The organism is Pseudomonas sp. KB_15, from assembly GCF_052114525.1.
GTDB lineage: Bacteria > Pseudomonadota > Gammaproteobacteria > Pseudomonadales > Pseudomonadaceae > Aquipseudomonas.
Genome location: NZ_JBFREX010000003.1, coordinates 252,961 through 365,990, shown reverse-complemented (window position 1 = coordinate 365,990; position 113,030 = coordinate 252,961). Strand labels below are relative to the sequence as shown.

At 60.7% G+C, this 113,030-nt stretch carries 104 protein-coding genes and 1 pseudogene (2 of these 105 only partly in view); 55 read left to right on the top strand and 50 right to left on the bottom strand.

Annotated elements, in window-relative coordinates:
- Together ssuB and AB4Z35_RS05855 are read left to right on the top strand one after the other, a co-directional pair.
- Nucleotides 1-794, top strand: partial view of an aliphatic sulfonates ABC transporter ATP-binding protein gene (ssuB, locus tag AB4Z35_RS05860; RefSeq protein WP_442096321.1) — the 3' portion only. It extends 13 nt beyond the left edge of the window; the window shows 794 of its 807 coding nt (coding positions 14-807); its start codon lies beyond the left edge, outside the window; its stop codon occupies nt 792-794.
- Between the two features lie 33 nt (nt 795-827).
- Nucleotides 828-1,043 carry a TOBE domain-containing protein gene (locus AB4Z35_RS05855; RefSeq protein WP_007967989.1) on the top strand — a complete coding sequence of 72 codons (216 nt, stop codon included), beginning with the start codon at nt 828-830 and terminating at the stop codon, nt 1,041-1,043.
- Nucleotides 1,044-1,244: 201 nt separating this feature from the next.
- On the opposite strand, the gene AB4Z35_RS05850 is transcribed toward AB4Z35_RS05855, so the two are convergent.
- Entirely contained in the window at nt 1,245-1,883 is a 639-nt protein-coding gene (locus AB4Z35_RS05850; protein WP_442096320.1) for a TetR/AcrR family transcriptional regulator, read from the bottom strand.
- A gap of 241 nt (nt 1,884-2,124) precedes the next feature.
- A complete protein-coding gene (locus AB4Z35_RS05845; RefSeq protein WP_442096319.1) occupies nt 2,125-3,501 on the bottom strand; it encodes a glutamine synthetase family protein in 1,377 nt (458 codons plus the stop codon).
- A 667-nt stretch (nt 3,502-4,168) separates the two neighbouring features.
- Here AB4Z35_RS05845 and AB4Z35_RS05840 point away from each other — a divergent pair.
- From AB4Z35_RS05840 to AB4Z35_RS05810, 7 genes are all read left to right on the top strand, one after another.
- Nucleotides 4,169-5,527, top strand: coding sequence for a glutamine synthetase family protein (locus AB4Z35_RS05840; RefSeq protein WP_442096318.1), 1,359 nt, complete (start codon nt 4,169-4,171; stop codon nt 5,525-5,527).
- Between the two features lie 58 nt (nt 5,528-5,585).
- A complete protein-coding gene (locus AB4Z35_RS05835) occupies nt 5,586-6,950 on the top strand; it encodes an aspartate aminotransferase family protein (protein WP_116261572.1) in 1,365 nt (454 codons plus the stop codon).
- A gap of 189 nt (nt 6,951-7,139) precedes the next feature.
- Nucleotides 7,140-8,249 carry a polyamine ABC transporter substrate-binding protein gene (locus tag AB4Z35_RS05830; RefSeq protein ID WP_442096317.1) on the top strand — a complete coding sequence of 370 codons (1,110 nt, stop codon included), beginning with the start codon at nt 7,140-7,142 and terminating at the stop codon, nt 8,247-8,249.
- A 243-nt stretch (nt 8,250-8,492) separates the two neighbouring features.
- Nucleotides 8,493-9,590, top strand: coding sequence for a polyamine ABC transporter substrate-binding protein (locus AB4Z35_RS05825; RefSeq protein WP_442096316.1), 1,098 nt, complete (start codon nt 8,493-8,495; stop codon nt 9,588-9,590).
- Between the two features lie 73 nt (nt 9,591-9,663).
- Nucleotides 9,664-10,806 carry an ABC transporter ATP-binding protein gene (locus tag AB4Z35_RS05820; protein WP_007993125.1) on the top strand — a complete coding sequence of 381 codons (1,143 nt, stop codon included), beginning with the start codon at nt 9,664-9,666 and terminating at the stop codon, nt 10,804-10,806.
- 35 nt (nt 10,807-10,841) lie between these two features.
- Nucleotides 10,842-11,723: an ABC transporter permease subunit gene (locus AB4Z35_RS05815; protein WP_442096466.1), complete on the top strand. Its 882-nt coding sequence runs from the start codon at nt 10,842-10,844 to the stop codon at nt 11,721-11,723.
- The gene (locus AB4Z35_RS05810; protein ID WP_442096315.1) at nt 11,720-12,610 is read left to right on the top strand and encodes an ABC transporter permease subunit; all 891 of its coding nucleotides are present in this window, start codon (nt 11,720-11,722) and stop codon (nt 12,608-12,610) included. The genes AB4Z35_RS05815 and AB4Z35_RS05810 overlap by 4 nt, the downstream gene beginning before the upstream one ends.
- A gap of 142 nt (nt 12,611-12,752) precedes the next feature.
- On the opposite strand, the gene AB4Z35_RS05805 is transcribed toward AB4Z35_RS05810, so the two are convergent.
- Nucleotides 12,753-13,394: an HD domain-containing protein gene (locus AB4Z35_RS05805; RefSeq protein ID WP_442096314.1), complete on the bottom strand. Its 642-nt coding sequence runs from the start codon at nt 13,392-13,394 to the stop codon at nt 12,753-12,755.
- A gap of 358 nt (nt 13,395-13,752) precedes the next feature.
- Between AB4Z35_RS05805 and AB4Z35_RS05800 the strand changes: the two genes are divergently transcribed.
- Complete coding sequence (locus tag AB4Z35_RS05800) at nt 13,753-14,718, top strand: GlxA family transcriptional regulator (protein ID WP_442096313.1); 966 nt, start codon at nt 13,753-13,755, stop codon at nt 14,716-14,718.
- Between the two features lie 146 nt (nt 14,719-14,864).
- On the opposite strand, the gene AB4Z35_RS05795 is transcribed toward AB4Z35_RS05800, so the two are convergent.
- Nucleotides 14,865-17,264, bottom strand: a complete 2,400-nt coding sequence (locus AB4Z35_RS05795; protein WP_442096312.1) for a penicillin acylase family protein — start codon at nt 17,262-17,264, stop codon at nt 14,865-14,867.
- An 88-nt stretch (nt 17,265-17,352) separates the two neighbouring features.
- Nucleotides 17,353-17,949 carry a DUF6436 domain-containing protein gene (locus AB4Z35_RS05790; RefSeq protein ID WP_442096311.1) on the bottom strand — a complete coding sequence of 199 codons (597 nt, stop codon included), beginning with the start codon at nt 17,947-17,949 and terminating at the stop codon, nt 17,353-17,355.
- A gap of 96 nt (nt 17,950-18,045) precedes the next feature.
- Here AB4Z35_RS05790 and AB4Z35_RS05785 point away from each other — a divergent pair, with 96 nt between their 5' ends.
- Nucleotides 18,046-18,993, top strand: a complete 948-nt coding sequence (locus tag AB4Z35_RS05785; RefSeq protein WP_442096310.1) for an alpha/beta hydrolase — start codon at nt 18,046-18,048, stop codon at nt 18,991-18,993.
- A 129-nt stretch (nt 18,994-19,122) separates the two neighbouring features.
- Here the strand turns inward: AB4Z35_RS05785 and AB4Z35_RS05780 are convergent, their stop codons facing one another.
- Nucleotides 19,123-19,875: a DUF2059 domain-containing protein gene (locus AB4Z35_RS05780; protein ID WP_008003922.1), complete on the bottom strand. Its 753-nt coding sequence runs from the start codon at nt 19,873-19,875 to the stop codon at nt 19,123-19,125.
- Nucleotides 19,876-19,983: 108 nt separating this feature from the next.
- Between AB4Z35_RS05780 and AB4Z35_RS05775 the strand changes: the two genes are divergently transcribed.
- The gene (locus AB4Z35_RS05775) at nt 19,984-20,616 is read left to right on the top strand and encodes a 2OG-Fe(II) oxygenase (RefSeq protein ID WP_223455883.1); all 633 of its coding nucleotides are present in this window, start codon (nt 19,984-19,986) and stop codon (nt 20,614-20,616) included.
- Between the two features lie 2 nt (nt 20,617-20,618).
- Nucleotides 20,619-20,948: pseudogene (locus tag AB4Z35_RS05770) on the top strand (DUF523 domain-containing protein); the annotation flags it as partial.
- A 60-nt stretch (nt 20,949-21,008) separates the two neighbouring features.
- On the opposite strand, the gene AB4Z35_RS05765 reads toward AB4Z35_RS05770, so the two are convergent.
- Complete coding sequence (locus tag AB4Z35_RS05765; RefSeq protein ID WP_442096309.1) at nt 21,009-21,593, bottom strand: transporter substrate-binding domain-containing protein; 585 nt, start codon at nt 21,591-21,593, stop codon at nt 21,009-21,011.
- Nucleotides 21,594-21,729: 136 nt separating this feature from the next.
- Here AB4Z35_RS05765 and AB4Z35_RS05760 point away from each other — a divergent pair, with 136 nt between their 5' ends.
- A complete protein-coding gene (locus AB4Z35_RS05760; RefSeq protein WP_442096308.1) occupies nt 21,730-22,155 on the top strand; it encodes a DUF4399 domain-containing protein in 426 nt (141 codons plus the stop codon).
- A 61-nt stretch (nt 22,156-22,216) separates the two neighbouring features.
- Here AB4Z35_RS05760 and serA read toward each other — a convergent pair whose 3' ends face one another.
- Nucleotides 22,217-23,446 carry a phosphoglycerate dehydrogenase gene (gene serA, locus AB4Z35_RS05755; protein WP_442096307.1) on the bottom strand — a complete coding sequence of 410 codons (1,230 nt, stop codon included), beginning with the start codon at nt 23,444-23,446 and terminating at the stop codon, nt 22,217-22,219.
- A 204-nt stretch (nt 23,447-23,650) separates the two neighbouring features.
- Here serA and AB4Z35_RS05750 point away from each other — a divergent pair, with 204 nt between their 5' ends.
- From AB4Z35_RS05750 to AB4Z35_RS05735, 4 genes are all read left to right on the top strand, one after another.
- Entirely contained in the window at nt 23,651-25,045 is a 1,395-nt protein-coding gene (locus AB4Z35_RS05750; RefSeq protein WP_033052123.1) for an FAD-binding oxidoreductase, read from the top strand.
- Between the two features lie 37 nt (nt 25,046-25,082).
- Entirely contained in the window at nt 25,083-25,748 is a 666-nt protein-coding gene (locus AB4Z35_RS05745) for a fumarylacetoacetate hydrolase family protein (protein WP_015097256.1), read from the top strand.
- A gap of 270 nt (nt 25,749-26,018) precedes the next feature.
- On the top strand, nt 26,019-26,945 hold the full coding sequence (locus tag AB4Z35_RS05740; RefSeq protein WP_442096306.1) for an SdiA-regulated domain-containing protein: 927 nt from the start codon (nt 26,019-26,021) through the stop codon (nt 26,943-26,945).
- Between the two features lie 117 nt (nt 26,946-27,062).
- Nucleotides 27,063-27,980, top strand: coding sequence for an SdiA-regulated domain-containing protein (locus AB4Z35_RS05735; RefSeq protein WP_442096305.1), 918 nt, complete (start codon nt 27,063-27,065; stop codon nt 27,978-27,980).
- Between the two features lie 145 nt (nt 27,981-28,125).
- Here AB4Z35_RS05735 and rpiA read toward each other — a convergent pair whose 3' ends face one another.
- A complete protein-coding gene (gene rpiA / locus AB4Z35_RS05730; protein ID WP_007982953.1) occupies nt 28,126-28,800 on the bottom strand; it encodes a ribose-5-phosphate isomerase RpiA in 675 nt (224 codons plus the stop codon).
- Nucleotides 28,801-29,155: 355 nt separating this feature from the next.
- Between rpiA and ilvA the strand changes: the two genes are divergently transcribed.
- Both ilvA and AB4Z35_RS05720 read left to right on the top strand, forming a co-directional pair.
- Complete coding sequence (gene ilvA / locus AB4Z35_RS05725; RefSeq protein ID WP_008015353.1) at nt 29,156-30,670, top strand: threonine ammonia-lyase, biosynthetic; 1,515 nt, start codon at nt 29,156-29,158, stop codon at nt 30,668-30,670.
- A gap of 39 nt (nt 30,671-30,709) precedes the next feature.
- Nucleotides 30,710-31,135, top strand: coding sequence for a DUF2269 domain-containing protein (locus AB4Z35_RS05720; RefSeq protein ID WP_442096304.1), 426 nt, complete (start codon nt 30,710-30,712; stop codon nt 31,133-31,135).
- A 122-nt stretch (nt 31,136-31,257) separates the two neighbouring features.
- Here the strand turns inward: AB4Z35_RS05720 and AB4Z35_RS05715 are convergent, their stop codons facing one another.
- The gene (locus AB4Z35_RS05715) at nt 31,258-31,914 is read right to left on the bottom strand and encodes an HAD family hydrolase (protein ID WP_442096303.1); all 657 of its coding nucleotides are present in this window, start codon (nt 31,912-31,914) and stop codon (nt 31,258-31,260) included.
- A 143-nt stretch (nt 31,915-32,057) separates the two neighbouring features.
- On the opposite strand from AB4Z35_RS05715, the gene AB4Z35_RS05710 reads away from it, so the two are divergent.
- Nucleotides 32,058-32,537, top strand: coding sequence for an RNA pyrophosphohydrolase (locus AB4Z35_RS05710; protein WP_053163553.1), 480 nt, complete (start codon nt 32,058-32,060; stop codon nt 32,535-32,537).
- A 22-nt stretch (nt 32,538-32,559) separates the two neighbouring features.
- The gene (gene ptsP / locus AB4Z35_RS05705; RefSeq protein ID WP_007995519.1) at nt 32,560-34,839 is read left to right on the top strand and encodes a phosphoenolpyruvate--protein phosphotransferase; all 2,280 of its coding nucleotides are present in this window, start codon (nt 32,560-32,562) and stop codon (nt 34,837-34,839) included.
- 131 nt (nt 34,840-34,970) lie between these two features.
- Here ptsP and AB4Z35_RS05700 read toward each other — a convergent pair whose 3' ends face one another.
- Nucleotides 34,971-35,717 (bottom strand): NRDE family protein, encoded by a 747-nt coding sequence (locus tag AB4Z35_RS05700; protein WP_442096302.1) that lies wholly within the window; start codon nt 35,715-35,717, stop codon nt 34,971-34,973.
- A 135-nt stretch (nt 35,718-35,852) separates the two neighbouring features.
- On the opposite strand from AB4Z35_RS05700, the gene AB4Z35_RS05695 reads away from it, so the two are divergent.
- The 3 genes from AB4Z35_RS05695 (at nt 35,853) to AB4Z35_RS05685 (ending at nt 38,566) form a co-directional block, all read left to right on the top strand.
- Nucleotides 35,853-36,635, top strand: a complete 783-nt coding sequence (locus AB4Z35_RS05695) for a sulfite exporter TauE/SafE family protein (protein ID WP_007995515.1) — start codon at nt 35,853-35,855, stop codon at nt 36,633-36,635.
- Nucleotides 36,636-36,732: 97 nt separating this feature from the next.
- Entirely contained in the window at nt 36,733-37,545 is an 813-nt protein-coding gene (lgt, locus tag AB4Z35_RS05690) for a prolipoprotein diacylglyceryl transferase (RefSeq protein ID WP_007976415.1), read from the top strand.
- Between the two features lie 49 nt (nt 37,546-37,594).
- Complete coding sequence (locus AB4Z35_RS05685) at nt 37,595-38,566, top strand: thymidylate synthase (RefSeq protein ID WP_442096301.1); 972 nt, start codon at nt 37,595-37,597, stop codon at nt 38,564-38,566.
- Between the two features lie 124 nt (nt 38,567-38,690).
- On the opposite strand, the gene cadR is transcribed toward AB4Z35_RS05685, so the two are convergent.
- On the bottom strand, nt 38,691-39,140 hold the full coding sequence (cadR, locus tag AB4Z35_RS05680) for a Cd(II)/Pb(II)-responsive transcriptional regulator (protein ID WP_007995512.1): 450 nt from the start codon (nt 39,138-39,140) through the stop codon (nt 38,691-38,693).
- Nucleotides 39,141-39,233: 93 nt separating this feature from the next.
- Between cadR and AB4Z35_RS05675 the strand changes: the two genes are divergently transcribed.
- From AB4Z35_RS05675 to AB4Z35_RS05645, 7 genes are all read left to right on the top strand, one after another.
- Entirely contained in the window at nt 39,234-41,495 is a 2,262-nt protein-coding gene (locus tag AB4Z35_RS05675) for a heavy metal translocating P-type ATPase (protein ID WP_442096300.1), read from the top strand.
- Between the two features lie 16 nt (nt 41,496-41,511).
- Nucleotides 41,512-42,375, top strand: a complete 864-nt coding sequence (locus AB4Z35_RS05670; protein ID WP_442096299.1) for a LysR family transcriptional regulator — start codon at nt 41,512-41,514, stop codon at nt 42,373-42,375.
- Nucleotides 42,376-42,624: 249 nt separating this feature from the next.
- A complete protein-coding gene (locus AB4Z35_RS05665; protein WP_442096298.1) occupies nt 42,625-43,701 on the top strand; it encodes a putative 2-aminoethylphosphonate ABC transporter ATP-binding protein in 1,077 nt (358 codons plus the stop codon).
- On the top strand, nt 43,701-45,425 hold the full coding sequence (locus AB4Z35_RS05660; protein ID WP_442096297.1) for a putative 2-aminoethylphosphonate ABC transporter permease subunit: 1,725 nt from the start codon (nt 43,701-43,703) through the stop codon (nt 45,423-45,425). The genes AB4Z35_RS05665 and AB4Z35_RS05660 overlap by 1 nt, the downstream gene beginning before the upstream one ends.
- A gap of 54 nt (nt 45,426-45,479) precedes the next feature.
- On the top strand, nt 45,480-46,505 hold the full coding sequence (locus AB4Z35_RS05655) for a putative 2-aminoethylphosphonate ABC transporter substrate-binding protein (RefSeq protein WP_007987641.1): 1,026 nt from the start codon (nt 45,480-45,482) through the stop codon (nt 46,503-46,505).
- 117 nt (nt 46,506-46,622) lie between these two features.
- A complete protein-coding gene (locus tag AB4Z35_RS05650) occupies nt 46,623-47,756 on the top strand; it encodes a TIGR03364 family FAD-dependent oxidoreductase (RefSeq protein WP_442096296.1) in 1,134 nt (377 codons plus the stop codon).
- The gene (locus AB4Z35_RS05645) at nt 47,756-48,313 is read left to right on the top strand and encodes a phosphonate degradation HD-domain oxygenase (protein ID WP_442096295.1); all 558 of its coding nucleotides are present in this window, start codon (nt 47,756-47,758) and stop codon (nt 48,311-48,313) included. The genes AB4Z35_RS05650 and AB4Z35_RS05645 overlap by 1 nt, the downstream gene beginning before the upstream one ends.
- Nucleotides 48,314-48,463: 150 nt before the next feature.
- Here the strand turns inward: AB4Z35_RS05645 and AB4Z35_RS05640 are convergent, their stop codons facing one another.
- Nucleotides 48,464-49,840 carry a GTPase/DUF3482 domain-containing protein gene (locus AB4Z35_RS05640; RefSeq protein ID WP_442096294.1) on the bottom strand — a complete coding sequence of 459 codons (1,377 nt, stop codon included), beginning with the start codon at nt 49,838-49,840 and terminating at the stop codon, nt 48,464-48,466.
- Nucleotides 49,833-51,203: a DUF2868 domain-containing protein gene (locus AB4Z35_RS05635; RefSeq protein WP_442096293.1), complete on the bottom strand. Its 1,371-nt coding sequence runs from the start codon at nt 51,201-51,203 to the stop codon at nt 49,833-49,835. Before AB4Z35_RS05635 ends, AB4Z35_RS05640 begins: the two co-directional genes overlap by 8 nt.
- Nucleotides 51,204-51,288: 85 nt before the next feature.
- Here AB4Z35_RS05635 and AB4Z35_RS05630 point away from each other — a divergent pair, with 85 nt between their 5' ends.
- The gene (locus AB4Z35_RS05630) at nt 51,289-51,801 is read left to right on the top strand and encodes a dihydrofolate reductase (RefSeq protein WP_442096292.1); all 513 of its coding nucleotides are present in this window, start codon (nt 51,289-51,291) and stop codon (nt 51,799-51,801) included.
- 122 nt (nt 51,802-51,923) lie between these two features.
- On the opposite strand, the gene AB4Z35_RS05625 is transcribed toward AB4Z35_RS05630, so the two are convergent.
- On the bottom strand, nt 51,924-53,315 hold the full coding sequence (locus AB4Z35_RS05625) for an L-cystine transporter (protein ID WP_442096291.1): 1,392 nt from the start codon (nt 53,313-53,315) through the stop codon (nt 51,924-51,926).
- Between the two features lie 240 nt (nt 53,316-53,555).
- Here AB4Z35_RS05625 and AB4Z35_RS05620 point away from each other — a divergent pair, with 240 nt between their 5' ends.
- Nucleotides 53,556-54,611, top strand: coding sequence for a haloacid dehalogenase-like hydrolase (locus AB4Z35_RS05620; protein WP_442096290.1), 1,056 nt, complete (start codon nt 53,556-53,558; stop codon nt 54,609-54,611).
- 387 nt (nt 54,612-54,998) lie between these two features.
- On the opposite strand, the gene ilvD is transcribed toward AB4Z35_RS05620, so the two are convergent.
- The 3 genes from ilvD to AB4Z35_RS05605 all read right to left on the bottom strand — a co-directional run bounded on the left by ilvD (nt 54,999) and on the right by AB4Z35_RS05605 (nt 59,627).
- Complete coding sequence (ilvD, locus tag AB4Z35_RS05615; RefSeq protein ID WP_442096289.1) at nt 54,999-56,840, bottom strand: dihydroxy-acid dehydratase; 1,842 nt, start codon at nt 56,838-56,840, stop codon at nt 54,999-55,001.
- Between the two features lie 258 nt (nt 56,841-57,098).
- Nucleotides 57,099-58,298 (bottom strand): MFS transporter, encoded by a 1,200-nt coding sequence (locus AB4Z35_RS05610; protein ID WP_442096288.1) that lies wholly within the window; start codon nt 58,296-58,298, stop codon nt 57,099-57,101.
- Nucleotides 58,299-58,430: 132 nt separating this feature from the next.
- Nucleotides 58,431-59,627, bottom strand: a complete 1,197-nt coding sequence (locus AB4Z35_RS05605; RefSeq protein WP_007995488.1) for a class I SAM-dependent rRNA methyltransferase — start codon at nt 59,625-59,627, stop codon at nt 58,431-58,433.
- 153 nt (nt 59,628-59,780) lie between these two features.
- On the opposite strand from AB4Z35_RS05605, the gene AB4Z35_RS05600 reads away from it, so the two are divergent.
- Nucleotides 59,781-60,650, top strand: a complete 870-nt coding sequence (locus tag AB4Z35_RS05600) for an HDOD domain-containing protein (protein WP_442096287.1) — start codon at nt 59,781-59,783, stop codon at nt 60,648-60,650.
- A gap of 42 nt (nt 60,651-60,692) precedes the next feature.
- Nucleotides 60,693-61,505, top strand: a complete 813-nt coding sequence (gene mutM, locus AB4Z35_RS05595; protein ID WP_007995486.1) for a bifunctional DNA-formamidopyrimidine glycosylase/DNA-(apurinic or apyrimidinic site) lyase — start codon at nt 60,693-60,695, stop codon at nt 61,503-61,505.
- A 144-nt stretch (nt 61,506-61,649) separates the two neighbouring features.
- Here the strand turns inward: mutM and AB4Z35_RS05590 are convergent, their stop codons facing one another.
- The 5 genes from AB4Z35_RS05590 to AB4Z35_RS05570 all read right to left on the bottom strand — a co-directional run bounded on the left by AB4Z35_RS05590 (nt 61,650) and on the right by AB4Z35_RS05570 (nt 66,388).
- Nucleotides 61,650-61,901 carry a YfhL family 4Fe-4S dicluster ferredoxin gene (locus AB4Z35_RS05590; RefSeq protein WP_003195146.1) on the bottom strand — a complete coding sequence of 84 codons (252 nt, stop codon included), beginning with the start codon at nt 61,899-61,901 and terminating at the stop codon, nt 61,650-61,652.
- 164 nt (nt 61,902-62,065) lie between these two features.
- On the bottom strand, nt 62,066-62,545 hold the full coding sequence (coaD, locus tag AB4Z35_RS05585) for a pantetheine-phosphate adenylyltransferase (RefSeq protein ID WP_045059801.1): 480 nt from the start codon (nt 62,543-62,545) through the stop codon (nt 62,066-62,068).
- A 115-nt stretch (nt 62,546-62,660) separates the two neighbouring features.
- Entirely contained in the window at nt 62,661-64,256 is a 1,596-nt protein-coding gene (locus tag AB4Z35_RS05580; RefSeq protein ID WP_442096286.1) for a GMC family oxidoreductase N-terminal domain-containing protein, read from the bottom strand.
- A gap of 127 nt (nt 64,257-64,383) precedes the next feature.
- Nucleotides 64,384-64,929: a twin-arginine translocation pathway signal protein gene (locus tag AB4Z35_RS05575; protein WP_442096285.1), complete on the bottom strand. Its 546-nt coding sequence runs from the start codon at nt 64,927-64,929 to the stop codon at nt 64,384-64,386.
- A gap of 28 nt (nt 64,930-64,957) precedes the next feature.
- Nucleotides 64,958-66,388 (bottom strand): coniferyl aldehyde dehydrogenase, encoded by a 1,431-nt coding sequence (locus AB4Z35_RS05570; RefSeq protein ID WP_442096284.1) that lies wholly within the window; start codon nt 66,386-66,388, stop codon nt 64,958-64,960.
- 146 nt (nt 66,389-66,534) lie between these two features.
- Between AB4Z35_RS05570 and AB4Z35_RS05565 the strand changes: the two genes are divergently transcribed.
- Nucleotides 66,535-67,206 (top strand): TetR/AcrR family transcriptional regulator, encoded by a 672-nt coding sequence (locus tag AB4Z35_RS05565; RefSeq protein ID WP_442096283.1) that lies wholly within the window; start codon nt 66,535-66,537, stop codon nt 67,204-67,206.
- A 32-nt stretch (nt 67,207-67,238) separates the two neighbouring features.
- On the top strand, nt 67,239-68,093 hold the full coding sequence (locus AB4Z35_RS05560; protein WP_007995479.1) for a sulfurtransferase: 855 nt from the start codon (nt 67,239-67,241) through the stop codon (nt 68,091-68,093).
- Between the two features lie 121 nt (nt 68,094-68,214).
- Here the strand turns inward: AB4Z35_RS05560 and AB4Z35_RS05555 are convergent, their stop codons facing one another.
- From AB4Z35_RS05555 to AB4Z35_RS05525, 7 genes are all read right to left on the bottom strand, one after another.
- Nucleotides 68,215-69,054, bottom strand: coding sequence for an AraC family transcriptional regulator (locus tag AB4Z35_RS05555; protein WP_116261520.1), 840 nt, complete (start codon nt 69,052-69,054; stop codon nt 68,215-68,217).
- A 3-nt stretch (nt 69,055-69,057) separates the two neighbouring features.
- Nucleotides 69,058-70,053, bottom strand: coding sequence for a hydrolase (locus tag AB4Z35_RS05550; protein ID WP_442096282.1), 996 nt, complete (start codon nt 70,051-70,053; stop codon nt 69,058-69,060).
- Between the two features lie 97 nt (nt 70,054-70,150).
- Nucleotides 70,151-71,560 (bottom strand): M16 family metallopeptidase, encoded by a 1,410-nt coding sequence (locus tag AB4Z35_RS05545; protein WP_442096281.1) that lies wholly within the window; start codon nt 71,558-71,560, stop codon nt 70,151-70,153.
- A 28-nt stretch (nt 71,561-71,588) separates the two neighbouring features.
- On the bottom strand, nt 71,589-72,935 hold the full coding sequence (locus AB4Z35_RS05540; RefSeq protein WP_442096280.1) for a M16 family metallopeptidase: 1,347 nt from the start codon (nt 72,933-72,935) through the stop codon (nt 71,589-71,591).
- A 126-nt stretch (nt 72,936-73,061) separates the two neighbouring features.
- Nucleotides 73,062-73,658: a 16S rRNA (guanine(966)-N(2))-methyltransferase RsmD gene (gene rsmD / locus AB4Z35_RS05535; RefSeq protein ID WP_442096279.1), complete on the bottom strand. Its 597-nt coding sequence runs from the start codon at nt 73,656-73,658 to the stop codon at nt 73,062-73,064.
- Nucleotides 73,658-75,148: a M16 family metallopeptidase gene (locus tag AB4Z35_RS05530; RefSeq protein ID WP_442096278.1), complete on the bottom strand. Its 1,491-nt coding sequence runs from the start codon at nt 75,146-75,148 to the stop codon at nt 73,658-73,660. Before AB4Z35_RS05530 ends, rsmD begins: the two co-directional genes overlap by 1 nt.
- Nucleotides 75,141-76,496 (bottom strand): M16 family metallopeptidase, encoded by a 1,356-nt coding sequence (locus tag AB4Z35_RS05525; protein ID WP_442096277.1) that lies wholly within the window; start codon nt 76,494-76,496, stop codon nt 75,141-75,143. The genes AB4Z35_RS05530 and AB4Z35_RS05525 overlap by 8 nt, the downstream gene beginning before the upstream one ends.
- Before the next feature lie 343 nt (nt 76,497-76,839).
- Between AB4Z35_RS05525 and ftsY the strand changes: the two genes are divergently transcribed.
- The 4 genes from ftsY to rpoH all read left to right on the top strand — a co-directional run bounded on the left by ftsY (nt 76,840) and on the right by rpoH (nt 80,980).
- Nucleotides 76,840-78,318: a signal recognition particle-docking protein FtsY gene (gene ftsY, locus AB4Z35_RS05520; RefSeq protein ID WP_442096276.1), complete on the top strand. Its 1,479-nt coding sequence runs from the start codon at nt 76,840-76,842 to the stop codon at nt 78,316-78,318.
- Entirely contained in the window at nt 78,315-78,986 is a 672-nt protein-coding gene (gene ftsE, locus AB4Z35_RS05515) for a cell division ATP-binding protein FtsE (protein WP_007975383.1), read from the top strand. The genes ftsY and ftsE overlap by 4 nt, the downstream gene beginning before the upstream one ends.
- Nucleotides 78,983-80,005 (top strand): permease-like cell division protein FtsX, encoded by a 1,023-nt coding sequence (ftsX, locus tag AB4Z35_RS05510; RefSeq protein WP_442096275.1) that lies wholly within the window; start codon nt 78,983-78,985, stop codon nt 80,003-80,005. The genes ftsE and ftsX overlap by 4 nt, the downstream gene beginning before the upstream one ends.
- A 120-nt stretch (nt 80,006-80,125) precedes the next feature.
- Nucleotides 80,126-80,980: an RNA polymerase sigma factor RpoH gene (gene rpoH / locus AB4Z35_RS05505; RefSeq protein ID WP_007975386.1), complete on the top strand. Its 855-nt coding sequence runs from the start codon at nt 80,126-80,128 to the stop codon at nt 80,978-80,980.
- Nucleotides 80,981-81,142: 162 nt separating this feature from the next.
- On the opposite strand, the gene mtgA is transcribed toward rpoH, so the two are convergent.
- Nucleotides 81,143-81,865 carry a monofunctional biosynthetic peptidoglycan transglycosylase gene (gene mtgA / locus AB4Z35_RS05500; protein ID WP_442096274.1) on the bottom strand — a complete coding sequence of 241 codons (723 nt, stop codon included), beginning with the start codon at nt 81,863-81,865 and terminating at the stop codon, nt 81,143-81,145.
- Nucleotides 81,866-81,939: 74 nt separating this feature from the next.
- On the opposite strand from mtgA, the gene AB4Z35_RS05495 reads away from it, so the two are divergent.
- The 4 genes from AB4Z35_RS05495 to trmB all read left to right on the top strand — a co-directional run bounded on the left by AB4Z35_RS05495 (nt 81,940) and on the right by trmB (nt 84,333).
- Entirely contained in the window at nt 81,940-82,308 is a 369-nt protein-coding gene (locus AB4Z35_RS05495; protein ID WP_007995465.1) for a DUF423 domain-containing protein, read from the top strand.
- A gap of 83 nt (nt 82,309-82,391) precedes the next feature.
- Nucleotides 82,392-82,592, top strand: coding sequence for a sulfur carrier protein ThiS (thiS, locus tag AB4Z35_RS05490; RefSeq protein WP_442096465.1), 201 nt, complete (start codon nt 82,392-82,394; stop codon nt 82,590-82,592).
- Nucleotides 82,593-82,803: 211 nt separating this feature from the next.
- Complete coding sequence (locus AB4Z35_RS05485; protein ID WP_007975390.1) at nt 82,804-83,598, top strand: thiazole synthase; 795 nt, start codon at nt 82,804-82,806, stop codon at nt 83,596-83,598.
- A 9-nt stretch (nt 83,599-83,607) separates the two neighbouring features.
- Nucleotides 83,608-84,333, top strand: a complete 726-nt coding sequence (gene trmB, locus AB4Z35_RS05480; protein ID WP_007995461.1) for a tRNA (guanosine(46)-N7)-methyltransferase TrmB — start codon at nt 83,608-83,610, stop codon at nt 84,331-84,333.
- Nucleotides 84,334-84,450: 117 nt separating this feature from the next.
- Here the strand turns inward: trmB and AB4Z35_RS05475 are convergent, their stop codons facing one another.
- From AB4Z35_RS05475 to AB4Z35_RS05430, 10 genes are all read right to left on the bottom strand, one after another.
- On the bottom strand, nt 84,451-84,774 hold the full coding sequence (locus AB4Z35_RS05475; RefSeq protein WP_007995458.1) for a DUF3392 domain-containing protein: 324 nt from the start codon (nt 84,772-84,774) through the stop codon (nt 84,451-84,453).
- A 9-nt stretch (nt 84,775-84,783) separates the two neighbouring features.
- Nucleotides 84,784-85,989 carry a radical SAM family heme chaperone HemW gene (gene hemW / locus AB4Z35_RS05470; protein ID WP_442096273.1) on the bottom strand — a complete coding sequence of 402 codons (1,206 nt, stop codon included), beginning with the start codon at nt 85,987-85,989 and terminating at the stop codon, nt 84,784-84,786.
- The gene (rdgB, locus tag AB4Z35_RS05465) at nt 85,986-86,582 is read right to left on the bottom strand and encodes an RdgB/HAM1 family non-canonical purine NTP pyrophosphatase (RefSeq protein WP_007987823.1); all 597 of its coding nucleotides are present in this window, start codon (nt 86,580-86,582) and stop codon (nt 85,986-85,988) included. Before rdgB ends, hemW begins: the two co-directional genes overlap by 4 nt.
- Nucleotides 86,579-87,013, bottom strand: coding sequence for a DUF4426 domain-containing protein (locus tag AB4Z35_RS05460; RefSeq protein WP_007995454.1), 435 nt, complete (start codon nt 87,011-87,013; stop codon nt 86,579-86,581). Before AB4Z35_RS05460 ends, rdgB begins: the two co-directional genes overlap by 4 nt.
- A 26-nt stretch (nt 87,014-87,039) precedes the next feature.
- Nucleotides 87,040-87,660, bottom strand: coding sequence for a methionine biosynthesis protein MetW (gene metW, locus AB4Z35_RS05455; RefSeq protein WP_007975398.1), 621 nt, complete (start codon nt 87,658-87,660; stop codon nt 87,040-87,042).
- A gap of 7 nt (nt 87,661-87,667) precedes the next feature.
- Entirely contained in the window at nt 87,668-88,807 is a 1,140-nt protein-coding gene (gene metX, locus AB4Z35_RS05450) for a homoserine O-succinyltransferase MetX (RefSeq protein ID WP_442096272.1), read from the bottom strand.
- Between the two features lie 141 nt (nt 88,808-88,948).
- A complete protein-coding gene (locus tag AB4Z35_RS05445; RefSeq protein WP_442096271.1) occupies nt 88,949-89,245 on the bottom strand; it encodes a DUF167 domain-containing protein in 297 nt (98 codons plus the stop codon).
- Nucleotides 89,246-89,249: 4 nt separating this feature from the next.
- Nucleotides 89,250-89,840, bottom strand: a complete 591-nt coding sequence (locus AB4Z35_RS05440; RefSeq protein WP_442096270.1) for a YggT family protein — start codon at nt 89,838-89,840, stop codon at nt 89,250-89,252.
- A gap of 10 nt (nt 89,841-89,850) precedes the next feature.
- On the bottom strand, nt 89,851-90,669 hold the full coding sequence (gene proC / locus AB4Z35_RS05435; RefSeq protein WP_442096269.1) for a pyrroline-5-carboxylate reductase: 819 nt from the start codon (nt 90,667-90,669) through the stop codon (nt 89,851-89,853).
- Between the two features lie 35 nt (nt 90,670-90,704).
- A complete protein-coding gene (locus tag AB4Z35_RS05430; protein ID WP_442096268.1) occupies nt 90,705-91,391 on the bottom strand; it encodes a YggS family pyridoxal phosphate-dependent enzyme in 687 nt (228 codons plus the stop codon).
- 56 nt (nt 91,392-91,447) lie between these two features.
- On the opposite strand from AB4Z35_RS05430, the gene AB4Z35_RS05425 reads away from it, so the two are divergent.
- Nucleotides 91,448-92,482 carry a type IV pilus twitching motility protein PilT gene (locus AB4Z35_RS05425; RefSeq protein ID WP_007995442.1) on the top strand — a complete coding sequence of 345 codons (1,035 nt, stop codon included), beginning with the start codon at nt 91,448-91,450 and terminating at the stop codon, nt 92,480-92,482.
- Nucleotides 92,483-92,613: 131 nt separating this feature from the next.
- Here AB4Z35_RS05425 and AB4Z35_RS05420 read toward each other — a convergent pair whose 3' ends face one another.
- A complete protein-coding gene (locus AB4Z35_RS05420; RefSeq protein ID WP_007995441.1) occupies nt 92,614-93,234 on the bottom strand; it encodes a C40 family peptidase in 621 nt (206 codons plus the stop codon).
- 251 nt (nt 93,235-93,485) lie between these two features.
- On the opposite strand from AB4Z35_RS05420, the gene AB4Z35_RS05415 reads away from it, so the two are divergent.
- Nucleotides 93,486-93,905, top strand: coding sequence for an NINE protein (locus AB4Z35_RS05415; RefSeq protein ID WP_007995439.1), 420 nt, complete (start codon nt 93,486-93,488; stop codon nt 93,903-93,905).
- Nucleotides 93,906-94,000: 95 nt separating this feature from the next.
- Here the strand turns inward: AB4Z35_RS05415 and AB4Z35_RS05410 are convergent, their stop codons facing one another.
- The 8 genes from AB4Z35_RS05410 to gshB all read right to left on the bottom strand — a co-directional run bounded on the left by AB4Z35_RS05410 (nt 94,001) and on the right by gshB (nt 100,965).
- Entirely contained in the window at nt 94,001-94,399 is a 399-nt protein-coding gene (locus AB4Z35_RS05410) for a hypothetical protein (RefSeq protein WP_310056096.1), read from the bottom strand.
- Between the two features lie 559 nt (nt 94,400-94,958).
- A complete protein-coding gene (locus tag AB4Z35_RS05405; protein ID WP_442096267.1) occupies nt 94,959-96,230 on the bottom strand; it encodes a dihydroorotase in 1,272 nt (423 codons plus the stop codon).
- Nucleotides 96,227-97,231, bottom strand: coding sequence for an aspartate carbamoyltransferase catalytic subunit (locus AB4Z35_RS05400; RefSeq protein WP_007939362.1), 1,005 nt, complete (start codon nt 97,229-97,231; stop codon nt 96,227-96,229). Before AB4Z35_RS05400 ends, AB4Z35_RS05405 begins: the two co-directional genes overlap by 4 nt.
- A 27-nt stretch (nt 97,232-97,258) precedes the next feature.
- Nucleotides 97,259-97,762 carry a bifunctional pyr operon transcriptional regulator/uracil phosphoribosyltransferase PyrR gene (gene pyrR, locus AB4Z35_RS05395; RefSeq protein WP_008019953.1) on the bottom strand — a complete coding sequence of 168 codons (504 nt, stop codon included), beginning with the start codon at nt 97,760-97,762 and terminating at the stop codon, nt 97,259-97,261.
- 82 nt (nt 97,763-97,844) lie between these two features.
- A complete protein-coding gene (ruvX, locus tag AB4Z35_RS05390) occupies nt 97,845-98,282 on the bottom strand; it encodes a Holliday junction resolvase RuvX (RefSeq protein ID WP_108229625.1) in 438 nt (145 codons plus the stop codon).
- Nucleotides 98,282-98,854, bottom strand: a complete 573-nt coding sequence (locus tag AB4Z35_RS05385; RefSeq protein ID WP_442096266.1) for a YqgE/AlgH family protein — start codon at nt 98,852-98,854, stop codon at nt 98,282-98,284. Before AB4Z35_RS05385 ends, ruvX begins: the two co-directional genes overlap by 1 nt.
- A gap of 192 nt (nt 98,855-99,046) precedes the next feature.
- Nucleotides 99,047-99,946: an energy transducer TonB gene (locus AB4Z35_RS05380; protein ID WP_007995430.1), complete on the bottom strand. Its 900-nt coding sequence runs from the start codon at nt 99,944-99,946 to the stop codon at nt 99,047-99,049.
- Nucleotides 99,947-100,011: 65 nt separating this feature from the next.
- On the bottom strand, nt 100,012-100,965 hold the full coding sequence (gene gshB / locus AB4Z35_RS05375; RefSeq protein WP_007995429.1) for a glutathione synthase: 954 nt from the start codon (nt 100,963-100,965) through the stop codon (nt 100,012-100,014).
- A 346-nt stretch (nt 100,966-101,311) separates the two neighbouring features.
- On the opposite strand from gshB, the gene pilG reads away from it, so the two are divergent.
- The 7 genes from pilG to mdcA all read left to right on the top strand — a co-directional run.
- Nucleotides 101,312-101,716 carry a twitching motility response regulator PilG gene (gene pilG / locus AB4Z35_RS05370; protein WP_007987791.1) on the top strand — a complete coding sequence of 135 codons (405 nt, stop codon included), beginning with the start codon at nt 101,312-101,314 and terminating at the stop codon, nt 101,714-101,716.
- A gap of 57 nt (nt 101,717-101,773) precedes the next feature.
- Nucleotides 101,774-102,139 (top strand): twitching motility response regulator PilH, encoded by a 366-nt coding sequence (pilH, locus tag AB4Z35_RS05365; RefSeq protein WP_007995426.1) that lies wholly within the window; start codon nt 101,774-101,776, stop codon nt 102,137-102,139.
- Nucleotides 102,140-102,149: 10 nt separating this feature from the next.
- Nucleotides 102,150-102,689 (top strand): chemotaxis protein CheW, encoded by a 540-nt coding sequence (locus AB4Z35_RS05360; protein ID WP_442096265.1) that lies wholly within the window; start codon nt 102,150-102,152, stop codon nt 102,687-102,689.
- Between the two features lie 152 nt (nt 102,690-102,841).
- Nucleotides 102,842-104,902 (top strand): methyl-accepting chemotaxis protein, encoded by a 2,061-nt coding sequence (locus AB4Z35_RS05355; RefSeq protein ID WP_442096264.1) that lies wholly within the window; start codon nt 102,842-102,844, stop codon nt 104,900-104,902.
- Nucleotides 104,903-104,939: 37 nt separating this feature from the next.
- The gene (locus tag AB4Z35_RS05350) at nt 104,940-110,975 is read left to right on the top strand and encodes an Hpt domain-containing protein (RefSeq protein ID WP_442096263.1); all 6,036 of its coding nucleotides are present in this window, start codon (nt 104,940-104,942) and stop codon (nt 110,973-110,975) included.
- The gene (locus tag AB4Z35_RS05345) at nt 110,968-111,429 is read left to right on the top strand and encodes a chemotaxis protein CheW (RefSeq protein WP_442096262.1); all 462 of its coding nucleotides are present in this window, start codon (nt 110,968-110,970) and stop codon (nt 111,427-111,429) included. Before AB4Z35_RS05350 ends, AB4Z35_RS05345 begins: the two co-directional genes overlap by 8 nt.
- A gap of 247 nt (nt 111,430-111,676) precedes the next feature.
- Nucleotides 111,677-113,030, top strand: the 5' portion of a protein-coding gene (gene mdcA / locus AB4Z35_RS05340; protein ID WP_057712930.1) for a malonate decarboxylase subunit alpha. The gene runs 317 nt beyond the window's last position; only the first 1,354 of its 1,671 coding nucleotides appear in the window; its start codon is at nt 111,677-111,679; the stop codon falls past the right edge of the window.

Here is a 113,030-nt window from a genome sequence, read left to right as displayed (position 1 = left end):
AACCTCCACGCCTGCTGCGCGGGATTCCGCTGGCGGTGCGCAAGCTGCAAAAAACCTTTGGCTCGCGACAAGTCTTGCGTGAGATCGATCTGCACATTCCGGCGGGCCAGTTTGTCGCCGTGGTGGGTCGAAGCGGTTGCGGCAAAAGTACCTTGCTGCGATTGCTCGCCGGCCTCGATCGACCCACGGGCGGTGAGTTGCTCGCCGGTGCCGCGCCATTGAGTGACGCGCGGGAAGACACGCGGCTGATGTTCCAGGAAGCGCGTTTGCTGCCTTGGAAAAAGATCATCGACAACGTCGGTCTGGGCCTCAAGGGCAACTGGCGGCCGCAAGCACTTGAAGCTTTGGAAGCGGTGGGCCTGGCCGACCGCGCCAACGAGTGGCCGGCCGCGCTGTCCGGTGGACAGAAGCAACGCGTGGCTTTGGCTCGTGCGTTGATTCATCAGCCGCGCCTGCTGTTGCTCGACGAACCCTTGGGTGCGCTGGATGCCCTGACCCGAATTGAAATGCAGCAGTTGATCGAACGGCTCTGGCAGCAGCACGGCTTCACCGTGTTGCTGGTGACCCACGACGTCAGCGAAGCGGTGGCGATTGCCGATCGGGTGATCCTGATCGAAGAGGGTGAAGTCGGCCTCGACCTGCACGTGGAACTGCCGCGCCCTCGGGTGCGCGGTTCCCATCGGCTGGCGGCGCTGGAAACCGAAGTGCTCAATCGCGTGCTGGCGCTGCCCGGCCAGCCGCCGGAACCGGAACCTGTTTCACCCTTGCCTACGCAATTGCGCTGGGCTCAATAACTCAAGTCTTACCCAACGACAGGAATCAACACCATGACTATCAAGGCCATCAACGTTCGCAACCAGTTCAAAGGCTCCATCAAGGAAATCGTCCTCGGCGACGTGCTGTCGGAAATCGACGTGCAGACCGCTTCCGGCATCGTTACTTCTGTGATCACCACGCGCTCGGTGAAAGAACTGGAACTGGCCGTCGGCAGTGAAGTGATCGCGTTTGTGAAATCCACGGAGGTGTCGATCGCCAAATTGTAATCGTGCGCGTAAACGACAACCCCGAAGGGTTTGAGCCCTTCGGGGTTTTTTGTGCGGGTGATTCAGTGACAGCCGAGGTGTTGCCATCGCGAGCAGGCTCGCTCCCACAGGGTTACTTGTCGTTCACAGAATCTGTATTCACTGAAGATCCTTGTGGGAGCGAGCTTGCTCGCGATGAGGCCAGAGGGACCAGCACAAGAGTCAGGCCGGAATGCTGCGCTTGGGCAGATAGGGCGGCAAATACAATCCAACGTAGGCATCAAACACCCGCATCCCTTCCTCAGCCATGCGCGGCGTAATCTGCCCATGCTGCTGCACCGAGCGCGCATACACCCGGTCGCCCAGCTCCATGGCCAAAGCAAACACATCGACGTCCCCCGGCAGCTTCGGCAGCTCGAAGTGGTGGTCGAAGAGTTTGTGCATCAGGTCGCCCAGTTCGATGTCGTGCTGACGGTCGGCCTGGGTGACTTCGGTCAGGCCGTGCTGGGCCAGTATGAGTTGGCGGGCGGCGGCGTCTTCACCGTAGATGTCGAGCATGCGTTGCTCCACCAGTCGCGACAAATCGCGCCAGCCGCTCAGGGCGTCATGCTCGATCGGCGCTTGCAGACAGGCGCGGAACGCGGCGTGGACGTCGGCGGTCAGGGCTTCGAGCAACGCTGGCACGCTGGCGAAGAAATGGTAGACCGAGGAGGGCGGAATTTCCGCGCGCTCAGCGACGCTGTAGATCGACAGGCTGGCCACACCCTCGGCGGCCAACAACGTGCGGGCCGCATCGAGTATCGAATCGATCCGGGCCTGGCTGCGTGCGCGGGGTTTGCGGGGGGTGGCTACGCGTGTCATTGGAGTCTCCTGCGGGGCAGCGGGCATTGTACGAGTCGGGTTGTGTGTTGTCTGCCCGAACGCCTTCGTCGGAACGCCGCCCGGAGCAAGCCCGCTCCCACACTGGATTTGTGTTCAACGCAGATGTTGTGTTCGCAGAAGATCCCTGTGGGAGCGAGCTTGCTCGCGATCCGCCGAAGGCGGCCATAAAAAAACGCCGCAGGCTGTGAGGCCGGCGGCGTTTCTTCACTACTGCAACCGCTTACACGGTATGCAGGTACCAGTTGTACTCGAGGTCGGAGATGGAGTGTTCGAACTCCTCCAGCTCGCTCTCTTTACAGGCCACGAAGATATCGATGTATTTCGGATCGATGTACTTGGCCATGACTTCGCTGTCGTCCAGCTCGCGCAGGGCATCGCGCAAGTTGTTCGGCAGGCTCTGCTCGTTTTGCTCGTAGCTGTTGCCTTCGACCGGAGCACCCGGCTCGATCCTGGTGGTCAGGCCGTGGTGAATACCGGCCAGCACCGATGCCATCAGCAGGTACGGGTTGGCATCGGCACCGGCCACGCGGTGTTCGATACGTACGGAGTCTGGAGCACCGGTCGGTACGCGAACGGCCACGGTACGGTTGTCCAGGCCCCAGCTCGGCGAGTTCGGCACGTAGAACTGTGCGCCGAAACGGCGGTACGAGTTGACGTTCGGGCAGAGGAACGCCATCTGCGCCGGCAGGGTCTCGAGCACACCGCCGATCGCGTGTCGCAGCGCGGCGTTCTGCTCGGGATCCTCGCTGGCGAAGATGTTGTTGCCTTCTTTGTCGAGAATCGAAATGTGCACGTGCAGACCATTACCTGCCTGGCCTGGGTAAGGCTTGGCCATGAAGGTGGTGTCCATCTCATGGTCATAGGCAATGTTCTTGATCAGGCGCTTGAGCAGGACCGCGTAATCGCAGGCCTTGATCGCGTCTTTCACATGGTGCAGGTTGACTTCGAATTGTGCCGGGGCACTTTCCTTGACGATGGCGTCAGCCGGGATGCCCTGTTCCTTCGCGCCTTCGAGGATGTCTTGCAGGCAGTCGACGTATTCGTCGAGGTCGTCGATCAGGTACACCTGGGTCGACATTGGACGCTTGCCGGACACTGGCGAACGAGGCGGTTGCGGACGACCGTTCACGTTCTCCTGGTCGATCAGGTAAAACTCCAGTTCGAACGCGGCGCAGATGGTCAGGCCCATCTCGTCGAACTTGGCCACGACTTGTCGCAGCACTTCGCGCGGGTCGGCGAAGAAAGGGTCACCTTCGAGTTCGTGCATGGTCATCAACAGTTGCGCGGTCGGGCGCTTCTGCCATGGCTCGTTGCACAGGGTATCGGGGATTGGATAGCAGATTCGATCGGCGTCGCCGATGTCCAGGCCCAGGCCGGTGCTTTCCACCGTGGAGCCATTGATATCCAGAGCAAATAGAGAGGCCGGCAGGTTGATGCCTTTCTCGTAAACCTTGTGGAGGCTGGTGCGTTCGATGCGCTTGCCGCGCACCACACCATTCATATCCGCAATCAGAAGGTCAACGTACAGAACCTCAGGATGTTCCTTAAGGAACGCGTTCGCTTCGTTAAGCTGAACGGCACGCGGGGGTACCGACATGATGCAACACCTTTGTTGTTAAAAATATCAATCATTGATCTTTTCAGATTCCAGTCAACCCGAACGGCATGCCGAAGTCAAGCGAGGCCTTTTTTGCCCTAAAAAAGCGCTCGTGTGGCTTTTTTGAAGCACTTTTGGGCGTTTTTACTCCGCTTGGCGCGGTGACGGCCGCGGGCTTGAGCGGGCCGTGTTGTATTTTTTACGGGGGTGTTGTGTAAAAAAATGAACAAGGCTAAGCTCGAATCAAACCCATAACAGCAATAATACCGGGGTGCTTCATGTCTCGCCTGCCGATAATCGGCGTCACCGACTGCTCAAGACAGGTCGGTCGGCATGCTTATCACATCAGTGATGGCACGTCCGTCCGTTCCGTGGCCTCAGCGGTTCCGGTGATCCTTCCGTCCCTGACGGTTCAACCGTCCCCGTCCGTTATTCTGGACGGTCGCGATGGCACCCCCATTACGGTTACTCCATTCAATATAGAACCGATTCACAATAGCGGCCTGACCATCGTTCAGGGCACCGCTCGCGACTCTGCACGCCCGGCCTCTGCAGCCGTGTTGGCAAACACGATAATCTGCCGCGCAAACGCTCTACAACGCGACGCCGATGCGTCAAACAACGCCTGACCTTGAAAGGGTCAGACAACTCAAGCCTAGAGGCATTTATGAGTAACAACCTCGACCAGCTCACCGATTGGTTGAAAAACCACAAGATCACAGAAGTCGAATGCATGATCGCCGACTTGACCGGGATTACCCGGGGCAAGATTTCGCCGACCAACAAATTCATCGCCGAAAAAGGCATGCGCCTGCCAGAAAGCGTTCTGTTGCAGACCGTGACCGGCGATTACGTCGAAGACGACATCTATTACGAACTGCTCGACCCGGCCGACATCGACATGATCTGCCGTCCCGACCAGAGTGCGGTGTACCTGGTGCCGTGGGCCATCGAGCCGACCGCCATCGTCATCCACGACACCTACGACAAGCAAGGCAACCCGATCGAGCTGTCGCCACGCAACGTGCTCAAGAGAGTCCTGAAACTCTATACCGACAAAGGCTGGCAGCCGATCGTGGCGCCGGAAATGGAGTTTTACCTGACCAAGCGCAGCGACGACCCGGACTACCCGCTGCAACCGCCAATCGGCCGCTCCGGTCGCCCGGAAACCGGTCGACAGTCGTTCTCCATTGAAGCGGCGAACGAGTTCGATCCGCTGTTCGAAGACGTCTACGACTGGTGTGAACTGCAGGACCTTGACCTCGATACGCTGATCCACGAGGACGGCACGGCGCAGATGGAAATCAACTTCCGTCACGGCGATGCCCTGTCCCTGGCCGACCAGATCCTGGTGTTCAAGCGCACCATGCGCGAGGCTGCGCTCAAGCACAACGTCGCCGCGACCTTCATGGCCAAGCCGATGACCGGCGAGCCGGGCAGTGCCATGCACTTGCACCAGAGCATCATCGACATCGAGACCGGCAGGAACATCTTCTCCAATGAAGACGGGACCATGAGCCAGCTGTTCCTGCACCACATCGGTGGCTTGCAGAAGCTCATTCCCGAGCTGTTGCCGCTGTTCGCCCCCAACGTCAACTCGTTCCGCCGCTTCCTGCCGGACACCTCGGCGCCGGTGAACGTGGAGTGGGGCGAAGAAAACCGCACGGTGGGCCTGCGGGTGCCGGATGCGGGGCCACAGAACCGTCGGGTGGAAAACCGCCTGCCGGGCGCCGATGCCAACCCGTACCTGGCGATTGCCGCGAGCCTGCTCTGCGGTTACATCGGCATGGTCGAAGGCCTGAACCCGAGTGCGCCGGTAGTGGGGCGTGGCTATGAACGCCGCAACCTGCGCCTGCCGCTAACCATCGAAGACGCGCTGGAACGCATGGAAAACAGCGCGATCATCGAGCGTTACCTGGGCAAAAATTTCATCACTGGCTACGTTGCGGTCAAGCGGGCCGAGCATGAAAACTTCAAGCGCGTGATCAGTTCGTGGGAAAGGGAATTCCTGCTCTTTGCCGTCTGATACGCCGGGCGCCACCGTTGTCTGGTGGCGCTTTCACCTGATTTTTTAGGAGATTCACATGACCAGCAACAATCCGCAAACCCGTGAATGGCAAACCTTGAGCAATGATCACCACCTGGCTCCGTTCAGCGACTTCAAACAGCTGAAAGAGAAAGGCCCGCGGATCATCACCAACGCCAAGGGCGTTTACCTCTGGGACAGCGAAGGCAACAAGATCCTCGACGGTATGGCCGGTCTGTGGTGTGTCGCGATTGGTTATGGTCGCGATGAACTGGCCGATGCCGCCAGCAAACAGATGCGCGAGCTGCCTTACTACAACCTGTTCTTCCAGACCGCGCACCCGCCGGTCCTGGAACTGGCCAAGGCTATCTCCGACATCGCGCCGCAAGGCATGAACCATGTGTTCTTCACCGGTTCCGGCTCTGAAGGCAACGACACCATGCTGCGCATGGTTCGTCACTACTGGGCGATCAAGGGCCAGCCGAAGAAGAAAGTCATCATCAGCCGCAAGAACGGCTATCACGGTTCCACCGTGGCCGGCGCGAGCCTGGGTGGCATGACGTACATGCATGAACAGGGCGACTTGCCGATCCCGGGTATCGTTCACATTGCCCAGCCGTACTGGTTCGCCGAAGGCGGCGACATGACCCCGGAAGAATTCGGTGTATGGGCGGCCAACCAGCTGGAAGAAAAGATTCTGGAAGTCGGCGTCGACAATGTCGGTGCCTTTATTGCCGAGCCGATCCAGGGCGCCGGCGGCGTGATCATTCCGCCAGACACCTACTGGCCGCGCATCAAGGAAATCCTCGCCAAGTACGACATCCTGTTCGTGGCTGACGAAGTGATTTGCGGTTTCGGCCGTACCGGCGAGTGGTTCGGTACCGATTTCTACGGCCTCAAGCCAGACATGATGACCATCGCCAAGGGCCTGACGTCGGGCTACATCCCGATGGGTGGCCTGATCGTGCGTGACGAAGTGGTAGACGTGCTCAATGAGGGCGGCGACTTCAACCATGGCTTCACCTATTCCGGGCACCCGGTGGCGGCGGCTGTGGGGCTGGAAAACATCCGTATCCTGCGCGACGAAAAAATTGTCGAGCGCGTGAAGTCAGAAACGGCACCGTATTTGCAAAAGCGTCTGCGGGAACTGAACGATCACCCGCTGGTGGGTGAAGTTCGTGGGGTTGGGTTGTTGGGGGCCATCGAACTGGTCCAGGACAAGGCCACTCGCAAGCGTTACGAGGGCAAGGGCGTAGGCATGATCTGCCGTCAGTTCTGCTTCGATAATGGCCTGATCATGCGCGCAGTCGGCGACACCATGATCATCGCTCCGCCTCTGGTGATCACACCGGCGGAAATCGATGAACTGGTGACCAAGGCTCGCAAGTGCCTTGACCTGACCCTGAGTGCATTGCAGGGCTAAGTGCTAGGCTCTGAGCGAAGGTCCAACGTTCTGCATATGAAGTAGGAACTTTCGCTCAGAACTGTCAGAAAGCGTGGCCGTTTCCTTGAAAGACCGATGTGGATCTTGCCAGACTAGCCGCGGTTCCAGTTGCCCGGGTTCGGCCGCTGAACAAAGTGGTTCAAAAAAGAAAAATTTGGAGCATGACGCATGAAGGCATTAGGTAAAAAGCTTGCAGGCAAGACACTTCTCGCCCTGTCCGTCGCGGGCATGATGGCGGGTGCAGTTCAGGCGGACGACAAGGTGTTGCACGTCTACAACTGGTCCGACTACATCGCTCCGGACACCATCGCGAACTTCGAGAAAGAGTCGGGAATCAAGGTCGTTTACGACGTATTCGACAGCAACGAAACCCTGGAAGCCAAACTGCTGGCGGGCAAGTCCGGCTACGACGTGGTCGTGCCGTCGAACAACTTCCTGGCCAAGCAGATCAAGGCCGGCGTATATCAGGAGCTGGACCAGTCCAAGCTGCCTAACTGGAAAAACCTGAACCAGGATCTGCTCAAGGCGGTTTCGGTCAGTGACCCTGGCAACAAGCATGCCTTCCCGTACATGTGGGGCTCGATCGGCATCGGTTACAACCCGGAGAAGGTCAAGGCTGCGTTGGGCGTCGACACCATCGACTCCTGGGACGTGCTGCTCAAACCGGAAAACATCGCCAAGCTCAAGGGTTGCGGTGTGAGCTTCCTCGATTCGCCGACCGAAATGCTCCCGGTCGCGCTGCACTACCTGGGCCTGCCAACCGACAGCCAGAAGAAAGAAGACATCAAGAAAGCCGAGGAACTGTTCCTCAAGATTCGTCCTTCGATCACCTACTTCCACTCCTCCAAGTACATCTCGGACCTGGCCAACGGCAACATCTGCGTAGCGGTTGGCTACTCGGGTGACGTTCAGCAGGCCAAGTCCCGTGCAGCAGAGGCGGGTGACAAGGTCAAAGTCAGCTACGCCATTCCGAAAGAAGGCGCTGGCAGCTTCTTCGACATGGTCGCGATTCCCAAGGATGCCGAGAACGTTCAGGGCGCCTACAAGTTCATGACCTTCCTGCAGAAGCCTGAAGTCATGGCCGCTATCACCAACGCCGTACGCTTCCCGAACGGTAACGCCGCTGCAACAGCTCTGGTAGAAAAAGACATCACCAGCGATCCAGGCATCTACCCGCCAGCCGATGTGCAGGCCAAGCTGTATGCCATCGCCGACCTGCCAGCGGCAACCCAGCGTGAAATGACCCGCAGCTGGACCAAGATCAAGTCGGGCAAGTAAGTAGTTAAACCTTGTAGCAGCTGCCGCAGGCTGCGTTGAGGTCCGAAGGGCCTCCGCGTTTTCAACAGCGCAACCGCTTCGCAGTTGAACGCAGCCTTCGGCAGCTGCTACAGGTATCTGCATAAAAGTTTTGCTGGAACGGTTTTTCGAGGGTAAGTTGCGCGCCGGTTTTGTTGCCGGGCAACCACGGTTGTCATGTAACGCGGGGCAACTTGGGCCCAACTAATTTTAGAGGACCTCCACTTGCCTATTTTTTCTTTGTTGCGCAATGCCATGCTGGTTGGCGTCGGGCTGACGATTGCAGTCAGTGTTCAGGCCGCCGGCACCGTGCATATTTATAACTGGTCGGACTACATCGGCGAGACGACACTGGCCGACTTCCAGAAAGAGACCGGTATCAAGCCGGTTTATGACGTCTTTGATTCCAACGAAACCCTGGAAGGCAAGTTGCTCGCCGGGCGTACCGGCTACGACGTGGTCGTGCCGTCGAACCACTTCCTCGGCAAGCAGATCAAGGCCGGGGCATTCCAGAAGCTCGACAAGTCGCAGCTGCCGAACTATTCGAACCTCGACCCGGTGCTGCTCAAGCGCCTGGAACAGAACGATCCGGGCAACCTGTACGCCGTGCCGTACCTGTGGGGCACCAACGGAATCGGTTACAACGTCGACAAGATCAAGGCTGTGCTGGGCGTCGACAAGATTGACTCCTGGAGCGTGCTGTTCGAGCCCGAGAACATCAAGAAACTGCACAAATGCGGTGTGGCGTTCCTCGATTCCGCTGATGAAATGATGCCGACAGTCCTTAACTACATGGGCCTGAACGCCAACAGCACCAACGAGGAAGACTACAAGAAGGCGACCGCCAAGTTGCTGGCCGTGCGTCCCTACGTTACCTACTTCAACTCGTCCAAGTACATCACCGACCTGGCCAACGGCGATATCTGCGTGGCGGTCGGGTTCTCCGGCGACATCTTCCAGGCCCGCAACCGTGCCCAGGAAGCCAAGAAAGGCATCAACATCGCCTACGCCATTCCGAAAGAAGGCGGCGCTCTCTGGTTTGACATGCTGGCGATTCCGAAGGACTCGGCCAACGTCAAGCAGGCCCACGCCTTCATCAACTATTTGCTGAAGCCTGAGGTGATTGCCCAGGTCAGCGATTACGTCGGCTATGCCAACCCTAACCCGGGGTCGGACAAACTGATGGAACAGTCCATTCGCACCGACGAAGCGGTTTATCCACCGCAAGAGGTGCTCGACAAGACCTACGTGTCCGTCGAGTTGCCACCGAAGATTCAACGCTTGATGACCCGCAGCTGGACCATGGTCAAGTCGGGTAAATAGTTTCAAGGCTCAGACTATCCAGGTTGGCTCACCTTGAGCGAACTGCACTCTTTTTTTTTTGGGAGTTTCGTAAATGGCAGTTGCCTCCGGCGCCTATAAGAAAGCCCTCGAGGGCGACCAGCAACCTAAGCAGGTGCTGGTCAAAATCGACCGGGTCACGAAGAAGTTCGACGAGACGATTGCCGTGGACGATGTGTCCCTGGAAATCAAGAAAGGCGAAATTTTCGCCCTGCTCGGCGGTTCGGGATCGGGCAAATCCACTTTGCTGCGCATGCTCGCCGGTTTCGAGCGACCGACCGAAGGCCGGATCTTCCTCGATGGCGTAGACATCACCGATATGCCGCCGTACGAGCGTCCGATCAACATGATGTTCCAGTCCTACGCCTTGTTCCCGCACATGACCGTGGCGCAGAACATCGCCTTCGGTCTCAAGCAGGACAAGATCCCGAACGCTGAAATCGACGCCCGCGTGGCCGACATGCTCAAGCTGGTGCAGATGAGCCAGTATGCCAAGCGCAAGCCGCATCAGTTGTCCGGTGGTCAGCGTCAGCGCGTAGCCCTGGCCCGTTCCCTGGCCAAGCGACCGAAACTGCTGCTGCTCGACGAACCGATGGGCGCACTGGACAAGAAACTGCGCTCGCAAATGCAGCTGGAGCTGGTGGAAATCATCGAGCGCGTCGGCGTAACCTGCGTGATGGTGACCCACGACCAGGAAGAGGCCATGACCATGGCCGAGCGCATCGCGATCATGCACCTGGGCTGGATCGCCCAGATCGGCAGCCCGATCGACATCTACGAAACACCGACCAGCCGCCTGGTCTGCGAGTTCATCGGCAACGTCAACATCTTCGACGGTGAAGTGATCGACGACGCCGAAGGCCACGCGACCATCACCTGCAAAGATCTGGACCGCAAGATCTATGTCGGCCACGGCATCAGCACCTCAGTGCAAGACAAATCCGTGACCTACGCGATCCGTCCGGAAAAACTGCTCGTAACCCCGACCATGCCGACCTGTGAATACAACTGGTCCAGTGGCAAGGTGCACGACATTGCCTACCTCGGCGGTCACTCGGTGTTCTACGTCGAATTGCCGAGCGGCAAGATCGTCCAGTCCTTCGTGGCCAACGCCGAACGCCGTGGCGCTCGTCCGACCTGGGGTGATCAGGTCTACGTGTACTGGGAAGACGACAGTGGCGTGGTACTTCGCTCATGAACATGCGCAAACTCAAACGCCGACTCAATCGAATAATTCCCGGTGGCCGCCAACTGGTCATCGGGGTTCCCTTCATCTGGCTGTTCCTGTTCTTCATGTTGCCGTTCTTCATCGTCCTGAAGATCAGCTTCGCCGAAGCGGACGTGGCCATTCCGCCGTACACCGAAATCTACAGCTACGCCGAGCAGAAGCTGCAACTGCTGCTTAACCTGGGCAACTACGCGATGCTGGGCGGTGACGAGCTGTACATCGCCGCTTACCTCGGCTCGTTGAAGATGGCGTTTTTCAGCACCGTCCTCTGCCTGCTGATCGGCTACCCGATGGCCTACGGCATCTCCGTTGCCCGCAAGGAAGTGCAGACGGTGCTGGTGCTGCTGATCATGATGCCGACCTGGACCGCGATCCTGATCCGCGTTTATGCGTGGATGGGCATCCTCAGCAACAACGGCCTGCTCAACGGTTTCCTGATGAGCATGGGCTGGATCGACGAGCCGCTGCAGATCCTCAACACCAACCTGGCGGTCTACATCGGCGTGGTTTATTCCTACCTGCCGTTCATGATCCTGCCGCTGTACGCCAACCTGGTGAAGCACGACCATAGCCTGCTGGAAGCCGCTTCCGACCTCGGTTCGAGTACGTTCAACAGCTTCTGGAAAATCACCGTGCCGCTGTCGAAAAACGGCATCATCGCCGGCTGCATGCTGGTGTTCATTCCGGTGGTGGGCGAGTTCGTGATCCCGGAACTGCTCGGCGGTCCGGAAACCCTGATGATCGGTAAAGTGCTCTGGCAAGAGTTCTTCAACAACCGTGACTGGCCGGTGGCGTCTGCCCTGGCGGTGGTGATGCTGGCGATCCTGATTGTGCCGATCATCCTGTTCAACCGCAGTCAGGCCAAGGAAATGGAGGGTAAAGAATGAAGCGCTTCCGTTTCTCCAGCCTGATGCTGGTACTGGGTCTGTTGTTCATCTACCTGCCGATGCTGATCCTGGTGATCTACTCGTTCAACGCCTCGAAACTGGTAACGGTGTGGGGCGGCTGGTCGATCAAGTGGTACGTCGGCCTGCTCGACAACAGCCAACTGATGGGCTCGGTGGTGCGTTCGCTGGAAATCGCCTGCTACACCGCGGTGGCGGCGGTGGCACTGGGTACACTGGCGGCGTTCGTCCTGACGCGTATTACGCGCTTCAAGGGCCGTACCCTGTTCGGTGGCCTGGTCACCGCGCCGCTGGTCATGCCTGAGGTGATCACCGGCCTGTCGCTGTTGCTGCTGTTCGTGGCCATGGCGCAGATGATCGGCTGGCCGCAGGAACGCGGCATCGTCACCATCTGGATCGCCCACACCACGTTCTGTGCCGCTTACGTTGCGGTGGTTGTCTCCGCACGCCTGCGTGAGCTGGACCTGTCCATCGAAGAGGCGGCCATGGACCTCGGTGCGAAACCGTGGAAGGTGTTCTTCCTGATCACCATCCCGATGATCGCGCCGTCGCTGGCGGCGGGCGGCATGATGTCCTTCGCCCTGTCGCTGGATGACCTGGTGCTGGCGAGCTTCGTGTCGGGCCCGGGGTCCACGACCCTGCCGATGGAAGTGTTCTCGGCGGTACGTCTGGGCGTGAAACCCGAGATCAATGCCGTGGCCAGCCTGATCCTGTTGGCGGTCTCCATCGTCACTTTCCTGGTCTGGTTCTTCAGCCGTCGCGCCGAAGAAGGCCGTCGTCGTGCGATCCAGCAAGCGATCGAAGAAGCGGCCGCCGATTCGTGGAAGCAACCGGACGTGCGTCGCGCGCAGGCACCGGAAGCGGCTTGAGCAATGCCGGGTTGACCTCATGATCGAGTTCAACCCAAGTCCAAAATGTAGGAGCGAGCCTGCTCGCGATGACGGAGTTTCAGTCGACTTAATTGTTGCCTGACACACTGCTATCGCGAGCAGGCTCGCTCCTACATTGGTTTTATGCGACCCAAGGGGATTGGCGGATGACCTCGACGAAGTTCATCGGTTTGAACCCCGGCTCCTGATCCATCAGCACATCAGTCTTCACGTTACCGAATGTGGTCTGCGGACGATGACGCAAGCCGTCGGCAAACGCGCAGATGATGCACTCCTTGAATCCTTCGCCCCGTGGATGCGCATGCACCACCGCTTCGCGCTGCACGGCGGGGAACGCCGCGTAATCCATGCCCAGCACGTCCATCTCGACACCCGCCGTGACCAGCGCTACGGTGGGTCGCAAGTGCTGAGGCACGCCCGGTGTGGTGTGCAGGGCAATCGATAGCCAGACCTGTTCGATATCGTCATCGCTCAGTCCGTAAGGCTTGAGAAATGCGGCTGCCGCGTTGGCGCCATCGACTTCGAAGCGTTCGTTATCACTGCGATGACCTTGCACCAGGCCCAGGTCATGGAACATTGCCCCGACGTACAGCAACTCAGGGTTGTAGGCCAGTTGCTTGCGCTCACCGCTCAGAGCGCCGAACAGGAATACCCGGCGCGAGTGGTGGTAGAGCAGGTCCGATTCGATGTCACGGATGTATTCGGTGGTGGCCTTGGCCAATGCGCTGTCGGGGATCCTGATGCCGGCGATGGTGGTGCTCATGGAGTTTTCCTCGTCGTGAACGCCTTGGCGGCGCTGAGGGTTTCAGTCTGTTCCGCCCCCCGAAACCGGACAATCGATCCATGGCTGCGATCCCGGCCAATGAGCGTGCATATCGCGCCAACCTCGCTTGTTGCGCGGGGATTGGCTAGGGTTGACCCCATTGTGCATACGCATCTTGTAGCAGCTGTCGAGCCTGCGAGGCTGCGTCCGGCTGCGCAGCGGCCGTAAATCCTGGGTATGCGGATTACCTGAAAGACCTCGGTGGGTGTTTTCACGACTGCTACGCAGCCTCGCAGGCTCGGCAGCTGCTACGGATCGCGTGACAGCTGCTTTTCATTTTGAGAGAGCGTTTCGAACCATGCAGAAAACCGTTGCCATCGTGGTCTTCGCCGGCGTCCAGTCGCTGGACGTCACCGGACCCATGGATGTGTTTTCCGAGGCCAACCATTTTCTTGCCCCGGCAGATCACTATCGGCTGGAGGTGATTGGCGTCGAGCACGGGATAATGGCGTGCTCCAATGGCTTGGCACTCAATGCCCATCGGCATTTCAGCGAAGCGCTGGAGGGGTACGACTTGTTATTGGTGGCTGGCGGGCCGCAGTTGCCGTTCATGAGTTTTGGCGTGGCATTCGACACTTGGCTACGCAGTGCCTGCGGGCGGGCACAACGGTTTGGCTCGATCTGCAACGGCGCCTTCATGCTCGCCCGGGCCGGGTTGCTTGAGGCGCGCACGGTCACCACCCACTGGAGTGATGCGTCAGCGCTGGCGACGTTGTGCCCGTCGACCCGGGTTGAAGCGGACCGCCTTTACATGGAGGACGGAGAGTTGTTCACCTCCGCGGGGGTCACGGCGGGGATCGATCTGTCCCTGTATCTGCTGGGCCGTGATCACGGGCCGGAAGTGGCACTGAACGTCGCCAAGCGGTTGGTGGTGTTCACTCAGCGTTCGGGCGGACAGTCGCAGTTCAGTCCCTTCCTCACGCCCCATGCCGAACCGGACTCGGCGGTGGCTATGGTCCAGCATTACGTGCTGGCCAACCTGACGGGCGACCTGACCATCGCCGACCTGGCCAATGCAGCCAACATGAGCGCGCGCAATTTTTCCCGGGTGTTTGCCAGGGAAGCGAAAATCACCCCGGCCGAGTTCGTCGAGCGCGCGCGGGTCGATGCGGCGCGGGTGATGCTCGAAAGCACGCGGGCGCCGCTCAAGACCGTGGCCTATCAATGCGGCTTTCGCGATGCCCAGCACATGCGCAGCGTGTTCAATCGCCGGCTGGGGGTGACGCCGCAACAGTTCAGGCTGAACTTTGCGGCGATGGTTTGAACTGACATTTTTTGTTGCCTGTGAGGGCCTCATCGCGAGCAAGCTCGCTCCCACAGGGATCCTTGTTGAACACAAATTTTGTGAACACCAGAAAAACCTGTAGGAGCGAGCCTGCTCGCGATGGGGCCGGCCCGACCAACGAAGATCTACTGCGCAGCCCGCGCCGGCAACAGCTTCAAGGTGCTGCGGGTATTGGCCGTGACTTCTTCGTCATTGAGATGCGCCTGGAAGTACATCCCCTCGATGTAGGCCTCAGCCTGATCATCATAGTGACTGTCGAACGGTATGCCGCTCTGGCCAACCGGGTTAACGGTCAAACTGTGGGCCGGGTCGGCGAAGTCGATCAGGCGGCGGGTCGAGGGGCCGTAGGTGACAGGCCATGGTGCCGGGCCGATTTTTGCCGAGAGATTGTTCGGCACTTCATGACTGCCGGGTGCGGCGAAGGGGCCGACGTTGAAGATCAGGTCCAGCGGCTTTTGCTGCCCCAGCGGATGACCATGGGTCAATGTGTGCGCATTGCCCCACTGCCACTGTGTAAAGTCTGCGCCGAGGGTGGTCTTGAGGTGCGCGATGCTGGCCTGCCACGCAGCCTTGACCGTATCGGCACGGGTTTCCTTGCCGAGGGTGTCGCGGTTGTCCCACCACGGTGAGTCGGCGCTGGCGGCCAGGCGGGGTAGCGCGGCGTCGATCACCCGGGTCGAGAGCAGCGTCTCGAAGAAGTCGTTACCCAGCTCATCGTGCATCGTCGCTTCAGCCAGGTTGAACAGGAACTGGTTGAACAGCGTGGCGCTGGTCGAATCGAGCGGGTAATCGCCTTTCCACCGGGCCAGTTGCTCCACGAGCTTGAGCTCGGCGGGATCGCTCACCACTTCGCGCAACACCGGCAACAGCGGCGCCAACAGGCGCGGGCCGTAGGCGGTGGTGGTGCCCAGTTGCAGCGTCTGGCTGTTTTCCAGGTCCCATTTGACGGCTTTGTCGCCAAGCTGGCGATTGAGCTGCTGGCCGCGATCGGCAAGGTTGTAGTAGCCGGGAATCTCCATGCCGGTCGGCGACACCGGCTGGAAGTTGGCCGAGACGATGTAGCCCCGCGCCGGGTTTTCTTCCTGGGGGTTGGCCGTGAACGGGTAGAAACCGTCCTTGTCGGCCTCGGTGGTGCTGCCGTCGAGGATGAACCACGGGCGTACACCCGCCGGGCGCTTGGGTAATTGCGCAGCCGCCCACCAGCCGATGTCACCCTTGGCATTGGCCCAGACCACGTTCAGGCCCGGTGCCTGGATTTTTGCCGCGGCACCACGGGCCTTGGCCAGGGTGTCTGCGCGATTGAGCTGGTAGAAGCCCTCCAGGATCGGATTCTGGCTTTCGAGAAACGCCCACCACATGGCAATCGGCGTTTTGCCGACGGCGTTGCCCAAGGCATCGTTGACGATCGGACCATGGGGCGATTGACGCAGCACCAGCGTCACTGGTTCCTGACCCTTGACCGCAATCTTCTGTTCGCTGGTGACCATGTCCACCCATTTTCCGCGATACCAGACCTGATTGGGGTTGTCCGGGTTGACCTTCTCGGCGATCAGGTCGAGGTCGTCGTTCTGGAACATGGTGATGCTCCAGCCGAAGTCACGGTTCATGCCCAGGGAGGCGAACGGCATCAAGGCCTGATAGTGGCCGTAGAGTTCAAAGCCCGGTGCCGAGAGGTGCGCTTCGTACCACACCGACGGCGCGGAAAAACGGATATGCGGATCGCCCGCCAGCAGCGGCTTGCCGCTTTGGGTCCGGTTGCCTGCGATGACCCACGCGTTGCTGCCTTCGAACTGTGGCAGGCCGTTGTCAGCCAGGGCTTGTTCGCTCAGGCGGGCGAGGGCGTTGAGGTCTTTCCAGTCGGCGCTGGCCAGTGAGGGCGCGGTCCCGTTGAGCACGCCCTTGGGCTGCCAGTCGATATCGAAGATATTCAGGTATTCGGGGCCCAGTTGATCGCGCACGAATGTCAGCAAGGGTTCGGTACGAAATGCCGCGGCAAAACTGTAGGCCATGTAGCCGGCGATGCTGATGGTGTCCTGGGCCGTGAACGGGCGTTTTGGAATACCCAGCACGTCGAACTCCACGGGTTTGGCGTGGCTGTCCTGATACTGGTTGATGCCGTCCAGATAGGCTTGCATGGCAATGAAGGAGGGCGACTGCTTGTCGAGATTCGCAAAGTAGGTTTCGGCGCGTTCGCGAATGCGCAGGCTGCGCATCAGTTTGTCGGTGTCGAGCAATTTTGGCCCGAGCACTTCGGCCAGTTCGCCACGGGCCAGGCGACGCAGGACTTCCATCTGGAACAGGCGGTCCTGGGCATGCACATAGCCGAGGGCGCGGTACAGGTCGGTTTCGTTGTCGGCGCGGATGTGCGGGATGCCGCGCTCGTCGTAACGCACGGTGACGGAGCCTTGCAGGTGTTGCAGTTCCACCATGCCCTGGCGTGACGGCTGCTTGCTGTAGAGGTACCCGCCGGCCCCGACGGCCAGCACGACGATCAACAGCGCGAGAGCGGTCAGGCTGCGTTTCATGGCGACTCCTTGTTGTTATGGTGATTCCTGGTGCCACTGTGTAACACGACGCGCCGGCTTGGCGCATCGCCCGTAGGAGGGATTCGTATTACCGCGTCTTTCCCTGTTTCGCCGGATCGACAGGCCATGGGCAATAACACCCCACCGCCAGTGTGTGCGTGGCACTCACCGCACGGCCTTCATCCAGCGCTTGCAGGATCGGTTCGATAAAGCTGTTGCTGGAATTGCAGGTCAGGCCTTCGCTGTAGGGGCCGAAGTACGCCAGTTTGCCGCTGCGGTCCCAGATCGCCACGGCCGGGCTGGCGGGGACCTGTTCGGAGCCGGGCAGGATGTCGATGGATTTGAGGTTGCTCAAGGTGCCCGGTAACTGGCCATGGCTGCCGGTTTTTTGCACGGCATAGAACTCCACGCCATGGGGTGCATAGCGTTCGACCAGTTCGCTCAGGTGTTGTTGATTGCCGACATTGCACGGGCAGGCCGGGTCCCAGAAATGCACCAGGCGGATGGCGCCAGGGCCGGCGAGGGATTCGGGAAGGCGCAGCGGATCCCCCGAAAACATCGCCGTGTGCTCGCTGAACGCCCGCAGGTAACGCCCCTGGAACCAGTCGTAGGCCGCCCACAGCACGCCGGCACACACCACGGCGAACAGGCTGGCAAACAGGGTGGTGCGAAAGGGCGGGCGCATCGGTTCAATCCTCGAAGGGCGGCTAGCTTGCCATGCTTGCCGCGACAGAAGAATATCGCAGGCTTATAAAGTCCGTTTCACGTTCTGGAATCGTCCATGCCGGCTACCTTCGACCCCGATCTTCTACGCGCAAGCCTGTTGCCACTGGCGGCCGGGCAGCCGTTGTCGGCGCAGGCGCAGGCTTACCAGCGATTCTACGGGCTGGATTTTGCGCAGCGTCAGGTGCGCAGTGGCCTTGGGCGATTCGAGGTCGATGGTTATGAGTTGGTCAGCCAGTTCTGGTGGCCTGAGCAGGCCAAGGCGACGCTGTTTGTCATCCACGGTTTCTACGACCACACCGGGCTCTACCGGCATGTGATCGAGTGGGCGCTGGACCAGGGCTTTGCGGTGATTGCCTGCGACTTGCCGGGGCATGGCCTGTCCAGTGGCGAACGAGCAAGCATCAAGGATTTCGCCGAGTATCAGGACGCGTTACAAGGGTTGTTCAGCGAGGCGCAATCCCTCGACTTGCCGCAGCCGTGGCACCTGTGCGGGCAGAGTACCGGCGGGGCGATCGTGATCGATCATGTGTTGAATGTGGGGGTGAACAGCCCGGCCCAGGGCCAGGTGATTCTGCTGTCGCCACTGGTGCGGCCGCGGGCATGGGGTTGGTCGCAACTGAGTTACTACCTGCTCAAGCCTTTCGTCAAAGCCATCGCCCGGCGCTTCAGCGAGAACTCCAATGACCCGGCTTTTCTGCCGTTCCTGCAAGCCGATCCGTTGCAGCCGCTGCGCCTGCCGACGGCCTGGGTGGGTGCATTGGCGCGCTGGATCAAGCGCATCGAGGCCGCGCCCATGAGTACCCGTCGGCCGTTGATCGTGCAGGGGCAGGCCGACATGACGGTGGATTGGGAGCACAACCTGGAAATGCTGAGGGGCAAGTTTGATCGGCCACAGGTGCTGATGCTGCCCGAGGCACGGCATCATCTGGCGAATGAGACACTGGTGATGCGGCAGGAGTATTTCGGCTTTTTGACCAAGCGGATCAAGGGCCGGAATCCTTAGTGACAGTTCCGGCCCCTTCGCGGGCAAGCCCGCTCCCACAGTGATTGGAGTAAGCCCACAATTTTGTGATCAACACAGAACCTGTGGGAGCGGGCTTGCCCGCGAAAGCGATCTATCTGGCGCTAAAGATCACTGGGTCAGGTTCGAATTGCTCTGCCCCACCGCCAACCCCGCGCGAATCGCTGCCAGCGCCGCCTGATAATAAGCCTGGCCTTCCGCCGATTCGGCAAAGGTCGCGAACTCTTCCAGTTCGTTGTCCGACAGGTCGCGATAGACGTAGAGCAGCGTGTTGTTCAGGTCACTGCCGATCTGATCCATCAGGCGCTGACGTTGTCCGTTCAACATGCCCTGTGCCTGACCGGCACCCAACAGCCCAGGAATCATCGAGCTCAAACTGTCCGCGGCGACGCCAGCAATCGCCAGGCTGACCTCCGCGCCGGCCTCGCGTGCGGGCAGGGCTTGTGCCAAATGGCCGATGATCAGCATGCGGCTGTCGCTCGCCTGCATCTTCGGCAGACCCTTGGCGTTTTTCGCCAGTTGGTCGCGACGGGTCGCCAGCAGCTCGGCGGCGACGATTTTCTTGCCCAGGGGCGACTTGAAAAACGTCAGCGCGGGTTTGGGGTCGGCGAGGTTTTTGCGCAATTGTGCTTCGGCACGCTGGTCCACGGCCCGGTCGGCAAAACGCTGATTGCTGTTGTTGACCAGAGCCTGAAACACCGCCGGCGGCAGGCTGCCCTGGTAGCGTTGCTGGGCAGCGGAAAGGGCGTCGTTGAAATGCGCGCGTTGTTCCGGCCAGCCGGCGACCTTGTACAACTGGTCGTGGCCGTCTGCCCAGGCGGGCAAAACGCAGAACATCAGCAGTGATAAAAGCAAACGGCGCATAGGGACTCCAGTCAGCAGGCGACTATTCTCCGTGCGGTATCCGTACTTGTCGAGAATTCGTATCAACCCGCTGCACGGCTCTGTCGGATTTCCGGGCACAGGAATACTATGCGCGGCATGCAAATATCCTCTGATCACCCGCTGCTGTTACGAATCGTCGACGACCTGGCTGAGCACGGCTGGTCGCAGCAGAATATTTTCCTGCCTCTGGATCTCACCCGAGCGCTGGCGGCCGAGTGCCGTAAACGAGCTGCCGAGGGTGAACTGGCTCCGGCCGCCGTGGGCCGCGGGCCGTCATCGGAGATCCGCGAAGGGATTCGTGGCGACCATATCCAGTGGATCGACCCCGGCCAGGCCGAGGCCTGCGACAGCTACCTGAGTTTGATGGACAGCCTGCGCGAGGCGATCAATCGGGGCCTGTTTCTCGGCCTGGAGGATTTCGAAAGCCATTTTGCGATGTACCCGCCCGGTGCCTTCTACCTGAAGCATGTCGACCGCTTTCGCGATGACGACCGGCGCATGGTTTCGGCGGTGGTTTACCTCAATGACGGCTGGCTTCCCGAACACGGTGGCCAGCTGCGCATGTACCTCGACAATGATCGCGTCCACGACGTGCAGCCTATCGGCGGCTGCCTGGTGGTGTTTCTCTCCGGTGAGGTGCCCCACGAAGTACTGCCCGCGACCCGGGATCGCCTGTCGCTGACCGGCTGGTTCCGCCGGCGCGGCAACGAGCCGTTCTGATCATGCAGAAAATTCTTGTCAGCCGCTGCCTGTTGGGCCACCGCGTCCGTTACGACGGCGGGGCCAGCGGGCCGTTCGATCAGCTTCAGCAGTGGCTTGATGAAGGACGGGTCGTGCCGTTGTGTCCGGAAGTGGCCGGTGGTTTGCCAACGCCACGGGCGGCGGCGGAAATCCCGGGCGGGCAGGGCGCACAAGTCCTCGATGGCCAGGCGTTGGTAATCACCACCGAGGGCGAGGACGTCAGTGCGCAGTTTCTGTCGGGGGCGTATCAGGCGCTGGAGCTGGTGCAAAAGCACGGCATCCGCGTCGCCATTGTGTTGCCTGATACACCGCTTTCGCGAGCAAGCCCGCTCCCACATTAGATCTCCAACATCTGACCTATTGTCGGTAGCTCAAGGCTTCGGCACTTCGCCCGCATCCACCCCCAGCCACTTCTGCTCCAGCGCTTGCAGCCGCCCATCCTCCTTGATCCGCTGCAGCGCGTTTTCCAGGCTGGCATGGAACGCCGGATTACCCTTCTGAAACGGAATTGCCAGGCTCACGGCCGGGTTGCTCTTGGGCTTATCTTCCGTCAGCGACTGCACCAGCAGAATGGAGCGTGGCTCTTCTTTCTGCGCGATCAATTGCGCATTGGTTTGAATGTAGGGTTCGCTGAAGTCGAAACGATCCTTGAGATCCGGGGTCACTGCTATGTGGTTGATGGCGATGTCGTATTTGCCACTTTCGACACCGGTCAGCAGATCGCTGCCGTCGGTGACGACAAAGTCGGCCCGGACATCGAGTTCACTTGCCAGCAGTTGGCCCAACTCGACTTCGAAGCCGGTGAGTTTGTCGTCATCCTTGAAGTTGAATGGGGGGGTGTTGGCTTCAACGGCAATGCGCAATTCACCCCTGTCGTTGACGTCATCAATCAGTTCGGCGTGAGCCAAAGGGCTCAAAAGGGGTAGCAGGCAGATCAGGCCAGGCAGAAAGCGCATGGTCACTCCTTTGAATTTATTATCGCGGACCCTCTGATTCAGGCTCGCTTTGCTATGGTTGTCGAGTGCCTTCGACAACAAATGGCCGTGAAGTTGTCATGGTCACGCGGATTTTACGGAAAAACTGGAGAAGAGAATGAAAACCTTTATGTCACGTGCTGCTTTGGCTGGCCTGTTGATGGGTGTTTCAGTACTGGCCAGTGCTGCCACGCCGGCTCCGAAAGGTGCCGAAGTGTCCATCGTTTCTCCCACGGACGGCGCGACGATCCCACAGACAGTCGTCGTCAAGTTCGCGGTCGAGAACATTGCCCTGGCACCGGCGGGCGATACCACCAAGAACACCGGTCATCACCACGTGCTGATTGACGTCGATGAGCTGCCAGCCGCCGGTGTGCCGATCCCCAAGGATGCCAACCACCTGCATTTCGGCGGTGCGCAGACCCAGGCGGAAATAACGCTCACGCCGGGCAAACACACCCTGCAGCTTGAACTGGGCGATAGCAACCACATGCCATTCGATCCGCCGATCGTTTCCGAGAAGATCACGGTCAACGTCAAGTGACCTTGTTGCGTGAATGAAAAAGGGAGCCCGAAGGCTCCCTTTTTTGTCGCTCAGGTCGTGATCAGAACAACACACGACTACGGATAGTGCCGTTGACGTGTTGCAGCTTCTCTTGCGCCAGGTCCGAGTACTCGGCGTCGACGTCGATCACCACGTAGCCGACCTTCTCGTTGGTCTGCAGGAACTGACCGGAGATGTTGATGCCGTTTTCGGCGAAGACCTTGTTGATCTCGCTCATCACACCCGGGATGTTCTCGTGGATGTGCAGCAGGCGGTGCTTGCCAGGGTGAGCCGGCAGGGCCACTTCCGGGAAGTTCACGGACGATACCGAAGTACCGTTGTCGCTGTACTTGACCAGTTTTTCCGCGACTTCCAGACCGATGTTGGCCTGGGCTTCGGCGGTGGAGCCACCGATGTGCGGGGTCAGGATCACGTTGTCCAGGCCACGCAGCGGGCTTTCGAACTCTTCTTCGTTGGAGCGTGGCTCCACCGGGAATACGTCGATGGCCGCACCGATCAGGTGCTTGTCCTTGATCGCGTCCGCCAGGGCGTCCAGTTCAACCACGGTGCCGCGGGCGGCGTTGATCAGGATGCCGCCTTTCTTGATAGCGCGGATTTCTTTCTCGCCCATCATCCACTGGGTGGCGGCGGTTTCCGGTACGTGCAGCGAAACGATGTCGGACATCGCCAGCAGCTCGTGCAGGTTGCCTACCTGAGTAGCGTTACCCAGTGGCAGCTTGGTGATGGTGTCGTAGAAGTACACCTGCATGCCCAGGCCTTCCGCCAGGACCGACAGTTGAGTACCGATCGAGCCGTAACCGACGATACCCAGCTTCTTGCCACGGATTTCGAAGGAGTTGGCCGCGCTCTTGATCCAGCCGCCACGGTGGCAGGAAGCGTTCTTCTCAGGGATGCCGCGCAACAGCAGGATCGCTTCGGCCAGCACCAGCTCCGCTACGGAACGGGTGTTGGAGTACGGTGCGTTGAACACCGCGATGCCGCGTTCGCGGGCCGCATCCAGGTCGACCTGGTTGGTGCCGATGCAGAAACACCCTACAGCCACGAGCTTCTTCGCGTGATCGAAGATCTCTTCGGTCAGTTGAGTGCGGGAGCGAATGCCGATGAAGTGAGCATCAGCGATCTTTTCCTTGAGCTGGGCTTCCGGCAGAGAACCTGTGAGGTACTCGATGCTGGTGTAGCCCGCCGCCTTGAGGACGTCGACAGCCGATTGGTGGACGCCTTCGAGAAGAAGGAACTTGATCTTGCTCTTATCGAGAGAAGTCTTGCTCATCTGCGTAAACCTGTATCCCGGAGAAAAATGGCAGGAAATGGTCAACAGACGCTGACCCGAGCGGCATGACAGCCGTCGCCGCAGAATAGCCGTTGGGCACTATGCTGCGGGGTCGGTATGCTAGCATATGCGCCCCGCTAAACACTCATTCCTGCGACGTGAAGCGTTCTCAGGATGACCATGAATTGTTCGAGAGTTCTGTCGATGACCAATCCTGCCCTGATTGAAGAGCTGAAGACCCTGGTTGAGCCTGGCAAGGTGCTGACCGATGCCGACTCCCTGAATGCTTACGGAAAGGATTGGACCAAGCATTTCGCCCCGGCCCCGACCGCCATCGTGTTCCCCAAGACCACCGAGCAGGTCCAGGCCATTGTCCTGTGGGCCAATAAACACAAGGTGGCGCTGGTGCCGTCCGGTGGTCGCACCGGCCTTTCCGCAGCAGCGGTGGCGGCCAATGGCGAAGTGGTCGTGTCCTTCGACTACATGAACCAGATCCTCGACGTGAACCTCACTGACCGCACGGCCGTTTGCCAGCCGGGCGTGGTCACTGAGCACCTGCAGAACGTGGCCGAAGAAAAAGGCCTGTACTACCCGGTGGACTTCGCTTCGGCCGGTTCCAGCCAGATTGGCGGCAATATCGGCACCAATGCCGGCGGGATCAAGGTGATTCGCTACGGCATGACCCGTAACTGGGTCGCCGGCATGAAAGTGGTCACCGGCAAGGGCGACGTGCTGGAACTGAACCGCGACCTGATCAAGAACGCCACCGGCTACGACATGCGTCAGCTGTTCATTGGCGCCGAAGGCACCCTCGGTTTCGTGGTCGAGGCGACCATGCGTCTGGACCGCGCGCCGAAAAACCTCACCGCGATGGTTCTCGGCACCGCCGATTTCGACTCGATCATGCCGGTGCTGCACGCCTTCCAGAGCAAACTCGACCTGACCGCCTTCGAATTCTTCTCCGACAAAGCCCTGGCCAAGGTCATGGCCCGTGGCGATGTCCCGGCGCCGTTCGAATCCGACTGCCCGTTCTACGCACTGCTGGAATTCGAAGCGACCACCGAAGAAGTGGCCAACCACGCCCTGGAAACTTTCGAGCACTGCGTTGAGCAAGGCTGGGTGCTGGATGGCGTGATGAGCCAGAGCGAAACCCAGCTGCAGAACCTGTGGAAACTGCGCGAATATATCTCCGAAACCATTTCCCACTGGACGCCGTACAAGAACGACATCTCGGTCACCGTATCGAAAGTCCCGGCATTCCTGAAGGAAATCGACGCGATCGTCGGCGAACACTACCCGGACTTCGAAATCGTCTGGTTCGGCCACATCGGCGACGGCAACTTGCACTTGAACATCCTCAAGCCGGATAACCTGAGCAAGGACGAGTTCTTCGCCAAGTGCGCCACCGTGAACAAGTGGGTGTTCGAAACCGTCGAGAAGTACAACGGTTCGATCTCTGCCGAGCACGGCGTGGGCATGACCAAGCGTGACTACTTGACCTACAGCCGTTCGCCGGTCGAGATCGAGTACATGAAGGCGGTCAAAGCGGTGTTCGACCCGAACGGCATCATGAACCCGGGCAAGATTTTCGCTGTTTGATTTTCTAACTCAAGCGCCAACGAAACAGGAGTCGGTAATGAGCTATCAGCACCAGTATGTCGACGGTACGCGCATTCATTTCCCGCTGGGGAAAGTGGTGTGCATCGGCCGTAACTACGCCGAACACGCCAAGGAACTGGACAACCCGGTGCCGACCGAGCCTCTGCTGTTCATCAAGCCGGGCAGTTGTGTTGTGCCGCTGGAAGGCGGATTCAGCATTCCGACCGAGCGCGGTTCGGTGCATTACGAAGCGGAAATCGCGGTCTTGATCGGCAAGCCGTTGTCGACCAGACCGAGCCGTGAAGAAGTGCTCGACGCCATCTCCGGTTTCGCCCCGGCCCTGGACCTTACCCTGCGCGACAAGCAGGCCGAGCTGAAATCCAAGGGATTGCCTTGGGAAATCGCCAAGTCCTTCGACGGTGCGGCAGTGATTGCTCCGTTCGTATCCGGCAGCACATTTGCCGACCTGACCGACATTGGCATCCGCCTGACCATCAACGGTGAAGTGCGCCAGGACGGCAACAGCAGTGCAATGCTCAACCCGATCGTGCCGATGATCCAGCACATGGCCGGCTGCTTCTCGCTGCAGGCCGGGGACGTGATCCTCACCGGTACGCCAGTGGGTGTCGGTCCGCTGAATGTCGGTGACGAGATCGTTCTGGAGTTGCCGGGCGCCAGCCGGTTTACCAGTAGCGTTCGCTAGTCCAGGTACTGCCAAACCCTGTGGGAGCGAGCTTGCTCGCGATGAGGCCGTGTCAGGCAACAGAGATGTTGAATGACACACCGCAATCGCGAGCAAGCCCGCTCCCACAGTAATATTTGGTGGGCTGCAGTTCGGATTCCACACGGTTCCATCCTGTCATTTCCCGTTTTTTTCACATCCTGTCTGGATAATTTCAGGACCTTCGGTCTCTGAACCGGCCGCAAACTGTGCTATTACCCCCTAGCCTGAATTTCTGGAACGCATTCCCCGATGGCCACTCCTCCGCTTTCCACGCTTGAACCTGCCCGCCGCTCGCGTTTCGCCCTGCGTTGGTACATCTGGCTTCTGTTGGTGGCCGTTGTCGCCTACGGCGTCGCATTTGCCATGCATTGGGATGCGCGAGGCGTGCTCTGGGTGAAAGAGCAATTCAAGAGTCCGGCCGAGCGCCAGGCGAGCATCTGGCTTCCGGACTATCGGGTGGTGATCGATGCCAAGCCGTTGCCGGGCATGGAGAAGGACGAAGCATCGGATCTGGCCTACGACCCCCAGACCAAGACCCTGTTTTCGGTCATGGGCAAAAACCCCTTCCTGGTCGAGCTGACATTGCAGGGCGATGTGCTGCGCAAAATGCCATTGGTCGGCTGGAGCAACCCCGAGGGCGTCACCGTGCTGGGCGACGGCCGACTGGCCATCGTCGATGAGCGCGAGCATCTGATCGCCATCGTCAAGGTCGATGCCGACACCCGCGAACTGAACATCGCCGATTTCCCGAAATACGACCTCGGGCCTTCGAAAGACCAGAACAAGGCTTTTGAGGGTGTCACCTGGGATCCTCGTAATCAGCAACTGGTGCTGGGCGAAGAGCGTCCGCCGGCATTGTTTGCCTGGAAAGGTGACGGCAAGGTTCTGACCGGCGACAAGCTGAGGCTGGCCAGTCATGCACTGGACATGCGCAACCTGTCGGCACTGGCCATCGACCCGCGGACCGGCCACATGCTGGTACTTTCCGCCGAATCGCACCTGTTGCTGGAGCTGGACAAGCAAGGTGAGCAGGTCAGTTTCATCGCCCTGCTGCGTGGCTTCAATGGCCTGAAAAATACCATTCCCCGTGCCGAAGGAGTGGCTATGGATGAGGCGGGCACGCTGTACGTGGTGAGTGAGCCGAACCTGTTTTATCGCTTCGAAAAACAGCACTGACGTTTACGATTTGCAGGATTTCCTGCGCTCGGTTGTAGGATCGGGTCAGTGGCAATTAAGCTTCAGTTCAGACAGGCGTGATATTTCATCCGCCTGTTTTGACCCGAGCCCGCCCGAATGCATCGATTTGCCCGCCCAAAATTCCTGATTCTGATCCTGTCGGTGGTCTTGCTGATCGCGTTGACAGTGATCGCCCAGTACCAGCGCCTGTTCGAACGCGCGTGGTTCAATGTGCACGGGCTGTGGCAACCGGTGAATTCCCGGTCGATGGGGCTGGACCAATACCAGGTCGTGACCGAAGCGCAGGTGATCGATGGCCTGACTGACGACGTTTCAGCGTTGACCTACGACCCGGTGCGCAAAAGCCTGTTCACCGTCACCAACAAACGCAGCGAATTGATCGAGTTGTCCCTCGACGGCAAGGTTTTGCGCCGTGTGGCGCTGGTCGGTTTCGGCGATCCGGAGGCGGTGGAATTCATCAGTGCGGACACCTATGTGGTCGCTGATGAAAGCGAGCAACGGCTGATCAAGATTCATCTGGAGCAGGACACCGTCTTCGTCGATGCAGCAGACGCGGAGCAGATGAGCATTGGCGTACACATGGGCACCAACAAGGGCTTCGAGGGGTTGGCTTACGATTCGCGGGGCAAGCGCCTGTTCGTCGCCAAGGAGCGCGACCCGATGCTGATCTACGAGGTGCACGGTTTTCCGCGCTTCAATCCCGAAGAATCCTACTCGGTGCACGTGATCAACGACCCCAAGCGTGATGCCGGGATGTTCGTGCGGGACCTGTCGAGCCTGCAATACGACGAGCGCAGCGGGCATTTGCTGGCGCTGTCGGATGAATCGCGGTTGATTCTGGAGCTGGATGTGGATGGGCGTCCACTAAGCACCATGTCCCTGAGCAAGTGGCGCCAGGGTCTGCAAAAAAACGTGCCGCAAGCGGAAGGGATTGCCATGGATGACGACGGTACGATGTATCTGGTCAGTGAGCCGAACCTGTTTTACGTCTTCAAAAAACCAACGCAACTCTAACCGACACCACAAAACACTGTGGGAGCGAGCTTGCTCGCGAAGGCAATCTGTCAGTTGGCATCTCTATCGACTGATACGACCCCTTCGCGAGCAAGCTCGCTCCCACTGGTATTTCATCTGCCCGCAAACAGGTGGGCAGGTTGGCTTATTGGGCGCGCAGTGTCTTCACGCCTTCACTGGTACCCAACAACAGCAAATCCGCCGGACGGGCCGCGAACAAACCGTTGGTGACCACGCCGACGATCGCATTGATCTGCGTCTCCAGCTCCACCGGGTTGGTGATCTGCATGTTGAACACGTCGAGGATGATGTTGCCGTTGTCGGTCAGCACGCCTTCGCGGTAAACCGGGTCGCCGCCGAGCTTCACCAGCTCGCGGGCGACGTGGCTGCGGGCCATCGGGATCACTTCCACCGGCAACGGGAAAGTACCGAGGACCGGTACCAGTTTGCTCGCGTCGGCGATGCAGATGAACGTCTTGGCCACGGCCGCGACAATCTTCTCGCGGGTCAGGGCGGCGCCGCCGCCCTTGATCAGGTTCAGGTGTTCGTCGCTTTCATCGGCGCCGTCGACATAAAACTCCAGGTCGCTGACGGTGTTCAGTTCGTACACCGGAATCCCGTGGCCCTTGAGGCGCGCGGCGGTGGCTTCGGAACTGGCGACGGCGCCATCGAATGCACCCTTGTGCCGGGCCAGGGCGTCGATGAAGCAGTTGGCGGTGGAGCCGGTGCCGACCCCGACGATGCTCTTGTCGTCGAGTTTCGGAAGGATGAAGTCGACGGCGGCCTGAGCCACTGCCTGTTTGAGTTGATCCTGGTTCATGCGGGCTCCGAGGTGCCGAGGAGGGAACGAAAGGCCGGCATTATAGGCTTCGGGGCGGGGAAGGTCATTGCCCGATTGGCAGAGAGCAGGAGCATTGGTGCCGGATTGCTTTTGTGGCGAGGGAGCTTGCCTGTGGCGAGGGGGCTTGCCCCCGTCGGAATGCGAAGCGCTCCCCCTGCATGCTTTCAGGCACTCCGAATCAACAGGTTTACGACTGCTTCGCAGCCGAACGGGGGCAAGCCCCCTCGCCACAGGTATAACGTCTGGCCTAAAACCACCGGTTTAGTGTGGTCGTGCGGTCGAAAGCCGGGTTAGACTCCTTGGTCCTGCCCAACCCGCTCAGTGATGCTTTCCGATGCTTGAACAGTACGTCAAAAAGATCCTCACCTCGCGCGTTTATGACGTTGCCGTAGAAACCCCATTGCAGACTGCCCGCCAGCTCTCCGAGCGGCTGGGCAACAGCATTTGGCTCAAGCGCGAAGACTTGCAGCCGGTGTTCTCGTTCAAGATTCGCGGCGCCTACAACAAGCTGACTCAGTTGAGCGACGAAGAACGTGCACGTGGTGTCGTCACCGCGTCGGCGGGCAATCACGCGCAAGGCCTGGCCCTGGCGGCGAAGGTGTTGGGCGTGAAAGCGACCATCGTCATGCCCAAGACCACCCCGGAAATCAAGGTCGAAGGCGTACGCTCCCGTGGCGGCAAAGTGGTGCTGCACGGCGATTCGTTCCCGGAAGCCCTGGCCTACTCGCTGAAACTGGTCGACGAAAAAGGCTACGTCTACATCCACCCCTACGACGATCCCCACACCATTGCCGGGCAGGGCACCGTGGCGATGGAGATTCTGCGCCAGCACCCTCAGCCACTGGATGCGATTTTCGTCCCGGTGGGCGGCGGCGGCCTGATCGCCGGCATCGCGGCGTACGTGAAGTACCTGCGCCCGGACATCAAGATCATCGGCGTCGAGCCGGATGACTCCAATTGCCTGCAAGCCGCCATGGCGGCGGGCGAGCGTGTGGTGTTGCCGACAGTGGGCCTCTTCGCCGACGGTGTGGCGGTGGCCCAGATCGGTCAGCACACGTTCGACATCTGCAAAGATCATGTCGATGAAGTGATCACCGTCAGCACCGACGAAATCTGCGCCGCCATCAAGGACATCTACGACGATACCCGTTCGATCACCGAACCTGCCGGCGCCTTGGGCGTGGCCGGGATCAAGAAGTATGTCGAGCAGCGCGGCGTCAGTGGCCAGACCTTCGTGGCCATCGACTCCGGGGCCAACGTCAACTTCGATCGCCTGCGCCACGTCGCCGAGCGTGCGGAGTTGGGCGAGGGCCGCGAAGCCATCATCGCCGTGACCATTCCCGAGAAGCCGGGCAGCTTCAAGGCGTTCTGCGAGGCCATCGGCAAGCGCCAGATCACCGAATTCAACTACCGCTACAACACTGGCAGCGAAGCGCACATCTTTGTCGGCGTGCAGACCCACCCGGAAAACGACCCGCGCAGCGCGTTGATAGCCAGCCTGAGCGAGCAAGGTTTCCCGGTGCTGGACCTGACCGACAACGAGCTGGCCAAGCTGCACATCCGCCACATGGTGGGCGGGCGAGCGGCGCATGTGGTCGACGAAGTGATCCTGCGTTTCGAATTCCCGGAGCGTCCGGGGGCGCTGTTCAACTTCCTCAACAAGCTCGGCGGGCGCTGGAACATTTCGATGTTCCACTACCGCAACCATGGCGCGGCAGATGGCCGGGTCGTCGCGGGCCTGCAAGTACCCCACGACGAGCGCCATCTGGTGCCGGCGGCGCTGGAAGAAATCGGTTACCCGTACTGGGACGAAAGCGACAACCCGGCCTATCAGCTGTTTCTTGGCTGAGCGGCTACGCTGTTGGGCAGGCAATAAGGAAAACTGACAATGGAAACGTTAACCGCCCTGAAAGCGGCGCACATGGTGGCAACGGTGGTGTTGCTGGTGTGTGCGTTGGGCCTGGGGATCTGGGTCTGGCGGACTCGTCGTAATGGCGATGCCACGGCGGGAAGCCGCACCCTGCAACGGCCACGAGTGTTCATCTGGCTGTTGATGGGGCTGGCGCTGCTGAGCATGCCGTTCACCGGCTGGTGGATGGTGCACCTGGTGGGCTGGCCGTTGGGTCAGACCTGGTTGCTGGCGTCCAGCGTGTTGTACACCGTGGCGGCGCTGGCGTGGTTCTGGTTGCTGGTGCGGCTGAACAAGCTGCGTAAGGCGCCGGGTGCTGTGGGGAAATTCACCTTTGCCCTGGCGTTGTTCAGTTTTGTCTGCTTGGTTGCCATTGCCGGGTTGATGGGTGCCAAGCCTGTTTAAGGCTTGAGACCGCGTCGACCCCTTCGCGAGCAAGCCCGCTCCCACATTTGATCGGCGTCGTTCACAAAATCTGTGCTCACTGAATATCTAGTGTGGGAGCGGGCTTGCTCGCGAAAGCAATTTCAGCCGCGCAGACTGATCACCGGCCAACCGCGCTTCTCGGCCTCGGCCCGCAGATTCGAATCAGGATCGACAGCGATCGGATTAGCCACCAGCTCCAGCAACGGCAAATCATTCATCGAGTCGCTATAGAAGTAGCTGTCATCCAGCGTATACCCGGTTTCCTCCAGCCAGCGATTCAACCGCGTCACCTTGCCTTCACGGAAGCACGGCACATCGGTGCTGCGCCCGGTGTAGCGGCCGTCGAGCATTTCGCATTCGGTGGCGATCAGGGTTTCGACGCCCAGGCGCTCGGCGATCGGTCCGGTAACGAAGCGGTTGGTGGCAGTGATGATCACCAGCTTGTCGCCGGCCGCGCGGTGTTTGGCCAGCAGTTCGATCGCCTTGGGCAGCAAGATCGGTTCGATGCAGTCGCGCATGTAATCACTGTGCCACTGATCCAGCGTGGCCATTTCGGTACGCCCGAGGACTTCCAGGCAGAAGTTCAGGTACGCGGCGTTATCCAGTTTGCCGGCCAGGTAATCCTGGTAGAACGCATCGTTGCGTGCCTTGTAGGCGACGGCATCGAGAAAGCCGCGCTCGCACAGGTAATCGCCCCAAGCGTGATCGCTGTCACCGCCCAGAAGGGTGTTGTCCAAATCGAATAAAGCCAGGCGCATTGCAGTTACCCGCTGAAAAGTCAGTAAAAAGGCGACAAGAATACGGTCTTTTCACAAGAGTGCACATAAGGTAGGAACCTTCGTTGCCGCCTTAACAACCTTTGTGGAACAATGCGGCGACATGCGTTTGCGAGGTTGTTGCCGTGATCGACCCCGATGGTTTTCGCCCCAATGTCGGGATCATTCTGACGAATGACGCCGGCCAGGTGCTATGGGCTCGCCGAATCAATCAAGATGCCTGGCAGTTTCCGCAGGGGGGAATCAACCCCGAAGAGACGCCGGAAGACGCCTTGTACCGCGAGTTGAACGAAGAAGTAGGCCTGGAGCGCGAAGATGTTGAAATTCTCGCCTGCACCCGGGGCTGGTTGCGCTATCGTTTGCCGCAACGTCTGGTGCGTACCCACAGTCAACCACTGTGCATCGGCCAGAAACAGAAATGGTTTCTCCTGCGCCTGGTCTCCAACGAGCAGCGGGTGCGGATGGATTTGACCGGTAAACCGGAATTCGATGGCTGGCGCTGGGTCAGCTATTGGTATCCGTTGGGCCAGGTGGTGACATTCAAGCGCGAGGTGTATCGACGCGCTCTCAAAGAGCTTGCCCCGCGCCTTTTAGCGCGCGACTGACGACGGAGTTCGACCCCGAGCCATGCTCAATACGCTGCGCAAGATCGTCCAGGAAGTTAACTCCGCCAAGGATCTCAAGGCGGCGTTGGGGATTATTGTGTTGCGCGTCAAAGAGGCCATGGGCAGCCAGGTCTGCTCGGTCTACCTGCTTGATCCCGAGACCAACCGTTTCGTGCTGATGGCCACCGAGGGCTTGAACAAGCGCTCGATCGGCAAGGTCAGCATGGCGCCCAATGAAGGTCTGGTCGGCCTGGTCGGCACGCGCGAAGAACCCCTGAACCTCGAAAACGCCGCGGACCACCCGCGCTACCGCTACTTCGCCGAAACCGGTGAGGAGCGTTTCGCGTCGTTCCTCGGCGCGCCGATCATTCACCACCGTCGCGTCGTTGGCGTGTTGGTTATCCAGCAAAAGGAGCGCCGCCAGTTCGACGAGGGCGAAGAAGCCTTCCTCGTGACCATGAGCGCGCAGCTCGCCGGCGTTATTGCCCACGCCGAAGCCACCGGTTCGATCCGCGGCCTCGGTCGTCAGGGCAAGGGTATCCAGGAAGCCAAGTTCGTCGGCGTGCCGGGTTCACCGGGTGCGGCGGTCGGTACGGCGGTGGTCATGCTGCCACCGGCCGATCTGGACGTGGTGCCGGACAAGACCATCTCTGACATCGACGCCGAACTCGGGCTGTTCAAGACCGCCATCGAAGGCGTGCGCGCCGACATGCGCGCGTTGTCCACCAAGCTTGCCACGCAATTGCGCCCGGAAGAGCGGGCCTTGTTCGACGTCTACCTGATGATGCTCGACGATGCCGCGCTGGGCAGCGAAGTCACCACCGTGATCAAGACCGGCCAGTGGGCCCAGGGCGCGTTGCGCCAGGTGGTCACCGATCACGTCAACCGTTTCGAATTGATGGACGACGCTTACCTGCGCGAGCGTGCCTCGGACGTCAAGGACCTCGGTCGGCGCTTGCTGGCCTATTTGCAGGAAGAGCGCCAGCAAACCCTGGTCTACCCCGACAACACCATTCTGGTCAGCGAAGAACTGACGCCGGCGATGCTCGGCGAGGTGCCGGAAGGCAAGCTGGTCGGTCTGGTGTCGGTGCTCGGTTCCGGCAACTCCCACGTCGCCATCCTCGCCCGCGCCATGGGCATCCCGACCGTGATGGGGCTGGTCGACCTGCCGTACTCCAAGGTCGACGGCATCCAGATGATCGTCGACGGCTACCACGGCGAGGTCTACACCAACCCGAGTGACGTGCTGCGCAAGCAGTTCGCCGAAGTGGTCGAGGAAGAAAAACAACTGGCCCTCGGGCTCGATGCGCTACGCGATCTGCCATGCATCACGGTCGATGGCCACCGCATGCCGTTGTGGGTCAACACCGGCCTGCTGGCGGATGTGGCGCGCGCGCAGAAGCGCGGAGCCGAAGGTGTCGGCCTGTACCGCACCGAAGTGCCGTTCATGATCAACCAGCGTTTCCCGAGCGAAAAGGAACAACTGGCGATCTACCGCGAACAACTCGCCGCGTTCCACCCGCAACCGGTGACCATGCGTACCCTGGACATCGGCGGCGACAAGTCGCTGTCGTACTTCCCGATCAAGGAAGACAACCCGTTCCTCGGCTGGCGCGGCATTCGCGTCACCCTCGACCACCCGGAAATCTTCCTGGTGCAGACCCGTGCCATGCTCAAGGCCAGCGAAGGCTTGAACAACCTGCGCATTCTGCTGCCGATGATCTCCGGTACTCATGAATTGGAAGAAGCGCTGCACCTGATCCACCGCGCCTGGGGCGAAGTGCGCGACGAAGGCTGCGACGTGCCGATGCCGCCGATTGGCGTGATGATCGAGATCCCGGCCGCTGTTTATCAGACCAAGGAACTGGCAAGGCAGGTGGACTTCCTCTCCGTTGGTTCCAACGACCTGACCCAGTACCTGTTGGCCGTGGACCGCAACAACCCACGGGTCGCCGATCTTTACGACTACCTGCACCCGGCGGTGCTGCAAGCCCTGCAAAACGTGGTGCGCGACGCCCATGCCGAAGGCAAACCGGTGAGCATCTGCGGTGAAATGGCCGGTGACCCGGCGGCGGCCGTGCTGTTGATGGCGATGGGTTTCGACAGCTTGTCGATGAACGCCACCAACTTGCCGAAAGTGAAGTGGATGCTGCGTCAGATCAACCTGAGCAAGGCCAAGGAATTGCTGGCGGAACTGATGACCATCGATAACCCGCAAGTGATCCACAGTTCGTTGCAACTGGCGCTGAAAAACCTCGGGCTGGCGCGGATGATCAATCCGGGGGCGATCAAGGCCCTCTAAAACGCTGACGGCCTCTTCGCGAGCAAGCTCGCTCCCACAGGGTTTTGTGTTGTTCACAAAGCAGTGAACCTGCACAAGCCCACTGTGGGAGCGAGCTTGCTCGCGATGGGGCCAGTACAGGCAGCAAAAAACTAAAGCCTGATTTCCACTTCCCCCAAATGCCCTCCATACGGCCCGAAACTGCGTTCGACCAGATGCCGCGTCCCATCCGCCTGCACGATCAACGCCGTACTGGCCCGAGTCCCGTAACTCTGACTGGCGATAAACACACTCGATAGCAGTGTCTCGGTGGCCAAGCCGACCCCCGTGTCAGGCAACTCGGCAAACGGTGCTTGCTGCGAATCGTTCAATAACGCCAGCAATGCTTGAGGCTGCGGATCGTCCAGCACCTCGCTCAACGCCGCTTTGGCCTTGAGCAGTTTCGGCCAGGGCGTATCCAGCCCGGCGTTCGACAGCCCATGAACCCCGGCAGGCAACATCACAGGCTCAGATTCCCGGGCATTGAAGTGCCAGAGTTCGTTGGCATTGCCAACCAGCAGGTTAAAGCCGCCATACTCCGGCGAACGTGCGACAACGTCGCTCAAATAATCGTCAATCGATACTTCCCCGGTGAGAAACTGCGCCACCAGTTCTCCACGAGACCTGCGCCCCGGTGGCTGGTGGGGATCGCGAATGTTGGTCAGCGCGGCAAAGCGTCCGTTGGCACCGACACCGAGCCAGGTACCACCGGCCTCCAGGTCGCGTCCGGCGTACACCTGGGGCGTTTCGGGCCATTGCGCCAGCGGCAGGCTGGGGCGGGCGTAGAACTCATCGCGATTGGCCGCCACGACCAGCGGCTGGGCATGACCCGGGCGCCAGGCAAAAACAATCAGGCACATAAGGCTGTCCTTGTGTGTTTTTTGCCCACTCTACGCAGACATCGCTCATCGATCCATCGCCTTGCACAGTGGAGCTTGAGGCCATGCATCCGTTACCATGCCGCTCCGGTTTTGGGGAGGCGAGCGGGAACGACCATGGAATTTCTGCTCTATCTGGCGCTCGGCGCCTGCGCAGGCGTGCTGGCCGGGCTGTTCGGGGTAGGCGGCGGGATCATTATCGTTCCGGTGCTGGTGTTCAGTTTCAAGGCGCAAGGGTTCGATCCATCGATCCTCACGCATCTGGCAGTGGGTACCTCCCTGGCGACGATTATCTTCACCTCGGTCAACGCGGTCCGTGAGCATCACCGCCGAGGCGCCGTGCGTTGGCCGATCTTCGTGTGGATGACCGTTGGCATTCTGATCGGCGCCGGATTCGGCGCACTGACCGCCGAGGCGATTTCCGGGCCAAATCTGCAGAAAATCATCGGTGTGTTCGCGTTGGTGATCGCCGCGCAGTTGACACTGGACCTCAAACCCAAGGCCAGCCGAACCGTGCCGGGTAAGCTCGGTCTGACCGTGGCCGGCAGCGTGATTGGCTGGGCTTCGGCGATTTTCGGCATTGGCGGCGGTTCGCTGACCGTGCCGTTCCTGACCTGGCGCAGCGTGCCGATGCAGCAAGCCGTGGCCACTTCATCGGCCTGCGGTCTGCCGATTGCCCTGGCCAGTGCATTAAGTTTCATGATTCTGGGCTGGCACGATCCGTTGCTCCCGGCCCATAGTCTGGGTTTCATTTATTTGCCGGCGTTGCTGGGCATTGCCCTGACCAGCATGGTGTTCGCCCGCTTGGGTGCGCGATTGGCCCACAGGTTGTCGCCGAAGTTGCTGAAAAGGCTGTTTGCCGCTTTGCTGTTCTGCGTCGGTCTGAACTTTCTAGTCTGAAGCATCTGCTCTGACGCACAGCGCAATCCTGGCTTAATCCTGAGGTGGCAGCGTCGCCCGGGAATTTTTAAGATTTGAACTCTAACGAGGAGTCGCAATGCTGCCTTACCCGCAGATCGACCCGGTGGCCCTGGCCATCGGTCCGCTGAAAATCCACTGGTACGGCCTGATGTACCTGATCGGCATCGGCGGCGCCTGGCTGCTGGCCTCCCGCCGGTTGAACCGCTTCGACCCGACCTGGACCAAGGAGAAGCTCTCCGACATGGTGTTCTGGATGTCGATGGGGGTGATCGTCGGAGGGCGACTGGGTTATGTGCTGTTCTACGATCTGAGCGCCTACCTTGCCAACCCGACGCTGATTTTCGAAGTCTGGAAGGGCGGCATGTCGTTCCACGGCGGTTTCATCGGCGTGATGCTGGCGGCGTTGTGGTTCGGCAAGAAGAACAACAAGTCGTTCTTCCAGCTGATGGACTTCGTTGCGCCGATGGTGCCGATTGGCCTGGGTGCCGGGCGTATCGGCAACTTCATCAATGCCGAGCTGTGGGGCAAGCCGACCGACGTGCCGTGGGCGATGATCTTCCCGCCGTTCAGCGATCCGGCGCAGCTGCCACGTCACCCGTCGCAGTTGTACCAGTTCGCTCTCGAAGGCGTGGCGCTATTCCTGATCCTCTGGTTGTTCTCACGCAAGCCGCGGCCGACCATGGCGGTCTCCGGGATGTTCGCGCTGTTCTACGGCATCTTCCGTTTCATCGTCGAGTTCGTCCGTGTGCCGGACGCGCAATTGGGCTATCTGGCCTGGAACTGGCTGACCATGGGCCAGGTGCTGTGCCTGCCGATGATCGTCGGCGGCCTGGTCCTGATCTGGCTGGCGTATCACCGCGCCCCGGCGACTCCAGCGGCAGCTGTATAAAATTCGAACCCCGGGGCTTCGGTCCCGGGTTAAAGGACACAGGTAACTCATGAAGCAATATCTCGAACTGGTCGCCCACGTCATCAAGAACGGCACCAAGCAGGCCAACCGTACCGGCGTGAACACCATCAGTTTTCCCGGTGCGATGCTGCGTTATGACCTGCAGGAAGGTTTCCCGGCGATCACCACGCGCAAGATGGCGTTCAAATCGGCCATTGGCGAAATGTGCGGATTCCTGCGTGGCGTGAACAACGCTGCCGAATTCCGTGCCCTGGGCTGCAAGGTCTGGGACCAGAACGCCAACGAAAACGCCCAGTGGCTGGCCAACCCGTTCCGTCAGGGCGAAGACGACCTCGGCGAGATCTACGGCGTGCAATGGCGCAAATGGCCGGCGTACAAGCAGATTCCGGTCAGCAACCAGGCCGCCATCGAGCAGACCCTGAAGCAAGGCTACCGCCAGATCGCCGAAGGCGAAGAAGACGGTCAGGCCTACGTGGTGCTGTACAAGGCCATCGACCAGGTCCGCCAGTGCGTCGACACCATCATCAAGGACCCGGGCAGCCGCCGTATCCTGTTCCACGGCTGGAACTGCGCCCAGCTCGATGAAATGGCTCTGCCGCCCTGCCACCTGCTGTACCAGTTCCACCCGAATGTCGAGACCAAAGAGATCTCCCTGACGCTCTACATCCGCTCCAACGACCTGGGTCTGGGCACGCCGTTCAACCTGACCGAAGGTGCCGCACTGCTGAGCCTGATCGGGCGCCTGACCGGCTACACGCCGCGCTGGTTCACCTATTTCATCGGCGATGCGCACGTCTACGAGAACCACCTGGACATGCTCAACGAACAGCTCAAGCGCGAGCCGTTCCCGATGCCGAAACTGGTGATTTCCGACCGTGTGCCGGAGTTTGCCAAGACTGGCGTTTACCAGCCGGAATGGCTGGAGCTGGTGGAGCCGGGCGATTTTTCGCTGGAAGGCTACGAGCACCACGCGCCGATGACCGCGCCGATGGCGGTCTGAAGCACAGCACCGAACCAATGTGGGAGCGGGCTTGCTCGCGAAAGCGGTGGATCAGTCGACATCAATGTTGAATGAACAACCGTATTCGCGAGCAAGCCCGCTCCCACAGGGTTTTGCGGTGTTCTTAGTGGCCGTGGCTACGGCCGACATGGGAATGCTCAACCTCCGTCGCCACAACTCCGCCGCTCACTTCCAGCCGCTGCAAAATCCCGCATTGATCGACTCCCGGCCCCTCGCCACAGCGTTGGCGCAGGTCGAGCAGTTGTGTCTGCAAGGCCAGCAAGCCGTCGATTCGCGCCTTCACATGGTGGATGTGCTCGTCGATCAACGCGTTGACGCTTTCGCACTGGTCCTGCGGACTGTCGCGGAACGCCAGCAGGCTGCGGATTTCTTCGAGCGTCATGTCGAGGGTGCGACAGTTGCGGATGAAGGTCAGGCGCTCGGCGTGGGCCTGGGTGTAGACGCGATAGTTGCCGTCGCTGCGGGCCGGTTCCGGCAGCAGGTTCTCGCGCTCGTAGTAGCGGATCGTTTCCACGGCGCAGTCCGTGAGTTTCGCCAACTCTCCAATCTTCATGACGCCAATCTCCAAAACTCCAGAATCGGTGCTTGACCCTATAGTGGCTACAGGGTCTTTACTTGGCAACAGGCACTCTTATGGACGCAACCAATGAGCGATTCCCTGCACTCCCACAAACCCGGGGCTGAACATGAACACAGCCACAAGCTCAAGCCGCTGCAAAAGCATGGCCATGGCGGTCACGACGACGCCTGCTGTTCTTCCAGGGCGACCGCACCCGCGGTGATAAAACTGAGCGAGTCGCCAACGCCCGGGGCCCGGCTGAGCAGTTTTCGCATCGAGGCGATGGACTGTCCAACCGAACAGACGCTGATCCAGAACAAGCTAAGCAAACTGACCGGGGTACAGCAGCTTGAGTTCAATCTGATTAACCGAGTGCTCGGCGTGACCCATGATTTGCCCGGTGTCGAGTCGATCGTCGAGGCCATCAAATCCTTGGGCATGCAGGCCGAGCCGATGGAACAGGGTGCTGAAACCCCGACGCCGGCGCCCCGGAAAAAGCCGTGGTGGCCCCTGGCACTGTCCGGTGTGGGTGCGTTGCTGGCGGAAGTTATCCACTTCACCGCTTCCGCACCGAACTGGGTGGTGGCGGTTATCGCACTGGTCTCGATCCTCAGTGGTGGCCTCGGCACCTACAAAAAAGGCTGGATCGCCCTTAAAAACCGCAACCTGAACATCAACGCGTTGATGAGCATTGCCGTGACCGGCGCGGTGCTGATCGGCCAGTGGCCGGAAGCGGCCATGGTGATGTTCCTGTTCACCGTGGCCGAGTTGATCGAAGCCAGATCCCTCGACCGCGCGCGCAATGCCATCGGCGGCCTGATGCAGATGACCCCCGACACGGCAACGGTGTTGCAGTCTGACGGGAGCTGGCTTGAGCAGGATGTCAAAACCGTTGGGCTCGGCGCGCGGGTGCGGGTCCGTCCCGGTGAGCGCATCGGCCTGGACGGTGAAGTGCTGTCCGGCCGGTCGACCATCGATCAGGCGCCGATTACCGGTGAAAGTCTGCCGGTGGAAAAAACCGTCGGCGACAAAGTGTTCGCCGGCACCATCAATCAGGCCGGTTCCCTGGAGTACGCGGTGACCGCCGCCGCGGATAACTCAACCCTGGCCCGCATCATCCACGCCGTCGAGCAGGCCCAAGGGGCGCGGGCGCCTACCCAGCGTTTCGTCGATCAATTCTCGAAAATCTACACCCCGGTGGTGTTCGTCCTGGCCCTGGCTGTGGCGATCATCCCGCCGCTGTTCATGGGCGCTGTGTGGTTCGACTGGATCTACCGCGCGCTGGTGTTGCTGGTGGTGGCTTGTCCATGTGCACTGGTGATTTCCACCCCGGTGACTATCGTCAGCGGTCTGGCGGCGGCGGCGCGCAAGGGCATTCTGGTCAAGGGCGGCGTGTACCTGGAAGGCGGGTACAAGCTGGATTACCTGGCTCTCGATAAAACCGGGACGATCACCCACGGCAAACCGGTGCAGACCGATTACCTGTCGCTTGACCCGACCGCCGACGAATCGGCCCCGGCAATTGCCGCTGCGCTGGCCGGGCGCTCGGATCACCCGGTTTCCATGGCCATCGCCAAAGCGGCTGTGGATAAACAAACCGCGACGCTGATTGTGGATAACTTCGAAGCGCTGGGCGGGCGCGGTGTGCGCGGCGAGATCAACGGCCAGCTCTACCATTTGGGCAACCATCGTCTGGTGGAGGATCTGGGCCTGTGCTCGCCGGCGCTGGAAGAAAAGCTGTTTGCCCTGGAAAAACAGGGCAAGTCGGTGGTGCTGCTGCTTGATTCGTCCGGCCCGTTGGCGCTGTTCGCCGTCGCCGATACGGTTAAAGCGTCCAGCCGCGAAGCCATCCAGCAACTGCATGAGCTGGGCATCAAAACCCTGATGCTCACCGGTGACAACGTCCACACCGCGCAAGCCATTGCTGCGCAAGTCGGCATCGACGAGGCCAAGGGCGACCTGTTACCGGGGGACAAATTGCAGGCTATCGAGGCTCTTTATGCCCAGGGGCACCGGGTCGGCATGGTCGGCGACGGCATCAACGACGCGCCTGCGCTGGCGCGTTCCGAGATAGGTTTTGCGATGGCCGCCGCGGGCACCGATACCGCTATCGAAACCGCAGATGTCGCCCTGATGGACGACGATCTGCGAAAAATCCCGGCATTCATTCGCCTGTCGCGGCAAACATCGAGCATCCTCAAACAAAACATCGCCCTGGCTTTGGTCATCAAGGCGATCTTTCTTGGGGTAACCTTCGCCGGGCTCGCTACCATGTGGATGGCGGTGTTCGCCGACATGGGCGTGAGCTTGTTGGTGGTGTTCAATGGTTTGCGCCTGCTGCGCAAATAAAGGATGAGGGACAGTTGTGCTGAGTGCCGAGCTGAAGGCGTTTTACATGGTGGCCCGCCTGGGCAGCATTACCCAGGCTGCAAAGAAGCTCGGCCTGAGCCAGCCGACGGTGACGACGCAGATCCGCAACCTCGAAAGCCAGTATTCGGTCGAACTGTTCTACCGTGGCGGCCGGCGCCTCAGCGTCAGCGAGGAAGGTGCGCGGCTGCTGCCGATGGTCAAGGTGCTGATGCAACAGGAAGCCGACATCGAGTTTTTTCTGCGCAACTGCGGCCAGGTCCAGGGCACATTGCGCATTGCCGCCACGGCGCCGTATTACATCCTCGACCTGGTGAAGACTTTCCGCGAACGCCTGCCGCAAGTGGAGGTGTCGGTCGAAATCGGCAACTCCCAACAGGTGCTTGAAGCGCTGGAGGATTACCGGGTCGATGTCGCGGCGTCGTCGCAGTTGCTCGATGACGCGCGGCTGATTCGCCGGGTGCTCGGCAGCGATCCGCTGGTGCTGGCGGTGCATCGCAATCATCCGCTGGCGGTTCACGATCACGTACCGCTCGGCGCCTTGGCCGGGCATACCTTGCTGATGCGCGAGCCGGGCTCGACCACCCGTCGCCTGACCGAAGAGTTGCTGGCCAGCGCCGGCGTGTGTTTCGGCCCGCTGCTGGAGATCGGCAGTCGCGAATCGATCCGCGAAGCGGTGCTACGTAACATCGGCATCAGCATCATTGCCCGCCAGGAAGTGCCCCATGACCCGCAACTGCGGGTGCTGACCATCGAGAATGCGCCACAGATTCCCGAGTACCTGTACTGCCTCAAGGAGCGCAAAGGCGCGCGGCTGCCGGCGGCGTTTCTGGGGTTGGCGCAGGAAATGGCCCCGGCCTGAATTCTGGGGTGTCTGTACCGGCCTCATCGCGAGCAAGCTCGCTCCCACAGTGGGTTTGAGGTGAAACACAAATTGTGTGAACACCAAAAATCCCTGAGGGAGCGAGCTTGCTCGCGATGGCGGCTGATCAGGCGCCTCAAAACTTAACCAAAAATCCTGAATACCACTATCGGCAGTTTTTGCCTTACTGCCACATGACGGACTCATTACAACCCTAGGATGGCCCCATCTGCTAGATGAGGTCCGTCCATGAACAACCCGATCGTAACTGCCCTGACCAACCCCGGCGCACCAATGAAAGTGCGCGGCGTACAGAAACGTTTTGGCGCCTTCACGGCGCTGGATAACGTTTCCCTCGATGTGGCGGCCGGTGAGCTGGTGTGTTTGCTCGGTCCGTCGGGCTGTGGCAAAACCACCTTGCTGCGCTGCATCGCCGGTCTGGAGAAGCAGGACAGCGGCGAGTTGTACCTGGGTGATCGGGACGTTTCCCACCTGGCGCCCCAGGCGCGGGACTACGGCATTCTGTTCCAGTCCTACGCGTTGTTCCCCAATCTCACTGTCGAAGCGAACATCGCCTACGGCCTCGCCGGCAGCGGTCGCGACGAAGTGCGCCGTCGGGTCGGTCAGATGCTGGAACTGGTTGGCCTGACCGGCAGCGAGAAAAAGTACCCGGGCCAATTGTCCGGCGGTCAGCAGCAACGGGTGGCACTGGCCCGAGCCCTGGCGCCCGCGCCTTCGCTGTTGCTGCTGGACGAACCGATGTCGGCCCTCGATGCGCGAGTGCGCGAGCATTTGTGTACCGAACTGCGCCAACTGCAACGCAACCTCGGCATCACCACCCTGATGGTCACCCACAACCAGGACGAGGCCATGCTGATGGCCGACCGCATCGCCGTGATGAACAACGGCAAGGTCGAGCAGTACGCCACGCCACAGGAAATCTACAACCGCCCGGCCACGCCATTCGTGGCGGAGTTCGTCGGCCAGGGCAACTGGTTGCCGTTCCATAGCGGCAGCGACAGCCACGCCCAGGTCGGCGGGATGAACATGCGCCTGGCCAATGGCAGCGCTAAAACCTCGTCCGGCCGTTTGTTCTGCCGTCCGGAAGCGATCAACGTCAACCCGCTGGTGCATGAGGAAAACCTGTTCCCGGCCAAGGTTCGTGAAATCACCTTCCTCGGCAACCGCTGCCGCATGAGCTTCGAGCTCGATCAATTGCCGGGCCATGCACTGTTGGCGGAACTGGCACCGGAAGCCATGCCGCGCCTTGGCGCCCAGCAGATCATGGTCGCCTTGCCGCCGCGCAGCCTGCAGGTGTTTGCCTGATGAGCGCGAACATCGCGCTGCCGCTGCCACACAAGCAGGTTCGGCAGACCAGCCGCGCCGAGATCGGTGACCGGTTGTTTGTGGTCGGCGGCAAAGTCCTCCTGCTGGTGTTGTTGGGCGTTGCCGTATTGATGCCGTTGCTGGCGATCTTCTGGCGTGGTTTCAGCGCAGAAGCCGGGCAGGGCGGTGGTTGGGTCGCCGCCAAAGAACTGGTGACCAGCGAAAACTTCCACTGGTTGCTCGGTAACAGCCTGAAGGTCTCCCTCAGTGTCGCGGCCATTGTCGTACCACTGGCCTATCTGTTTGCCTACGCTCTGCAACGAACCTTGATTCCGGCCAAAGGCATTTGGCGTGGTATTTCGCTGCTGCCATTGATGGCGCCATCGATGCTGCCGGGCATTGCGCTGGTTTACCTGTTCGGCAACCAGGGCATGTTGCGTGGCCTGCTCTCGGACAACATCTACGGCTTCTGGGGCATTGTGCTCGGCGAAGTCATCTACACCTTCCCGCACGCCTTGATGATTCTGCTGTCGGCCTTGTCCCTGGCCGATGCGCGACTGTTCGATGCTGCCTCCAGCATGGGTGCGAGTTCTGCCAAAGCCTTTCGCAGCATTACCTGGCCGGCGACCCGTCAGGCCGTGTTCGCCGCGTTTTGCCTGGTGTTCACTCTGACTATCACCGACTTCGGTGTGCCGGTGGTGGTCGGTGGCGACTATCAAGTGCTTGCGCTGGAGGCCTACAAGGCTGTGGTGGGTCAGCAACAGTTCGGTCGCGGTGCGCTGATCGGCATGGTGTTGCTGCTGCCCGCGCTGTTCAGCTTCGGGGTCGATGCCTGGTTGCGTCGGCGTCACGGCGACGCCATGAGCGGTCGTGCCCAGGTGTTCAAACCGGCGCCATCGAAACTGCGCGACGGCTGCTACCTGGCCATCGTCCTGTTGATCAGCGCCGCGCTATTGCTGGTGTTCGGCATGGCGGTGTTCTCGTCCTTGGTGAAGTTCTGGCCGTACAACCTGTCGCTGTCGCTCAACCATTACCAGTTCAACGAAACCGCCGGCGGTGGCTGGCTGGCCTACGGCAACAGCCTGAAGATGGCCTTGGGCACGGCGTTGATCGGCAGTCTGCTGATCTTCACCGGTGCTTACCTGATGGAGAAAACCAAGGGTCAGCGCGGCCTGAACCTGACCTTGCGCATGCTCAGTTTCGTACCGATGGCGGTGCCAGGCCTGGTGCTGGGGTTGGGCTACGTCTTCTTCTTCAACCTCACCGGCAACCCGCTGCACGTGCTCTACGGCACCATGACGCTGTTGATCGTCTGCACCATTGCTCACTATTTGACCACCGCGCAGATGACCGCCACCACCGCGCTGCGTCAACTCGATGCCGAGTTCGAAGCGGCCGCTCTGTCGCTCAAGGCGCCCCTATACCGCCACTACCTGCGGGTCACTGTGCCGATCTGCCTGCCGGCGTTGCTGGACATCGTGCGCTACCTGTTCGTCTCGGCCATGACCACCGTCTCGGCGGCGATCTTCCTCTACAGCCCCGACACCATCCTCGCGGCGGTGGCAGTGCTGAACATGGACGACGCCGGCAACGTCGGCGGCGCGGCAGCGATGTCGACCCTGATTCTGTTCACTTCGGCGGGCGTGTCCCTTCTGCTGGCCTGGGCTTCGCGCGGTTTGCTGCGCCGCTCCCAGGCCTGGCGGCAGACCGCGCCTGGCCACTGATTCCCTTCTCCTCAAACCGAAAGCACCCACTCAACTCAACAACAGGAAAAGATCATGTTCAAGCCTATGGCCCTGGCCGCTGCTGTCCTCACCGCTTTCAGCCTGAACGCCTATGCGGCGAAAACCGAGTTGACGGTGTACACCGCCCTCGAAGCCGAACAGTTGACCGCCTACAAGGCAGCGTTCGAAAAGACCAACCCTGACGTCGAAATCAAATGGGTGCGTGATTCCACCGGCATCATCACCGCCAAACTGCTGGCCGAAAAAGAACGCCCGCAGGCTGATGCCGTATGGGGCCTGGCCGCTTCCAGCCTGGCGATCCTCGATCAGCAAGGGATGCTGCAAAGCTACGCACCAAAGGACCTGGGCAAGATCGGCGGCAACTACCGCGACGCCGCCAACCCGCCAGCCTGGGTCGGCATGGACGTCTGGGCCGCGACCATTTGCTTCAACACCGTCGAAGCCGAAAAGCAGGGCCTGACCAAGCCAGTGAGCTGGCAGGACCTGACCAAGCCTGAGTACAAAGGCAAGATCGTGATGCCGAACCCGGCATCGTCCGGCACCGGTTTCCTCGACGTCAGCGCCTGGCTGCAAACCTTCGGCGAGAAGCAGGGCTGGGCGTACATGGACGGCCTGCACCAGAACATCGGCCAGTACGTTCACTCCGGCTCCAAGCCTTGCAAACTGGCGGCTGCCGGCGAATTCCCGATCGGTATTTCCTTCGAATACCCGGCCGTTCAACTCAAGCGTAAAGGCGCGCCGCTGGACATCATCCTGCCGAAGGAAGGCCTGGGCTGGGAGATCGAAGCGACTGCCGTGATCAAAGGCACTGCCCACGAAGAAGCCGCAAAGAAACTGGCTGACTTCTCCGCCAGCCCTGAGGCGATGGAACTCTACAAAGAAAACTTCGCCGTGCTCGCCCAGCCAGGCATCGCCAAGCCGCAGACCGAACTGCCGGCCGACTACGAACAGCGCCTGATCAAGAACGACTTCGCCTGGGCTTCGAAGAACCGCGACGAAATCCTGACCGAATGGCGCAAGCGCTATGACGGCAAGTCCGAGAAAGTGGTAGCCAAGTAAGATCTTCATCGGCTGAAAGGGCCTTTTCGCGAGCAAGCCCGCTCCCACAGGGAAATGCATTCCAATGTGGGAGCGGGCTTGCTCGCGAAAGCGGTTTCAAATTCAGGACAAGACTTCATGACACAACACAACGACATGCTGATCGTCGGCGCCGGCATCCTGGGTTTGTCCCACGCGTATGCCGCCGCCAAACGCGGTCTGAAGGTCACGGTTTTCGAGCGCAGCGAAACGCCTGTTGGCGCCTCGGTACGCAACTTCGGCCAGGCCCTGGTCACCGGCCAACCGCCGGGACCGATGCTGGAACTGGCCCGCGCCAGTCGCGCAATCTGGGGCGATTGGGCACAGCTCGCCGGCCTGCAACTCAAGCGCAATGGCTCGTACCTGTTCGCCCGCACCGAGGCGGAAGAGCAACTGCTGGAAGCCTTCTGCGATGGCCGCGCGGTGGAGCACGGTTACCGCGTCGACCTGCTGCGCGGCGCTGCGTTACGCGATTTGTACGGCGGCCAGTTCCGCCATCACCGCGCAGCGTTGCACGGCATGGACGACCAGCAACTGTATTCGCGCGAAGCGATTGCGGCGCTGATCGACTTCCTTCGACGCGACCTGGGCGTCAAGTTTCACTTTTCCACCCTGGTGCGTGACATCGAACCGGGACGGTTGCACAGCACCGCCGGCAGCTTCAGTGCCGAGCAAATCATCGTCTGCTCCGGCCATGATTATCAGACCTTGCTGGCCGAGCAGATCGCCGAACTCGACCCGCAAATCTGCCGCCTGCAAATGCTCCGCGCCCGACCGCACATCAACCTCAACCTGCAGCACGCGTTGCTGACCGGTTTGAGTTGCGTGCACTACGGCGCCTTCGCCGACTTGCCGGAGGCCGCGGCGGTGCAGGCAGAAATTCTGCAGTACGCGCCGCATCTGCACGAAAACGGCATCCACCTGCTGATCAGCCCGACGCCCTATGGCGAGTTGATCATTGGTGATTCGCACCATTACGGCCGCGATCCGTCGCCCTTCAATGCCGAGCAGGTCGATGTGTGGATGATCGAACTGGCCGAGCAGACCCTGGGTTGCAAGGTGCAAGTGGTCGAACGCTGGCAGGGTGTCTATGGTTCACGGGGACCGGGACCGTTCTCGTTCCTGCGCCCGGCAAAAGGCCTGAGCGTGGCGTTGATGCACACTGGCGTTGGCATGAGCGTCGGACCGGCAATGGCCGAACGCAACGTTGCGACGGTATTGGAGGAGATCTGATGAAGCGCCATGCACAAGTGATCGCCGAGGTGTTCGGTTTGTACGAGCGCTTTGGCGACAGCGACTACATCGGCGAGCCGGTGTCGCAGATCGAGCACATGTCCCAGGCGGCGGAGCTGGCCATGGCCGAAGGCTTCGACGATGAAGTGGTACTGGCGGCGTTCTTTCATGACATCGGGCATATCTGCGCCGAAAGCGCGGAGAACATGGGCGGCTTTGGAGTGGTCAGCCATGAGCGCCTCGGTGCCGACTACCTGCGCCGCGCCGGCTTCAGCGAACGCATGGCGCGGCTGGTGGAGTATCACGTTCAGGCCAAGCGCTACCTGACGTTGAAGGAGCCTGGGTATTACGACCGATTGAGCGAAGCCAGCCGCCGGACCCTGGAATATCAGGGTGGGGTGATGACGGAGGCCGAGGCAGAAGCTTTCGCGCAAGATCCGCTGTGTGCCGTGAGTTTGCGCATGCGTCAGTGGGATGAGCTGGCGAAAGAGATGCATGTGCCGGTGATTGATCTTGGGGTGTTGAAGGAAAAAGCGGTGCGTCTACTGGCGACGTAAAGCCTCGGCACCGGGGGGCTGCCTTCGCGAGCAAGCCCGCTCCCACATTGGATTTGTGACTGGTCACTGATGGATGGTCCAGCACAACACCCTGTGGGAGCGGGCTTGCTCGCGAAGGCGTCAGTTCAGGCAAAGCAAGTGTTCCTGCCTCTACAGCTGTTGTGCCAGAACCTCTATCTGCTCCTGCCGCTCCGCCTGATTCAGTTTGGAATGAGGATTGAGCGACGACCACTGCGGATGCGCCCGGGCCTTGTTCAAGGCTTCGGGTAGCTTGCCTTCGCGCCAGCTCTTGTCCTGGGGCGTGGCCAGCTGAATGCTTTCCATCGCCGCATGCCCACGAGCGTTCAGCGCTTGCAGCAATTGCCGTTGGCGCAACGCCAACAGGCGCAGCACGTTGTCATCCACCGTCAGTTCGCGCTGGCCCTTGATCTTGCCGAGCAAACGGCTGCCATAACTGCGCGCGGTTTGCAGCGCGCCACCGGCGATGGCCCCGGCCAGTGCCGCCGCACCCAGAGTAATCCCGCCCACCAACAAGTCGACCCCGGCCCCGGCGGCAGCACCCGCGGCGATACCGCCACCGACCCGCACCCCCAGTTGCTTGAGGGTTTCCGGATTGAACAGGTCATCGCCCCAACGGCCGTCGAGCAACGGCAAATCACTGGCGGCGGCATCCTGGGGGCGGAAGGCATAGAGCTTGAGCAAGGCTTCGACGCAGCGCTGTTCACGCTGGCGTACGGCTTTGCGCAGTTCGCTGATCGCCTGTTGTTCCTGCTCGGCATCACTGACCACACTGCGTCGGCAGGCCGCGCAATCGATCAGCAATTCGGCAATCAATCGCTCTGCGCTTTGTTGACGAGCCAGGCGCTGGGCTAGCTGATCGGCGATCAGGCGTTCGAGTTGCGGTCGGGCCGTTTCCAGCAACAGGGCGAGACTTTCATAGAGTCGACGTTCGCCATCTTCCGGTGGCGCGACACTGTCGAAACGCACCAAGGCATGCAAGCCCAACCGCGCCAGTGCTTCGCGCCAGGCCGGTTCGCGGTGGTTGGCGCTGCTGACGAAATTCAGCACTGGCAGCAAGGGCTTGCCGCAACTGGCCAGCACTTCCAGCTCGTCGCGATACTTGGCCAGCACCGGCTCCCGGGCATCGATCACATAGAGCCCGGCGTCCGAAGCCAGTAACTGGCGTAACACCTTGGCTTCCTGTTCGAACCGTTGCCGGGCTTCGCTGCCCTCAAGGAACCGCGCCAGACGTGCCGGGCCGTCGAGGCGTTCGCCGGGACGCTCCAGGCGCTCGAGGTAATCGAGCAGGGCGATGGCGTCTTCCAGGCCAGGGGTGTCGTAGAGGTCGAGCAGTGGCTTGCCGTCCACCGAAAGACGTGCGCCTTCAACGTGCCGTGTAGTGCTGGGGCGATGGGACACTTCACCGAAGCCGACGTCGCGGGTCAGGGTGCGCAGCAACGAGGTTTTACCGACGTTGGTGTGGCCGACCACGGCGAGTTTCAGAGGCTGCTTCCAGGTGTCAGTCATGACCCGTCTCCAGCCAGTTCATCGGTGCACAATCGGCAAATGGCAGCTCCAGCTGTTGCAGCGCCACGTGCCAGTCGCCCAGGCGTTCGGCGTCGAGTGCTTCACCGGGTGGCGCCTGCAACAACCACACGCGGGTGGCGCTGGCGCTGCGGGCGAGTTCGGCAATCAAGGCCAGGCTGCCGCGATCCGGCGAGCGCCGCGGATCGCACGCGATGGCCAGGCGCGCCGGAGGGAAACGGCTCAATTGTTCGAGGAGTTTGTGCCGCGATTCACGGCTGTCGAGGATGCCGGCGTTGCTCACGTTTTTCGGCAAATGCGGTGGCCACGGGCGCTGGTCGTCCAGCTCGATGGCGACTAGTAACGCGCCGTCACTTTGCTGTTCAGTCACGCCGCTTTCCACGCGGTGCAGTTGCGCCGGTGCCGCATCGCTGACGCCGAGGCGCTCGCTGGTGGGCATCAAGCGCTCGCGCAGTTGGGCGTAGCCGGGCAGATTCAAGTCCAGGCGTAGCGCGGCTTGACCCGTCTTCCAGCGCCACAGGCAAAACAGCGCGAGCAGCAGGCGCGGCACCACGCCGTAGACCAACAGCACGCCTACCAGCCATGCGGCCCAAGCCTGCCGGGCGCTTTCGATGTTCAGTGCCGCATCGCCGCTGGCGCGGATCATCTCCTCGGTTGGCACGCTGAAGCCGAGCAGGGCCGGCAATGCGCCGAGGGCCTGGGTCACGGCAATAAAGGTGTCGGCGCCGAGAATCGTGGTTTCCCAGACGAAGCCGTAGCGTCGGGTCGCCATCAACATCAGCAGGATGACCAGCGCGCTGAGCATCGCCAGCAACCACAGGCTGTTGACCAGTACACCGATGGCCCAGCGATTGAGCTTCTGCCGTTGCAACAACAGGAGCAGGGCGGGTGCCAGTTGTGCGGCTTTGGCATCCCGGGCGAGCTTTTCGCTAAGCCACAGCCACAAGCGCCCGAGGCTGGCGCCGTGTTCGCCGGCAAATACCAGGCCCAGGCCCCAGCTCAGCAGCAGGATCAGATTGAGACCGAGCAGGCTGCCCAAGGCCCAGAACACATTCACCGGGTGCAGGCCGTCGCCCATTGCGGCAAAGGCCAGGCCGGCGCCGCTGATCACGGCCAGCACCGCCAATACGATCAGCGCCAGTCGTGCACCTTGCAACCAGTGTGTGAGAGCCGCCGCCAGGCCATCGCGTTCAGCCAGCCACAGGGCGCGGCGTTGAATGCGCGACGGCAAATCGCCTCCGGCGCTACGGGCCAGTCGGTTGGCTTCCAGATCGTCCAGGGGGCCAGCGTGTTCTTCGCGCAGGCGGATGGTTTCTGTCAGCCAGAGGGTATTGAGTTCAGTCACGCGGCATCCCGTCGCTTAAATCAGCTGTGAGCATAACCGCTGTGGCGCTTATCGGCGAAAGCAAGGCTCTGGTATCCTCGCCGGCATGACTAAATCACTCCCCCTCAGCCTGATCGCAGCCCTCGGTGAAAACCGTGTGATCGGCGTCGACAACAGCATGCCCTGGCACCTGCCGGGGGACTTCAAATATTTCAAGGCCACCACCCTCGGCAAGCCGATCATCATGGGTCGCAAGACCTGGGATTCCCTCGGTCGCCCGCTGCCGGGCCGCTTGAACATCGTGGTCAGCCGTCAGACGGATCTGCTGCTCGAAGGCGCGGAGGTTTATCCGTCACTGGAAGCTGCCGTCGTTCGCGCCGAAGCATGGGCGAAGGAGCAGGGCGTCGATGAGTTGATGCTGATTGGCGGTGCGCAGTTGTATGCGCAAGGGCTGGCGCAGGCTGATCGTTTGTACCTGACCCGCGTGGCGCTGAGCCCGGAAGGGGATGCGTGGTTTCCGGAGTTTGATTTGAACCAGTGGAAACTGGTGTCGAATGTGCCGAACCCGGCCGAAGGCGACAAACCGGCGTACAACTTCGAAGTGTGGGAAAAAGCTTAAGAGCTTCGCGAGCAAGCCCGCTCCCACATTTGATCTCCTGCGGGTACACAATCTATGTACGCCGCAGGACCAATGTGGGAGCGGGCTTGCTCGCGAAGGGGCCCCCACAGTCGCTGGAGGATTTAAGCCTGCGCCAACGCCGAATGCTCATCCGCATCCAGCAGCGCCTTATCGGTCTGCTGCATCACCTGGCTGGTGATCGCACCGGCCGTCATCGAACCACTCACGTTCAACGCCGTACGCCCCATATCAATCAGCGGCTCGACCGAAATCAGCAACGCCACCAGTGACACCGGCAAGCCCATCGCCGGCAGCACGATCAACGCGGCAAACGTCGCGCCGCCACCCACGCCGGCCACCCCGGCCGAGCTCAGTGTGACAATCGCCACCAGCGTCGCGATCCACAGCGGGTCCAGTGGATTGATACCCACGGTCGGCGCAACCATCACTGCCAACATCGCCGGGTACAGACCGGCACAACCGTTCTGGCCAATGGTCGCGCCGAACGAGGCGGCGAAACTGGCGATGGACTGCGGGATGCCCAGACGGCTGGTTTGCGCTTCGATGCTCAACGGAATCGTCGCTGCGCTGGAACGGCTGGTGAAGGCAAACGTCAGCACCGGCCAGATCTTGCGGAAGAACCGCAGCGGGTTGATCCCGGCAACCGACACCAGCACGCCATGCACCACAAACATCAGGCCCAGGCCGATGTAGGACACCACCACGAAACTGCCGAGCTTGATGATGTCTTGCAGGTTGGAACCGGCGACCACTTTGGTCATCAGCGCCAGCACACCGTACGGGGTCAGCTTCATCACCAGGCGTACCAGGCGCATCACCCAGGCTTGCAGGGTGTCGATGGCGTTGATCACTTTCTGACCTTTCTCGGCATCATCCTTGAGCAGTTGCAGCGCCGCGACACCCAGGAATGCAGCGAAAATCACCACGCTGATGATCGACGTCGGCTTGGCCCGTGCCAGATCGGCGAACGGGTTTTGCGGAATGAACGACAGCAGCAACTGCGGCACATTCAGGTCGGCGACCTTGCCGGCGTAATCGGTCTGGATGGTTTGCAGGCGAGCCATTTCCTGGGTGCCGGCGACCAGGCCTTCGGCGGTCAGGCCGAACAGGTTGGTCAGGCCGATGCCGATCAGCGCCGCAATGGCCGTGGTGAACAGCAGCGTGCCAATGGTCAGGAAGCTGATCTTGCCCAGCGACGAAGCGTTGTGCAGGCGGGCCACCGCACTGAGGATCGAGGCGAACACCAGCGGGATCACGATCATTTGCAGCAATTGCACATAACCATTGCCCACCAGATCGAACCAGCCGATCGAGGCTTTCAGCACCGGATTGCCGGCACCGTAGACAGTGTGCAACGCCACACCGAACGCCACGCCCAACACCAGCGCGAGCAGGACTTTTTTCGCCAGGCTCCATGTCGTGTGGCGGGTTTGCGCCAGGCCGAAGAGCAGGGCGAGGAACACCAGCAGATTGAGGAACAGGGGCAGATTCATGAAGACTCCGATAGGACTTGTGCCGGTTGCACCCTTGGACAACCGCGAACCGGCAAGCCTAACAGCTTGAAAACTAATGAATTAATATCAAAAACGCAGGGTGTCCGTCGTTTTTGGAATAAGCGGATGTCGCTGTCAGAAATGCAACTGGCGCGAAAGGGACGCGGACGGTCGCTGACAGACGAGGACTGTCACACTTATTTGTTAGCGTCGATGTCTTTCATTCAGGGAGAAGCGCTAATGAAGTTCGCACCGAAGTTTCTGGCAGCAGCACTTTGCCTCGGCCTCGCCGGTCAGGTACTCGCAACGGATTTGAAGCACTGGCCAGCCGATCAGGCCAAGGCGCTGGACGCGATGATCGCGGCCAACGCCAACAAGGGTAACTACGCGGTGTTCGACATGGATAACACCAGTTACCGCTACGACCTCGAAGAGTCGCTGCTGCCATTCATGGAGAACAAGGGCCTGATCACCCGCGACAAGCTCGATCCCTCCCTGAAACTGATGCCGTTCAAGGACACCGCTGACCACAAGGAAAGCCTGTTCAGCTACTACTACCGCCTCTGTGAAGTCGACGACATGGTTTGCTATCCATGGGTCGCCCAGGTGTTCTCAGGCTTTACCCTCAAGGAACTCAAGGGCTACGTCGACGAGATGATGGCGTCCGGCAAACCGGTGCCGGCCACTTATTACGAAGGCGACGTGGTCAAGAAACTCGACGTCAACCCACCGAAGATCTTCACCGGCCAGCAAGAGCTGTACAACAAGCTGATGGAGAACGGCATCGAGGTCTACGTGATGACCGCCGCCTCCGAAGAACTGGTGCGCATGGTCGCGGCCGATCCGAAGTATGGCTACAACGTCAAACCGCAGAACGTGATCGGCGTATCGCTGCTGCTCAAGGACCCGAAGACTGGCGAGCTGACCACCGCGCGCAAGCAGGTCACGGCTGGCAAATATGACGAGAAGGCCAACCTCGGCCTGGAACTGACCCCGTACCTGTGGACCCCGGCAACCTGGATGGCGGGCAAGCACGCGGCGATCCTGACCTACATCGATGAGTGGAAAAAACCGGTGCTGGTCGGCGGCGACACCCCGAGCAGCGACGGCTACATGCTGTTCCACAGTGTTGACGTGGCCAAGGGCGGCATCCACCTGTGGGTCAACCGCAAGGACAAGTACATGACCCAGATCAACGGCATGATGGCCAAGAACGCCGCAGCCCAGGCCAAGGAAGGGTTGACGGTGACTGCCGACAAGAACTGGGTGATCGTCAAGCCGGAAGAGATTCAATAAAGGCTGCATAAACCCCATGTGGGAGCGGGCTTGCTCGCTCCCACAGTTGATCTCCCCCTGTTTGGGAGATTTGTATCAGGCAAAAAAATGCCCCGCACTTGGCGTAATGCCGATCAGTCAGGCGAACCGCCTTCCTTGTAGCAGCTGCCGAAGGCTGCGTCCGGCTGCGCAGCAGTCGTAGATCCGGCTCGCACGATCTCTCTGAGGTACCGCGAACTCCGATTTTACGACTGCTGCGCAGCCGGACGCAGGCTACGCCAGCTGCTACAGATTGCGTTGTGGCTTAACTGATCGGCATTACGCACTTGGCCGGGCATTTTTTGAGTATTCCCATATGTAATGTGGGAATACTCATGTGGCGAGGGGGCAAGCCCCCTCGCCACAGACTTACAGACCGTCAAGCATCGCCTTGTTACGCACAGCACCCTTGTCGGCACTGGTCGCCAGCAGGGCGTAGGCTTTCAGTGCGGTGGTCACTTTGCGTGGACGCACTTCCACCGGCTTCCAGCCTTTCTTGTCCTGCTCCACTCGACGTGCAGCCAGTTCTTCATCACTGACCAACAGGTTGATCGAGCGGTTCGGAATGTCGATCAGCACTTTGTCGCCGTCCTGCACCAGGCCGATCGCGCCGCCGGCAGCCGCTTCAGGCGAAGCGTGGCCGATGGACAGGCCCGAGGTGCCGCCGGAGAAACGGCCGTCGGTGAGCAGGGCGCAGGCTTTGCCCAGGCCTTTGGATTTCAGGTACGAAGTCGGGTACAGCATTTCCTGCATGCCCGGGCCGCCTTTCGGGCCTTCGTAGCGAATGATGACGATGTCGCCTTCTTTCACTTCGTCGGCGAGGATGCCGCGTACGGCGCTGTCCTGGCTTTCGAAGATCTTGGCGTTGCCTTCGAAGACGTGGATCGACTCGTCGACGCCAGCGGTTTTCACCACGCAGCCGTCCAGGGCGATGTTGCCGTAGAGAACGGCCAGGCCGCCTTCTTGCGAGTAAGCGTGCTCGACACTGCGGATGCAGCCGTTTTCACGGTCGTCGTCCAGGGTTTCCCAGCGGGTCGACTGGCTGAACGCGGTTTGCGTCGGGATGCCCGCCGGACCGGCCTTGAAGAAGTGGTGCACGGCTTCATCGGTGGTCTGGGTGATGTCCCACTTGGCGATGGCTTCTTCCATGCTGTGGCTGTGCACGGTCGGCAGTTGGGTGTGCAGCAAACCACCACGGGCCAGCGAGCCGAGGATGCTGAAGATCCCGCCGGCACGGTGCACATCTTCCATGTGGTACTTCTGGATGTTCGGCGCGACCTTGCACAGTTGCGGCACGTGACGGGACAGACGGTCGATGTCGCGCAGGTCGAAATCGATCTCGGCTTCCTGGGCGGCGGCCAGCAAGTGCAGGATGGTGTTGGTGGAACCGCCCATGGCGATGTCCAGGGTCATGGCGTTTTCGAACGCCTGGAAGTTGGCGATGTTGCGCGGCAACACCGACTCATCGTTCTCGCCGTAGTAACGCTTGCACAGCTCGACGATGGTGCGGCCGGCCTGCAGGAACAACTGCTCGCGGTCGCTGTGGGTGGCCAGGGTCGAACCGTTGCCCGGCAGTGCCAGGCCCAGGGCTTCGACCAGGCAGTTCATCGAGTTGGCGGTGAACATGCCGGAGCACGAGCCGCAGGTCGGGCAGGCGCTGCGCTCGTACTCAGCGACTTTCTCGTCAGAAGCGCTGGAGTCGGCGGCGATCACCATGGCGTCGACCAGGTCGAGACCGTGGCTGGCCAGTTTGGTCTTGCCGGCTTCCATCGGGCCGCCGGAGACGAAGATCACCGGGATGTTCAGGCGCAGGGACGCCATCAGCATGCCCGGGGTGATCTTGTCGCAGTTGGAAATGCACACGATCGCATCGGCGCAGTGGGCGTTGACCATGTACTCGACGGAGTCGGCGATGATCTCGCGGCTCGGCAGCGAATAGAGCATGCCGTCGTGGCCCATGGCGATGCCGTCATCGACCGCGATGGTGTTGAATTCTTTTGCCACGCCACCAGCGCGTTCGATTTCGCGGGCGACCAGTTGGCCCAGGTCTTTCAGGTGCACGTGGCCCGGTACGAACTGGGTGAACGAGTTGGCAATGGCGATGATCGGCTTCTTGAAATCGTCATCTTTCATCCCCGTGGCGCGCCACAGTGCGCGGGCACCGGCCATGTTGCGGCCGTGGGTGGATGTTTTCGAGCGGTAATCAGGCATGAAGCACTCCGGGCGGCTAATCAGGTATCAAAAGGGAAGTGAGCTTCTATTGACGTCTGGAACACTCAGAAATGGCCGCGTGTCCGGAAGTTGCCGATAACTTTGCGGGATCGCCGCGCGCTTCAGCTTGAGCTCATAAACCCGCCGGGGATGACTGGCGATGAATGTTCGCGATTCTACACGGCTGGCGGCTGGAGGGAATGCCGGGATGCGTGGATCCAGCGCCGGTGGCGTGTGCTGGATGACGACCGGCGTGTCTCAACTCACATTCAGTGCCAGATTCCGCTGCATGATCAGTGCGTTCAAACCAAGACCTGCGGCACTCAGGGTCAAGAAACACAAGGAGAGGGCGGTAGTCAGGTCTTCAGATGCGAGATTGATCACCACGCTGATCACGCCGCCGCACATGAAAATCATCACACCGCCAACCGAGGAGGACGTGCCGGCATCCTGTGGATAGAGGGTCATGGCTTTGGAATTGGCGATAGGCCTGGCAATGGTGGTGCCAGCCGTACAAATGAGCATGGGGATCAGCACCGTAGCGGCATTGAGCCCGAACTGATTCGCCAGCCACAGCATGACCAGTCCCGACAGTGCGATCAGTCCCAGACCGATAACTATCTGCGAATTGGCCGGCAGACGCCGATGGAGCGCGCTGGCAACTATCCCGCCGACTACATAAGCAACGCCGTACAGCAACAATGCCCAGGCAAATTCGTAAGGCGAGAGTGCCAGGCGCTCCATGAAAATGATCGGCGAAATGACGATGAATGAAAAATGGCAGGCAAAGGCCAGGCCGGAAATAAGCCAATAACCCACGAAGCGCAGATCGGAACACAGCCGCCAATAGGCAGTGAAAAATCGCCCGGGCGACGCTTTACGATTGCGCGGGGTTTGCTTGAGCAGGACGCCAGCCTTTATCCAGACAATGACCGCCAACCCGATAAAGACATAGAAGCTGCCCTCCCAGCCCAGATGTAATTGCAGCCAGGTTCCGAGCAGCGGCGATATGGAAATGAACACCCCGCCGCCGGTCGTCATCCAGATCCTGATTCGCTCCTGTTCCCTGCCGACAAACAAATCCTGAATCAGCGCTTGTGACAGCACAAAGGACCCGCAACCCACTGCCTGGATGACGCGAAACACCAGAAACCAGCTGTATTCGCTGGAAAGCAGGCAGCCAGTTGCGCCGACCGTCGAGATGGCGATCCCGATCAGCAACAGGTTCTTGCGTCCCCACAAATCCGATAGCGGTCCGACCAGCACCACCGATAGCGCAAGGCCAATGGCGAACAGGCTGACAGAAAAGGCAATGTCGGACGCTGAGGTCCGGAAGTAGTCAGAGAGCGCGGGAAAGGACGGGAGCACCACGTCCAGAGGGAAAACACCCAGGAGCGTCATGGTCATCAACAACAGGATGAGCGACGATTTTTTCGCGGTGTGCGGGGAAGGGGTCATCGATAGCGCGCTCGATCCGTGAGGGGTGACCGAGAGTCGACTTGATGAACAGGGTAGTCAATACAGGAAGTGTGGGACCGTTCTGAATTTGTTGTGGGAGCGAGCTGGCTCGCTCCCACAATCAAATGGCGGTTAGCTGTTCGGCAGCAACCGGCAGGTTATGCTCTTGATGTAGCGAGTTTCAGCAATCGCCGGATGCACCGGATGATCCGGGCCCTGGCCGCCACGTTCGAGCATCTGGATATTGCGGTCCAGGTGGCGGGCGCTGGTGAGCAGGATGTTCTGCAGGTCGTCTTCCGGCAGGTGCATCGAGCACGATGCGCTGACCAGGATGCCGTCCTTGGTGAGCAGGCGCATGGCTTGCTCGTTCAGGCGGCGGTAGGCGCCTTCGCCGTTCTTCATGTCTTTCTTGCGTTTGATGAACGCCGGCGGGTCGGCCACGATCACGTCGAAGCGTTCTTCGCTGGCTTTCAGCTCTTTGAGGGCTTCGAACACGTCGCCTTCGATGCAGGTCATTTTCTCGGCGAAGCCGTTCAGAGCAGCGTTGCGCTCGACACCGTCGAGTGCGAAAGCCGACGCGTCGACGCAGAACACTTCACTGGCGCCGAACGCGGCAGCCTGCACGCCCCAGCCGCCGATGTAGCTGTACAGGTCCAGCACGCGCTTGCCTTTGGCGTACGGTGCCAGGCGTGCGCGGTTCATGCGGTGGTCGTAGAACCAGCCGGTTTTCTGGCCCTGGATGACCGGTGCTTCGAATTTCACGCCGTTTTCTTCCAGCGCGACCCACTCCGGTACCAGGCCGAACACGGTTTCGACGTAGCGGTTAAGGCCTTCGGCATCACGGGCAGCGGAGTCGTTCTTGAACAGGATGCCGCTCGGCTTGAGCACTTGGGTCAGCGCTGCAATCACGTCGTCTTTATGGGCTTCCATGGTCGCCGAGGCGATCTGCACCACGAGGATGTCGCCGAAACGGTCAACCACCAGGCCTGGCAGCAGGTCGGAGTCGCCGTAGACCAGGCGATAGAACGGCTTGTCGAACAGGCGATCGCGCAACGACAGGGCCACGTTCAGGCGGTGTACCAGCAGCGATTTGTCCAGCGGCAGCTTGATGTCGCGCGACAGCACACGGGCGCAGATCAGGTTGTTCGGGCTCATGGCAACGATGCCCAACGGCTTGCCGCCGGCGGCTTCGAGGATCGCCTGGTCGCCGGCCTTGAAACCGTGCAAAGGCGTAGCGGCTACATCGATTTCGTTGCTGTAGACCCACAAGTGACCGTTGCGCAGACGACGGTCGGCGTTGGCTTTGAGGCGCAGGCTAGGCAGGGACATGTCGTCGCTCCGGAAAAAAGAGCGGGAGTATAGCGTGTTGAGCCCCCGGATTGGCCTGCAAGTGGACATGTGGCGAGTGTTGTCTTGCGATTTGGTATGTCGGATCCAACTTCATAAAGGTTAGAATCGCCGTCTGACCCAGAGTGTGTGCACATGTCCCAAGAGCTGACTTCCGAACAGATCCAACAAGCCCTGCAGGGCATCAGCGTACCGGCCCAGCCGCAGATCATGGTGGATTTGCAGATGGAGCAGTACATGCCCGACCCGGATCTGGAAGTCATTGCCAAGCTGATATCCCAGGATCCGGGCCTTTCCGGTTCCCTGCTGAAGATCGTCAATTCGCCGTATTACGGGCTGAGCAACAAGATTGCCTCGATCCAGCGTGCGGTGAATCTGCTGGGCAGCCGCTCGGTCATCAACCTGATCAATGCGATGTCGATCAAGGGCGAGATGAATGACGACACCATTGTCACCCTGAACCGTTTCTGGGACACCGCTCAGGACGTGGCGATGACCTGCCTGACCCTGGCCAAGCGCACCGGTGTTGAAAATGGCGACGAGGCGTATGCCCTGGGCTTGTTCCACGACTGCGGCGTGCCCTTGATGCTCCAGCGTTTCCCGGACTACATGGGCGTTCTGGAGCAGGCCTATGCCAACGCCAGTGCCGAATGCCGGGTGGTGGACACGGAGAACCTGGTGTTCAATACCAATCATTCGGTGGTCGGGTATTTCACGGCCAAGTCCTGGCGCCTGCCGGAACACGTGAGCGCCGCGATCGCCAATCACCACAATGCTTTGGCGATATTCAGCGATGAATCTTCGCGCAACAGTGCGTTGAAGAACCTGTTGGCGATCCTGAAGATGGCCGAGCACATTTGTGCGTCGTACCGGGTGTTGGGCAATCAGACCGAAGATCACGAGTGGAGCAGTATCGCGCCGCTGGTGCTCGACTATGTCGGCCTTTCGGACTACGACTTCGAGACCCTCAAACAGACGATCCGCGACCTCGGCACTCATCGTTGAGTGTCGGACCTTTCCAGGCCATGCGCCTGATCCGAGAGCGCCATGCCTGAATTGCCAGAAGTCGAAACCACCCGTCGCGGCATCGCGCCGTACCTGGAAGGCCAGCGTGTCAGCCGGGTGATCGTGCGTGAACGCCGCTTGCGCTGGCCAATTCCCGAAGACCTCGATGTGCGCTTGTCCGGGCAGCGCATCGTGCTGGTGGAGCGGCGCGCCAAGTACCTGCTGATCAATGCCGAAGTCGGCACCTTGATCAGCCACTTGGGCATGTCAGGCAATTTGCGTCTGGTGGAGGCCGGGTTGCCGGCGGCCAAGCATGAGCATGTGGACATCGAGCTGGAATCGGGCCTGGCCCTGCGTTACACCGACCCGCGGCGCTTCGGCGCAATGCTCTGGAGTCTCGATCCGCTCAATCACGAATTGCTGATCCGCCTGGGACCTGAGCCGCTGACCGACCTGTTCGACGGCGAGCGCCTGTTCCAGCAGTCCCGTGGACGTTCGATGGCGGTCAAGCCGTTCATCATGGATAACGCGGTGGTGGTGGGCGTCGGCAATATCTATGCGACCGAAGCGTTGTTCGCCGCCGGGATCGACCCGCGCCGCGAAGCCAAGAGCATTTCCCGTGCGCGGTATTTGAAACTGGCCATCGAGATCAAGCGCATCCTGGCGGCCGCCATCGAGCGCGGCGGTACCACGCTGCGGGACTTTATCGGCGGTGACGGTCAGCCTGGTTATTTCCAGCAGGAACTGTTCGTGTACGGCCGCGGCGGCGAACACTGCAAGGTCTGCGGCACGGGGTTGCGGGAAGTGAAGCTCGGGCAGCGTGCCAGCGTCTTTTGCCCGCGTTGTCAGAGCTGATATGCGCGGCAATCCGTTAGAGATTCGGCGTGACTGATGGCCCCATCGCGAGCAAGCTCGCTCCCACAGGGGAGTTGTGAACGGCGCAGATCTAATGTGGGAGCGAGCTTGCTCGCGATGACGCCCGAAAGAACACTACAACATTCAAGCCTTGCCGGTGATCTTGCGGTACTTCTCCATCAACTGCTCTTCAGTCTCCGGATGAGCTTCGTCCAGTGGAATGCAATCCACCGGGCAGACCTGCTGGCACTGCGGTTCGTCGTAGTGGCCGACGCACTGGGTGCACAGGTTCGGGTCGATCACGTAGATCTCTTCGCCTTGGGAAATGGCGGCGTTCGGGCACTCGGGCTCGCAGACGTCGCAGTTGATGCAATCGTCGGTGATGATCAGGGACATGCTAACTCCAGCCGGGGCGGCAGGCCCGGGCGCAATAAACCAATGCGTACAATTGTGCCGCATTGGCGCTGTGGGAGCGAGCCTGCTCGCGAAAAACCATCTGACACCGCGGTCTATCCGGTTTTACGCGTCAACGTTTACGTCCATCGCGAGCAGGCTCGCTCCTACTTCTTGAAGCGTTCGGTCAGGGCGTCGGCCACCGCAGGGTGCACGAACTTGGTGATATCGCCGCCCAGGGCAGCAATTTCACGGACCAGCGTCGAGGAAATGAACGAGTAACGTTCGGACGGGGTCAGGAACAGGCTTTCCACATCCGGCGCGAGTTGGCGGTTCATGTTGGCCAGCTGGAACTCGTATTCGAAGTCCGACACCGCGCGCAAACCACGCAGGAACACGTTGGCATTCTTCTCTTTGGCGAAGTGCGCCAGCAGCGTCGAGAAGCCGACGACTTCAACGTTCGGCAGGTGTTTAGTGACCTCGCGCGCCAGTTCCACACGCTGTTCCAGGGGAAACAACGGGTTTTTCTTGGGGCTGGCGGCGACGGCGATGATCACGTGATCGAACAGGCGCGAGGCGCGTTCGACCAGATCGCCATGGCCCTTGGTAATAGGGTCGAAGGTACCTGGGTACAACACTCGGTTCATCGCGTCGTCCTGGCGGGAATCCGTTGGGGAGTCGGATGGTATCGCAGCCTTCCCGGTCGGCCAAGTCGCCTGTTGGGTAAGAAAGCACTATAGACGATGGGAATAATCGCTATTTTCATGGGTTTTTTAAACGCTCGGCCAGGGATGTCGCCAGTTGCGCCGTCAGCCCGTAGACCGATAGCTGCGGATTGGCGCCAATGCTGGTGGGGAACAGCGAGCCGTCGTGAATCGACAGATTGCCCAGTTGATGATGCCTGCCGAGGCTGTCGGTCACCGCTTTTGTCGGGTCTTCACCCATGGCACAACCGCCCATCACATGGGCACTGCCCAGGCGTGTGCGGTACAGCTCCAGGCTCAGGCCGTCGATCAGCGTGCGGGCTTCGGCGAGGGTCTTCACGTAACGGGCGTCGGCGTGCATCGGCATGACGGCCTTGGCGCCACCGGCAAACTGGATCTCGGCCATGCTGTGGAATGCCCGGCGTAAGCCATCCCAGGCGTACGGTGATAGCTGATAATCCAGCACTGGCGTGTCATCGCTGCGCAATTGAACGCTGCCACCGGGGCTGTCCGGGTGAAAACCGTCCCGGAGCAACGCCAGCATGGCGTGGGTATGGGGCAGATTGGCCATATGCTGTGAGTTTTCCTGGCCGAAACCACCGAGCAACGTCGTGGCCAGCGCCGGGTGCAGGGGCGGGACTTCCAGTTTGTAGGACATCTTGCCGGTGGTGCCGTCCTGCCACTGGAAATGGTCAGAATAGATCGACTGCGGCGCGCCGTAGAACGGGTTGACCACTTCGTCGAACAACGCAGCGGACATGTTCACCGGGTGCAGGAACGTGCGTTTTCCCAGGCTTTTGTGCGGGTCAGGCGCACCGGAACGCATCAGCAAGGCCGGGCTGTTGATGCCACCACCGGCCAGCACGAAATGCCGCGCCTTGACCGTGATGGTGCGCCCGGTCGGCGCGACGCAGCGTTCATCCATCGCCGAACATTGCAGGCCCGTGACCTTGTCGCCGCTGATCGTGAGTTTTTCGGCGCGGGCCAGGTAAAGCAGCTCGCCGCCTTTTTCCAGGGTCGCCGGAATGGTGGTGACCATCATCGATTGCTTGGCGTTGGTCGGGCAACCCATGCCGCAGTAGCCGAGGTTCCAGCAGCCGCGAACGTTGCGCGGGATGACATGCCAGCTGTAGCCCAGCTCCTGGCAACCCTTGCGGATCACATCATTGTTGGCGTTGGGCGGCACCATCCACGGCGCGACGCCCAGACGCTGTTCCATTTTCTCGAACCACGGCGCCATTTCCGCCGGGCTGTGGCCCTTGACGTTGTGTTCTTTGGCCCAGTGTTCCAGGGTCGGCTCCGGGGTGCGGAAACTGGAGGTCCAGTTGATCAGCGTGGTGCCGCCCACCGCCCGGCCCTGGAGGATGGTGATCGCGCCGTCCTTGCTCATGCGGCCGATGCCTTCCTGATAGAGGCTGCTGTAGGCCTGGTCTTCGAGCATCTTGAAGTCGCTGCTGGTCTTGAGTGGGCCTTCCTCGATCAGCAGCACCTTGTAGCCGGCCGCACTGAGGATTTCGGCGGTGGTGCCGCCGCCGGCACCGCTGCCGATGATCGCAACGTCCGCTTCGAGTGTCAGGTCCTGGGTCAGTTGCGAGCCGTTGCAGGTTTTCCAGCCTCGGGCCATGCCTTCGCGGAACGGATCGGGTACGGGCATCTTCGGGTTCTCTTTTTATTGTTGGGAATGTGCAGTGGCGGCTGGCGTCTTCGCGAGCAAGCCCGCTCCCACAGGGGCATACGGTCAATGTGGGAGCGGGCTTGCCCGCGAAGGGGGCGACTCGGTATCAGACAGTGGGCGGCCCGGGATACCCGCAATGCGCCCACGATTCCTTGCGGCCATACCAGGCCATCATCACCAGTTGCAGCAAGGAACTGTGACCCATGCGCAACAGGCTCAACGAGCTGTTTTCCCAGCGGTTCAGAAACAGCCGGATATCGTCGGCGCTGGCGTTTTCCCAACTGCCCCAGATCCCGGTCAACGGTCCGCGGGTCACGGCCATGCCCAGCACATCGAAAAGTTGCCGGGTCAACTTGAGCATTTCCGGCGACAGGTGGGCGAGGTTGTAATCCAGGCTTTGAAGTGTGCCCTCGACAGCCTCGGGCATCCGTTCGGGGGTTACGGCACCGTCGAGCATGACCGGGATCAACGCCCGCAAAAACAGCAGGTCGCCGCTGCGTAACGTGGTGAAACCACTGGCCGGGACACTTGACGAACAGCCGCTGAGGCTGGCGCCCAACCCGGCAGTGGCAAGAAAGGCTGTGGCGCCGAGGCTGAATTTAAGCAGCCCGCGCCGTGACAGCGCGGGTGAATCGGACAGGCTTGGGTTCATTATTGTTATTACCCGACGGTGATGATCGTTAGCGGATGAACAGCTTCTGGATCAGCTTCTGGATGGATTTGCCGTACGGCGGGTAGATCAGTTTCGCCGCATTGAACCGCTGTTTGATCAGCACGCCCTTGGCCTTGCTGAAGGTCAGGAAACCTTCATGGCCGTGGTAGTGGCCCATGCCCGAGGCGCCGATGCCGCCGAACGGCATGTCGTCCTGGGCGACATGCAGCAGCGTGTCGTTCAGGCACACGCCACCGGAATGGGTTTCGTGCAGCACGCGCTGTTGTTCGCGCTTGTCGTAGCCGAAGTAATACAGCGCCAGTGGGCGCGGGCGCCGGTTGATGTAGGCAAATGCCTGATCCAGATCCTTGTACGGCACGATCGGCAGCAGCGGCCCGAAGATCTCGTCCTGCATCACCGTCATGTCGTCAGTGACATTGAGCAGCAGGCTATGGCTCATCCGGCGGCCCTGGCCCTGGTCGAACAGCGGCATCAGCAGCGCACCCTTGCCGGTGGCGTCGCTGATGTAACCGTTGAGACGCGCCAGTTGTCGCTCATTGATGATCGCGGTGTAGTCCGGGTTGTCGGCCAGCGTTGGATAAAACCCGCGAACGGCAGTGCGATAGGCCTCGACGAAACCTCCGACGCGATCCTCCGGCACCAGCACATAATCCGGGGCCACGCAGGTCTGGCCAGCGTTCAAGGTCTTGCCGAAGGCGATGCGCTCAGCGGCGTCCTTGAGCGGCACGTCGCGGGAAACGATGGCCGGGGACTTGCCGCCCAGCTCCAGGGTTACCGGGGTCAGGTTTTCCGCGGCGGCGCGCATCACATGTCTGCCGATGCTGGTGGCACCGGTGAACAGCAGGTGATCGAACGGCAGGCGTGAAAACGCCACGCCCATATCGGCCTCGCCCAGGACCACGCAAACCAGGTCTTCGGGGAAGATGCGCGCCAGCAACTGCTTCATCAGCAAGCCGGTAGCGGGAGTCGATTCACTGAGCTTGAGCATCACCCGATTGCCCGCCGACAGCGCACCGACCAACGGACCGATGGCCAGGTACAGCGGGTAGTTCCACGGCACGATGATCCCGACCACGCCCAGCGGTTGGTAAACGACTTTGGCCGACGCTGGCTGGAAGGCTGCGCCCACCTTGCGCCGCGAGGCTCGCATCCAGCCCTTGAGGTGTTTGCTGGCGTAATGGATGCCGTGCAGGCTGGGCATCAGCTCGGCGAGCAGGGTTTCATCGGCGCTGCGATGACTGAAGTCCTGGCTGATCGCATCGATCAGGGCCTGGCGTTCATTATTCAACAAATCCTTTAGCGCCTTGAGCCATTGCAGGCGTTGCGCAGCCGGAGGCATCGGGTTGGCGGCGTAGGCGGCACGCTGAGCGTCGAACAGGGCCTGAAGCTCTTCCAGCGGCTGCTGTAGGTTCTGCAGGTAGGAAATTTCAGCAGTCATGGTCGGCTCCGGATTTATTGTAATGAGGCATTTTCTAGAGTTTATGCTCTATAAAGTCAAATGACATCCTGGAACAGCTTTGTTTTATCCGCTCGCGGATAGATCTAAGATGCCCGTCAACGCACTCTGAATTAAAGCTCAAGCCAATGGCCCCACGGATCAAAACCAGCGAGCGCATCGTGCAGAACAGCCTGGAGCTGTTCAATCAACAGGGCGAGCGCAGCATCAGCACCAACCACATTGCTGCCCATATGGAAATTTCCCCGGGCAACCTGTACTACCACTTCCCGAACAAGCAGGCGATCATCGCCGTGCTGTTCAGCGAGTACGAAAGCCTGGTGGACAGCTTCCTGCGCCCGCCCCAGGGCCGTGCCGCCACGGTGGAAGACAAGCGCTTCTACCTCAAGGAACTGCTGGCGGCGATGTGGCGCTACCGGTTTCTGCATCGCGATCTCGAACATTTGCTCGACAGCGACCCGGACCTGGCCGACCGCTATCGACGTTTTTCCCAGCGCTGTCTGATCCAGGGAGGGGCGATCTACGAAGGTTTTGTCGCCGCCGGTATCCTGATGATGGACAAGGTGCAAATCGAATCCCTGACGCTCAATGCCTGGATCATCCTCACGTCCTGGGTGCGTTTCCTGTGTACCACGCGGGAGAACTCCAGCCACCTCAGCGAGCAAGCCATTAAACGCGGTGTGTATCAGGTACTGGTGCTGGAAGCCGGGTTCGTCACGGATCAGTCCCGCGATGCGGTCAATGCGTTGTTCGAAGAGTTTTACGTGCCCCTGGCCCAGGCGCTGGAAGAAGTACAGTAGGATCAAGGCCGACTTAATCACAGGAGCCCGTTATGCCCATTGCGCAACTGATCAGCCCGCAAGCACTGGACCTGAAAAAGGACCAGCCGGGGCTGGTGATTCTGGATTGTCGTTTTGCCCTCGAAGACCCGGATTACGGTCAACGCAGCTATGCCGAAGGGCATATCGCCGGTTCGAGCTATGCTGACCTTGAGCGTGATCTGAGTGGCGCCGTGGTCAAGGGCGTGACCGGGCGTCATCCGTTACCCGAGCCGGCGCAGTTGATCGAGCGCCTGCAAGCCTTTGGCATCAACGTCGATAGCGAAGTGGTTCTGTATGACGACGGCCCGGGTGCCTATGCCGCGCGGGCCTGGTGGTTGCTGGCGTGGTTGGGCAAGCGCGACGGTGTGTTCATCCTCGATGGCGGCCTCAAGGCCTGGCACGCGGCCGGTTTGCCGCTGAGTCTGGATGCGCCGGCTATCACTCGTGGCTCCTTCACTGGCAGTCCTGACACGGCGTTGCTGATCAGTGCCGAGCAGCTGCAAAAGCGCCTCGCCCGTCCGGAACTGACCCTGATCGATGCCCGCGCACTGCCGCGTTTCAAGGGTGAAGTGGAGCCGATCGATCCGGTTGCCGGGCACATTCCTGGCGCTCAATGTGCGGCGTTTACCGACAATCTGGGCAGCGACGGGCGCTTCCTCCCGGCCGATCAGCTCAAGCAGCGTTTCGCCGCAAAACTGGGCGATCGTTCGCCGAATGATCTGGTGGCGTACTGCGGTTCCGGCGTGACGGCGTGCCACAACCTGTTTGCGTTGTGCCTGGCCGGTTATCCACTTGGCTCGTTGTATGCGGGGTCGTGGAGCGAATGGATCAACGAGCCTGCGCGGGGCGTTGCCACGGGCGAATAAACGCCACAAATCCCCTGTGGGAGCGAGCCTGCTCGCGATTGCGGTGTGTCGGCCAACGGAGATGCTGACTGTGATACCGCCATCGCGAGCAGGCTCGCTCCCACATTGACCGCAGCTGTCATCAAGAACCGGGCAGTTGCCGGGCTGTGCGATACGCCCCCGGTCCAACCCCATACACTTGCTTGAACTGCCGACTCAGATGGCTCTGATCGGCAAACCCCAGTTGCGTCGCGACTTCCAGCGGCAGACAACCACTTTGCAGCAGCGCCCGGGCCCGGGCGATGCGCTGTTGCATCAGCCAGGTGTGCGGCGGCATGCCGGTGGCCCGGCGGAACACCCGGGCGAAATGGAATGGCGAGAGATTGACCGCCGCCGCCAGCGCCTCCAGTGAGGGCGGAGCTGCCAGTTGTGCGTGCAGCAATTCCTTGGCCAGGCTCACGGCCCGGTGTTCCTTGCCGGGTCTATCGGCATCGGGCACCGCCGCATGACGCTGCAGCAACGACAGCACCAGTTCGCGCCAGACCGTTTGTTGCTGCAATGCGGTGGCCGGGCTTTCCAGCAAGCGATGGAGTTGGCAGAAGCCGTTCACCAGATCCTGATCGCGATACAGCGTGGCACCGAAGGCCGGCAGGTGATGGGTTGGCAGTTCGAGTTCGGCCAGCAGCGAGGTTATCTGCCCGCTGTCGGGATAAAACGCCCGGTAAAGCCAGCCATCCTCGGTGCCTTTGTGACCAGTGTGCAATTCATCGGGGTTGATCAGCACCAGCGTGCCGCTGCCCGCGAGGTGTTCGGCACCGCGATAGCGATAGCGCTGGGCACCGGCCATGATCATGCCGATCACATAGCCGTCATGCACATGGGGCGCGAAACGATGATCGATGTAGCGGGCGGACAACAACTCCACCCCGGCCAGTGGCGGGGTTTGCCAGAAGTGGATCGACTCGCCTTGATTTGCGCCCATGATTCAAGCGCGTCCTGTGGCGGCCAGCCACTCGGGGATGCGCCGCTCAAGGTAGTAACCGGGTTGCCTGAGCGTGCCGTCGACGAAGCCGACATGCCCGCCCTTGGCCTGCAGTTCGAATTGCGTGCAAGCGGACAATTCATCGACGTGCGGCAGGCTGTGGGGAAACACGAAGGGGTCGTCGGCGGCCTGTATCATCAAGGTTGGCGTGCGAATTTCGCCGAGGAAGTAGCGGCTCGAGGCGCGGCGATAATAATCCTCGGCATCGACAAAACCGTTCAGCGGCGCGGTAACCCGGCCATCGAAATCCCAGAACGTGCGCATGTTTTCCAGCGAGCCAAGCGCGGCCAATGCGGCTAGGCCATCCTCGCGTCCATCGTGCTGGAACTGGCGCTGCTTGTTCTTGATGTAGGCGACCATCTCGCGCATGAAATGCGCCTGATAGACCTTTGAGAAACCCTGGTCGATGCGGTCGGCGCAATGGTCCAGGCGGAACGGCACCGACACCGCCACGGCGCCCATCAAGTCGCTATCGCTGCCGGTCTCGCCCAAATGCTTGAGCAGGATATTGCCGCCCAGTGAGTAACCCACTGCATACAGTGGCGCGAGAGGTCGTTTGGCCCGCAAGTGCCTGATGGTTTCGGCCAGGTCTTCGCTGGCACCGGAATGGTAGCTGCGCGGCAACAGGTTGGGTTCGCCCGAACAACCGCGCCAGTTCAGCGCGACGCTGGCCCAACCTCGGTTGCCCAGGGCTTTTTGCATACCGGCCACGTAAGGCGAATTCGACGAGCCGGTGAGCCCGTGCAACACCAGCACCAACGGTGCGTCGGCGCTGTGCGGGCCGTGCCAGTCGAGGTCGAGAAAGTCGCCGTCTTCAAGCCAAAGACGTTCGCGTTCGCGGCCGATGTGCACGGTTTTTCGCCACAGCGGCCCCCACAAGGTTTGCAAGTGCGGGTTACCGAGGCCGAAGGCGGGGGTGAAGGACGGCCGTTGGGACATTGCGGGGTGCCGGTGCACAGCTATTCTCGGGGAAAGTGATCATGAATCTGTCCGAAGACGCGGCGGGACAGTGCCGCGACCGCGTCGTCGTGGGTAACTAACTTGCCACAATCTTGCCGGGTGCGCGACACATGGTATTGGTTGCGCTTTCGCTCGGTGCTGGCAGCGATTGTTGATCTGTCTTCGGCCCCAGGATGACAACGCGCCATTGCTCGGCGTGGTGATGTCGGTTCAGCGCGTTTTTGATTGATGCGGGGTTCAGCTTCAAGGCAGCTTGTGTGGAAAAGTCGAGATCCAGTGGCAGATCATGGACGCCAATGTTGTGCAGCTGGCCCAAAATCTGCGCATTGGTAGCGCGGCCCAATGGTGCGCTACCGGCCAAATGCTGTTGGATATCGTCGAGTTCCTGTTGGGTCGGCCCTTGAGCGAGGAAGTCGCTGAACATCGTCTTGATATGGGTCACCACGGCATCGGCTTGCTCCGGTCGGGTCTGCAATTCAATGCTCAGTGCTGCGTGTGCCTGAAGGGCTGAAAGGTCGGATTCCACGTGATAGGTCAGCCCTCGACGTTCACGAAGTTCATTCATCAGCCGCGTGGCGAAAATCTGGCTGGCCATCCTGAGCGCTACGTAGTCCGGACTGCTTCGCAGGACGCTTGGCTGGGCAAGCCGCAGGTAAGCCTGGGTGGATGGACGCTCGATGCGCAGCAGATTTGGGGACCCCGGGCTTGTCACAGGCTGGATTGCGGCAATGGCCGGCCCCTGGGGCAATGCAGCGGATATCTGCGCACCAATGCGCTGGGCTTCCTCCTCCGTAAGGTCGCCGACCAGCGTGATCAGGGCGTTGCCTGTTGTGTAAGCCATGCGATGGAAGGCTTGTGCCTGGGTGCGGGTGATGGAGGCAAGTCCGGCTCGGGTTCCGTAGAGGGACTGAGCATAATGGTGGCCGGGAAACAGCTGGCCAAGGTTCGCTTGTCGGGCTTGTAAGGCATGGGACTGATCTTCAAGGTCCAGGAAATACTGCAACTGGGATTTCACCGCAGGCAAGGACTCCTCAGGCAGCAACGGCTTGCCGAGTACCTGAGCAAACAGTTCCAGGGCCGGAGTGCGCCGGGCTTCGTCGCTGAGGCTGCGCAGGGAAAAAAGGCTCCGATCCTGGCTTATGTCCATACCCAGCCTTGCACCCAGATTATCGAACGTCGCCTGTATCGCGTTGACGTCCTTGCCCGCCACGCCCTCATTCAAAAGGCTGAAGGTCACCGCTGCCAGGCCGGGTTGATGCGGGGTGTGGGCGCTACCGGCAGCAAAACTCACCAAGGCATCAAACATCGGCAGACCAGGGGTGCGGATGAACAGGATCTTCGTTTCGCTGAGAGTTTTGTAGCCCTTGATCGACAGCGTGCGGTGGATAGCCGGAGTCTGTGGTTCATTGAGCGATTGCAGCACTGGTTTCTGGAGCGCCGTGATTGCAGCGGCATGGGCCTGAGCACTCAACAGCATGCCGGCCATGATCAATCCATTGATGAGGCCTTTGAGCTTATCCATTGTTTTTCTCCGGCAAGATTTTCGCGGTACTCAGGCGCTCACGCATCAGGTAAGTCTTCGCGACCTGTTGAATATCCAGGGGCGTGACCTTGTTCAGCTCATCCGTATCCTGATCGGCCAGCCGCCAGTCCAGGCCAATGGTTTCCAGCAGGCCCAAGTTGTTAGCCTGCCTTTCCAGATCATCCTGCACATAAACCGTGTTAGCGATCAGGAGGTTTTTCGCGCGCTCCAGTTCTGCCGGTTCCGGGGCCTTGCTTTTCAGTGACTCGATCACTTGCCACAGACGGGCGAGGGCTTCGTCAGGGTCGTTGAGCTTGTCCGGATTGAGTTGTGTGGAGATGGTCAGCAACGAATCGCCGCGATTGAAGGCGTCGTACTCTGAGTGGGCCTCAGTGAATATCGCCTCGCTCAGTTGCAGTTGCTGTTTGATCCGCGCGCTACTGGATCCGGCCAGTAACATATTGAGCAAGCGCAGGGCATGGACGGTCCGACGATCCAGTGCCGTGGCCAGGCTGGGCGCGTTGAAGCTCATGATCAGGCGCGGGGACGCCACCGGCGCGTGCAGGGTCAGCGACCGTTCACCGGCAGAAGCCAGCTCGACGGGGGCAAGCGCCGCAGGTGTCACGCGCCGCTGCAGGTGGCCGAAGTACTGCTGCGCCAGCACCTTGACCCGCTCAGGCGCAACATCGCCAACGACCACCAGCGTGGCATTGCCCGGCGCATACCAGGCCTGATACCACTGACGCAATTGAACGGCGTTCATTCGTTGCAGGTCGTGCATCCAGCCAAGCGTCGGGGTGCGGTAGCCGCTGGCCGGGTAGGCGATGCTGTTCAGTCGTTCGTGAGCCGACGCGGTGATTTCATCATCAACGCGCATCCGGCGCTCCTCCTGAATGACCTTGAGCTCCAGTGCGAAGTCTTGTGCATCCAGCTCGGCCGTACTCATCAGGTCGGCCAGTATTTCGAAAGCGACGCCTGTCCGGGAGGAAGCCAATGTCTGGTAAAAGGTTGTGTAGTCCGTGCCAGTCGAAGCGTTTTCACTGGCACCAAGCTTCTCCAATATCGCCGCGAATTCTCCGGCGCAGGCTTTGCTGCTGCCCTTGTACACCATGTGTTCGAGGGCGTGGGACAGGCCCGACTGGCCGGGTGGTTCGTAGCTTGAACCGACCTTTATCCAGAGTTGGGCGGTGACGATGGGGGAGCGGTGGTCCTCGCGCACGACAACCTTGAGACCGTTATCCAGCGAGAACTCTTGTGTTGCAGGAGGTGATGCCGCGGCAGCCATGAGCGGCAACCAGGCGATAAAGGACAGCACCAACGTGCTGCGGGAGATGTTCATCCGTGTACATCCTCAGTGGTTTGCAGGTATTTACGCAAACCACTGTGGATCATCCGCAAAGGTGTCAGGCGGTAACTATGTAGTGCACTCCGCAATCGACTCGGGAGCCGTCATCTCGCCGGAGTGTCAGGCGCTTCGTTGCCACAGCGAGTAGTACACGCGCCCGGATTTCTGCTCCCGGTGCAGGCGCCAGTTCTCCGGCAGGCCCAGGGTCGACGGCGCGGACTCGCTTTCGGTGTACACCCAGGCATCTTCGGCCAGCCATTGGCGCTCTTCGAGCAACTTGCAAACGGCGGGCAGCAGGTTCTGGTTGAACGGCGGGTCGAGGAACACCAGGTCGTAGGCCGTTGCTGTCTGGGTTTCCAGGTAGCGCAGGGCGTCGGCGCTCTGGACCTGGCCGTTGGTGCACCGCAGGGTGCCCAGGTGCTCCTTCAGGCTGGACACCGCGATGTTGCTGGCGTCGAGCGCCTGGCCCATGGCCGCGCCACGGGACAGTGCTTCGAGGAACAGCGCGCCGCTACCGGTAAACGGGTCGAGCACCTTGGCGCCCGGCACATAAGGTGCGAGCCAGTTGAACAGGGTTTCACGCACCCGGTCTGGCGTCGGGCGCAGGCCTGGGGCGTCGGGGAAGCTCAACTTGCGGCTGCGCCACTCGCCGCCGATGATGCGCAGCTGGTTCACGCCGTTGTGGACGTTTTTGGCGGGTTTTTTTGGACTGGCCATTAATGCTCCGGAACCCCGAGCGGCTGCTCGGAAGGTTTATCAGTAGGGGCCGGTAACGGCTTTTGCGGCACGGTCGGGCCAGCGCTGACGATGACCATTTTGTCCGTGCTCAGGTGTTTGTTCATGGCGGCTTTGACCTGCTCGACGGTCAAGGCCTGGGACTGTTGCATGAAGTCTTCCAGGTGACTCAACGGCAGGTTGTAAAAACCGATGGCGCCCAGTTGGCCGACGATATCGGCGTTGCTGGCGGTGGACAGCGGGAAGCTGCCGGCCAGTTCGCGCTTGGCGTCGTCGAGTTCTTTTTCGGTCGGACCGGTTTTAAGGTAGTCGGCGAGCACGTCCTGCACCAGTTTCAGGGTGCCTTCGCTCATCTCGGCGCGGGTTTGCAGGTTGATCATGAACGGACCGCGTACCTGCATCGGGGTAAAGCCCGAATACACGCCGTAAGTCAGACCGCGCTTCTCGCGCACTTCACTCATCAACCGGGTGCCGAAGCCGCCACCGCCGAGGATCTGGTTGCCCATGGACAACGCTGCGTAGTCCGGATCGTCACGGTCGATGCCCAGTTGCGCGAGCATCAGGTTGGTCTGCTTGGACGGGAACTCGATATGGCCGACGCTGGCCTTGGGTTCGACAGGCTGTGCGATTTTCGGCAAGGCCGGGCCTTTGGGCAGTGCGTCGGAAACCTGTGCGGCAATCGCCTCGGCTTCTGCGCGGGACAGGTCACCGACCAGCGCGATCACCACGTTACCGGCCGCATAGGCTTTCTCGTGGAAAGCACGCAGTTGCGCCAGGGTAATCGCCGGTACGGTTTTCGCCGTGCCGTCGCTGGAATGCGCGTACGGGTGATCACCGTACAAGCGGTCCATCAGCTCCAGGCTGGCCAGTTTGCCGGGGTTCTGTTTCTGGTATTCGAAACCGGCGAGCATCTGGTTCTTGATGCGGGCCAGCGAATCTGCAGGGAAAGTCGGCTTGCCGATGACTTCGGCGAACAGCTTCAGGGCCGGCTCGCGCTTGTCCTTGGCACTCAGGCTGCGCAGCGAAGCGATTGCCATGTCCTTATAAGCGCCGTTGCCGAAATCGGCGCCCAGGCCTTCGAAGCCCTGGGCAATGGCACCGACGTCTTTACCGGCCACGCCTTCGTTGAGCATGGCGTTGGTCAACACCGCCACGCCCGGTGCATCGCCGTCCTGGCTGCTGCCGGCAGCGAAGATCAGGCGCATGTCGAACATCGGCAGCTCATGGGCCTCGACAAACAGCACCTTGGTGCCTTCGGCGGTGTTCCAGGTCTGCACGTCCAGCTTGCGGTGGTCCGGGGCCTTGCCGTTGAGTTCGGTCAGTGATTGCAGTTTCTGGCTGGCCTTGGCCTTGTCCAGGGCTTCGCTGGCATTGGTTTGGCCAGGGCGCGACAAATAGAACGCGGCGGAACCGACAATGGCGACGGCGACCAGGCCGATCAGGGCCAGGCGGGAGGGTTTACGCTCACTCATGAGTCGTCTCCAGAGGCAGTACATGGGCGACGCTGAGACGTTCGCGGGTGAAATACAGCTTGGCGGCTTTCTGGATATCTTCCGGGGTCACGCTTTCCAGATCGGCCAGTTCGGTGTCCATCAGTTGCCATGACAGGCCGACGGTTTCCAGTTGGCCGATGGCCGTGGCCTGACTGGTGATCGAGTCGCGCTCGTAGACCAGGCCGGCAATGACTTGTGCGCGTACGCGTTCCAGCTCTTCGGCGGTTGGTGCAGTGGTTTTCAGCTGGTCGAGCAGCCTCCACAAACCGGCTTGCGCCTGGGCGATGGTCTTGTGTTTCTGTGTGTTTGGCGATGCCGACAGGGTAAACAGGCTGTCGCCACGGGTGTAGGCGTCATAACTCGACGAACCGCCAGACACCAGTTCTTCTCCGCGCTCCAGTTGCGTCGGGATGCGTCCGCTGTAGCCGCCATCGAGCAGCGCCGAGATCAGGCGCAGGGCATTGACCAGGCGTTTGTCTTCGGTGGTGGCAATGCTCGGTACGTTGAAGGCCAGCATCAGGCTTGGCAGTTGGGTTTGCACATGCAGGGTGATCTGGCGTTCGCCGGGTTCGGCCAGTTCCAGCGGTTTTTTCGCGGCCGGCACATCACGCTTGGCGATAGGGCCAAAGTAGCGTTGGGCCAGGGTTTTGACTTCGTCCGGGGTGACATCGCCAACTACCACCAGCGTGGCGTTGTTCGGCACGTACCAGGTCTGATACCAGTGACGCAGTTCTTCGACTTTCATCCGCTCAAGGTCGGCCATCCAGCCGATGGTCGGCGTGTGATAGCCGCTGGCCGGGTAGGCCATGGCCTTGAAGCGCTCGTAGGCCTTGGACATCGGCTTGTCGTCGGTGCGCAGGCGACGTTCCTCCTTGATGACCTCGATTTCCTTGGCGAACTCGTCGGCCGGCAGGCGCAGGCTGGCCATGCGGTCGGCTTCCAGTTCGAAGGCTACGCCCAGCCGATCGCGGGCCAGCACCTGGTAGTACGCGGTGAAGTCGTCGCTGGTGAATGCGTTCTCTTCGGCGCCGAGGTCGCGCAGGATCAGCGAGGCTTCGCCGGGGCCGACTTTCTCGCTACCCTTGAACATCATGTGTTCCAGGGCGTGGGACAGACCGGTGTTACCCGGCGTCTCGTAGCTGCTGCCGACCTTGTACCAGACCTGGGAAACCACCACGGGCGCACGGTGGTCTTCACGTACGATCACCTTCAGACCGTTGTCGAGGGTGAATTCGTGGGTGGGTTGCGGGTCGGCGGCCATGGCCGAAAGGGGCAGGAAAACTGTGCTGAGGAGCAGGCCTGCGGCGCGGCGGGCAAGAGCATTCATTCGTTTTTAAACCTTTGGGGCTGCCCGCTTGTTCTTAGCGTCAGCGGGCGAGAGGGTGCTAGGATACTGATCCGTTTTACTGGCGGCCACGCCTATCAGGCACTCATGTTTGATCAGGTTGTATGGGTTTGCGACGGAGTGTGGATATTTATCAGCTAAACTCCGCTTTTTCGCCGATTTTGCCGCATCTGTCCCGTGTGAAATCGTTTCCTTGAGGTGGCGTTGTTCACCTCGACAAAATGTTGCGCGTGAACAAGCTGCGTCAATCGCAGTCTGTTCTGCATCGAATTTTTATTTGCCGAGGCGCCATTGGCGCGTCGCTACCGTGAGATAGCCGTCCTCCATGTTTGGTTCCAACGACGACAAGAAGACCCCAGCTGCGGCTGGCGAGAAGAAAAGCCTGTTCGGATGGCTGCGCAAAAAGCCGCAGGAAGCCGTCGTCGAACAACCACCAGTCATTCCTGAACCCGCGCCCGCACCGGTCCCGGTAATAGAAGAAGCGCCCGCACCGGTTGTCCTGCCGATTGCCGAGCCGGTGCTGCAAGCGCAGGCCGAGCCTGCCGGCGAGATCATCGAACAGCCGCTGACCACCGCTGCTGAGCCGTGGCTGGCCTTACCCGTCGCGGAAGAACCGGTGGCGCTGGTCGAAAATGACCTGGCACCCCACGTGACGCCACCGATTCCGGCGCCAACTGCTTTTGCGCCTGCGCCGGTTGAAGCGCCTGTGGTCGAACCGGCAGTTGCACCCGTCGTTATGGCTGAGCCTGAGCCGGTTGTGATCGAACCAGTGGCGCCGATTGCTCCGGTTGTCCAGGCGCCTGAGCCTGTAGTTGCGCCGGTCATCGCTCCCGTCGAAACCCCGGTCGAGCCCGTACGCACCGAAGAAACCAAAGCCGGTTTCTTCGCCCGCCTCAAGCAGGGTCTGTCCAAGACCAGCGCCAGTATCGGCGAAGGCATGGCCAGCCTGTTTCTGGGCAAAAAGGTCATCGATGACGAACTGCTCGAAGACCTCGAAACCCGTTTGCTGACCGCCGACGTGGGTGTCGAAGCCACGTCGGTGATCATTCAGCGTCTGACGCAGAAGGTTGCGCGCAAAGAGCTGGCCGACGCCGATGCCCTGTACAAATCCCTGCAGGCCGAGCTGGCCGCCATGCTCAAGCCTGTCGAGCAGCCGCTGAAAGTCTCCTCACAGAACAAGCCGTTCGTGATTCTGGTCGTTGGCGTCAACGGCGCCGGCAAGACCACCACCATCGGCAAGCTGGCCAAGAAACTGCAACTGGAAGGCAAGAAAGTCATGCTGGCCGCTGGCGACACCTTCCGCGCCGCGGCGGTGGAGCAATTGCAGGTCTGGGGCGAGCGCAACAAGATTCCGGTGATCGCGCAGCACACTGGCGCCGACTCGGCCTCGGTAATTTTCGACGCCGTGCAGGCCGCCAAGGCCCGGGGCATCGATGTGCTGATCGCCGACACCGCCGGTCGCCTGCACACCAAAGACAACCTGATGGAAGAGTTGAAAAAGGTTCGCCGGGTGATCGGCAAGCTCGATGCCGACGCGCCGCACGAAGTGTTGCTGGTCCTCGATGCCGGTACCGGCCAGAACGCCATCAACCAGGCCAAGCAATTCAACCAGACCGTCGAACTGACCGGCCTGGCGCTGACCAAACTCGACGGCACCGCGAAAGGCGGGGTGATTTTCGCCCTGGCCAAGCAGTTTGGCTTGCCGATCCGCTACATTGGTGTCGGCGAAGGCATCGACGATTTGCGTACCTTTGAAGCAGAACCCTTTGTCCAGGCATTGTTTGCCGAGCGGGAGCGTTCATGATTCGTTTCGAACAGGTCGGTAAGCGCTACCCGAACGGTCACGTCGGCTTGCATGAGCTGAGCTTTCGAGTCCGTCGTGGCGAGTTCTTGTTTGTCACCGGCCATTCCGGCGCCGGTAAATCCACGCTATTGCGCCTGTTGCTGGCGATGGAGCGCCCGACCAGTGGCAAGTTGCTGCTCGCCGGGCAAGACCTGAGCACCATCAGCAACGCGCAGATTCCTTTCTTGCGTCGGCAGATCGGCGTGGTGTTCCAGAATCACCAGTTGCTGTTCGATCGCACGGTGTTCAATAACGTTGCGTTGCCTTTGCAGATCCTGGGCCTGTCCAAGGCCGAGATCGCCAAGCGCGTGGACTCGGCACTGGAGCGCGTGGCGCTGTCGGATAAAACCGATCTGTACCCGGGCGACCTGTCCACCGGTCAGCAGCAGCGCGTCGGCATCGCCCGCGCCATCGTCCATCGCCCGGCCTTGCTGCTGGCGGACGAACCGACCGGTAACCTCGACCCGCGTCTGGCCGCCGAAATCATGGGTGTGTTCGAAGATATCAATCGCCTGGGTACCAGCGTGCTGATCGCCAGTCACGACCTGGCCCTGATCGCCCGCATGCGCCATCGCATGCTGACGCTGCAACGTGGTCGATTGATCGGTGACGGGGAGGCGGCCGTATGAGTGCAACACGTAGCCCCAAGGTTTCCGAGCGAGTGGCCCCGAAAGCCGCCGATCCGCAACCGCAAAAGAAAAAGCGCGACGATGACGACGGGCCGGACTTCGCCACGTTGTTCCGTGCCTGGATCGAAAGCCATCGCGCCAGCCTGGTGGACAGCCTGCGTCGCCTGGGCAAACAGCCCATCGGCAGTTTTTTCACCTGCATGGTGATGGCGGTGGCCCTGAGTTTGCCCATGGGGCTGTCACTTTTGCTAGGTAACGTCGAGCGTCTGGGCGGTTCCTGGCAGCGCGCGGCGCAGATTTCCCTGTATCTGGACCTTGAGGCCAGGCCGGTCGAAGGCGAATCGCTGCGCGATCAGATCAAGGGCATGCCTGGCGTGGCCGATGCCGAATATGTGGGTCGGGAGCAGGCGCTGGAAGAGTTCCAGCAACAGTCCGGTCTGGGCGAGGCGCTCAAGGAATTGCCGGAGAATCCGCTGCCGGGCGTGGTACTGGTGACGCCGACCGAAGTCGACAAGCCGGCCCTTGAAGCATTAAGACAAAAACTATCCGAGCTGCCGAAGGTACAACAGGCGCAACTTGATCTAGTCTGGGTCGAGCGCCTGGCAGCCATCCTCAAGCTGGGTGATCGTTTTGTCTTCGGTCTGACCGTGCTTCTGGTTTCTGCATTACTTTTGGTGATAGGCAATACCATTCGTCTTCATATTGAAAACCGCCGCACAGAGATAGAAGTGATTAAACTGGTTGGCGGCACTGACAGCTATGTACGCAGGCCCTTTCTATATATGGGTGCGCTGTATGGCTTCGGTGCGGGGATTCTGTCCTGGGGCGTACTGGCGTTCGGTCTTGACTGGCTGAACGACGCCGTGGTGGGGCTGGCCGGATTGTACGGCAGTGATTTTGCGCTGGCTGGAGTGCCAGTTGCCGACGGTCTGTCTCTCTTGCTTGGCGCGGTGCTGTTGGGGTATATCGGTGCATGGATTGCAGTCGCACGCCACCTGAGGGAGCTTGCGCCTAAGTAGTATCATTTTGCTCGTATTGACCTTTCAGCGTTTTTGGGTTTTAGGGAACTTGTTTTTCGGTTTCCGGTCAATTTTCGCAGTGCTGAACTGCACGAGTTTGTAAGTCGGAGGTTTTTTCGTATGACCAATTCTTTGCAACCTGCATATGCTCTGGTCCCGGGTGCGAACCTGGAGGCCTATGTGCACACCGTCAACAGCATTCCATTGCTGTCGCCGGAGCAGGAGCGTGAACTGGCCGAGAGTCTCTATTATGAGCAGGATTTGGGGGCGGCTCGGCAGATGGTGCTCGCCCACCTGCGTTTTGTCGTACATATCGCCCGTAGCTATTCCGGCTACGGCCTGGCTCAGGCTGACCTGATCCAGGAAGGCAACGTTGGCCTGATGAAGGCCGTGAAGCGCTTCAACCCGGAAATGGGGGTGCGCCTGGTGTCCTTTGCCGTGCACTGGATCAAGGCGGAAATCCACGAGTTCATCCTGCGCAACTGGCGCATCGTGAAAGTCGCGACCACCAAGGCCCAGCGCAAGTTGTTCTTCAACCTGCGCAGCCAGAAGAAGCGCCTGGCCTGGTTGAACAACGAGGAAGTCCATCGCGTGGCAGAAAGCCTGGGTGTAGAGCCTCGGGAAGTGCGCGAGATGGAAAGTCGCCTGACTGGCCATGACATGGCCTTCGACCCGGCTGCCGAAGCGGACGACGACAGTGCTTTCCAGTCGCCGGCCAACTATCTGGAAGACCACCGGTACGACCCGGCCCGTCAACTGGAAGATGCCGACTGGAGCGACAACTCCAACCACAACCTGCACGAAGCACTGGAAGTGCTGGACGACCGCAGCCGTGACATCCTCTACCAGCGCTGGCTGGCGGAAGAAAAAGCCACGCTGCACGACCTGGCGCAGAAGTACAACGTGTCGGCCGAGCGTATTCGCCAACTCGAGAAGAGCGCGATGAACAAGCTCAAGTTGTCGATCGCCGCGTAATCGGCGACCTGGCAATAAAAAACGCCCCGGTCATTGATCCTGTGGGAGCGAGCTTGCTCGCGATGAGGTCCGAACATTCAATATAAAAGTTGAATGTCAGGCCGTCATCGCGGGCAAGTCCGCTCCCACAGTGGTTTTCAGGGTCTGAAGAATTATGATCAGTTATTGCGCCCAGGGAGCCCGGCGCGAATCGTTCAGCCCGACCAGATAGCTGTCCCCGCCCAACTGACTCATCTGCTGCCTGATCCAGCCGGCCCGACGTGAAACGTAGGTGGTCGGATGGCTCGCACTCCACACACGAGGATTGGGCAGTACGGCGGCCAACAAGCTCGACTGCTGGCGGCTGAGGCCTTTAGCGCTCACGCCAAAGTGATGCCGGGCCGCCGCTTCGGCGCCAAACACACCGTCATCCCACTCGACACTGTTGAGGTACACCTCAAGAATCCGCTGCTTGGGCCAGAACACTTCGATCAGCCCGGTGAACCAGGCTTCCAGGCCTTTGCGCAGCCAGCTACGGCCAGACCACAGGAACAGGTTTTTCGAGACTTGCTGGCTCAGGGTGCTGGCGCCACGGATCGAACCACCGCGCTCGTTGTGGGCAAACGCCGCCTGAATCGCGCCGATATCGAAGCCCCAGTGCTCAGGGAATTTCTGGTCTTCGCCGGCAATCACCGCCACCTTCAGGTCGTCGGAGATTTCGTCCCAGGGTTTCCAGGTCCGTTGCAGGTCGATGGGTTCGCCGTCAAACCAGGATTCGATCTTGCGCTCGACCATCAGCGTCGTCCCTGGTGGCGGCACCACGCGAAATATCAGCACCAGCAATACGCTGCCACCCATGAACCAGAGTACGGCCTTGGTGAAACGACGGAAATAGATACGCAGCATAGAGATGGCTTGGCCGAACCCGTTGAGCGGGCCATTATACAGACCCTTTGGATCGAAACTGACTGGAGTTCTGCATGCTGCGTGGCTTTCTGATGCTGGCCGCTTTTTTCGGCTTCACCGGTGTCGGTCTCGGGGCCTTTGCCGCCCACGGCCTGAAAAGCCGCCTGAGCGCCGAGTACCTGGCGATCTTCCATACCGGCGTCACCTATCAACTGGTGCATGCCCTGGCGCTGCTCGGTGTTGCCGCGCTGGCCACGCAAATTCCCGGTCGACTCGCCACTTGGGCCTGCGCATCGTTTGCCATCGGTATCCTGCTGTTCTCCGGTAGCCTGTATGTGTTGACGCTGACGGGCATCAGCAAGCTCGGCATCATCACCCCGTTCGGTGGCCTGGCCTTCCTGGTGGGCTGGTTTTGCCTGGGCCTGGCCGCCTGGCGTTTGTAACCTACCGCTTGACGCTTGTTGCTGACCTTTAGGTCATGATCAAGCTAGAATGCCTGCCCCTAAAAATGATGGCGGCATCCGGCATGCGCATTCAGTTGAACGGCGAATCCTTTGAACTGCCCGACGGTGAAACCGTTGCGGCCCTGCTGACCCGTCTGGACCTGACCGGACGCCGGGTGGCGGTCGAACTCAATCTGGATATCGTCCCGCGCAGTCAGCATGCACACACCGCGTTGAACGACGGCGACAACGTCGAAGTGGTGCACGCCATCGGCGGCGGCTAGCCCCAAACACTGTGAAAACTGCTGCGTGCTGGGCGCCTTCGGCGCACGCAAGAAATACTGCGTTAAAAACAGGCTCGGAATGCTCATTTACAACCCGTAAACTCCGCTTCCTCGCCTGTTTTTGCCTTGTCTTTCCTTCGCTCGCGACGTTTTCACAGCGTTTGGTTAATAAGGAATTCTGCAAGAACCTCACCCCTACAGAGGATTTCCCATGAGCATCGTTCGTAGCGACAAGCCTTTCGTCCTGGCCGGTCGTACTTACCAGTCGCGTTTGCTGGTCGGTACCGGCAAGTACCGTGACATGGAAGAAACCCGCCTGGCCATCGAAGCCTCGGGTGCCGAGATCGTGACTTTCGCCGTGCGCCGTACCAACCTCGGCCAGATCGAGGGCGAGCCGAACCTGCTCGAAGTGCTGTCGCCGGATCGCTACACCTTCCTGCCGAACACTGCCGGTTGCTACGACGCCATCGAAGCCGTGCGCACCTGCCGCCTGGCCCGTGAGCTGCTCGATGGACACAACCTGGTGAAGCTGGAAGTGCTGGCCGACCAGAAAACCCTGTTTCCCAACGTGATCGAAACCCTCAAGGCCGCCGAAACGCTGGTCAAGGAAGGCTTCGACGTGATGGTCTACACCAGTGATGACCCGATCATCGCCCGGCAACTGGCGGAAATCGGCTGCATCGCCGTCATGCCGCTCGCGGGCTTGATTGGTTCGGGTCTGGGGATCTGCAATCCATACAACCTGCAGATCATCCTCGAAGAAGCCAAAATCCCGGTACTGGTGGATGCCGGTGTCGGTACCGCTTCCGACGCCACCATTGCCATGGAACTGGGTTGTGATGCTGTGCTGATGAACTCGGCCATCGCTCATGCCCAGCAGCCGGTCATGATGGCTGAAGCCATGAAACATGCGATCGTCGCAGGCCGCCTGGCTTACCTCGCCGGCCGTATGCCGAAAAAACTCTATGCCAGCGCCTCTTCGCCGCTGGATGGTCTGATCAAGTAAGAGCCATTGATGACTGAATCGAACGACACGCCAATCCAGACGGAAGAAGGCGACGAGCGCCAACACCGCCGCATCAAGAGTTTCGTGATGCGTGCCGGGCGCATGACTGAAGGCCAGCAACGCGGCCTGGAGCAGGGCGCGCCGCTGTACGTGCTGCCGCTGGCCGATGCGCCGGTGGACTTCGACCAGGTGTTCGGTCGCTCGGCACCGCGCTCGCTGGAAATCGGTTTCGGCATGGGCCATTCGCTGCTGGAAATGGCAGCGGCTTCGCCGGATCAGGATTTCATCGGCGTCGAAGTGCACCGTCCGGGTGTCGGGGCGCTGCTCAATGGCGTGTTGACCCAGGGTTTGACCAACCTGCGGGTCTACGATTGCGATGCCATCGAAGTGCTCAACCGCTGTGTGGCCGATAACAGCCTCGATCGCCTGATGCTGTTTTTTCCGGACCCGTGGCACAAGAGCCGTCATCACAAACGTCGCATTGTCCAGGCGTCCTTCGCTGAGCTGGTACGCAGCAAGTTGAAGGTCGGCGGCATTCTGCACATGGCCACCGACTGGGAGCCGTACGCCGAATACATGCTGGAAGTGATGAACGTTGCGCCGGGTTACCGCAACCTCGCCGAAGACGGCAAGTGCGTACCGCGCCCGGCCGAACGGCCGATCACCAAGTTCGAACGCCGTGGCGAACGTCTTGGGCATGGCGTGTGGGATTTGAAGTTCGAAAAACTGGCGTAAAATCTGTGGGAGCGAGCTTGCTCGCGATGGCGGCCTGACAGTCAACAGAGATGTTGGATGTTATGGCCCCATCGCGAGCAAGCTCGCTCCCACAGTCGTTTTGTGTGTGCTGCAGGGTTAGCGGCGATCCGCGACCACGCCAATCAACACCAACACCACCAGCAACACCGGCGCCAGGCTGTAGTTGTTGAACTGACTCAAGCCGCGCACGATCCATGGTGTGGCGTAGATCAGCGCCGCGCCGCTGCCAATCATGCACAGCAGGGACATCAGTGGCACGCGCAAGGCGCCGGCGATGCTGCCCAGACGCTGCTCGACCCAGCCTTTGAAATCCGCACCAAACAGCACCAGCAGGCAGCCCACCAGGGCCAGGGCGATTTCCGAGAGATTGCTGCGGCTCCAGCGAGACACGGTGGCAAGCAGGTCGAGTACCAAATCCATTCGATTTCCTTATGTCAGAAATTTCTGCAGCAAGTCGTTGAGGAAGAGTTGTCCGCGTTCGGTGGCTACCAGGCGTGACGGTTCGACCTGCAACAGGCCGCTTTGTTCGGCTTCACGGCGGCCTTCAGCAAGGCTTTCCAGCGTCATGCCGGTACGTTCCGGGTATAGCCGCGATTCGACGCCTTCAGTCAGGCGCAGCGCGTTCATCAGGAATTCGAACGGCATCTCATCATTGGTCAGCGCTTTCTCACCGGCTTGAAAGCTTTTCGCCGGATTCAGGTAATCCTTCGGCAAGCGGGTTTTCCAGGTGCGAACAATGCGCCCGTCCGGGTGGCTGAGCTTGCCGTGGGCGCCGGCACCGATGCCGATGAAATCGCCAAAACTCCAGTAGTTGAGGTTGTGTCGCGCCGGACGTCCGGGCAGGGCATAGGCCGAGACTTCGTACTGGGCGTAACCGTGTTCGGCCAGCAGCGCTTGCCCGGCTTCCTGGATGTCCCACAGCGTGTCGTCTTCCGGCAGCGTCGGCGGCTGGTTCCAGAACACCGTGTTCGGTTCCAGGGTCAGTTGATACCACGACAGGTGTGTCGGTTTCAGGGCGATGGCTGTGCGCAGGTCGGCCAAGGCATCGTCCAGGGACTGATTCGGCAAGCCATGCATCAAGTCCAGGTTGAAGTTATCGAACCCGGCCTGCCGCGCCATACCGGCGGCGCGTACGGCTTCGTCGCCGTTGTGGATGCGGCCCAGGGCTTCGAGCTTTTCTTGCTGAAAACTCTGGATGCCGATCGACAAGCGATTGATGCCCAGTTTCCGGTACGCCACGAACTTGTCTTGCTCGAATGTCCCCGGATTGGCTTCCAGCGTAATTTCGATGTCGCTGGCAAACGGGATGCGCTGTTCGACGCCTTTGAGCAAGCGACACAGCGAATCAGCACTGAACAGGCTTGGCGTACCGCCACCAAAGAAGATCGAGCTCAGATCACGACCATAAACGGCGTGCAGGTCCTGATCGAGATCGGCCAGCAAGGCGTCGACGTACTCTTCTTCCGGCAGCACGGGGCTGGCGGTGTGGGAGTTGAAGTCGCAATAAGGGCATTTGCGTACACACCACGGGATGTGGATATACAGCGCCAGCGGCGGCAGTGCTGGCAGGGCCGCCCGAGGCGATTGAACGTCGCCGCCGAAGATCAGCGGCGACGTGGATGATTCATGGGTCATTTCAAGCCCAGACGCTGGCGCAGCAGATCCATTGCACGGGCGCGGTGGCTGATCTGGTTCTTGTCGCCCGGGCTCAACTCGGCGCTGGAGCAATCGCGCTCCGGCACCCAGAACAGCGGGTCGTAGCCAAAACCGTGTTCGCCGCTGGCCTGGGTCAGTATTCGCCCGTGCCACAAACCTTCGCAGAGGATCGGCAATGGATCATCGGCGTGGCGCACCAATGCGAGCACGCAGACGAACTGCGCACCACGCTCGGCTTCAGGCACGTCTTTCAACACGTCGAGCAACTTGGCGTTGTTCGCCGCATCGCCCTTGCCGTCGGCATAGCGCGCCGAGTAGATGCCGGGCGCACCGCCAAGGAAATCCACCGCCAGCCCGGAATCGTCGGCCAGCGCCGGCAGGCCGGAAATGCGCGCGGCATTACGGGCCTTGAGGATGGCGTTCTCGACGAACGACAAACCGGTTTCTTCAGGCTCGACGCTGCTGAACTCGCCGATCGAGCGCAGATGCACCGACTCGCCGAGCATGGCCTGGAGTTCCTTGAGTTTGCCGGCGTTATGGCTGGCCAATACGAGTTGCGTGAAGTTGATCATTGGCCGGGGAAGAGCTCTTGGTTGAAATTGATGGTGTTGATTTTGTCACCGGTCTGCACCTTGATGTCGAAAGTGCGGACCTCCGGTTGATCTACCGGATACTGCGCGATGTAGTAGATCGCACCTTGTTCGGTGATCTGTTTGAACTTCAGTGGCACGGTCTGGCTGGTCAGGTCTTTGACCGAACCGCTCACCTGGGCTATCAGTGGCTTGCCTTCCTTGAGCACCGAGATATTGATCACGCCCTGGTTCTTGCTGCGGATCAGTTCGGCGGACTTGGCAATGTCCGGGGTCAGGTAGGTGGAGTTGAAGGTGTTGTAGTGCACCGTCACGTCGCCGAAGGTTTCCTGGCGCTCGCTCTTGATGGGTTCGGCGCCCATGGCGGTGACGCTCAGGCAGGCAGTAAGTAGAAACAAAGCAAGACGACCCATGATCGTTCTCCTTGAAATAGGGTGGATCAGACCGCGACCTTGTGGTCGGAAAGTCCCGGACTGCTGACGCGGTAGATTCCGATCTCACCTAACAGATTAGGCCATAGCTTACTGGCCCACCCGTGTCGATGCTGTTGATCCACCGCAAGCCGATCAATGACCTTCGCTTCACGTTCGCGACACAAGGCTTCAAAGTCCGCGAAGGTGCAGAAGTGAATGTTCGGCGTGTTGTACCAGGTGTACGGCAGGAACTCGGAAACCGGCATCCGGCCCTTGCTCGCCAGGTACCAGCGGCAGCGCCAGTGACCGAAGTTGGGGAAGGTGATGATGCACTGTCGGCCTACGCGCAGCATTTCCTCGAGGATCTTGTCCGGATAGTGCACCGCTTGCAGCGCCTGGGTCATGACCACGATGTCGAAACTGTTGCTGGCAAAGTTGCCCAGGCCCTTGTCCAGGTCCTGTTCGATGACGTTGATGCCCTTGGCCACGCACTCGGCAATGTTGTCGGCGTCGTTTTCCAGGCCATAACCGGTGACTTGCTTGTTATCGCGCAGCCAGGTCAGCAGTTCGCCATCGCCGCACCCGAGGTCGAGCACGCGGCTGCCGGCGGGGATCCATTCCTGGATGATTTCCAGATCAGCTCTCATGGCTTTCTCACAACGTAATGCGGTTCATGTAATTGCCGAATGCCTGCAGATAGCGCGGGATCGGAATCAGAAAGGCGTCGTGGCCTTGCGGTGCGTCGATCTCGAGGTAGCAGACGTCCTTGCGCGCGGCCATCAGCGCGTCCACCAGTTCCCGCGAACGGGCAGGGGAGAAGCGCCAGTCGGTGGTGAACGACATCACGCAGAACTTGGCTTTGGCACCTTCAAAGGTTTTTGCCAGGTTATCGTCGAAGTTCGCTGCCGGATCGAAGTAATCGAGCGCTTTGGTCATCAACAGATACGTATTGGCATCGAAGCGCCCGGAGAACTCTTCGCCCTGATAACGCAGGTAGCTTTCAACCTGGAACTCGACGCTGTGGAAGTCGTAGTTGAGCTTCTCGCTCTTGAGCCCGCGGCCGAATTTTTCGCCCATGGAGTCGTCGGACAGGTAGGTGATGTGCCCGACCATCCGCGCGAGCATCAGGCCGCGCTTGGGGATCACGTTGTGTTCCTGGAACGAACCGCCGTGGAATTCCGGGTCGGTGAGAATCGCCTGGCGCGCCACTTCGTTGAACGCGATGTTCTGTGCCGACAACTTGGGTGCCGAGGCGATGGCCAGGCAGTGACGGATGCGGTCAGGGTAGGTGATGCTCCATTGCATCGCCTGCATGCCGCCGAGGCTGCCGCCGATCACGGCCGCGAACCGGGTGATGCCGAGACGATCAGCCAGGCGCGCCTGACTGTGCACCCAGTCTTCGACGGTCAGGACCGGGAAATCGGCGCCGAACGGCTTGCCGGTGTCCGGGTTGATGCTGCTCGGGCCGGTGGAGCCGTTGCAACCGCCGAGGTTGTTCAGGCTGACCACGAAGAACCTGTTGGTGTCGATCGGCTTGCCGGGGCCGATGCAGCTGTCCCACCAACCGGGTTTACGGTCGTCGGCGCTGTGGTAACCGGCGGCGTGGTGGTGCCCGGACAAGGCGTGGCAGATCAGCACGGCGTTGCTCGCCGCGGCGTTGAGCGTGCCGTAGGTTTCGTAAATCAGGTCATAGGCCGGGAGCGAACGTCCACAGGCCAAAGCCAGCGGCTCGCTGAAGTGCGCCACTTGCGGCGTCACCAGACCAACAGAATCGGGGGGAAAGGCAGCTGGCATCGACCCTGCTCTCATTGAAATGAGGCGTAAGTCTAAAGACCGCTGGGGTTAGCGGCAAGCAAAGGCCGGGCCTGATTTGATTCATTCAGACCGAGGTGCGCCATTCGCGAGCGAGCTTGCTCGCGATGAACGATGACACGGTCAGTCCGCCGGGCGCACCAGATCAGGCAAATCCGGCAACTTCTTCGGCGAGCAGATCCGCACCCGTTTCTGCCGGTTCAACTCACCGCTGATTAAACTGACCTGGCTCTTGGACACGCCAAAGGCCTTGGCCAAAAACGCCATCAGATACGCGTTGGCCTTGCCCTCGACCGGCGGCGCGGTCAGGCGAATCTTCAGGCGATCGCCGTGCAGCCCGGCGAAGTCATCGCTACGGGCTGCCGGTTGCAGGTGACATTCCAGAATCAGGTCGTCACCGTCCCAGCGAAACCAGCTCACCGGGTCAGATCAACACGCGGAGGATTTGCGGCATCATGGTCACGGCGGCGAGGTTGTTGATCACCAGCATGTCGATCAGTTTGATCGCCAGGAACGCAAAGATCGGCGACAGATCAAGCCCGCCCAGGTTCGGCAGGAATTTGCGGAACGGCGCCAGGGCCGGCTCGCAGATGTCGTTCACCAGTTCGGCGCCCGGGTTATGGCTGCCCGGTGCGACCCAGGACAGGATCACGCTGATGATCAGGGCAAAGAAGAAGATATTCAGGAATAGTGCGGTCACACCGATGAACGACCAGATCAGCAATTGCAGGGGGTTGCCGGTGGTGCCGTAGGTCAGCAACAGGGTCAGGGCCATCAGTGCCAGTTGCACCAGGATCGCCAGCACCAGCGAGGACATGTCCAGGCCGAACACGCTCGGGATGATCCGGCGCAGCGGCTTGAGCAGCGGCTGGGTGGCCTTCACGGCGAACTGGCAGATCGGGTTGTAGAAGTTTGCCCGCACCAGTTGCAGCACGAAGCGCATTAGCACGATCAGCAGGTACAGGCTGCCGAGGGTTTGCAGCACGTAGACCGCTGCGGTGTTCAATCCAATCATGAAAAGCTCCTTATTGACCCAGTTGTTCGGCCATCTCGGCCGAGCGATGCGCGGCAGCGCCGAGTGCTTTTTCGACCATGGCTTCAAAGCCATTGGCCTGGAACGACTTGATTGCGGCTTCTGTGGTGCCCGCAGGCGAGGTGACACGGCGGCGCAGCTCGGCCGCGTCGACGTCGCTGGAGACGGCCATGTGCGCGGCGCCCAGTGCGGTTTGCAGGGTCAATTGCGCGGCGATGTCCGCCGGCAGGCCGAGTTTTACGCCGGCGGCGGTCATGGCCTCGATCAGCAGGAAGAAATATGCAGGGCCGCTACCGGAAACGGCGGTGACCGCATCCAGTTGCTGTTCCTCGTCCAGCCACAGGGCGATGCCGACTGCCGACAACAGCTCCTGGGCTTGCTGGCGTTGTTGCGCCGTGACTTGTTCGGTGGCGAACAACCCACTCACGCCCTGACGCAGCAGCGCCGGGGTATTGGGCATGCAGCGCACGATCGGCTGGGCGCCAAGCCAGTTGTTCATGCTGGCGCAGGTGATGCCTGCGGCAATCGACACCACCAGTTGATGGGGCTTGAGGCTTGGGCGAATCGCTTCGCACACGGCTTTCATTGCCTGTGGCTTGACCGCGAGGACGACGACGTCGGCGCCATCGATGGCCTGGGCGTTGTCGGCGAAGGTTTCGATGCCGTGTTCAGCACTCACGCGGGCGCGGGTTTCTTCGCCCGGATCGCTGGCGCGGATCTGCGCCGCTTCCAGACCCTTGGCCCGCAGGCCGCCGATCAGACTGGAGGCCATGTTGCCGGCACCGATAAAGGCAATACGCGTCTTGCTCATGTCAGGTCCTTATAAAGAAGAGAGTCAGCCATGGGTTACGGCCGATCGTAATCGCGGGCGCCAAACAGGGCCGTACCGATGCGGACCCAGGTGGCGCCCTGGGCTATGGCCGACTCAAGGTCGTGGCTCATGCCCATGGAAAGTGTGTCGAGTGGCAGGTTCAGGCTGGCTTGCAGGCTTTGCACGGCAGCAAACGCGGCGTCCTGGGCGGCGCGATCTTCAGTCGGCTCAGGGATAGCCATCAACCCGCGCAACTTCAAGCGCGGCAAGGCGTTGATGGCATTGGCCAGGGCTGGCAGGTCAGCCGGGGTACAGCCGGATTTGCTGGCTTCACCGCTGACGTTGACCTGAATGCAGATGTTCAGGGGCGGCAAATCGGCGGGACGTTGTTCGGACAGGCGTTGCGCGATTTTCAGGCGATCCACGGAATGCACCCAGTCGAAGTGCTCGGCGATAGCACGAGTCTTGTTCGATTGAATGGGGCCGATGAAGTGCCAGATCAAGGGCAGGTCGGCCAGTTCGAGTTGCTTGCCCAGCGCTTCCTGCAGGTAGTTCTCGCCAAAGTCACGCAGGCCGGCGGCGTAGGCTTCACGCAGGTCTTGTGCGGGTTTGGTCTTGCTCACGGCCAGCAGCTGGACGCTGTTTTCGGCTCGGTTGGCAGCGAGTGCAGCAGCATGGATGCGCGAACTAACTTCGAGAATGTTGTCTGCTATGGTGGACATCAAGAGGCGCCAGCGGTCTGAAGGTTCGCGGCATTCTACTGGAATTGAGAGACGCTATGGATATCACCGAACTGCTGGCATTCAGCGCCAAACAGGGCGCATCCGACCTGCACCTGTCTGCCGGCCTGCCGCCGATGATTCGGGTGGATGGTGATGTGCGGCGCATCAATCTGCCGGCCATGGACCACAAACAGGTGCAGGCGCTGATCTACGACATCATGAACGACACCCAGCGGGTGGATTTCGAAAAGCATCTGGAAACCGACTTTTCCTTTGATGTGCCCGGCGTGGCGCGCTTTCGGGTCAATGTGTTCAATCAGAACCGTGGCGCGGGCGCCGTGTTTCGTACCATCCCGTCAAAAGTGCAGAGCATGGACGAACTGGGCATGGGCGAAGTGTTTCGCAAGATGACCGACGCTCCCCGTGGTCTGGTGCTGGTGACCGGCCCGACCGGTTCCGGCAAATCCACTACGCTGGCGGCGATGATCGACTACCTGAATACCCATCGCCATCACCACATCCTCACCATCGAGGACCCTATCGAGTTCGTCCACGAATCGCGTAAATGCCTGATCAACCAGCGTGAAGTCCATCGCGATACCCGCAGCTTTGCCACCGCCTTGCGATCGGCACTGCGGGAAGACCCGGATGTGATTCTGGTGGGGGAGATGCGCGATCTGGAAACCATTCGCCTGGCGTTGACCGCCGCCGAAACCGGCCATCTGGTGTTCGGCACGCTGCACACCACGTCGGCGGCGAAAACCATCGACCGGGTGGTCGATGTGTTTCCGGGGGACGAGAAGTCGATGGTGCGCTCGATGCTCTCCGAGTCGCTGCTGGCGGTGGTGTCCCAGACCCTGGTGAAGAAGGTCGGTGGCGGACGCATCGCGGCCCACGAGATCATGCTGGGGACATCGGCGATCCGCAACCTGATCCGCGAGGACAAGGTGGCGCAGATGTACTCGGCGATTCAGTCGGGAGGGTCGTTGGGGATGCAGACGCTGGATATGAGCTTGAAGAACCTGGTGACCAAGGGGTTGATCAGTCGTGATCATGCGCAGGAGAAAGCGCGGTCGCCGGAAGGTTTTTGAGGAAAATGTGTGGTGCTTTCAAGGACGCCATCGCGAGCAAGCTCACTCCCACAGGGGGGCGCATTCCAATGTGGGAGCGAGCTTGCTCGCGATGGGGTCATTATGTTCGATACAGATTCAGGACACTGAAATCAGCGCTGAACCACACGCAACTGATTCGGCTCTTTCGGCAGGACCCGCTTGGCAACCATGTAGTGGCTTTCCCAGTACGGTTTCTTCAAAGTGTCGATGGTCACCGACTTGCCACGACGTGGCGCGTGGATGAAGCGGTCGTTGCCCAGGTAAATGGCAACGTGATTGACCCGGCGGCTCTTGATGTTGAAGAAAATCAGATCGCCCGGCTTCAGGTCGTTGCGATCGACTTTCTCCCCATGACCGCTGGCCATGGCGTTGGAGGTGCGTGGCAGGTCGAACGTGGCGTCGTTGAACGCGTATTTCACCAGGCCGCTGCAATCGAAACCTTTGCTTGGGCTGCTGCCGCCCCAACGATAGGGAGTGCCGAGGACGTTCACAGCGCGGCTGAGCACGTTGCTGCTTTCCTTGGTGCCCATCGGTGGAACCAGGCCGCTTTTGTCGCTGGCCAGGGTTGGAGCATATTTATCGGATTTTTTGTCTTTGCTCGAAGGAGCAGAGGCATGGGATTTTGGGGTGTAACCATTAACGTTAGGAAGACGTTGCTCACGATTGGTGGCGTGGGCGGCCAGTGGCATCAAAAGGCAAATGGTTAGCCATGTCTTGAAAAATGAACGCATTAGGCAGGGCTCTTAATAAGTTAGCGCGCAACTTTATAACAGCTTTTTTGCCGCTTCCGAGGCCGTTGGTCGATTCAACCTGGGGGGCAATGGTGGCAAAAAAGCGGCAAAATGGCGCAATTGTCCGACAGAAGCCCGGTGTTACAAGGCTTAGACGGGAGTGACGGTAGCACCTGCCATACGTCGGGTGCCTGTAAAAAAGTCACAAAGAAATGAAGAATATTTATCTATCGTGCGAATCGAGGTCATTCATGAACCCCTATCAACAGACGATCCAGCAGCAAGACACCCACAGCAAAGTGATCGGTTACCTGCTGTGGATTTTCGGTTTTACCGGCGCTCATCGCTTCTATTACGGCAAGCCGGTGACCGGGACGATCTGGTTCTTCACCTTTGGCTTGCTGGGGATCGGTTGGCTGATCGACCTGTTCCTGATCCCGTCCATGGACCGTGAAGCGGACCTGCGGTTCACCGCCGGGCCGATCGAATACAACGTGGCGTGGATTCTGCTGACGTTTCTCGGGGTGTTCGGCGTGCACCGCATGTATCAGGGGAAATGGATCAGCGGGCTGCTGTACCTGCTGACGGGCGGGTTGTTCTTTATTGGCGTGTTGTATGACTTCTGGACGTTGAATGATCAGGTGTCGGTACGTAATGCGCAGAGTCGGTGATTTCTGCGGCGTGGGGGCAGGCCCTCTCGCCGCAGGGTTTTACGTCGGGTGACTGATCCAGCTATCCGTCTGCTTGAGTTACGGTCTGTGAGTGGTTACTGGAATACTTTCAGTAATTGAAGTTGAAGTGTTAAAAATGCCATTGTGCTGAAGCTGTAGAAAATTGAAATGATGAAGTGGTTTGGGGTGGCCCAGTAATTTATGCTGTCGGCGAGAATCGCAAGCGATGCAATTGCAACTATTAATGCTGATATTTTTATCAAGGTTGAATTGGTGTGGCGGGCTTTTCTGTATAAAAATATTTGCATTAGGTGAAATATGAATAACACTAAGCCCGCAATCAGGATTGTGCCTATTGGTATTCCGATTGAGTCTCGATCTATGTCGTAAATGCCTGCGCTCAAATTTCTTTCTATGGTAAATATTGCTACGCTGGAAGTGATCGCTAAAAGTAAAGGGTAGATGTAGTTCATGTGTTTGTAGAGAGTCTTCATGTGGGCTCTTCCTGAATGCAGAAGCTCATAAGTAAGGGCTTTTATAGCACTTTTTATTTTAACCAATCATGGAACATATCCATTTTGGCTGAGGAAGTGATGGGGGCATCGCATAGGCTCCCCAGTTGAACCCAGGGTTAACTGTAAAGCCGCCTGATTTTTCCTTGTGCTGTTTTTATATTAAATGATGCGTATTGAATCTGTATTCAATAACTTTGTAGGCTGTTTCTGTATGTTGCGAAGTTCCTTTCGCACAGATGATGAGAAGTCAGAAGTTTCTGTTCGTTGGGTAGTTTTATTCGCCATCGCTTGTAGAAATATTCTTGATGCGGCTGTGCTGTATGGGGAAAGGCAGTGGAGGGCGGGGCAGGAGGGCGATATGACTTCTGGACGTTGAATGATCAGGTTTCGCTGCGTAACGGACAGAACAGAGGCGCCTTCCAGTAAGCCTTCGCGAGCAAGCCCGCTCCCACATTTGATCTTTGGTGTTCACAAATACTGTGTTCATTACAGAACTAATGTGGGAGCGGGCTTGCTCGCGAAGGCAGGCGACGCGGTCTTACGCCTGGTGGCTGATCCGTCCATCCACCAGGGTGTAACGCACCACAGCCGGCAGGCTGTGGCCAATGAACGGGCAGTTTTCGCCCTTGGACAACCAGCTTTCACCGGCGACGGTCGAGGCCGCCGGGTCGAATAGCACGATGTCCGCCGCACCACCTACCGCCAGTTTGCCTGCCGGCAGGCGCAAGGCCTCGGCAGGACCGGCGCTCAGGCGTTTCAGCAATGTCGGCAGGTCCAGCAAACCGTCTTCGACCAGGGTCATCGCCAGTGGCAACAGCAGTTCGACGCTGCTGATGCCCGGCTCGGTGGCGCCGAACGGTGCCAGCTTGGCGTCACGCTCATGGGGTTGGTGGTGACTGGAGATGGCCGAGATCACGCCGGATTTCACCGCGGCGCGCAGGCCCTCGCGGTCGGCGCGGGTGCGTAGCGGCGGCTGGACGTGGTACAGGCTGCTGAAGTCGATCAGGGCTTCGTCGGTCAGGATCAACTGGTACAGGGCGACATCCGCCGTGACCTTCAGGCCCCGGGCCTGGGCCTGGGCGATCAGTTCAACACCGCGGGCGCTGGTGAGCTGGCTGAAGTGCGCGCGCACGCCCGTCTGTTCAACCAGCAGCAGATCCCGGGCCAGGGCGACGGTTTCGGCGCTTTCCGGAATGCCTGGCAGGCCAAGGAAACTGGCAGTCGGGCCTTCGTGAGCCAGGCCACCCTCGGCCAGGTCGTGATCCTGGGAGTTGAAAATCACCGTCAGGTCGAAAGTCGCTGCATAGTCCAGTGCCCGACACAGGGTGCGGGTGTTGCGGAAACTCTCCAGGCCATTGCCGAAGGCCACGCAACCGGCGTCGCGCAAGGCAACCAGCTCGGCCAGCTGTTCACCGTCCAGGCCTTTGCTCAGGGCGCCAATCGGGAAGACTTTGGTGTTGCCGGCCTCACGGGCGCGGTCGAGGATCAGTTCGGCCACGGCCGAGGTGTCCAGCACCGGTTTGGTCTTCGGCGGGCAGCACAGGCTGGTCACGCCGCCAGCTGCCGCCGCGCGGGTTTCGCTGACAATCGAGCCTTTGCGGCTATAACCCGGCTCGCGCAGGGCAACGTTGAGGTCGACGAGGCCTGGAGCGGCCACCAGGCCTTTGGCGTCAATCGTGTCGACGGCGATAAAACCGGCGGGTGCAGCGCCAATGGCGACGACCTTGCAGGCTTCAATGTGGATGTCGGTCACTTGATCCAGGCCGCTGGCCGGATCGATCACGCGGGCGCCGAGAATGCTGAGCTTCACTGGGCGTTCTCCTGCTCGAATTGGCGCTGGGCAGTCTGCCCGCTCATGGCCATGGACAGCACGGCCATACGAATGGCGATCCCGTAGGTCACCTGGTTGAGGATCACCGAGTGCGGGCCATCGGCCACCGCTGACTCGATTTCCACGCCACGGTTGATCGGTCCCGGGTGCATCACGATGGCATCGGGCTTGGCACCGGCCAGGCGCGCGGTGGTCAAGCCGAACAGGCGGTAGAACTCGCCTTCGCTCGGCAACAGGCCGCCGGTCATGCGTTCACGCTGCAGGCGCAACATGATCACCACGTCGACATCCTTCAGGCCTTCGGTCATGTCGGTGTAGACCTTCACGCCGTACTGCTCGATGCCGATCGGCAGCAGGGTTTTCGGCGCGATCACGCGGATGTCCGGGCAACCGAGGGTTTTCAGGGCCAGCATGTTCGAGCGCGCGACCCGCGAATGCAGGATATCGCCGACGATGGCCACCGAAAGGTTTTCGAAACCGCCCTTGTGCCGGCGGATGGTCAACATGTCGAGCATGCCCTGGGTCGGGTGCGCGTGCCGGCCGTCACCGCCGTTGATGATCGCCACTTGTGGGCAGACATGTTCGGCGATGAAGTGCGCTGCGCCGGAATCACCGTGGCGCACGACGAACATGTCGGCGGCCATGGCTTCCAGGTTGCGCAGGGTGTCGAGCAGGGTTTCACCCTTGCTCGCCGACGACGTGGATACGTTGAGGGTGATCACGTCGGCCGAGAGCCGCTGGGCCGCCAGTTCGAAGGTGGTGCGGGTGCGGGTCGAGTTCTCGAAGAACACGTTGCACACGGTCTTGCCGCGCAGCAACGGGACTTTCTTCACGGCCCGGGCGCCGACTTCGAGGAAGGAATCGGCGGTGTCGAGGATTTCCGTCAGCAGCTCGCGGCGCAAACCGTCGAGCGAGAGGAAATGGCGCAGCTGGCCCTGATCATTGAGCTGCAGCGGGCGCTTGGTTTCTAGAGGCGTCATCGCAAGGGGGACTCTCAATAGGGCGAATTAAAGGGCGAGGTCTTGCAGTTCGAGCGCGAGCTCGGGGCCGGACAGCTTCACCCGTTCGTGGGCCGCCAGCGACAGTGTGGCGCCAACCACGTTCGGGCGGATCGGCAGTTCGCCGGCGTCCAGGTCCAGCAGGCACACCAGCGTCACGCTGGCCGGGCGGCCGTAGTCGAACAGTTCGTTCATGGCGGCGCGGATGGTCCGGCCGCTCATCAGCACGTCGTCGATCAGCACCAGGTGCTGGCCTTCGATCTCGAACGGCAGCGCCGAAGGGCGAACCTGCGGGTGCAGGCCGCTCTGGCTGAAATCGTCGCGGTAGAAGGACACGTCCAGGGTGCCGAGGGGCTCCGCGCTGCCCAGTTCCTTGAGCAGGGCCTGGGCCACCCAGACGCCACCAGTGCGGATGCCGATGAAACGCGGGTCGCTAATGCCTCGTTTGGCCAGATAAGCGTCAAGCCGGGTCGCCATCTGGCTGATCAGTTCGGCGGGATTGGGCAGGCTCATGGTTGCTCCTTCTTGGGCCCGAGCCAGGTGGTGCTTTTGGTGGCTCGGGTGGTTGTAGCTAAGAGAGACGCATCGCGGCTCTTCAGGATTCGAACAGTGCGCCATTCTCGTCGAGCCAACCTTGCAGCAGCAGGGCGGCGGCGATGGCATCGACCGGGTTGTCGCGATAACTGCCTTTCTGGCCGCCACGGGCCAGGCGTTCGCCCTTGGCCTCGAAGGTGGTCAGGCGTTCATCGTGGGTATAAAAGGGCAGGTTGAAGCGGCCGTTCAGGCGCCGGGCGAACTTTTCCGCGCGGGCGCACATGTCACTGGGCGTACCGTCCATGTTCAACGGCAGGCCGACCACCACGGCATCGGGCTTCCACTCTTTGATGAGGGCTTCGACCTGGTTCCAGTCAGGAATGCCGTTCTGCGCCTTCAGGGTGCACAGCTCGCGAGCCTGGCCGGTAATCACCTGGCCGACCGCAACGCCGATCTGTTTGGTGCCGTAGTCGAATCCGAGAATCAGCCGCAGGGCCATCAGGCGTGCCCCGCCTGGCTGGTCAGCAGGCTGAGGTTGACACCCAGGTGCCTGGCCGCCGCTTCCAGGCGCAGCTCGCTGCTGGTGTTGAACAGGATGTCGGCGTCAAACGGGCAGGTCAGCCAGGCGTTCTGCGCCAGTTCGGCCTCCAGTTGCCCGGCTTCCCAACCGGCATAGCCGAGGGCAATCAGGCTTTTTGCCGGGCCGACGCCGTCAGCGATGGCGAACAGTATGTCCTGAGTGGTCGACAGGGATAACTCATCTTCCAGATCAACGGTTGCCTGGAAACTCAGCCCCTTGGGGTGCAAGACGAAGCCGCGATCGGTTTGCACCGGGCCGCCGATAAAGATCGGTACATGCTGGCAGAGCGGTGGCGGTTCGATATCCGGGCGCAATTGCTCAAGGATATCGGCCAGGTTCAGCTCTTGCGGACGGTTGACCACCAGCCCCATGGCACCATTGGCCGTGTGCTCGACGATGTAGGTCAAGGTGTGCGCAAAGTTCGGGTCGGCCATGTGCGGCATGGCGATCAGGAATTGATGCTTGAGGTAGCTGGGGTTGACGTTTTTCATGAGCGTTAGTGTGGCGTTCGGGGGGCGAACTGACAAGCTGGGGATGCATAGGAAATGCCTCAAATCCCCACTGAAGACTCGGATTCCTGTGGGAGCGAGCTTGCTCGCGATGGCGGCCTGGCAGTCGACTACTTCGTTGAGTGTGAAATCGTCATCGCGAGCAAGCTCGCTCCCACAGGGGATTTGCAGTGGTCAGTTACTTGAGAGGCGGTCGCCACGGGCAAATTTCCAGGTGCGGATGATTTCCAGGCGGTCAATGTCCGACAGATCCCCGGTAAAGGGTGCAAACGGTGCCGCCAGGCGAACGATGCGCTGGGCCGCCTGATCCAGCAGCGGTTGCCCGGAGGACTCCAGCACCAGCACTTCATACAGCGAACCGTCACGATTGATCGACACCATCAAGCGCAAATTGCCGTAGATCTGTTTGCGCCGCGCTTCGTCGGGGTAGTTGAGGTTGCCGATGCGTTCGACTTTCTTGCGCCACTCGTCCTTGTACCAGGCGCCCTTGTCGCGCATGGTCGAGGCCGCGCTCAAACGGTGAATGCGCGGGCGCTTGGCGTACAGCTGTTGTTCGGCGGCCAGTTCCGCTTCGAGGCTGGCGATGTCGCTGGACAGTTGCTCGCTGTCGAACGTCGGCGCCTGGACCTGGGGTTTGACCTCGGTCTTGGGCTCCTCGGTCTTGGCGGGGGCTTTTTTCGGCTTCGGCGCCACAGTGGTCACGGCAGCCTTGGGCGGGGCTTCCTGCACTTCAGGCTTGGCGGCCGGCGGTGGCGTGACTTTCTGCACCTTGTTGTCCTGGAACGGCGCGACCTCGGTGGTCTTGGGAATCGCCTTTTTATCCAGGGTACCGCTGCCTTGCTGATTCTCCTGAGCCAGGAAATCGGCTTTCTCAGGCTTCTTTTCGCTTTTGAAGGTGGCGAGGGTGATTTCCAGGGTTTTGCTGATCTGCCTGGGCTCGACCACTGCGAATCCGACGCCAAGCAGCAAGGCCAGGTGGATCAGTGCCGCCAGAAACAGGGTAAAACCGAGGCGATCGGCCGGGCGCACGCCACGGTGGGCGAGTTCGGCAGGCAGATCGGACGGGAGGGTCATGACAAGGAAACCAACATCGCGTTTTTCACAGGCCGCGCATGATAACGCAATGTTGGTTTAGCTAATCAACGTGCCTTGAGCTTCTGATCGATGGCATCCATCAGCATGCCGCCGATGTCAGTGCCAAACGCGTTATCAATCTCGCGAATGCAGGTCGGGCTGGTGACGTTGATTTCGGTCAGGTGCTCGCCGATCACGTCCAGGCCAACGAACAGCAGGCCTTTTTCACGCAGGGTCGGGCCGACTTGCGCGGCGATCCAGCGGTCCTTGTCGGTCAGCGGACGGGCTTCGCCGCGGCCACCGGCGGCCAGGTTGCCGCGGGTTTCGCCTTGGGCCGGAATCCGCGCCAGGCAATAATCCACAGGCTCGCCATCGATCATCAGGATGCGCTTGTCGCCGTCCTTGATTGCCGGCAGGTAGGCCTGGCCCATGATCTGCTGGGCGCCGAGGGCAGTGAGGGTTTCGAGGATCACCGACAGGTTCGGATCGCCCGCGCGGTGACGGAAAATCGACGTGCCGCCCATGCCGTCCAGCGGCTTGAGGATCACGTCGCCATGTTTTGCGGCGAATTCACGCAACACGTCGGCGCGGCGGCTGACCACGGTCGGCGGCGTGCACTGCGGGAACAGCGTGGCGAACAGCTTTTCGTTGCAGTCACGCAGGCTTTGCGGCTTGTTGACCACCAGCACGCCGGCGCGCTCGGCCTGTTCCAGCAAGTACGTGGAGTAGACGAACTCCATGTCGAACGGCGGATCCTTGCGCATCAGGATCACGTCCAGATCGCTCAGCAGCGCGTCGCTTTCGGCGCCCAGTTCGAACCATTTTTCCGGGTTGGCGAAAACCTGCAGCGGACGCATCCGCGCCCGAGCCTGGCCTTCGCCCTGATACAGGTCGCGCTGTTCCATATAGAACAGCTCCCAGCCACGCTTCTGCGCGGCCAGCAACATGGCCAGCGAGCTATCCTTTTTATAGGAAATGCTGGCGATAGGGTCCATGACAATCCCGACGCGAACGCTCATTGGGTTTTCCTCGAAAATTGGGGGCCGGACGTTGATCTTCTGTAGGAGCGAGCTTGCTCGCGATGGAGTGTCAGTCGACATCAATGCAGCTGATACACCATCGCGAGCAGGCTCGCTCCCACAAAAAGCGATCAGGCCAAAGGGCCGTATAAAAGTGGCGTCAGAGTGGCGCTGAGTGTGTTCCCGGTCAAGGAAAAACCACCTTGCAGGTCGGCCGATAGATTGGTTTTGGAGACTGTGCTAAAAAGGCTGCCATGTCGTGCTGGCCCTTGAGCATCAAGGGTTTCGAGCCGCGTTAACTGGCAAACGGACAATTTGTTTCGCAAAGGCGACGGTAGAGCATTTTATGGAACAGCACCCCAGCGCCTTGAAGGTCATGGTGATCGACGATTCGAAGACGATCCGTCGCACCGCCGAAACGCTGCTCAAGAACGTGGGTTGTGAGGTCATCACGGCCATCGACGGCTTCGATGCCCTGGCCAAGATTGCCGACAACCACCCCGGCATCATCTTTGTCGACATCATGATGCCGCGTCTGGATGGCTACCAGACCTGCGCCCTGATCAAGAACAACAGCGCGTTCAAGTCCACGCCGGTGATTATGCTGTCATCCAAGGACGGGCTGTTCGACAAGGCCAAGGGGCGCATCGTCGGCTCCGACCAGTTTTTGACCAAGCCTTTCAGCAAGGAAGAATTGCTTGATGCGATCCAGGCCCATGTGCCTGGCTTCGCCGCCGTTTTGCCGCAGTAGGACACGCACAGTGACGCTCGGCCATCGGGCCCGGCGCCGACAAGAATGGGGAAGACCATGGCACGTATTCTGATCGTCGATGATTCGCCGACCGAAATGTACAAACTGACCGGCATGCTGGAAAAGCACGGTCATGAAGTGTTGAAAGCCGAAAACGGCGCCGACGGCGTGGCCCTGGCGCGCCAGGAAAAGCCCGATGCGGTCCTGATGGACATCGTCATGCCCGGCCTCAATGGCTTCCAGGCAACCCGCCAGCTGACCAAGGACCCGGAAACCGGACACATCCCGGTGATCATCATCACCACCAAGGATCAGGACACCGACAAGGTCTGGGGCACGCGCCAGGGCGCCAGGGACTACCTGACCAAACCGGTCGATGAAGACACCCTGATCAAAACCCTGAACAACGTTCTGGCCGGTTGATCGTCAGGCCATGAACGAGTCGCCGACGGCTTTCGAACTGCTGCTGCAAATCGACCAGCGCTGTCGCTTGCTGGCGGCGGACTTGCCGTCCCAGCCACCCCGGCGGGACAGCTGGAGCGGCATCGGTTTTCGCCTGGGCGAGCACTGGTACGTCGCGCCCATGAGCGAAGTCAGCGAAGTCTTGCACGAGCCGCGCTCCACTCAGCTACCGGGGGTCAAACCCTGGGTCAAGGGTGTCGCCAACCTGCGCGGGCGTTTGCTGCCGGTCATGGATTTGGGCGGATTCTTCGGGCACGAGCTGTGCGCGGTGCGCCGACAGCGGCGGGTGTTGGTGGTGGAACATGAAGAGGTGTTTGCCGGTTTGCTGGTCGATGAAGTCTTCGGCCTCCAGCACTTTGCCCAGGACAGCCTGGAGCCGGTACCGGCAGACGAGTTGAAGGGGCCGGTGGCGGCGTTCGTCAAAGGCCGGTTTCAGCGTGAGCAGTGCTGGCAGGTGTTCAGCCCGTTTGCGTTGGCGCAGTCTCAGGGGTTCATGAACGTCGCGATTTAACCGGAACACCAGGGAACCTTGTGGGAGCGAGCTTGCTCGCGATGACGGACTTGCAGCCAACATTGATGTCGACTGACACAACGCAATCGCGAGCAAGCTCGCTCCCACAGGTTTCCTGACAAGCGCAAAAGTGGGTAAACAGGCGAGGACCGATGATAAAAACAAAAGCAGGCAAGCCAATGGAAGGGTCGCGCAGCCGGTCGCAGATCATCGTGCTGTTCATCGCGCTGATCGTCTTCATCATGCTGCTGTTCGCCAACTTCGCGTACCTCAACACCCAGGCTACTTACGACAAACAGTACATCGGCCACGCCGGCGAACTGCGCGTGCTGTCCCAGCGTATCGCCAAGAACGCCACCGAAGCCGCCGCCGGCAAGGCTGCCGCGTTCAAGTTGCTCAGCGATGCGCGCAACGATTTTGCCCAGCGCTGGGGTTATCTGAAGAAGGGCGACCCGGCCACCGGGCTGCCGCCGGCCCCTGCCACCGTGCGTCCAGAGATGCGCGCGGTGCAACAGGACTGGGAGCGCCTGCTGAAAAACACCGATGCGATTCTTTCCAGCGAGCAAACCGTACTGTCGCTGCATCAGGTCGCCGCGACCCTGGCCGAAACCGTGCCGCAATTGCAGGTCGAGTACGAAAAAGTCGTCGAGATTCTCCTGCAGCGGGGCGCCCCGGCGGCCCAGGTGGCGATGGCCCAGCGCCAGTCGCTGCTGGCCGAGCGGATCCTCGGTGCGGTCAATACGGTATTGGCCGGCGACGAAAATTCACAGCAGGCCGCCGATGCGTTCGGACGTGACGCGACGCAGTTCGGCAAGGTGCTCAACGGCATGCTCCAGGGCGACCCGGCACTCAAGGTAACCCAGGTCGAAGACCGCGACGCCCGTGCGCGGCTCGCGGAAATCGCCGAGCTGTTCGAGTTCGTCTCGGGCTCGGTGGACGAGATCCTCGAAACCTCGCCGGAGCTGTTCAAGGTCCGCGAATCGGCGTCGAACATTTTCAGTCTGTCGCAAACCCTGCTCGACGAAGCCTCTCACCTGGCCAGCGGTTTCGAAAACATGGTCGGCGGGCGCACCACCGACACCATTGGCGGTTATGTGCTGGGCTTGTTGGCGCTGGCTTCGATCATCCTGATCGGCCTGGTGATGGTGCGCGAAACCAATCGTCAGCTGCGCGAAACCGCCGAGAAAAACGAGCGTAACCAGAACGCGATCATGCGCTTGCTCGACGAGATCGAAGACCTGGCCGACGGCGACCTCACGGTGACGGCCTCGGTGACCGAAGACTTTACCGGCACCATCGCCGACTCGATCAATTATTCCGTCGACCAGTTGCGCGATCTGGTCGCGACCATCAACCTCACCGCCGGTCAGGTCGCCGCGGCCGTGCAGGAAACCCAGGCCACCGCCATGCACCTGGCCCAGGCGTCGGAGCATCAGGCCCAGCAGATTTCCGAGGCCTCCATGGCGATCAACGACATGGCCGAGTCCATCGACCAGGTGTCGGCCAACGCGGCTGAATCTTCGGCGGTTGCCGAACGCTCGGTGGAGATCGCCAACAAGGGCAACGAGGTGGTGCACAACACCATCCACGGTATGGACAACATTCGCGAACAGATTCAGGACACCGCCAAGCGCATCAAGCGTCTGGGCGAGTCGTCTCAGGAAATCGGCGACATTGTCAGCCTGATCGATGACATTGCCGACCAGACCAACATCCTTGCCCTCAACGCGGCCATCCAGGCGTCCATGGCCGGCGACGCCGGTCGCGGTTTTGCCGTGGTCGCCGATGAAGTGCAGCGCCTGGCCGAGCGTTCATCCGCCGCCACCCGGCAGATCGAAACCCTGGTGCGGGCGATCCAGACCGACACCAACGAAGCGGTCATCTCCATGGAGCAGACTACGACCGAAGTGGTGCGTGGCGCCCGTCTGGCGCAGGATGCCGGTGTGGCCCTGGAAGAAATCGAAGGCGTTTCCAAGACACTCGCGGCGTTGATCCAGAGCATTTCCAACGCTGCACAACAGCAGACGTCGTCGGCCGGTCAGATTTCCCTGACGATGAACGTGATCCAGCAGATCACCTCGCAGACGTCGTCGGGTTCCACCGCCACGGCCGACAGCATCGGCAACCTGGCGAAAATGGCCAGTCAGCTGCGTCGTTCGGTGTCCGGTTTCACCTTGCCGGATGCCAGGGCGCAGGTTGTGGACAAAGCTTGAACCGCCCATGGGTATCTGAATTGTGATTGGAGTGGTTATGGGTGATCGGCACGACTATGTGGCCCTCGAGTGGGTCAAGGGCGAGATTGCCGAAACGCTGAAACAGGCTCATCACGCGATCGAAAACCTGCTTGATGACCCGCAGGCGACGCAGGCGCTGGATGATTGCCTTTCGTGCATTCATCAGGTCCACGGCAGTCTGCAGATGGTCGAGTTCTATGGCGCGGCGTTGCTCGCCGAAGAAATGGAACAACTGGCCGTGGCCTTGCAGGGCAACCGTGTCAGCCATCGCGACGAGGCGTTGCACCTGTTGATGCAGGCCCTCGGGCAGTTGCCGATCTACCTGGACCGGGTGCAAGGCGCGCGCCGCGATTTGCCACTGGTGGTGTTGCCCCTGATCAACGACCTGCGCAGTGCCCGTGGCGAAAGCCTGCTGTCGGAAACCAGCCTGTTCAGTCCGCAATTACTCGAGTTGCCAGCGTTGGATGCAGAAACGCTGGCGCAGCTGGAACCGGCCGAATTACCCAATGTGCTGCGCAAGCTGCGGCAGATGCTGCAAATGGCGCTGGTGGGGTTCCTGCGTGAACAGGACAGCGACACCAACCTCGATTACCTGGCCAAGGTCTTCGCCCGCCTCGAAGCACTGTGCGGCAACGCCCCCCTGAGCCCGTTGTGGCAAGTGGCGTCGGCCCTGGTCGAAGGCATGCAGGGCGGTGCGATTTCCAATAGCCCGGCCTTGCGCAGCCTGTTCAGGGATGCCGACAAGGAACTCAAGCGCCTGCTCGAAGAAGGCATGCGTGGTATCAACCAACCGGCACCGCCGGAGCTGCTCAAGAGTTTGCTGTTCTACATTGCCAAGGCCGAACATCCCACCGGGCAGATGCTGACCATGAAAGAACGCTACTCACTGGACGACGCGCTACCCGACAGCGCGATGGTCGATGAAGAACGCGCGCGGCTGGCCGGTCCCGACCGTGACGCCATGCGCTCGGTGCTGGCAGCGCTGTGCGAAGAGCTGGTGCGGGTCAAGGAGCGCCTGGACCTGTTCGTGCGCAGTGACCGCCAGCACACTTCTGATCTCGACAGCCTGCTGGCGCCGCTGCGGCAAATCGCCGATACCCTGGCGGTCCTGGGCTTCGGCCAGCCGCGCAAGGTGATCATCGATCAATTGGCGGTGGTGCTCAGCCTCGCACAGGGCCAGCGCGAACCCAACGATGCCATCCTCATGGACGTTGCCGGCGCCTTGCTGTACGTCGAAGCGACGCTAGCCGGCATGGTCGGAACCGTGGAACCGGAGAGCCAGGATGACAACCGCCTGCCGACCACCGACCTGACGCAGATCCATCAGATCGTGATCAAGGAGGCCCGCATCTGTTTGCAGCAGGCCAAGGACATGATCGTCGACTACATCGACGCCGATTGGGACCGCCAGCATTTGCAGGCGCTGCCGGCCTTGCTGACCCAGGTGCGCGGCGCGCTGGCGATGATTCCGTTGAGCCGGGCGGCGAGCCTGGTTGAAACCTGCAATCACTTTATCCGCGAGCACCTGCTGCTCGAACCGGGTCAGCCGGGCTGGCAGGAACTGGACAGCCTGGCCGACGTGATCACCAGCATCGAGTACTACCTCGAGCGCCTCAGCGATGACCCGCAAGCGCAGGGTGAAAACCTGCTCGATGTCGCGGAAAAAAGCCTGGTGAGCCTCGGGTTTTTTCCCAGTGAGCAGCATGTGCCAGTGCTTGATGAGGTGCTCAGCCCGAGCGAAGCGCAGGTCATGCAGATGATGCAGGAGCTGGATGATCCGCAGATCGTCCAGACCCTGGCCGATGTGATCGCCAGCCCGGTCTCGAGCCTGAACCCGCCGGCCCTGAACACCCCGGGCAGCCTGCTGCCGCCGCCCGCAGGCGAAGAGCCGGTGGACGAGGAACTGCGCGAGGTGTTCCTCGAAGAAACCGACGAGGTCCTGGAAATTCTGTGCGAGTACTTGCCGCGCTGGTCGGCCAACCCCGACAACCGCTCGGCCCTGAGCGAGCTGCGCCGGGCCTTCCATACCCTCAAGGGCAGTGGCCGCATGGTGCGCGCCCTGGTGCTGGGGGAGTTGGCCTGGGCCGTGGAGAACCTGCTCAACCGCGTACTGGAAGACAGCGTGGAGCCGGGCGCTACGGTGCAGCAACTGATCGGCGATGTGCTGCAGCTGTTGCCGGAGCTGGTGGCGGAATACGCCGCCAATGCCCAGCGTCAGCGCAACGATGTCGACCAGTTGGCCGCCCGTGCCCATGCCCTGGCCAAGGGCGATGAACCGGTGTCCGATGAGGATACGCAAGACGTCGCGGCCCTCGACCCGTTGTTGCTGGAGATCTTCCGCAAAGAAGCCGAAACGCACCTCGGCACGCTGGACCGCTTCCTTGATCAGGCCGCAGAACATGTGCCGTTGCAGGCCAGCGACGAGTTGCAGCGCGCCTTGCACACCCTCAAGGGCAGTGCCTCCATGGCTGGCGTCTTGCCGATTGCCGAACTGGCCGCGCCGCTGGATCAACTGGCCCGGGAATACAAGGCGCACCTGATCGCGCTGGATCTGGATGAAGTCGAATTGCTGCTGGAGGCAGAAGGGCTGTTTCGCCTCGGCTTACGCCAGCTAAAGCGCGATCCACTGGCGGAAATTCCCGGCGCCCGGCATTTGATCGAGCGAGCCAGGGCGCTGCAGGCCGAGCGTCTGGAAACCCTCCTGAGCACACCGAACACCGGGCTGCGGATCAAGCGCGATCCGCAGTTGATCAACAACTTCCTCGCCCAGGGCATGGACATCCTGCTGGACGCCGAAAGCCTGTTGCAGCGTTGGCAGCAACACCCCGGCGAACGTCAGGAACTCAGCGCGTTGCTGGACGAATTGACCACCCTCGGCGAAGGCGCCCATCTGGCCGACCTGCATCCTGTGGATGAGCTGTGCGAAGCGTTGCTCGACCTGTACGGTGCCGTGGAAGAAAGCAGCCTGGCGGTCAGCGAGCGTTTTTTCCATGAGGCACAGAATGCCCACGAAGCGCTGATCAACATGCTCGATGAGCTGGCCGCCGGCCAGGAAGTCGGCCCGCAACCGCAACGGATCAGGGCCTTGCGCGAACTGCTCGACGAGAGCCTTGACCCATCGGCCATGGGCCTGATCCGCAGCGATGGCAGTCGCAGCCTGAGCATCCGCGAGTTGGGAGCTGCCACCGAGGAACTTGAGCGCACGCTACCCCCTGCCCCTGTAGGAGCGAGCTTGTCTCCGGGCGGCGTTCCGACGATGGACTCAAATGCGCCGCGCTTATCCAATGACAACGCGTCATCGTTAACGCCCATCGCGAGCGAGCTCGCTCCTACAGGAGAGGGGCGCGAACTGGACGATGAAATCGTCGCGATCTTCCTTGAAGAGGCGGTGGATATCCTCGAAAGCGCCGGCCAGGCCTTGCAGCGCTGGTTGCGCGACTCGGACAACGCCGCGCCGCTGTCGTCCCTGCACCGGGATTTGCACACCCTGAAAGGCGGCGCGCGCATGGCCGAGGTCGGGCCGGTCGGCGATCTGGCCCATGAACTGGAAAGCCTTTACGAAGGCCTGGTGGATCGTCGCTACGCCTACAGCGATTCATTGGCGGTGCTTTTGCAGCAGAGCCATGACCGCTTGGCGCAGCACCTTGACCAGTTACAGCACAACCAGCCATTGGGCGATTGCGCTGAGCTGATCGAGGCCATTCGCGCCTACCGGCAGGGCCACTCGTGTGCCGCCGAGGTCAGCGAACTGGCGGCCACTAATGACTCGGCCGCCCACGATCCGGAATTGCTGGAAATCTTCCTCGAGGAAGGTTTCGACATCATCGAAAGCTCCGGGGCGGCGCTGGAGCGCTGGCAGGCCCAGCCTTCGAATCGCCAGGAAGTGGAAACCCTGCTGCGCGACCTGCACACCCTCAAGGGCGGTGCGCGCATGGTGGAAATCGCCGCGATTGGCGATCTGGCCCATGAGCTGGAGTTCCTCTACGAAGGCCTGTCCTCTGGCGTGTTGCAACCGACGGAGCCGTTGTTCGCGCTGTTGCAGCGCAGCCATGACCGCCTGGCGCAGATGCTCGATGCGGCCCGCGCCGGCGAGCCGATGCCGCCGGCCGACCGCCTGATCGATGCGATCAAGAACTTCAGCCACCCGGTCGTGCCTGAAGCGCCCGCGCCGGTTGCGCCGCTGGCCACGCCCAAGGCCGAGCCGCTGGCGCCGCCGTCCGAGGCCGGCGCCGACATGGTCAAGGTTTCGGCGGAGTTGCTCGACGATCTGGTCAACCTGGCTGGTGAAACCTCGATCTTCCGTGGCCGGATCGAGCAGCAGGTCAACGATGCGCACATCGCCCTGAGCGAGATGGAGACCACCATCGAACGGATGCGTGACCAGTTGCGCCGACTCGATACCGAAACCCAGGGGCGGATCCTCAGTCGCCAGCAAGTCGACGCCGAACGCCTGGGCTACGAAGAATTCGACCCGCTGGAAATGGACCGCCATTCACAGTTGCAGCAACTGTCCCGGGCGCTGTTCGAATCGGCCTCCGACTTGCTCGACCTCAAGGAAACCCTCGAGCGACGCAATCAGGATACGGAAAACCTGCTGCAACAGCAGGGCCGCATCAACACCGAATTGCAGGAAGGCCTGATGCGCACGCGCATGGTGCCGTTCGAGCGGATGCTCCCGCGTTTGCAGCGCATCGTTCGGCAGGTGTCCAGCGAATTGGGCAAGGACGTGGATTTCATCGTCGATAACGCCGAAGGCGAGATGGATCGCAACGTCCTCGAACGCATGGCCGCGCCGCTGGAACACATGCTGCGCAACGCCGTCGACCACGGCCTGGAGTCTGTCGAAGCACGGCTGGCGGCGGGGAAACCGGCCAAGGGTAAAATCACCCTCGATCTGTTGCGCGAAGGTGGCGACATCATTTTCGACATCCGCGACGACGGCGCCGGTGTGCCGCTGGACGCGGTGCGGCGCAAGGCGATCAAGCGCGGCTTGCTGGCCCCGGACAGCGTCATCAGTGATCACGACGTGTTGCAGTTCATCCTGCAACCGGGGTTTTCCACTGCCGAGAAAATCACCCAGATCTCCGGGCGCGGCGTCGGCATGGACGTGGTGCACGAAGAGGTGCGGCAACTGGGTGGCACCATGAGCATCGACTCTGTGCCCGGGCAGGGCGTGCATTTCCGCATTCGCCTGCCGTTTACCGTATCGGTCAACCGGGCGCTGATGGTGCAGTGCGATGAAGACCAATACGCGATCCCGCTCAATACCATCGACGGCATCGTGCGCGTCCTGCCCAATGAGCTTGAAGGCTATTTCCGTTTCGATTCGCCGACCTACGAATACGCCGGGCAACGTTACGAGCTGTGCTATCTGGGTGAGCTGCTGAAAACCATCCCGCGCCCGAAACTGCTGGGCCAGAGCCTGCCATTGCCGGTGCTGCTGGTGCAGTGCAACGAACGGCACATCGCTGTGCTGGTGGACGCCATGGCCGGCACTCGCGAGATCGTGGTCAAGAGCCTGGGCCCGCAGTTTGCGGCGGTGCAAGGGGTGTCCGGGGCGACGATTCTCGGGGATGGCCGAGTGGTACTGATTCTGGATTTGCTGGCGCCGATCCGCGCCATGCAGGCCCGTGTGCCCCAGCGTCCGGCGGGGCAAGAGGTCGAGGTCGAACCGCAGCGCCCGCTGCTGGTGATGGTGGTCGACGACTCGGTCACCGTGCGCAAGGTCACCAGCCGCTTGCTCGAACGCCACGGCATGAACGTGCTGACCGCCAAGGACGGGGTCGATGCCATGCTGCTGCTGGAAGAGCACATGCCCGACCTGATGCTGCTGGACATCGAGATGCCGCGCATGGACGGTTTCGAAGTCGCGACGCAAGTGCGCAACGACGAACGTCTGCAACACCTGCCGATCATCATGATCACCTCACGCACCGGGCAGAAGCACCGCGACCGCGCCATGGCCATCGGCGTCAACGACTACCTTGGCAAGCCGTACCAGGAATCGGTGCTGCTCGAAAGTATCGCCTTGTGGAGCAAGACCCATGCTTGAGCACCGCACCAGCAACCTCACCGGCCTGCTGCTGCCGTTGGCCGACCGCAACCTGATTCTGCCCAATGTCGCCGTGGCCGAGCTGATCGATTACCAGCAACCGGGGACTTTCGATCTCGACACACCGCCGTGGTACCTGGGCCTGGTGACATGGCGCGATCGGCAGATTCCGCTGCTGAGTTTCGAGTCGGCCTGCGCGCAGAAAACTGTCATTGGCGAGCGTGCGCGGATCGTCATTCTCAATGCCCTTGGCGGGCGGCCCGAGCTGAAATTCATCGCACTGCTGGTGCAGGGGATTCCGCGCTCCTGCAAACTCGATAGCCAGTTGAGTTACGTGGATGTGCCGTTGTGTGCGCTGGAGCAGGCGGCGGTGCAGGTGGGGGAGCAGGTGGTGAAAGTGCCGGATCTGTTGGCGCTGGAGGCGTTGTTGGTGGATGCCGGGTTAATCAACTGATCCCGATTCAGCGGTGATCTGACCGGCCTCTTCGCGGGCAAGCCCGCTCCCACAGTGTCCGTGTGTTGCCCAAATTCAACGGCAACCACTAACCCTGTGGGAGCGGGCTTGCCCGCGAAGAGGCCAGCATGAGCGACGCAGATCTCGATTATTAACCTGAGCGTAACGATCCGCCACTCTGCTTGATTGATGCCCCCACCCAACACTCCTAAGGTGACCCCCACGACAGCGAACCCGTGGAGTGGTCATGACAACAACAATATCCCCCGACTCGCGATGGACGCGGCGGCGCAGCGAAAAGCAGCGGCGTCTCGAGCTGGTGCGAGGTCTTGCCGACGGTGTGGTGTTGCCCACCGACAACATCGTCGCGGCGCTTGAAGCGTTGATCCTGCCGGGCGACCGCGTGGTGCTCGAAGGCAACAACCAAAAGCAGGCGGATTTCCTTTCGCGCTCCCTGGCCAAGGCCGACCCCGCGAAGCTGCATGACCTGCACATGATCATGCCCAGCGTCGGGCGCGCCGAGCACCTGGACCTGTTCGAACGCGGCATCGCCCGCAAGCTGGACTTTTCCTTTGCCGGCACCCAAAGCCTGCGCATCAGCCAGTTGCTCGAAGACGGCCTGCTGGAAGTCGGTGCGATCCACACCTACATCGAACTCTATGCTCGGCTGGTGGTGGACCTGATTCCCAACGTCGTGCTGTCGGCCGGGTTCATGGCCGACCGTGCCGGCAACATCTATACCGGGCCGAGCACCGAAGACACCCCGGCACTGATCGAGCCGGCGGCCTTCAGCGACGGCATCGTCATCGTCCAGGTCAACCAGTTGGTGGACGACGTCAGCGACCTGCCACGCGTTGACATTCCAGCGTCCTGGGTCGATTTCGTGGTGGTGGCCGACAAGCCGTTCTATATCGAACCGCTGTTCACCCGCGACCCTCGGCACATCAAGCCCGTGCACGTGCTGATGGCGATGATGGCGATTCGCGGCATCTACGAAAAACACAACGTTCAATCCCTCAACCACGGCATCGGCTTCAACACCGCGGCCATCGAACTGATCCTGCCGACCTACGGCGAATCCCTCGGCCTCAAAGGCAAGATCTGCCGCAACTGGACGCTCAACCCGCACCCGACGCTGATTCCGGCGATTGAAAGCGGCTGGGTCGAAAGCGTGCATTGCTTCGGTACCGAGTTGGGGATGGAAAACTACATTGCGGCGCGTCCGGATGTGTTCTTTACCGGGCGCGATGGCTCCCTGCGTTCGAACCGGATGTTCAGCCAGCTGGCGGGGCAATACGCCGTGGACCTGTTCATCGGCGCGACTTTGCAAGTCGATGGCGACGGCCACTCCTCCACCGTGACTCGCGGGCGCCTGGCCGGTTTCGGCGGGGCACCGAACATGGGCCACGACCCGCGCGGTCGCCGTCACGGCACGCCCGCCTGGCTCGACATGCGCAACACGGATGTGGCCGAACCGATGCTCGAGCGCGGCAAAAAGCTCGTGGTGCAGATGGTCGAAACCTTCCAGGAGGGCGGCAAACCGACTTTCGTTGAAACCCTCGATGCGGTCGATGTGGCGAAGAAAAGTGGCATGCCGCTGG

Coding starts and splice junctions, on each gene's coding strand:
- AB4Z35_RS05855 (WP_007967989.1), top strand. CDS start 828: ATGACTATCAAGGCCATCAACGTTCGCAACCAGTTCAAAGGCTCCATC.
- AB4Z35_RS05850 (WP_442096320.1), bottom strand. CDS start 1,883: ATGACACGCGTAGCCACCCCCCGCAAACCCCGCGCACGCAGCCAGGCC.
- AB4Z35_RS05845 (WP_442096319.1), bottom strand. CDS start 3,501: ATGTCGGTACCCCCGCGTGCCGTTCAGCTTAACGAAGCGAACGCGTTC.
- AB4Z35_RS05840 (WP_442096318.1), top strand. CDS start 4,169: ATGAGTAACAACCTCGACCAGCTCACCGATTGGTTGAAAAACCACAAG.
- AB4Z35_RS05835 (WP_116261572.1), top strand. CDS start 5,586: ATGACCAGCAACAATCCGCAAACCCGTGAATGGCAAACCTTGAGCAAT.
- AB4Z35_RS05830 (WP_442096317.1), top strand. CDS start 7,140: ATGAAGGCATTAGGTAAAAAGCTTGCAGGCAAGACACTTCTCGCCCTG.
- AB4Z35_RS05820 (WP_007993125.1), top strand. CDS start 9,664: ATGGCAGTTGCCTCCGGCGCCTATAAGAAAGCCCTCGAGGGCGACCAG.
- AB4Z35_RS05810 (WP_442096315.1), top strand. CDS start 11,720: ATGAAGCGCTTCCGTTTCTCCAGCCTGATGCTGGTACTGGGTCTGTTG.
- AB4Z35_RS05805 (WP_442096314.1), bottom strand. CDS start 13,394: ATGAGCACCACCATCGCCGGCATCAGGATCCCCGACAGCGCATTGGCC.
- AB4Z35_RS05800 (WP_442096313.1), top strand. CDS start 13,753: ATGCAGAAAACCGTTGCCATCGTGGTCTTCGCCGGCGTCCAGTCGCTG.
- AB4Z35_RS05795 (WP_442096312.1), bottom strand. CDS start 17,264: ATGAAACGCAGCCTGACCGCTCTCGCGCTGTTGATCGTCGTGCTGGCC.
- AB4Z35_RS05790 (WP_442096311.1), bottom strand. CDS start 17,949: ATGCGCCCGCCCTTTCGCACCACCCTGTTTGCCAGCCTGTTCGCCGTG.
- AB4Z35_RS05785 (WP_442096310.1), top strand. CDS start 18,046: ATGCCGGCTACCTTCGACCCCGATCTTCTACGCGCAAGCCTGTTGCCA.
- AB4Z35_RS05780 (WP_008003922.1), bottom strand. CDS start 19,875: ATGCGCCGTTTGCTTTTATCACTGCTGATGTTCTGCGTTTTGCCCGCC.
- AB4Z35_RS05775 (WP_223455883.1), top strand. CDS start 19,984: ATGCGCGGCATGCAAATATCCTCTGATCACCCGCTGCTGTTACGAATC.
- AB4Z35_RS05765 (WP_442096309.1), bottom strand. CDS start 21,593: ATGCGCTTTCTGCCTGGCCTGATCTGCCTGCTACCCCTTTTGAGCCCT.
- AB4Z35_RS05760 (WP_442096308.1), top strand. CDS start 21,730: ATGAAAACCTTTATGTCACGTGCTGCTTTGGCTGGCCTGTTGATGGGT.
- serA (WP_442096307.1), bottom strand. CDS start 23,446: ATGAGCAAGACTTCTCTCGATAAGAGCAAGATCAAGTTCCTTCTTCTC.
- AB4Z35_RS05750 (WP_033052123.1), top strand. CDS start 23,651: ATGACCAATCCTGCCCTGATTGAAGAGCTGAAGACCCTGGTTGAGCCT.
- AB4Z35_RS05745 (WP_015097256.1), top strand. CDS start 25,083: ATGAGCTATCAGCACCAGTATGTCGACGGTACGCGCATTCATTTCCCG.
- AB4Z35_RS05740 (WP_442096306.1), top strand. CDS start 26,019: ATGGCCACTCCTCCGCTTTCCACGCTTGAACCTGCCCGCCGCTCGCGT.
- AB4Z35_RS05735 (WP_442096305.1), top strand. CDS start 27,063: ATGCATCGATTTGCCCGCCCAAAATTCCTGATTCTGATCCTGTCGGTG.
- rpiA (WP_007982953.1), bottom strand. CDS start 28,800: ATGAACCAGGATCAACTCAAACAGGCAGTGGCTCAGGCCGCCGTCGAC.
- ilvA (WP_008015353.1), top strand. CDS start 29,156: ATGCTTGAACAGTACGTCAAAAAGATCCTCACCTCGCGCGTTTATGAC.
- AB4Z35_RS05720 (WP_442096304.1), top strand. CDS start 30,710: ATGGAAACGTTAACCGCCCTGAAAGCGGCGCACATGGTGGCAACGGTG.
- AB4Z35_RS05715 (WP_442096303.1), bottom strand. CDS start 31,914: ATGCGCCTGGCTTTATTCGATTTGGACAACACCCTTCTGGGCGGTGAC.
- ptsP (WP_007995519.1), top strand. CDS start 32,560: ATGCTCAATACGCTGCGCAAGATCGTCCAGGAAGTTAACTCCGCCAAG.
- AB4Z35_RS05700 (WP_442096302.1), bottom strand. CDS start 35,717: ATGTGCCTGATTGTTTTTGCCTGGCGCCCGGGTCATGCCCAGCCGCTG.
- AB4Z35_RS05695 (WP_007995515.1), top strand. CDS start 35,853: ATGGAATTTCTGCTCTATCTGGCGCTCGGCGCCTGCGCAGGCGTGCTG.
- lgt (WP_007976415.1), top strand. CDS start 36,733: ATGCTGCCTTACCCGCAGATCGACCCGGTGGCCCTGGCCATCGGTCCG.
- AB4Z35_RS05685 (WP_442096301.1), top strand. CDS start 37,595: ATGAAGCAATATCTCGAACTGGTCGCCCACGTCATCAAGAACGGCACC.
- cadR (WP_007995512.1), bottom strand. CDS start 39,140: ATGAAGATTGGAGAGTTGGCGAAACTCACGGACTGCGCCGTGGAAACG.
- AB4Z35_RS05675 (WP_442096300.1), top strand. CDS start 39,234: ATGAGCGATTCCCTGCACTCCCACAAACCCGGGGCTGAACATGAACAC.
- AB4Z35_RS05665 (WP_442096298.1), top strand. CDS start 42,625: ATGAACAACCCGATCGTAACTGCCCTGACCAACCCCGGCGCACCAATG.
- AB4Z35_RS05660 (WP_442096297.1), top strand. CDS start 43,701: ATGAGCGCGAACATCGCGCTGCCGCTGCCACACAAGCAGGTTCGGCAG.
- AB4Z35_RS05655 (WP_007987641.1), top strand. CDS start 45,480: ATGTTCAAGCCTATGGCCCTGGCCGCTGCTGTCCTCACCGCTTTCAGC.
- AB4Z35_RS05650 (WP_442096296.1), top strand. CDS start 46,623: ATGACACAACACAACGACATGCTGATCGTCGGCGCCGGCATCCTGGGT.
- AB4Z35_RS05645 (WP_442096295.1), top strand. CDS start 47,756: ATGAAGCGCCATGCACAAGTGATCGCCGAGGTGTTCGGTTTGTACGAG.
- AB4Z35_RS05640 (WP_442096294.1), bottom strand. CDS start 49,840: ATGACTGACACCTGGAAGCAGCCTCTGAAACTCGCCGTGGTCGGCCAC.
- AB4Z35_RS05630 (WP_442096292.1), top strand. CDS start 51,289: ATGACTAAATCACTCCCCCTCAGCCTGATCGCAGCCCTCGGTGAAAAC.
- AB4Z35_RS05625 (WP_442096291.1), bottom strand. CDS start 53,315: ATGAATCTGCCCCTGTTCCTCAATCTGCTGGTGTTCCTCGCCCTGCTC.
- AB4Z35_RS05620 (WP_442096290.1), top strand. CDS start 53,556: ATGAAGTTCGCACCGAAGTTTCTGGCAGCAGCACTTTGCCTCGGCCTC.
- ilvD (WP_442096289.1), bottom strand. CDS start 56,840: ATGCCTGATTACCGCTCGAAAACATCCACCCACGGCCGCAACATGGCC.
- AB4Z35_RS05610 (WP_442096288.1), bottom strand. CDS start 58,298: ATGACCCCTTCCCCGCACACCGCGAAAAAATCGTCGCTCATCCTGTTG.
- AB4Z35_RS05605 (WP_007995488.1), bottom strand. CDS start 59,627: ATGTCCCTGCCTAGCCTGCGCCTCAAAGCCAACGCCGACCGTCGTCTG.
- AB4Z35_RS05600 (WP_442096287.1), top strand. CDS start 59,781: ATGTCCCAAGAGCTGACTTCCGAACAGATCCAACAAGCCCTGCAGGGC.
- mutM (WP_007995486.1), top strand. CDS start 60,693: ATGCCTGAATTGCCAGAAGTCGAAACCACCCGTCGCGGCATCGCGCCG.
- AB4Z35_RS05590 (WP_003195146.1), bottom strand. CDS start 61,901: ATGTCCCTGATCATCACCGACGATTGCATCAACTGCGACGTCTGCGAG.
- coaD (WP_045059801.1), bottom strand. CDS start 62,545: ATGAACCGAGTGTTGTACCCAGGTACCTTCGACCCTATTACCAAGGGC.
- AB4Z35_RS05580 (WP_442096286.1), bottom strand. CDS start 64,256: ATGCCCGTACCCGATCCGTTCCGCGAAGGCATGGCCCGAGGCTGGAAA.
- AB4Z35_RS05575 (WP_442096285.1), bottom strand. CDS start 64,929: ATGAACCCAAGCCTGTCCGATTCACCCGCGCTGTCACGGCGCGGGCTG.
- AB4Z35_RS05570 (WP_442096284.1), bottom strand. CDS start 66,388: ATGACTGCTGAAATTTCCTACCTGCAGAACCTACAGCAGCCGCTGGAA.
- AB4Z35_RS05565 (WP_442096283.1), top strand. CDS start 66,535: ATGGCCCCACGGATCAAAACCAGCGAGCGCATCGTGCAGAACAGCCTG.
- AB4Z35_RS05560 (WP_007995479.1), top strand. CDS start 67,239: ATGCCCATTGCGCAACTGATCAGCCCGCAAGCACTGGACCTGAAAAAG.
- AB4Z35_RS05555 (WP_116261520.1), bottom strand. CDS start 69,054: ATGGGCGCAAATCAAGGCGAGTCGATCCACTTCTGGCAAACCCCGCCA.
- AB4Z35_RS05550 (WP_442096282.1), bottom strand. CDS start 70,053: ATGTCCCAACGGCCGTCCTTCACCCCCGCCTTCGGCCTCGGTAACCCG.
- AB4Z35_RS05545 (WP_442096281.1), bottom strand. CDS start 71,560: ATGGCCGGCATGCTGTTGAGTGCTCAGGCCCATGCCGCTGCAATCACG.
- AB4Z35_RS05540 (WP_442096280.1), bottom strand. CDS start 72,935: ATGAACATCTCCCGCAGCACGTTGGTGCTGTCCTTTATCGCCTGGTTG.
- rsmD (WP_442096279.1), bottom strand. CDS start 73,658: ATGGCCAGTCCAAAAAAACCCGCCAAAAACGTCCACAACGGCGTGAAC.
- AB4Z35_RS05530 (WP_442096278.1), bottom strand. CDS start 75,148: ATGAGTGAGCGTAAACCCTCCCGCCTGGCCCTGATCGGCCTGGTCGCC.
- AB4Z35_RS05525 (WP_442096277.1), bottom strand. CDS start 76,496: ATGAATGCTCTTGCCCGCCGCGCCGCAGGCCTGCTCCTCAGCACAGTT.
- ftsY (WP_442096276.1), top strand. CDS start 76,840: ATGTTTGGTTCCAACGACGACAAGAAGACCCCAGCTGCGGCTGGCGAG.
- ftsE (WP_007975383.1), top strand. CDS start 78,315: ATGATTCGTTTCGAACAGGTCGGTAAGCGCTACCCGAACGGTCACGTC.
- ftsX (WP_442096275.1), top strand. CDS start 78,983: ATGAGTGCAACACGTAGCCCCAAGGTTTCCGAGCGAGTGGCCCCGAAA.
- rpoH (WP_007975386.1), top strand. CDS start 80,126: ATGACCAATTCTTTGCAACCTGCATATGCTCTGGTCCCGGGTGCGAAC.
- mtgA (WP_442096274.1), bottom strand. CDS start 81,865: ATGCTGCGTATCTATTTCCGTCGTTTCACCAAGGCCGTACTCTGGTTC.
- AB4Z35_RS05495 (WP_007995465.1), top strand. CDS start 81,940: ATGCTGCGTGGCTTTCTGATGCTGGCCGCTTTTTTCGGCTTCACCGGT.
- thiS (WP_442096465.1), top strand. CDS start 82,392: ATGCGCATTCAGTTGAACGGCGAATCCTTTGAACTGCCCGACGGTGAA.
- AB4Z35_RS05485 (WP_007975390.1), top strand. CDS start 82,804: ATGAGCATCGTTCGTAGCGACAAGCCTTTCGTCCTGGCCGGTCGTACT.
- trmB (WP_007995461.1), top strand. CDS start 83,608: ATGACTGAATCGAACGACACGCCAATCCAGACGGAAGAAGGCGACGAG.
- AB4Z35_RS05475 (WP_007995458.1), bottom strand. CDS start 84,774: ATGGATTTGGTACTCGACCTGCTTGCCACCGTGTCTCGCTGGAGCCGC.
- hemW (WP_442096273.1), bottom strand. CDS start 85,989: ATGACCCATGAATCATCCACGTCGCCGCTGATCTTCGGCGGCGACGTT.
- rdgB (WP_007987823.1), bottom strand. CDS start 86,582: ATGATCAACTTCACGCAACTCGTATTGGCCAGCCATAACGCCGGCAAA.
- AB4Z35_RS05460 (WP_007995454.1), bottom strand. CDS start 87,013: ATGGGTCGTCTTGCTTTGTTTCTACTTACTGCCTGCCTGAGCGTCACC.
- metW (WP_007975398.1), bottom strand. CDS start 87,660: ATGAGAGCTGATCTGGAAATCATCCAGGAATGGATCCCCGCCGGCAGC.
- metX (WP_442096272.1), bottom strand. CDS start 88,807: ATGCCAGCTGCCTTTCCCCCCGATTCTGTTGGTCTGGTGACGCCGCAA.
- AB4Z35_RS05440 (WP_442096270.1), bottom strand. CDS start 89,840: ATGATTGGATTGAACACCGCAGCGGTCTACGTGCTGCAAACCCTCGGC.
- proC (WP_442096269.1), bottom strand. CDS start 90,669: ATGAGCAAGACGCGTATTGCCTTTATCGGTGCCGGCAACATGGCCTCC.
- AB4Z35_RS05430 (WP_442096268.1), bottom strand. CDS start 91,391: ATGTCCACCATAGCAGACAACATTCTCGAAGTTAGTTCGCGCATCCAT.
- AB4Z35_RS05425 (WP_007995442.1), top strand. CDS start 91,448: ATGGATATCACCGAACTGCTGGCATTCAGCGCCAAACAGGGCGCATCC.
- AB4Z35_RS05420 (WP_007995441.1), bottom strand. CDS start 93,234: ATGCGTTCATTTTTCAAGACATGGCTAACCATTTGCCTTTTGATGCCA.
- AB4Z35_RS05415 (WP_007995439.1), top strand. CDS start 93,486: ATGAACCCCTATCAACAGACGATCCAGCAGCAAGACACCCACAGCAAA.
- AB4Z35_RS05410 (WP_310056096.1), bottom strand. CDS start 94,399: ATGAAGACTCTCTACAAACACATGAACTACATCTACCCTTTACTTTTA.
- AB4Z35_RS05400 (WP_007939362.1), bottom strand. CDS start 97,231: ATGACGCCTCTAGAAACCAAGCGCCCGCTGCAGCTCAATGATCAGGGC.
- pyrR (WP_008019953.1), bottom strand. CDS start 97,762: ATGAGCCTGCCCAATCCCGCCGAACTGATCAGCCAGATGGCGACCCGG.
- ruvX (WP_108229625.1), bottom strand. CDS start 98,282: ATGGCCCTGCGGCTGATTCTCGGATTCGACTACGGCACCAAACAGATC.
- AB4Z35_RS05385 (WP_442096266.1), bottom strand. CDS start 98,854: ATGAAAAACGTCAACCCCAGCTACCTCAAGCATCAATTCCTGATCGCC.
- AB4Z35_RS05380 (WP_007995430.1), bottom strand. CDS start 99,946: ATGACCCTCCCGTCCGATCTGCCTGCCGAACTCGCCCACCGTGGCGTG.
- gshB (WP_007995429.1), bottom strand. CDS start 100,965: ATGAGCGTTCGCGTCGGGATTGTCATGGACCCTATCGCCAGCATTTCC.
- pilG (WP_007987791.1), top strand. CDS start 101,312: ATGGAACAGCACCCCAGCGCCTTGAAGGTCATGGTGATCGACGATTCG.
- pilH (WP_007995426.1), top strand. CDS start 101,774: ATGGCACGTATTCTGATCGTCGATGATTCGCCGACCGAAATGTACAAA.
- AB4Z35_RS05360 (WP_442096265.1), top strand. CDS start 102,150: ATGAACGAGTCGCCGACGGCTTTCGAACTGCTGCTGCAAATCGACCAG.
- AB4Z35_RS05355 (WP_442096264.1), top strand. CDS start 102,842: ATGATAAAAACAAAAGCAGGCAAGCCAATGGAAGGGTCGCGCAGCCGG.
- AB4Z35_RS05350 (WP_442096263.1), top strand. CDS start 104,940: ATGGGTGATCGGCACGACTATGTGGCCCTCGAGTGGGTCAAGGGCGAG.
- AB4Z35_RS05345 (WP_442096262.1), top strand. CDS start 110,968: ATGCTTGAGCACCGCACCAGCAACCTCACCGGCCTGCTGCTGCCGTTG.